This window comes from Kluyvera sp. EC_51, from assembly GCF_019584505.1.
GTDB classification, from domain to species: Bacteria; Pseudomonadota; Gammaproteobacteria; order Enterobacterales; family Enterobacteriaceae; genus Kluyvera; species Kluyvera sichuanensis.
The window spans coordinates 1-115,343 of sequence record NZ_VDAG01000085.1 but is presented as its reverse complement, the minus strand read 5'-3'; the positions used below and the strand labels follow the sequence as shown (position 1 = coordinate 115,343).

Genomic DNA, 115,343 nt, shown 5'->3' with positions numbered 1-115,343 from the left:
AGGTCGGAACTAGCACCAAGACCAGGTAGCCCGGACGAGGCGCGCGAGCACCGACGCCGGGAATGGCCCCGGCGTCACTACGTTCGGCCGGGCTACGTCTGGCATGTAATCAGCCTTCAATCACTTCGTAAGAGTGAGTGATGTTCACCGCTTTTTCGAGCATCAGCGCAACCGAGCAGTATTTCTCAGCAGAGAGATCGACCGCGCGCGATACCGCCGCATCCTTCAACGCTTTACCGGTGACGATAAAGTGCAGGTTGATGTGCGTAAACAGACGCGGGGCTTCTTCACGACGCTCGGAGGTGAGCTTCACTTCGCAGTCGGTCACGTCATTGCGACCTTTTTGCAGGATGGAGACCACGTCAATCGCGCTGCAACCGCCGGCGGCCATCAGCACCACTTCCATCGGGCTTGGCGCTTTATCGCCAGAGTTACCGTCCATCAAAATTTGGTGGCCTGAAGCTGACTCACCGAGGAAGGTTAACCCCTCAACCCATTTCACACGCGCTTGCATAATATTTAACTCCCAGGTTGCAATTTTCTTCTCAGATTACGCGCACATAACAATTCTCGCAATGGAAGGCGATCGACGTCATGCTGAAGCGAGACACCAGGAGACACACGGCAAAAGCTATGCTAAAACAGTCAGGATGCTACGGTAATACATAAACGTACTGCATGTATGCAGAGGACATCACATTACAGGCTGCGACCCTATTCGACAGCCGACTTCCCAGGTAACGGGAAGGATACTATTGCAACCAGTGGCTGCAATGTTTTTGCCGCTGGGAAGAGCTTATAACAGAGGATAACCGCGCATGGTGCTTGGCAAACCGCAAACAGACCCTACTCTCGAATGGTTCTTGTCTCATTGCCATATTCATAAGTACCCATCGAAGAGCACGCTGATTCACCAGGGTGAAAAAGCAGAGACGCTGTATTACATCGTAAAAGGCTCCGTGGCTGTACTCATCAAGGACGAAGAAGGCAAAGAGATGATCCTCTCTTACCTCAACCAGGGCGATTTTATCGGCGAGCTGGGTCTGTTCGAAGAAGGCCAGGAACGCAGCGCATGGGTACGAGCAAAAACCGCTTGTGAAGTTGCTGAAATCTCTTATAAAAAATTCCGTCAGCTGATCCAGGTAAACCCGGACATTCTGATGCGTCTCTCTTCTCAGATGGCGCGTCGTCTGCAGGTCACTTCCGAAAAAGTCGGTAACCTGGCCTTCCTGGACGTTACCGGTCGTATCGCACAGACCCTGCTGAACCTGGCAAAACAGCCTGATGCGATGACCCACCCAGACGGTATGCAGATTAAAATCACCCGTCAGGAAATCGGTCAGATCGTTGGCTGCTCCCGTGAAACCGTGGGCCGTATTCTGAAAATGCTGGAAGATCAGAACCTGATCTCCGCGCACGGCAAAACCATTGTCGTTTACGGTACCCGCTAATCCGGCCCAAAATGGCGTATTGTGAAAGCAATACGCCATTTTTGTTTTCCCCCTATGTGGCGCAGGCTGATTTACCACCCGGAAGTCAACTATGCACTGCGGCAAACGCTGGTGTTATGCCTGCCGGTTGCCATCGGGCTGCTTCTCGGCCACCTCCAGCAAGGTCTGCTGTTCTCCTTAGTGCCCGCCTGCTGCAATATCGCTGGCCTCGACACGCCGCATAAACGCTTTTTTAAGCGCCTGATTATTGGCGGCTGCCTGTTTGCTGGCTGTAGCCTTGCCGTACAGCTACTGCTGGAACACGACATTCCCCTACCGTTGATTCTCACCGGGCTGGCGCTGCTGCTGGGCGTCACGGCGGAAATCAGCGCGCTGCACGGGCGACTGCTGCCTGCTTCGCTGATTGCTTCCATCTTTACCCTAAGCCTGGCGGGTAATATGCCCATCTGGGAGCCATTGCTGCTCTACGCGCTGGGCACGCTCTGGTACGGGCTGTTTAACTGGTGGTGGTTCTGGATGTGGCGCGAACAGCCGCTGCGGGAATCGCTGAGCCTGCTCTATCGCCAGCTTGCCGAATACTGCGAGGCTAAATATAGCCTGCTGACCCAGCACACCGACCCGAGCACCGCGCTGCCGCCGCTGCTGACTCGCCAGCAGAAAGTGGTGGATCTGATTTCCCAATGCTATCAGCAGTTGCACATGCTTGCGGCTAACCAGCACAACGACTACAAGCGCCTGCTGCGCGCCTTCCAGGTGGGGCTCGATTTACAGGAGCATATCTCCGTCAGCCTGCACCAGCCGGAAGAGGTACAAAAGCTGGTTGAACGCAGCCACGCCGAAGCGGTGATCCGCTGGAACGCCCAGACCGTCGCGGCACGCCTGAGGGTACTGGCAGACGATATTCTCTATCACCGCTACCCGACTCGCTTCAATATGGATAAGCAGATCGGCGCGCTGGAAAAAATTGCCGACCAGCATCCGGATAACCCGGTCGGTCAGTTTTGCGCCTGGCACTTCAGCCGTATCGCCCGCGTGCTGCGCTCCCAGCGCCCACTCTACCCGCGTGACCTGATGGCCGATAAACAGCGCCGCCTGCCGCTATTCCCGGCGCTTAAAAACTACCTGTCGCTGAAATCTCCAGCCCTGCGCAACGCCGCCCGGCTCAGCGTGATGCTGAGCATCGCCAGCCTGATGGGCGCAGCGCTGCACCTACCGAAGCCTTACTGGATCCTGATGACGGTGCTGCTGGTCACGCAGAACGGCTACGGCGCGACCCGCGTACGTATTTTCCACCGCGCAGCGGGCACGCTGGCGGGGCTGGTGATTGCCGCCGTCGTCCTGCACTTCCATGCGCCGGAAGGGCTGGCGCTGACAGGCATGCTTATCGTCACGCTGGGGAGCTACCTGATTATCCGTCGCCACTACGGCTGGGCCACCGTCGGCTTTACTATCACTGCCGTGTATACCCTGCAGATTCTGACGCTGAACGGCGAGCAGTTCATCGTCGCCCGCTTTATCGACACCATCATCGGCTGCCTGATTGCCTTTGGCGGCATGATCTGGCTGTGGCCACAGTGGCAAAGCGGCCAGCTGCGGCAAAACGCCCAGGCGGCGCTGGAGGCGGACCAGGAGGCCATTCGCCTCATCCTAAGCCCCGACCCACAGGCGCCGAAGCTTGCCTACCAGCGGATGCGCGTCAACCAGGCACACAATACGCTCTTCAACACGCTGAATCAGGCGATGCAGGAGCCGGGCTTCAACTCGCGTTATCTGGCAGATATGAAGCTGTGGGTTACCCATAGTCAGTTTATCGTCGAGCACATCAACGCCATGACCACGCTGGCGCGCGAGCACAATATGCTGACGCCGGATCTGGCGCAGCAGTATCTGGAATCCTGTGAGGTTGCCCTTCAGCGCTGTCAGCAGCGTCTGGAGTACGATGAGGCGGGAAGTAGCGGTGAAGTGAATATTATGGAGTCGCCGGACGCGCTGTCCCACGGGCCGTTAAGCACCATGGAACAGCATCTTCAGCGTATTCTGGGGCATCTGAGCACCATGCACACCATCTCGTCGGTGGCCTGGCGACAGCGCCCCCGTCATGGCGGCTGGTTAAAACGACGGGCTAGCTAACGATTTTAGCGACCGCCTGAGCGAAGCGCTGCATCCCTTCGTCGATATCCACCTCTTCCACCACCAGCGATGGTGCAAAGCGCATCACATCCGGCCCTGCGTTCAGTACCATCACGCCAACGTCCGCCGCCGCGTAGAGGAAATCACGCGCCCGGCCTTTGTATTTCTCGTTCAGCGCCGCGCCAATCAACAAGCCCATACCGCGCACGTCGCTAAAGACATCGTACTTCGCGTTGATATGCTGCAGATGCTGCACAAAGCGCTCGCGCTTGGCGTTCACGCCGTTCAGCACTTCCGGGGTGTTGATAATATCAAATGCCGCACCCGCTACCGCGCAGGCCAGCGGGTTACCGCCGTAGGTGGAGCCATGTGAGCCGACGTGGAATGCGCTGGCAATGTCGTTGGTGGTCAGCATCGCACTCACCGGGAAGCCGCCGCCCAGCGCTTTGGCGCTGGTGAGGATATCTGGCGTTACGCCATAGTGCATATAGGCAAACAGCGAGCCGGTACGCCCCATGCCGCTTTGTACTTCATCAAACACCAGCAGCGCCTGATGCTTATCGCACAGGGCGCGCAGGCCCTGTAAGAACTCAGGGGTCGCCGCCAGCACGCCGCCTTCGCCCTGAATCGGCTCAACCACGATGGCGCAGGTATGGTCATCGATCACCGCTTCTACTGCATGCAGATCGTTAAACGGCACGTGGACGATATCGGCAGGTTTCGGGCCAAAGCCGTCAGAATACTTCGGTTGCCCGCCAACGGAGACGGTAAACAGCGAACGGCCGTGGAAGGCATTATGGAAAGCGATGATTTTCGTTTTGTACGGGCTATGACGAGTGGATGCGTAGTAGCGCGCCAGCTTAAAGGCGGTTTCGTTCGCTTCCGTCCCGGAGTTCATAAACACCACGCGCTCGGCAAAGGTCGCGTCTACCAGCTTCTGGCCCAGACGCAGCGCCGGCTCGTTGGTGAAAACGTTACTGGTGTGCCACAGCGTTTCGCCCTGGGTTTTTAGCGCCTCAACCAGTGCCGGATGACAGTGGCCCAGCGCGGTCACCGCGATACCGCCCGCGAAATCAACGTACTCTTTGCCTTGCTGATCCCACACGCGGCTCCCTTTACCTTTCACCGGAATAAATTCAGCCGGTGCATAGATTGGCAAAATGACCTGATCGAAGGTCGCGCGGGTAATAGCAGGTTGTTTGGTTTCCATGTCATGCCCTTCTGCAAACGATGAAGCAATGATTGTGAGAATTTATCCACAAAATATGCATAAAAAATCACGTCATGGCAACTACTATCGCGTGAGGAAGTTTGCCAGTAGCGCGTGACCTTGCTCACTGAGAATACTTTCCGGGTGGAACTGCACCCCTTCCAGATCCCATTCACGATGGCGGATACCCATAATCTCCCCCGTTTCACTGCGGGCCGTCACCTCAAAGCAGTCGGGCAGCGTCGCCGGATCGATCAGCAACGAGTGGTAGCGCGTTACGGTGAGCGGATTATTCAGGCCGCGGAACACGCCCTGCTGCTGATGGGTAATCGGGGAGGTTTTGCCGTGCATCACTTTTTCGGCACGAACAATTCGCGCACCGAATGCCTGAGCAATAGCCTGATGGCCTAAGCAGACGCCAAGCAGCGGCGTTTTACCGGCGTAGCGGCGAATAACATCGAGAGAGATACCGGCGTCATCCGGCGTGCAGGGACCAGGGGAGATAACAATTTTGTCCGGCGCAAGCGTATCGATATCATCGAGAGTGATGTCGTCATTACGTTTGACCGTCACGCTGGCCCCTAACTCACAGAAGTACTGGTAGAGGTTCCAGGTAAAGGAATCGTAGTTATCAATCAGCAGAATCATGGCGGCTCCGGTCTTTCAATCAGCCGCCATTCTACCGGGTGCTTACCACTTTAGCGACTGGGCGGCAGCCTCATGCCAGATGCCGCCCCGTGCAATTACGGCAGGACTTTCGCTGAGAGGATGACAATCGGCTTGGACGGCACATTCTGGTATGGCCCAACGTTGTGAGTCGGCACCTGGGCAATTTTGTCTGCCACGTCCATCCCTTTCACGACCTTACCAAATACCGCGTAGCCAAAGTCACGCTGGCCATGATCCAGGAAGGCGTTATCCGCGACGTTGATAAAGAACTGGCTGGTTGCGCTGTCTTTGTCTGCGGTACGCGCCATCGCGATGGTGCCACGGGTGTTACGCAGGCCGTTATCGGCTTCGTTTTTAATCGGAGGATTCGGCTGCTTCTGCTGCATCTGTTCGTTAAAACCGCCGCCCTGAACCATAAAGCCCGGGATCACGCGGTGGAACGTGGTGTTGTTATAAAAGCCGCTATTAACGTATTTCAGGAAGTTTTCAACGGAGACCGGCGCCTTCTGGCTATCGAGCTGCAACTCGATGTTGCCAGCAGAAGTGGTCAGCAGCACGTGCGGATCGTTTTTCGCCGCTAACGCCGCAGGCGCAACCGCAGAGAGTGCAAACACAGCCGCCATGGCCGCCAGTGTGGATTTGAGCATGAGAATTCCTTTAACGGTGCAGTAGAGAAAGCAAGTGGCTTGATTCTAAAGAGGGATAGCCCCTCAGGCCAGTGCTTTACTAAAGTTTACGTGTCTGAAACGGTTAATAATAATCAGGCTAAGAAAACACTCAATTCATTATGTGATCATGATCACATTGAAAAATGTAATAAAGAAAGTTTTGCGTAATAAAACTATGAATGCATCACGTCAATGACTAAAATCTGCTCGCTCAGCGCAGAGTCAACGCGCTTTACACAACTATTCACAGGCCAGTCATGACTAACAGCAACCGTACCAAGCTCACATGGATCAGCTTTTTCTCCTACGCCCTTACCGGCGCGTTGGTAATTGTCACCGGGATGGTGATGGGAAATATCGCCGATTACTTTAATCTGCCCGTTTCCAGCATGAGTAACACCTTTACCTTCCTGAACGCAGGGATCCTGATCTCTATCTTCCTCAATGCCTGGCTGATGGAAATTGTGCCGCTGAAAACTCAGCTGCGCTTCGGCTTTATTTTGATGGTGCTGGCGGTTATCGGGCTGATGACCAGCCATAGCCTGGCGCTGTTCTCTGCGGCGATGTTCGTGCTTGGCCTGGTCAGCGGGATCACCATGTCGATTGGTACCTTCCTGATCACCCATATGTATGAAGGTCGTCAGCGCGGTGCACGTCTGCTGTTTACCGACTCCTTCTTCAGTATGGCCGGGATGATCTTCCCAATGCTCGCCGCCTGGCTGCTGGCGCGCACCATCGAGTGGTACTGGGTTTACGCCTGCATCGGCCTCATCTATGTTGCTATCTTCGTGCTGACCCTGGGCTGTGAATTCCCGGTTCTGGGTAAAAAAGCGCAAACCAGCGACCAGCCGGTGGTGAAAGAGAAATGGGGCATCGGCGTGCTGTTCCTGTCCATCGCTGCGCTGTGCTACATCCTGGGCCAGCTGGGCTTCATCTCCTGGGTACCGGAATACGCTAAAGGTCTGGGCATGAGCCTGAACGACGCGGGCCAGTTGGTGAGTGATTTCTGGATGTCCTATATGTTCGGTATGTGGGCCTTCAGCTTCATTCTACGCTTCTTCGACCTGCAGCGTATCCTGACCGTTCTGGCCGGTATCGCCACCGTGATGATGTACCTGTTCAACCACGGCGAGCCGCAGCATCTGGTCTGGTTCATTCTGACTCTCGGCTTCTTCTCCAGCGCTATCTATACCTCCATCATTACGCTGGGTTCGCTGCAGACTAAAATCGCCTCACCAAAACTGGTTAACTTTGTCCTGACCTGCGGCACCATCGGTACCATGCTGACCTTCGTTGTCACTGGCCCTATCGTTGCCCATAGCGGCCCGTTGGCGGCGCTGACGACGGCAAACGGTCTGTACGCCGTGGTGTTCGTGATGTGTCTTGTTCTGGGCTTTGTGAGCCGCCATCGCCAGCATGCGGCGAGCGCCTCTCATTAATATCGGTTAGCCCGGTGTGATATTCCGTTCACTTTACGTTCTGTTGAACATGACGTGAAGTGAACGGCCCCCCCTCAGCGCTCACAAACATGACGTATTCTCCAACTTCCCTCTCCCCCGCCGTTTTTTCACTCTTTTCGCTCAAAAAACAAACAGCAAATAAAGTTGAGTATTTTCCGCAACTTACAAAACCACTTAAAAATCATAATCCTACTCATTAAGGGGTAGGTAAAGGCTAAATTGATTTGTATCAATAATCCCAATAGCTGAATCGTTAAGGTAGGCAGTATTAGAATAGAAATCGAGGCAAAAATGAGCAAAGTCAGACTCGCAATTATCGGTAACGGCATGGTCGGCCACCGCTTTATCGAGGATCTTCTCGATAAGTCCGACGCAAGCCAGTTCGATATCACCGTCTTCTGTGAAGAGCCGCGCATCGCCTACGACCGCGTGCACCTCTCCTCCTACTTCTCCCACCACACGGCAGAAGAGCTGTCGCTGGTGCGCGAAGGCTTCTATGAGAAGCACGGCGTGAAGGTACTGGTCGGCGAACGCGCTATCACCATCAACCGTAAAGAGAAGGTGATTCACTCCAGCGCTGGCCGTACCGTCTTTTATGACAAGCTGATTATGGCGACCGGCTCCTATCCGTGGATCCCGCCAATCAAAGGGTCTGAAACTCAGGACTGCTTCGTTTACCGTACGATTGAAGATCTGAACGCCATTGAAGCCTGTGCCCGCCGTAGCAAACGTGGTGCGGTAGTCGGCGGCGGCCTGCTCGGCCTCGAAGCAGCCGGCGCGCTGAAAAACCTCGGCGTGGAAACCCACGTGATTGAATTCGCCCCAATGCTGATGGCTGAACAGCTCGATCAGATGGGTGGCGAACAGCTCAAGCGTAAAATCGAAAGCATGGGTGTGAAAGTTCACACCAGCAAAAACACCAAAGAGATTGTTCAGGAAGGCGAAAACGGCCGTAAGACCATGCGCTTTGCCGACGGCAGCCAGCTGGAAATCGACTTCATCGTCTTCTCTACCGGTATTCGTCCACGCGACAAACTGGCCACCCAGTGCGGCCTGGAAGTCGGCCAGCGCGGCGGTATCCTGATTAATGACAGCTGCCAGACATCTGACCCGGATATCTACGCTATCGGCGAATGCGCCAGCTGGAAAAACCGCGTCTACGGCCTGGTCGCACCGGGTTACAAAATGGCGCAGGTCGCCGTTGACCATATCCTCGGTACGCCAAACGCCTTCCAGGGCGCGGACATGAGCGCCAAGCTGAAGCTGCTGGGTGTAGACGTCGGTGGTATCGGCGATGCCCACGGTCGTACGCCGGGCGCGCGCAGCTACGTCTATCTCGACGAAAGCAAAGAAGTCTACAAACGCCTGATCGTGAGCGAAGACAACAAAACCCTGCTCGGGGCGGTACTGGTTGGCGATACCAGCGACTACGGCAACCTGCTGCAGCTGGCGCTGAACGCCATCGAACTGCCAGAAAACCCAGATTCACTGATCCTGCCAGCACACGCCAGCAGTGGTAAACCGTCTATCGGCGTCGATAAACTGCCGGACAGCGCGCAGATTTGTTCCTGTTTTGACGTCTCTAAAGGCGACCTGATCGCCGCCATCAACAAAGGCTGCCACACCGTTGCAGCCCTGAAAGCCGAAACCAAAGCCGGCACCGGCTGCGGCGGCTGTATTCCGTTGGTCACCCAGGTGCTGAACGCCGAGCTGGCGAAACAGGGTATCGAAGTGAACCACAGCCTGTGTGAACACTTCGCCTTTACCCGTCAGGAGCTGTATCACCTGATCCGCGTTGAAGGCATTAAAACCTTCGACGAGCTGCTGGCAAAATACGGCAAAGGCTACGGCTGCGAAGTCTGTAAACCCACCGTCGGTTCTCTGCTGGCCTCCTGCTGGAACGAATACATCCTCAAGCCGCAGCATACGCCGCTGCAGGACACTAACGACAACTTCCTGGCGAACATCCAGAAAGACGGTACCTACTCCGTTATCCCACGTTCTGCGGGCGGTGAAATCACTCCGGAAGGTCTGGTTGCCGTTGGCCGTATCGCACGTGAATTTAACCTGTACACCAAAATCACCGGTTCCCAGCGTATCGGCCTGTTCGGTGCGCAGAAAGATGACCTGCCGGAAATCTGGCGCCAGCTGATTGAAGCAGGCTTCGAAACCGGTCATGCCTATGCCAAAGCGCTGCGTATGGCGAAAACCTGCGTAGGCAGCACCTGGTGCCGTTATGGCGTCGGCGATAGCGTAGGCTTCGGCGTCGAGCTGGAAAACCGCTACAAGGGCATTCGTACGCCGCACAAGATGAAGTTTGGTGTCTCTGGCTGTACCCGTGAGTGTGCGGAAGCTCAGGGCAAGGACGTAGGTATTATCGCCACCGAGAAAGGCTGGAACCTCTACGTTTGTGGTAACGGCGGGATGAAGCCGCGCCATGCAGACCTGCTGGCCGCTGACCTCGACCGCGAAACACTGGTGAAATACCTCGACCGCTTCATGATGTTCTACATCCGCACCGCCGATAAGCTGACCCGTACCGCGCCGTGGCTGGATAACCTGGAAGGCGGTATCGACTACCTGCGTTCGGTTATCATCGACGACAAGCTGGGGCTGAATCAGCACCTGGAAGAAGAGATCGCCCGTCTGCGCGAAGCGTTTGCCTGTGAATGGACCGAGACCGTAAACGACCCGGCCGCTCAGGTACGCTTCAAACACTTTATCAACAGCGAACAGCGTGACCCGAACGTTCAGGTCGTGGCCGAGCGTGCTCAGCACCGTCCTGCGACACCGTATGAACGTATTCCGGTAACTCTGGTGGAGGAAAACGCATGAGCCAGTGGGTAAATATCTGCAAAATTGACGCGATTCTGCCAGCAACAGGCGTCTGTGCACTGCTGGGTAACCAGCAGGTTGCCGTGTTCCGTCCGTATGCCGACAATCAGGTCTTCGCCATCAGCAACATCGACCCGTTCTTTGAGTCGAGCGTGCTGTCGCGCGGCCTGATTGCTGAACATCAGGGCGAACTGTGGGTGGCAAGTCCGCTGAAAAAACAGCGCTTCCGCCTGCGTGACGGCCTGTGCATGGAAGACGAGAGTCACTCCATTCCACACTATGAAGTTCGCGTTAAAGATGGCCAGGTGCAGCTGAAAGCCTGATCGTTTTGGGCATAAGTAATATTAAAAACTTATGACCTCAAAGGGGTAACAGCGGGAAAAATCGTATATTCCATACGATAACTGCTGTTATCCTTACCTGCATTATTCATCCCCCGCATTTATCTATTCCGTGAGGTTGCCCCTTGGATCACTTACCCATCTTTTGCCAACTGCGCGAGCGCGACTGTTTGCTGGTCGGCGGCGGTGATGTTGCCGAGCGCAAAGCGCGTCTGCTGCTGGACGCGGGCGCTCGCTTGACGGTAAACGCACGGGATTACGTTCCGCAGTTCCACGTCTGGGCGGAGGCGGGCATGTTGACACTGGTGCAGGGTGATTTCCAACCCGCGCTGCTCGACCCATGCTGGCTGGCAATTGCCGCCACCGATGATGACGTGGTGAACCAGCAGGTCAGCGATGCGGCCGAAGCGCGGCGTATCTTCTGCAACGTGGTCGATGCGCCGAAAGCGGCGAGCTTTATCATGCCGTCGATTATCGACCGCTCACCGCTGATGGTCGCCGTCTCTTCCGGCGGCACCTCACCGGTGCTGGCACGTCTGCTGCGCGAGAAGCTGGAAGCGCTGCTGCCGCAGCATCTGGGACAGGTTGCTGCCTATGCCGGGCAACTGCGCACGCGGGTGAAGAAGCAGTTTGCGACAATGGGTGAACGCCGTCGTTTCTGGGAAAAGCTGTTTGAGAATGACCGCCTGGCGCAATCGCTGGCTAATCAGGATCAGCAGGCCATTGATGACACCACCGAACAGCTGCTGAACACGCCGCTGGATCACCGCGGCGAAGTGGTGCTGGTGGGTGCCGGTCCGGGGGATGCCGGGCTGCTGACGCTAAAAGGCCTGCAGCAAATCCAACAGGCAGACGTGGTGGTTTACGACCGCCTGGTCTCCGACGATATTATGAATCTGGTTCGCCGCGATGCGGACCGCGTATTCGTGGGTAAACGTGCGGGCTACCATTGCGTACCGCAGGAAGAGATTAACCAGATCCTGCTGCGTGAAGCCCAACAGGGTAAACGCGTGGTGCGTCTGAAAGGCGGTGACCCGTTTATCTTTGGCCGCGGTGGTGAAGAACTGGAAACCCTGTGCCATGCCGGCATTCCCTTCTCCGTTGTACCCGGCATTACAGCCGCCTCTGGCTGTTCCGCCTACTCCGGCATTCCGCTGACCCACCGCGACTACGCCCAGAGCGTGCGTCTGGTTACCGGGCACCTGAAAACCGGCGGCGAACTGGACTGGGAAAACCTCGCGGCAGAAAAACAGACGCTGGTGTTTTACATGGGGCTGAATCAGGCCGCTACCATCCAGCAAAAGCTGATTGAACACGGTATGCAGGCAGACATGCCGGTGGCTATCGTCGAGAACGGTACCGCAATTAACCAGCGCGTAGTGGACGGACAGTTGTCCCAGCTTGGCGAACTGGCTGAGCAAATGGCAAGCCCGGCGCTGATTATCGTCGGCCGCGTAGTGGGCCTGCGCGGCAAGCTGAACTGGTTCTCAAACCATTAACGGGTAATCTCACAGACATAAAAAAAACCGGGATCATCCCGGTTTTTTTATATCACGATCGTAGGTCGGATATGGCAGCGCCGCTATCCGGCAATCAGTACCGTTTCTTACGGCTTAGCCACGAAACCAATCGCGTCGTACACCGCTTTCAGCGTTTGTGAAGCACGCGCGCTGGCTTTATCGGCCCCGTCTTTCATGATCTTCTGCAGGAACGCTTCGTCGTTGCGGAAGCGGTTATAACGCTCCTGCAGCTCGGTCAGCATACCGGAAACCGCTTCTGCCACTTCGCCCTTCAGATGGCCATACATCTTGCCTTCAAAGTGTTTTTCCAGCTCTGGAATGCTCTGACCGGTCACGCCGGAGAGGATATCCAGCAGGTTAGAGACGCCCGCTTTCTCTTTCAGATCGTAACGGATAACAGGTGGCTCTTCGGAGTCGGTCATCGCGCGTTTGATCTTCTTGACCACGGATTTCGGGTCTTCCAACAGGCCAATCACGTTGTTGCGGTTATCGTCTGACTTGGACATCTTCTTCGTCGGCTCGAGCAGCGACATCACGCGCGCACCAGACTTAGGAATAAACGGCTCAGGCACTTTGAACACGTCGCCATAAATGGCGTTAAAACGCTGGGCAATATCGCGGCTCAGCTCAAGGTGCTGCTTCTGATCTTCGCCTACCGGCACCTGATTGGTCTGATACAGCAGAATGTCTGCCGCCATCAGCACCGGGTAGTCAAACAGACCAGCGTTGATGTTTTCCGCGTAGCGGGCGGATTTATCCTTGAACTGGGTCATGCGGCTCAGCTCGCCGAAATAGGTGTAGCAGTTCAGCGCCCAGCCCAGCTGTGCGTGTTCCGGCACGTGAGACTGTACGAAGATGGTGCTTTTTTCCGGGTCGATGCCGCAGGCCAGATACAGTGCCAGCGTGTCGAGCGTCGCCTTACGCAGCGCCTGCGGGTCCTGGCGGACGGTAATCGCATGCTGGTCGACGATACAGTAGATGCAGTGATAGTCGTCCTGCATGTTGACCCACTGACGCAGTGCACCCATGTAGTTACCGATGGTCAGTTCACCTGACGGCTGTGCGCCGCTAAATACGATGGGCTTAGTCATGTTCTGATTCCTGATGTTCACTGTGCGCAAACCCGAGAGCGGGCAGCAGTTCATTAAAGTGGTCGAAGATAATATCCGGCTCGCTGAGCGCGATGGCTTCGCCATAGTTATAGCCGTAGGTCAGGCCGACGGAGGCGCAGCCCGCCGCTTTAGCAGCTTGAATATCGTTACGAGAGTCACCGACGAACAGCAGCGCTTCCGGCGCTAACGCCAGCTTCTCCGCCACTTTCAGCAGCGGTTCCGGATGCGGCTTTTTGTTCTGCACGTCATCGCCACCAATCACTACCGCGAAGTAGTCAGCAATGCCCAAAGATTCGAGAATCGGGGCCACAAACGGCGTCGGCTTATTCGTCACTAGCGCCAGAGGTAGGCCGTTGGCGTGCAGTGCCGCCAGGGTATCAGCAACGTGAGGGAACAGGAAACTGCCCTCTTCAGCGAATTCGGCGTAGTAGCGATCGAACAGGCGGCGCAGCACGCGAAGCTGCTCGTCCTGAGGAATATCGTGGCTATCCACCGATGGTTTACCCTGAGCGGCACGCTGGCTCGCACGTTCCTGGCGGGCCCAGTTGAGGGCTCGTTCCATCAGAACATCGGCACCGTTACCAATCCAGGTGACGACCCGGTCTTCACCTGCAACCGGAAGCTCAAGCGCATAAAGCGCGCTATCAACGGCGGCGGTCAGCCCCGGCGCGCTGTCTACCAACGTGCCATCGAGGTCAAACGCGACGCCGCGAATGGTCTGCAATTTATCCATGACTTACCTTTGCCAGTTCACTGCGCATTTCATCAATGACTTTTTTGTAGTCTGGTTGGTCAAAAATCGCCGAGCCGGCGACAAACATGTCCGCCCCTGCCGCAGCAATTTCGCTAATATTGTTCACCTTCACACCGCCATCCACTTCCAGACGAATGTCATAGCCGGACTCATCGATACGGCGACGCACTTCGCGCAGTTTATCGAGGGTGTGAGGGATAAAGGATTGGCCGCCAAAGCCCGGGTTAACCGACATCAGCAGGATAACGTCGAGCTTATCCATCACGTAGTCAAGGTAGGTCAGCGGAGTTGCCGGATTAAACACCAGGCCCGCTTTACAGCCGTGCTCTTTAATCAGCTGCAGCGTGCGGTCTACGTGTTCGGAAGCTTCAGGATGGAAAGTGATGATGCTGGCGCCTGCGGCGGCAAAATCCGGAACCAGACGGTCAACCGGCTTCACCATCAGGTGAACGTCGATTGGCGCGGTGATGCCGTAGTTACGCAGCGCTTTCAGCACCATCGGGCCGATGGTCAGGTTCGGCACATAATGGTTATCCATAACATCGAAATGAACCACATCCGCCCCGGCAGCCAGCGCGCGGGCAGTATCTTCGCCTAAACGGGCAAAATCGGCCGACAAAATTGAAGGGGCAATCAGGTACTGTTTCATCCACATCTCCTCAGAGCCTATCCATTAGGGTCTTTTAACGTTGTTTTTTTCCAGGCGGGCGATATAGGGCCAGCAGTTCGTCCACCTTTTTACGTGTGCCGCCGTTGCGGCTAATGCTGCGACGAACCTTTACGGTATACGTTTCCGCCGCATTTTTGTACCACTCCAGCGTCAGCGGCGTGCGATGGTTGGAAATCAGCACGGGAATTCGCTTCGCCACCAGCTCTTCGGCCTTATTCGCCAGAAACGCCTGTTGCTCCAGGCTAAAGCTGTTGGTGTGATACGCCGTGAAGTTCGCCGTCGCCGACAGCGGAGCATACGGCGGATCGCAATACACCACGGAACGCGCGTCTGCACGAGTCATGCAGGTTTCATAAGACTCGCAGTAGAACTCGGCATTCTGCGCCTTTTCAGCAAAGTGGCGCAGTTCAGCTTCCGGGAAATAGGGTTTCTTATAGCGCCCAAACGGGACGTTAAACTCACCGCGCAGGTTGTAGCGGCACAGGCCGTTATAGCCGTGGCGGTTGAGGTATAAAAACAGCACTGCGCGATGGAACAGGTCGGTACTACGATTAAACTCTTCGCGCAGCTGGTAGTAGCGGTCGGCGTCATTGTTCTCAGGCACAAACATCGTGCGCGCCCGGTCGATGTACTCATCGGAGCGAGTTTTGACGATTTTATAGAGCTCGATGAGGTCGCTGTTAATGTCAGCCAGAATATAACGCGAAAAATCGGTATTCAGGAATACCGATCCAGCACCAACGAAGGGTTCAACCAGACAATCGCCGGCAGGCAGATGATCTCTAATATCGTCGAGCAGAGGGTACTTGCCTCCCGCCCATTTCAGAAAAGCGCGATTTTTTTTCATGCGGCCTGACTAATTACACTTTCTCCGGCTGTGGAGAAAGCTCCGACAGCATCCTGCGCTTCTCCCCTATCCGCACGCGGCGGTGCGGATAGGGTTGTCTTAATAACGATTATTTCAGGTCAGTCTGTACCTGATGCAGCGGCTTCGCCCACGGGTTTTTCGCCTGGACGTCAGCTGGCAGCGTGGTGACAGCATGTTTCGCATCATCCTTAGATGCGTAGATGCCGCTGACCAGCACGTACCACGGCTGACCGTTACGAGAGGTTTCATACACCACGTAGTTTTTCAGGTTCTCTTTCTTCGCCCAACCGTTCAGGTTGTCGTAGTTGGAAGAGGAGCTGAGCTGCAGCGTGTAGTGCGAGCCAGAAGCGGTTTTCAGCGCGTTCACATCGCCCGCAGATTTACCGGTTGCCGCCGCAGCAGGTGCTGCTGTAGCCGCCGTTGCGGTTGGCGCGGTAGTGGTCGCTGCTGGTTTCGCCGCTGCGGTTGCCGTCACCGGCGCTTTAACCGGGGCCGCAGTCGCTGCGGTTTCGGTATGCTTCGGCGCAGTCACCGCTGGCTTAGTTTCAACAGGCTTGGTCTGCGCGGTTGGCGCAGGCGTTTTCACCGTTGCCATCGGCTGCGGTTTGGTTTCGATAACCGTGTGCTTGCGTTCCGGACGCGGGGCGGTTGCCGTCTGGCGAGGCGCTTCCGGTGCGGTCACTGCCGGGCGGGCACCGTTGCGAATTGGCGCGACGGTTGCAGGTTCAGTTGGCAGCGTAGAGTTCACTACCGCGTTATCAATCTGACCCTGCTGCTGCGTCAGTGCATTGTTCAGGTCGCCCTGAACCTCAACGCGCTGCTGGCCGTCCGGTGCCGCGTTTTCCTGACCCTGAGTTGGGGTGGAGGAAATCGGAGGCAGGGAGACGTCCTGCTGCTGCGACGGCGTATTCTCCTGGGCGGCAGGCTGAGCAGAATTATTGGCCTGATCGGTATTGGTATCGCCAGAAAGCGACACGCTCTTCTCAGAAGAGGCGTTCTGGTCGTTAGAAGATGGCGCTTTCAGGGCTGAACCAATGCCGACGATCAGCACCAGCAGCACGACAACGCCAAGCCCCATCATGACATACTGGCGGGAGGCCGGTTTACGCGGCGCAGCAGCTTTACGTTTACGCGGGCGGCGCTCTACCACTTCCTCTGCATCGCTCTCTTCGGCATCGTCAGATTCATAGTATTCGTCTTCCGGCTCAGCTTCTTCACGCGCTTTACGACTACGGGACGGACGACGCTCATCAGCATCGAGATCCACATCATCAAAGTTGATCTGTGGCTCGTTGTCACGATCGGAAGACTGACGAGAGCGACCAGTACGACGATCGCTGGGATCGGGTTTCAGCTCGTCTTCTGGTTTAAATTCATCCATTTAACACCCCACTAAAAGGCTTATGCCACGACAATTGCATATCACCTGAAGTTAAAACACCGCGCGAACGCGGCTTGACCTTTCTTATAGTTGCGCTTGCTGAGTATCAGCAATAGCGCCAAGAACCACGTCGTGGGATACGCCACCGCGCACCTCACTTTTCCCGATGGCCAGCGGCAGCACTAACCGCATTTCGCCAGCAAGAACCTTTTTATCTCGCATCATGTGCGGCAGATACGCCTCTGCCGACATTTCCTGCGGGCCAGCAACCGGCAGGCCTGCGCGCTTGAGCAGCGCGATAATGCGCTGCGTGTCTTCGGCAGCAAACTGCCCCAGACGTTCTGATGTATGCGCGGCCATGACCATACCTGCCGCAACGGCTTCGCCGTGCAGCCAGTTGCCGTAACCCATCTCGGCTTCGATCGCATGACCGAAAGTATGCCCAAGATTGAGTAAAGCACGTAACCCGGTTTCGCGCTCGTCGGCTGCCACAACATCCGCTTTCAGCTCACAACAACGGCGGATACAGTACGCCATTGCTTTTTCATCGAGCGCCATCAGCGCATCGATGTTCTCTTCCAGCCAGTCAAAGAACGGCGCATCAAGAATGATGCCGTATTTGATCACTTCAGCAAGACCGGAGGAGAGTTCGCGTTTCGGCAACGTTTTCAGGCAGTTCAGGTCAACAACCACGGAGGCTGGCTGCCAGAATGCGCCGATCATGTTTTTGCCGAGAGGGTGGTTGACCGCGGTTTTGCCGCCAACCGAAGAGTCCACCTGAGACAACAAGGTGGTAGGAACCTGAATAAAACGCACACCGCGCTGATAGCTCGCCGCTGCAAAACCGGTCAAGTCGCCAATAACGCCGCCGCCTAAAGCAACGAGAGTCGTATCGCGACCGTGCGGTTTTTGCAAAAGCGCAGTAAAGACGGTGTCCATAACGGCCAGGCTTTTATACTGTTCGCCGTCCGGCAGAATGACGCTATCAACCTTCACGCCAGCCTGCTCCAGCACGGAACGAACCTGGTCCAGATAGAGCGGTGCCAGCGTTTCGTTGGTGACCAGCATAACCTGATCGCCAGACTTGAGCGGTAAAAAGGAAGCTGGATCGTTAAACAAACCAGCCGCGATGGTTATCGGGTAACTACGTTCCCCGAGAGTTACAGTAAGCCTCTCCATAACGCGACGTCCACCTTAGTTACTTTTATTCGCTGGCGTTCTATTCTGGGCCAGTATTAGTTGCTTTCCAGCATATGGATAATCTGGTTGGCGACAACTTTTGCGCTCTGATCGTCAGTACGGATAGTGACATCCGCAATCTCTTCGTACAGTGGATTACGTTCATCAGCCAGCGCTACAAGCACTTCGCGCGGTGGAGTTTCGACCTGCAGCAGCGGGCGCTTTTTATCGCGCTGAGTACGTGCCAGCTGTTTTTCAATGGTCGTTTCCAGATAGACGACGACACCACGAGCGGAGAGACGATTGCGCGTTTCACGTGATTTTACAGAGCCACCGCCTGTTGCCAGAACAATACCCTGCTTTTCCGTTAACTCATTGATGATTTTTTCTTCGCGGTCACGGAAACCTTCTTCGCCTTCGACATCAAAGACCCAGCCCACGTCAGCGCCTGTTCGTTTCTCAATCTCTTGATCAGAATCGTAAAATTCCATATTGAGCTGTTGAGCCAGCTGGCGCCCAATGGTGCTTTTGCCGGCACCCATAGGCCCAACCAGAAAGATATTGCGTTTCTCTGCCATTTTTTTGGTACTACTAAGACTATTCGTTAATGATAAATCCGCGCCGCAGTCGTTCGCGCGTCGCTGGACATGAACTGAAACCTCTTATGCAATAGAGCGAGAGTCAGACTGAAAATTATCTCAATACTCCGGCTGGTTTGGCAACAGATTAAATCAGCAGACTTCAGGAGGAAGGAATGTTATTCACTGACGCTCAAATCGGTACTCCTTGTATGCTAAATCCGGCCCCACGTCAAACTTGGGAAACACCTTATTCACCAAATCAGCATGTTTCCCCGTCGCTACTGCACAGAAATAATACGCGGGGTGATAAACACCACCAGCTCGCGCCGCTCATTGTCCTTGCCATCGTGACGAAAAAGATGGCCCAACAAGGGGATATCGCCAAGGAATGGTACGCTATCGCTGGCCTTCTTGTTCTTCTGCGAAAAAATGCCGCCCAACGCCAGCGTTTCCCCGCTTTTGACCTCAACCTGGGTTTCAATCTCCTGTTTATCAATCGCCAGCACTTCGCCGTCCGCCTGCTGTAGCACCTGGCCGGGCATGTTTTCGCTGATGCGCAGCTTCAGGCGAACGCGCTGGTTTTGCAGCACGGTTGGTGTGACCTCCATGCCGAGCACCGCCTCTTTAAACTCCACTGAGGTCGCGCCACTCTCCCCACTGGAAACCTGATAAGGGATTTCGCTTCCCTGTTTGATGCTGGCAGGCTGCAAATGCGAGGCCAGCAGCCGCGGGCTCGCGATGATATCAACCTTCTGCTTTTGCTCCAGCGCCGAGAGTTCCAGCTCAAGCAGGCGGCCGTTGATTTTACCGATATTAAACCCGCCGTGCGTCGTGGCGTCCGCAACCGAAAGATCGCTGCTTAAGGTGGTTATCTTGCCAGAACCGGTTGCCCCGGCGGCGTCAGCAAGATTCCACTTCACTCCTAATTCTCGTAGGCTGGTTTCGTTGATAGTGACAATATGGGCCGCCAGCTCAACTTGCCCAACCGGGATATCCATCTCCTTTGCCCACGCTTCCAGCGCCGGGAGGTGCTCACGGTCATCACGTACGATCAAGCGATTGGTTCGTTTATCGACGGTGAGTGAACCGCGCGCGCTCAGTAATTTATCCCCAGCTTTCACCAGCTCGCTGGCATCGGCATGGTGCAGCACCAGGCTGCGATGCATCAGCGGCAGCGTCTGCTGGCGTTTCTCCTTTTCCTGCTGCGCTCTCGCCTGTTTCTCTTCGCGCCAGCGCTGTGAGTGCACGTAATAGACGCCTCCTTCCTGCGTGAGCACCAGTTCCATGCAGTTAATCACCGTCTGAACCGCCTGCTGCCATGGCAGGTTACGCAACTGGAGCGAGAGCGTTCCCTGCACTTCCGGGGAGATAACCATGTTCTTCTGCTCCAGGTCAGCGAGGCTCTGAAGCACCTGCGCGACCGGCACGTCGTCCACTACCAGCGTGACGTTCTTCGCCGGGGCCAGCGCTGACACCAGCGCCAGCTTCAACAGCACTATCCTTTTTATCATTCGGCGTTCCTTCTCTTTTCCATTGCCAGATTCGGGGCTCACATCCCTCACCCGTTTCCACAGTCAGGCTATCCAGCGTGATTGCCGTAACCCGCCAGCCGGTGTTCAGCGTCTGCCCGACCTCCACGCGCCGCCAGCGTTCATCCCGTTCCTGCGCCATGCCAATCAGCCGTGATGCCGATTGCGTCCCGCCGCGATAGTGCCAGTCAGCAAGCTGCGCTGTCTGGCAGGCATCCATCACCGGGGCGAACGGATCCCGCATTCCGCATAGCAGCGGAACGGTGAGTAATAAAAGAAGCGCGCGTTCAGGATTCATCGTCGCGTACCAGTTGCAGGGTAAAACGGAGCACATCGTCGTGCGTTGCCAGAGTAAAACCCGTAACCCGCATTCCGCGCTCGGCCAGCCGCAAAAAGGTGCCAGGAACGGCATGCCACAGCGTATCCAGCGAGATTTCACCGCCCGCCTCTGAAGGCTGCCAATGGGCCAGTCGGGCGCCATTTTGCTGAAAACCGACCGGAGAGAACGGTGGGATATCCTGTTCTTCCAGCCATGGTGTAGCGCGCACGCCAGCGTTGAGGTGAGCGACGCGATGCCAGCGCGTCAGGTATTGCTCATGCTGTTTCTGCCATGCTTCGCGACTTTTTCCCGCCTCAACATAGGCCTGATGTTCGACCCGGTAGCCGCCGTACATCGCTACCAGCATCAACAGTAGCGCTCCCGCCCCCACCTTCGCCGTAGGAGACAGCGGCCATAGGCGTTCAAGGCGACGCATTTCCACTCTCCTCGCGTAATGCGTACTGGAACTGCCAGCGGCCGGCGCTATCGCGCTGAATTTTGCCGGCCTGCATCAGATGAAACCCAGGGATAGCTCGCAGCGTTTGCTCAACCTCAGCCAGCGCGGAAACCGGCGTCAACACGCCCGATAGCGACAGCACGCCGTCACGGTAGCTCAGCTCGCTCAGCCATGCCGAAGCGGGGAAATGCGCGGCCAGCGCCAGCAACCTGGGCGACCAGGCTTCAGTCACCTGCCGCGTACGTTGCCGTTTTTTTAAGGCGGCCTGCTGCTGTAAACCCGCCTGAAGCACCTGCTCCCGCTGCGCCAGTTGCTGCACTACCCGCCGTTCTGCCTCGACATGGATATTGCTAACCGCCGCGACCGGCAGCCAGTATCCACGCCCGATAAACGCCAGCACGCCGCACAACAGCCAGACAACACCTGCCCACACGAGCCAGCGCTGAATCAACCGCCGAAAGCGGCGCTGTCGCCAGGGAAGGAAATTCACCGGTGGGATGTTCACGATGCCGCCCCCATAGCCAGTGCCAGCGCCACCGCAAAGTCATTGCCTCTGGCTGGCAGCGGTGGATATTTCTGCGCCACTACACTCCAGGGATCGAAGCCTTTATATTCGCCTGGCTGAGCAGTACAGCACACCAGGCGCTGTGGGTTGACGCCCAGTTGGATACTGAGTTGCGTCAGCGAGGGGGCATCGTCAAACGCGCAGTGCCCCCAGCTTTCCCGGCTGGCCCAGAGCCACTGCCGGGTATCGCGCCAGACCAGCATGGCATCCTGCGAATCTAAGTGCGGCACCAGCGTCTGGAGCGCGCAGGCATCGGGGGTGATCGCCGCAATCTGTAAACGCAGCGCCTGCCCCAGCCGTTGTAGACGGGTGATATCGTGCTGCTGCGCTGCAGTGACGTTCCATCGCCCTTGTGGCTCCACCAGGTGATAATCAAAGCAGAGCGATGCCGCATTCATCTCAAGCTGCTGCGACATCGCGCTGGCAATCCACTGCGTTTGTTCGTTTTCGTACAGCGACATCGCCGCAAGAGGGAGGTTTTTTTGTAACGTTCTATTGGCCGGAAAGGCCAGGCTCACCGCGTGCTGCCAGGGCAACGCCTGCCGCCACGGTTTGAGCGCCGCCAGCAGCGCGTCATCACCTTGCTGCGCGGACGGCGGTAACGGCAGTTGCCACCAGCGGCGAAGGAGCCAGCCGCGGCGAGTACGCTGAAGTGCAACGATAAAGACGTTATCCTGCTGAATATGAAGACCCATTTGCCAGCATCTGAAAGCCATTTCACGATCATCCTTACGTCACCTCACGGTGACGGCTATATCAATGCATCTGGCTTGCCTTTATACTACCGCGCGTTTGTTTATAAACTGCCCAAATGACACTTAATGGGAATTCTCCGGTGAAGTTCGTAAAGTATTTATTCATCCTTGCAGTCTGTTGCATTCTGCTGGGAGCAGGCTCGATCTACGGCCTCTACAAATATATTGAGCCTCAGTTGCCCGACGTGGCGACGCTCAAAGACGTGCGCCTGCAGGTGCCAATGCAGGTCTATAGCGCGGACGGTGAACTCATCGCGCAGTACGGTGAAAAACGCCGTATTCCTATGACCCTCAACCAGATCCCACCCGAAATGGTGAAAGCGTTTATTGCGACCGAAGATAGCCGCTTCTACGAGCACCACGGGATCGACCCCATCGGTATCTTCCGTGCGGCAAGCGTAGCGATGTTCTCCGGCCATGCGTCGCAGGGGGCCAGTACCATTACCCAGCAGCTCGCGCGTAACTTCTTCCTCAGCCCTGAAAAGACGCTGATGCGTAAAGTGAAGGAAGCGTTCCTTGCTATTCGCATTGAGCAAATGCTGAGTAAGGACGAAATTCTTGAGCTGTACCTGAACAAGATTTACCTCGGCTACCGCGCATATGGCGTAGGTGCTGCCGCTCAGGTCTATTTCGGAAAACCCGTCGATCAGCTCACCCTGAGCGAGATGGCGGTGATTGCCGGTCTGCCGAAGGCACCGTCCACTTTTAACCCGCTCTACTCGCTGGATCGCGCCACCGCGCGCCGCAACGTGGTGCTGTCGCGCATGCTGAGCGAAGGCTATATCACCCAGGCGCAGTACGATCAGGCGCGTAACGAAGCGATTGACGCCGACTATCACGCTCCGGAGATTGCCTTCTCTGCCCCGTACTTAACGGAGATGGTGCGTCAGGATATGGTGAAGCAGTACGGTGAACAGGCCTATGAAGATGGCTATCGCGTGTACACCACGATCACCCGCAAGAACCAGCAGGCGGCTCAGCAGGCGCTGCGCAATAACGTGATGGATTACGATATGCGTCACGGCTATCGCGGCCCGTCAAACGTGCTGTGGAAAGCGGGCGAAACCCCGTGGGATAGCCAAAAAATTCGCGCGTCGCTGCGTCCGCTGCCGTCCTATGGCCCGTTAGTGCCTGCCGTTGTCACCGCCGCCAATCCTCAGGAAGCGACCGTTCAACTGGCAGATGGCACCTCGGTGTCATTAGCCATGGAAGGGATGCGCTGGGCGCGTCCGTACCGTTCGGACACTGCGCAGGGGCCAACCCCGCGTAAAGTGACCGATGTGGTGCAGGCAGGCCAGCAGATCTGGGTTCGTCAGAACGGCGATAGCTGGTGGCTGGCTCAGGTGCCGGACGTGAACTCCGCGCTGGTCTCCATCAATCCACAAAACGGCGCCATTATTGCGCTGGTCGGCGGCTTCGATTTCAACCAGAGTAAGTTTAACCGTGCTACCCAGGCGCTGCGTCAGGTCGGCTCGAACATTAAGCCGTTCCTCTACACCGCCGCGATGGATAAAGGTTTGACCCTCGCCAGTATGCTTAACGACGTGCCTATCTCCCGCTGGGATGCCGGCGCCGGTTCCGACTGGCAGCCGAAAAACTCCCCGGCGGAGTACGCCGGTCCAATCCGTCTGCGTCAGGGTCTGGGGCAGTCGAAGAACGTGGTGATGGTACGTGCGATGCGCGCGATGGGTGTTGATTACGCAGCAGAATATCTACAGCGTTTCGGCTTCCCGGCGGACAACATCGTGCATACCGAATCACTGGCGCTGGGCTCGGCATCCTTTACCCCGCTGCAGGTCGCGCGTGGCTATGCGGTGATGGCTAACGGCGGCTTCCTGGTCGACCCGTACTACATCAGCAAGATTGAAAACGACCAGGGCGGCGTGCTGTTTGAAGCGAAGCCGAAAATTGCCTGCCCTGATTGCAATATCCCGGTTATCTATGGCGATACGCAGAAGTCTAACGTGCTGGAAAACAACGACGTTGAAGATGTCGCTGTCTCCCAGATGCCGCAGAATTCCACCGTACCGATGCCGGCGCTCGAACAAGCTAATCAGCAGTTGGTTGCTCAGACCGGCGCTCAGGAGTACGCGCCGCACGTGATCAACACGCCGCTGTCGTTCCTGATTAAGAGCGCGCTGAATACCAATATCTTCGGCGAACCTGGCTGGCAGGGTACCGGCTGGCGTGCCGGGCGTGACCTGGGCCGTCGTGATATCGGCGGTAAAACCGGTACCACCAACAGCTCGAAAGATGCCTGGTTCTCCGGCTACGGTCCGGGCGTGGTAACGTCAGTGTGGATTGGTTTTGACGATCATCGTCGCGATCTGGGACGCACGACGGCATCTGGCGCTATCAAAGATCAGATCTCCGGCTACGAAGGCGGCGCGAAGAGCGCGCAGCCTGCATGGGATGCCTTTATGAAGCAGGTTCTGGCGGGCGTTCCTGAGCAGCCGCTCACCCCACCGCCGGGCGTGGTCACGGTCAATATCGACCGCAGCACCGGGCAGTTAGCCAACGGAGGCAGCAGCCGCGAGGAGTATTTCATCGAGGGAACGCAGCCTACGCAGCAGGCGGTTCACGAGGTGGGAACCGAGGTGATTGATAACGGGGAAACCCACGAGTTGTTCTAAGAAAAAGGCGCCATCGGCGCCTTTTTTATGCCAATCGGCCTTGTTCTCTTAGCCACTCGCGCAGCAAGAAGAGCGCGCTGACGTTGCGCGCTTCGTTAAAATCAGGCTCGTCCAGCAGCGCCATCATGTTCGCCAGCGGCCAGCGGACCTGCGGCAGCGGCTCTGGCTCATCACCCGGCAACGATTCCGGGTAGAGGTTTTCCGCCACAACGATATTCATCTTGCTGGAGAAATAGGATGGCGCCATGCCGAGTTTTTTCAGGAACGTCAGCTCATGCGCGCCGAAACCCACCTCTTCTTTCAGCTCACGGTTCGCTGCTTCCATCACCGTTTCGCCAGGGTCAATAAGCCCTTTCGAGAAACCGAGTTCATAGGACTCGGTGCCTACCGCGTACTCGCGGATTAAAATCAGGTGGTCGTCGACAATCGGCACAATCATCACCGCTTCGCGCGAGGACGGTTTCATACGTTCATAAACGCGACGTACGCCATTGCTGAACTCTAAATCAACGCTTTCCACGTTAAAAAGGCGTGACTGCGCGACGGTTTCAACATGGAGAATGGTAGGTTTCTGTAATGATTTGCTCATTGGGCCGGGGTCTTTGCTGTAATGACTTTTATCATTGTGCGATAGCGATGCCGTTCCAGCAATGCATAACGCGCTTTATTTACATTGTTGCAACCTATTGCTTCTCATCTCTCATTTATGGATAAATGTCAAGAGTTTGAAATACAATTGGGAATTTACTGATACTCGCTGACCGATGGGTTTGTTATGCTTACGTTTTGCGAGAGTCTACACCCTAAATAATTCGAGTTGCAGGAAGGCGGCAAGAGAGTGAATCCCCAGGAGCTTACTCTAGTAAGTGACTGGGGTGAGCGAACGCAGCCAACGCACCTGCAACTTGAAGTATGACGGGTATATAGACTCTTTTTGTGAATGTGTAATACGTGCCAATGGTTTATACGAAAAGCAGGCAACGAAGAGACCTCTAAAATAAGTATGATGGGAAAAGCATGGGCACACTGATGATCTTTACCGTAGCGATACTGATCTGCGCCGTGCTGGTCGGTTGGCTCTTGCGTAAACGGACGAAACGTCTTCAGCTACCGTGGCTGCACCAATTTCCGGGTGCCACCACGCGAAAACTGACCGATGAAGAACGTCTGGGCGTTGAAAACTACCTCAGCTATCTTAATCAGGATCTGCAGATGCCGGCATCTGGGGCCACCATCGCCCCTACGGTGCTGGCGCTCACGCCACAGAGCAACACCGTGTTTACGCTGACGCGCGCCATTACCCGCTACGGCATCACCACCGATGATCCTAATAAGTGGCGCTATTTCCTCGACTCCGTGGAAGTACATCTGCCGCCGTTCTGGGAACAACACATTACCGATGAAAACAGCATTGAGCTTATCGCCACCGACGACGTGCCGCTGGTCATTGGCCTGAATGGCCATTCGCTTAAGACCTATTCGCCTGAAAATAAAAGCTTTACCCTGGAATCATCCTCTTCGACTCAGGCCTCTATCCGCGGTGAAGAGAGCGAGCAGATTGAGCTGCTCAACATTCGCCAGGAAACCCATGAAGAGCACGCACTAAGCCGACCTGACGGCCTGCGAGAAGCGCTGTTGATCGTCGCCGCCTTCATTCTTTTCTACTGCGGGCTGATCGCCCCGGCGGTGTTTACGCCGTGGATTTTCGGCATCGCGGTTCTGCTACTGTGCGCCGGGCTATGGGGGCTGTTTGCGCCGCCAACCAAGTCGTCGCTGCGTGAGATCCACTGCCTGCGCGGTACGCCAAAGCGCTGGGGTCTGTTCGGCGAGAACGATCAGGAACAGATCAACAACATCTCCCTTGGGATCATCGACTTAATCTACCCTCGCCATTGGCAGCCATTTGTGGCCCAGGATCTGGGGCAGAAAACGGATATTGATATCTATCTCGATAGGCACGTGGTGCGCCAGGGACGTTTTCTCTCCCTGCATGACGAAGTCAAAAACTTCCCGCTCCAGCACTGGCTGCGCAGCGTCATTATCGGCGGCGGCGCGCTGCTGGTGGCCATCATGATGTGGGTCAGCGTGCCGCTGAACATGCCGTTCAAATTTACCCTTTCCTGGCTCAAAGGCGCACAAACCATTGAGGCCAAAGACGTTCGCCAGCTGCAGCAGACGGGTGTCCGCGTGGGCGATACGCTGCACATCAGTGGAACGGGGATGTGTAACATCCATTCGCCGGGAACCTGGACGGCGCAGGAAAGCTCGCCGTTCCTGCCGTTCGACTGTTCGCAAATTATCTGGAACGATGCCCCTCGCCTGCCGCTGCCGGAATCAGAAACCGTCAATAAAGCGACCGCGCTGGTGCAGGCTGTCAACCGTCAGTTACACCCCACGGCAGATGATGATTCTCGCGTTAGCCCAGCGCTGCGCTCGGCTATTCAGAAGTCCGGCATGGTGCTGCTGGACGATTTCGCCGATATCGTGCTGAAAACCAAAGATCTCTGTTCTGCCGCCGACGACTGTGTACGCCTGAAAAATGCACTGGTTAACCTTGGCAACACCCGAGACTGGGATGCGCTGGTGAAGCGCGCCAACTCCGGCAAGCTCGACGGCGTCAACGTTCTGCTGCGCCCGGTCAGCGCCGAGTCGCTGGACAACCTGGTCGATACCTCCACCGCGCCGTTTATTCTGCGTGAAACCGCACGCGCGGCGCAGGCGCTGAATAGCCCGGCCCCGGGCGGTTTCCTGATCACCAGCGATGAAGGCAGTGATTTCGTCAGCCAGCCTTATCCCACCACCATGCTGTACGACTACCCGGCTAGCGAGCAGTGGGGAGAGTTTCAACGGCTGGCGGGTATGCTGATGCATACGCCATTCCATGCCGAAGGGATCGTCACCAATCTCTATACCGACGCCAACGGCACGCAGCACATCAACCTGCACCGAATACCGGACAGCAGCGGGCTATGGCACTATCTGGCCACCACGCTGTTGATGCTCGCAATGGTTGTTTGTGCGGTATACAACGGCATACAGGCGCTGCGCCGCTATCATCGCCATCGTGAACGTCTGGCTGACATTCAGAAATATTATGAGAGCTGCACCAACCCCGTGCTGCTTTCCGCCCCTGATGAGTTCAAGTCCGATTTTCCAACGCACTAAGCCTCATCGTCATCATCGCGACAGGTTATGTTAATCTGTCGCGCATTTCTTCCGTCTGGAGACCCACCATGCATTTTGATATCGCCTGGCGCGAGGTAGATACCGTTCTTCTGGACATGGATGGCACGCTGCTCGACCTCGCTTTCGATAACTATTTCTGGCAAAAACTGGTGCCGGAAACCTACGGCGCGAAGCTTGGGATCACGCCGCAAGCGGCGCAGGAAGCCATTCGCCAGGAGTACCATGCGGTGCAACATACGCTAAACTGGTACTGTCTGGATTACTGGAGCGATCGTTTAGGCCTCGATATCTGTTCGATGACCAGCGAACAGGGGCCGCGCGCGGTGCTGCGTGAAGATACCATTCCGTTCCTGAACGCGCTGAAAGCCAGCGGCAAGCGCCGCATCCTGCTGACCAACGCCCATCCGCACAACCTGGCGGTGAAGCTGGAACACACCGGTCTCGGCGAGCACCTTGATTTATTACTTTCCACCCATACATTTGGTTATCCGAAAGAGGATCAGCGGTTATGGCGGGCAGTTGAGGAACATACGGGTCTGGATGCCGAGCGCACGTTATTTATTGACGATAGCGAACCCATCCTGGATGCCGCCGCCCACTTTGGGATCCGCTATTGCCTCGGTGTGACCAACCCCGATTCCGGCCTTGCGGAAAAGCAGTACCTGCGTCATCCCGCGCTTAACGATTACCGTCGTCTGATCCCCTCACTGCAGTGAAGGAGCGACCATGAAAGAGAAGTCTACCGAAGGCGTCAGGCTTGATAAGTGGCTCTGGGCCGCGCGGTTTTATAAAACGCGCGCCGTGGCCCGAGAGATGATTGAAGGCGGTAAAGTTCACTACAACGGGCAGCGCAGCAAGCCCAGCAAAGTGGTTGAACTGAACGCCCAACTGACGCTTCGCCAGGGAAACGATGAGCGCACCGTGGTGGTGAAAGGCATTACGGAGCAGCGGCGTCCGGCGACGGAGGCAGTCTCGCTTTATGAAGAGACGGCGGAAAGTATCGAGAAGCGCGAAAAAGTCGCCCTGGCGCGCAAGCTAAATGCGCTGACCATGCCGCATCCGGACAGACGGCCGGATAAAAAAGAGCGGCGCGACCTGATGAGATTTAAATACGGCGACAGTGAATAACTGCCACCCCAAGAGAGAAAATTATGACTCAACACGATCAATTACATCGCTATCTGTTTGAAAACTATGCCGTGCGTGGCGAACTGGTCACCGTATCCGAAACGCTCGAACAGATTCTGGCAGGCCATAACTACCCGCAGCCGGTGAAAAACGTGCTGTCCGAGCTGCTGGTCGCTACCAGCCTGCTGACCGCAACGCTGAAATTTGATGGCGATATCACCGTGCAGCTGCAGGGCGATGGCCCAATGACGCTGGCGGTGATCAACGGTAACAACCACCAGCAGCTGCGCGGCGTCGCGCGCGTGCAGGGCGATATTCCGGCAGATGCCGACCTGAAAACACTTATCGGCAACGGCTATCTGGTCATTACCATTACGCCTGCTGAAGGCGAGCGCTATCAGGGTGTTGTCGGCCTGGAAGGCGATACGCTGGCGGCCTGTCTGGAAGATTACTTCCAGCGATCTGAGCAGTTGCCAACCCGTCTGATTATCCGCACCGGAGAATCTGACGGTAAGCCAGCGGCGGGCGGGATGCTGCTGCAGGTGATGCCTGCACAGAACGCGCAGCCGGAAGATTTCGAACACCTGGCGGCGCTGACCGACACCATCAAAGCCGAAGAGCTGTTCACGCTGCCGGCTAACGATGTGCTGTGGCGTCTGTACCACGAAGAAGAAGTCACCCTGTACGATCCGCAGGACGTTGAGTTTAAGTGCACCTGTTCACGCGAACGCTGCGCCGGTGCGCTGAAAACGCTGCCGGACGAGGAGATCAACAGCATCCTCGAAGAAGAAGGTGAAATTGATATGCACTGTGACTACTGCGGCAGCCACTATGTGTTCAACGCGATGGATATTGCGGAAATCCGCAATAACGCAGCACCGTCTGACCCGCAGGTTCATTAATTTCTGAGCCTTTCCCGGCGTCACTTCGTTCGACCGGGCTACGATCGTTTGTAGCCCGGCCAAGCGCAGCGCCGCCAGGGAAAATCAGCGCCGATACTCCAGCACCACCGTTTCATCCCCCAGCGTAATATCTTTCCACGCCTTCGGTTTCGAACCTAACGTTCCATCCTTCGTAGCCTGCAGCAGCTTCGCCTTATTCACGCCGGATGGCAGCGGCGCACTTGCTTTGTATTCCCAGCCCTTCTCACTCTGACCAAAGACCAGCACGGTACGATCGCCAAAGGCATACAGCACCTGCTCCGCCTTGCCATCAGCGTTGAGATCCTGACTCACCAGCACGCAGCTATCGGCGTCGCCGCAGGACTCCACCAGATAACGGCGTTCAATCACCGCTGCCCATAGCGCATCATCCGGCGGCGTACTAGCTGGCAGCACCAGTACGTTTTTCGCCAACACATCAGGGGTCAGTTTTACCGTCGGACTAAGGTCACCGCTCAACAGGCGCTTAAGCTGCTTTTGACGCTTCGCATCTTTGGTGAACTCGTTATCTTTCTGTAATTCAAGCAGCGCCGCGCGCCCCGGCTTGCCGCTGTGCAACAGCATATACAGGCTCACCTGATCAGCATTGATTTTCCAGCTGTGGTACCGCGCCATATGGCTATTCACGCTGATGCGCCAGCTGTCCAGCACTGGCGTATACAGCAGCGCCAGCACCACCAACCCCAGCAGTGATACCGTTAAGTTCACCCTTCCCAGCGCAGAAGAGGGATCGTCGCGGCGGCGCAGCAGACTCAGCAAATAGCCCACCGACCAGACCAGCAGAACCACCACCACCAGCACGCCGTGCAGGCGGTCTGACGTCCAGCCATATTGTCCAATGCGCACCCACAGCGCCCAAGCAGCAATCAGCACGTATACCGGCGAGAGCATCACAGCGGCCAGAATCAGGCCACGCAGCGGCCGCGGATAAGCCAGACGCGCCTGGTGCGGTGCCCAGACCATCGCCGTCAGCAGCAGTTGCACGAAGGCCAGCGCGGAAAGCAGCCCCGCAGCGGAAAAACGCTGAGAAATCGCCGTCACACCCGCAAACGGCAGCGTAACCAGAAACAGCAGCGCCAGCAGCGATACCAGCGGCAGCAGCCCAGTAGCAATCAACGCCAGCAGCTTGTGGATGGCAGCAATCAATCGTTCATTCTGGCGGGCAAGGATAACCGTTAGCGCCGTCACCAGGCCAATGCAGATAAAGACAAACCACTGCGTGTCGAAGAACAGGTGCGAGAAGAAGGTAATATTGGCAAGCTCAAACAGCCCACTCCAGAGCAGAAGAACCAGCCATACCAGGCCGTTGGCGACGCCAATCAGCAACAACGTCAGCGCATTTTGCCACTGCTGAGCATAAAAGTGCGCATAACGCGCCACACCGGGCGTTGGTTGAAGGCGATACTGCAGCCACGGAAGCGCCAGCATCGCCATCAACAGCAGGCAACAACCGTAGGTCCACAGCGCATCGTACTGCCGCCAGTAGTCTTCCTCGTTGAGATTGAACTTAAGCCAGCCCCCCATCCCCAATACCACCACCAGCACCACCGCCAGCCAGCACCACAGCGCGCGCTGTTTGAAGGAGACCACGGTAAACAGCAGTACAGAAGATAATGCCAGGCTTCCCGGCAAAGCATAAAACATCCAGCCGCTGTTTTTAGGGATCAGATACATCGTCAGTAAATAGCACAAGATCCCTTGTATGACGCCGGTTAGCACCATACCCCAGCGGGTTGGGGATGAAAGAGGAGTCACAGCATCCATATCGATATTCCCGTTCCAGAAGTGAAGAAAAAACGCATTTCGCGTCCCGGTTAGAGCGCCAAAACTCAATTATGCTCAGCGTGGTGAATCGATTTTTTCTCTGAAAGCATTACGTAATTTTCTTTCATAAATGCGATTAATTTCACATTTACGCTGTCAATTAAACCATTTTGTAACCATTTAAGAACATTCGTGCCAATTATGGGGCTTTTCCTGTCATAATCCCTGTCGCTTCGTGACAGGAGTCACAATGTTTTCGTAAGTAAGACGTTTGTCGGGATACGTAAATCTATGAGCCTGGTCGCGGTCAACACCCCTAAAATACCCATAGAATTTATAGCAGTACATATTGGCTAAGGAGCAGTGAAATGCGCAACGGTATAACCCCGCAGGACCTCAAGGCTTATGGTATTAACGACGCACAGGATATCGTCTACAACCCCGATTACGATACATTGTATCAAGAAGAACTCGATCCTAACCTGGAAGGTTATGAGCGCGGTATCTTAACGAACCTGGGCGCAATTTCTGTCGATACCGGTATCTTTACCGGCCGTTCTCCAAAGGACAAATATATCGTTCGCGACGACACCACGCGCGACACGGTATGGTGGTCTGATAAGGGTAACGGCAAAAATGACAACAAACCGCTGTCGCCTGAAATCTGGCAACATCTTAAAGGCCTGGTCTCCCAGCAGCTGTCCGGCAAGCGCCTGTTCATCATCGATGCCTACTGTGGCGCGAATGAAGACACCCGCCTGTCCGTCCGCTTTATTACTGAAGTCGCCTGGCAGGCGCACTTCGTGAAGAACATGTTTATCCGTCCTACCGATGAAGAACTGAAGACCTTCAAGCCAGACTTTATCGTGATGAACGGCGCAAAATGCACTAACCCACAGTGGAAAGAGCAGGGTCTCAACTCGGAAAACTTTGTCGCGTTTAACCTGACAGAGCGCATCCAACTGATCGGCGGGACCTGGTACGGCGGCGAAATGAAAAAAGGGATGTTCTCTATCATGAACTACCTGCTGCCGCTGCAGGGCATCGCGTCCATGCACTGCTCGGCTAACGTCGGCGAAAAAGGTGACGTGGCGGTCTTCTTCGGCCTGTCCGGCACCGGTAAAACCACCCTCTCCACCGACCCAAAACGTCGTCTGATTGGCGATGACGAACACGGTTGGGACGACGACGGCGTGTTTAACTTTGAAGGCGGCTGCTACGCGAAGACCATCAAGCTCTCCGAAGCTGCCGAGCCTGATATCTATCACGCGATTCGCCGCGATGCGCTGCTGGAAAACGTGGTCGTACTGGCCGATGGTACTATCGACTTCGACGATGGCTCCAAGACCGAGAACACCCGCGTCTCCTACCCGATTTACCACATCGACAATATCGTGAAGCCGGTGTCAAAAGCGGGCCATGCGACCAAGGTTATCTTCCTGACCGCCGATGCCTTCGGGGTTCTGCCACCGGTATCACGCCTCACCGCCGATCAGACGCAGTACCACTTCCTCTCTGGCTTCACCGCGAAGCTGGCGGGCACCGAGCGCGGCGTCACCGAACCAACCCCAACCTTCTCAGCCTGCTTCGGCGCAGCCTTCCTGTCGCTGCACCCAACGCAGTACGCAGAAGTGCTGGTAAAACGCATGCAGGCCGCTGGCGCACAGGCTTACCTGGTCAACACCGGCTGGAACGGCACCGGCAAACGTATCTCTATCCAGAATACGCGCGCGATTATCGATGCCATCCTCGACGGCTCGCTGGACAACGCAGAAACCTTCACCCTGCCTATGTTCGACCTGCAGATCCCAACCGAACTGCCGGGCGTAGACACCCACATCCTCGACCCGCGCAGCACCTACGGTTCACCGGAGCAGTGGCAGGAAAAAGCGCAAGCGCTGGCGAAGCTGTTCATTGAGAACTTCGAGAAATACACCGATACCCCGGCAGGCGCCGCACTGGTGAGCGCAGGGCCGAAGCTGTAACGAGTAAATACCTGATCGAGCCCTTACCCTTCGGGATAAGGGCTTTTTTTTATCTAAACGCTTTTTAAGTGTACCAAGTACACCTATAATTGATGAAAATATCATCTACGCAGGAAGCGTAATGTTCACCTTCATCGAGCTACAGGGATTCAGTAAACGACGCCAGGTCCTACAGAAGCAGTTATCCAATGCAATGAGGCAACCATGAAAGATGAATTATTTGCCGATCTGCTGGCCAGTGCAGAAGAGATGGTACGCATTGAAAAAGGCGATGAGACGCCAAAACCTGAGCGCGTCCATACCTTCAGCGAGATCGATGTAAAAGCCATTCGCGAAGCCACCGGGCTCCGCCAGCAAGATTTTGCCATCGCCGTCGGCGTGAGCCACGACCTGGTAAAAAGTTGGGAGACAAAACGTCGACAGCCAACGGGGGCACCAAGAAAACTCCTGCTGCTGATTCAGGCCAACCCATTTATCATTAAGCAGTTGATAGCCATTTAGCACGCCCCGTACAAGTAGCCCGGCCAAGCGAAGCGCCGCCGGGACAGTACACTGCACTACACAAACAAAAACCGCCGGGGTTTCCCCCAGCGGTTTTTTTAGCTCTCTTTCGTCGGCGTTTGCGGACGGCTTCCCGGCACCGGCAGCCAGGCGCGTATCAGCAACCCACCACGTTCACTGGTATCCAGCTCCAGCATCCCGTTGTGGTTATCGATAATACGCTGCACGATAGCCAGCCCCAGGCCCGTTCCGCTGATGGTACGGGCGCTATCGCCACGCACAAACGGCTGGAACAGGTGCTTACGCTGCTCGGGTTTAATTCCTGGACCATCGTCTTCCACCTGGAACCAGGCGCGATGCGCTTCACGACCGCTGCTGACTTTAATCCAGCCGTTGCCGTAACGCGCGGCGTTCACCACCATATTGGCCAGTGCACGCTTGATAGACAGCGGATGCACCCTTACCGGGATCTCGTCGTCGAACAGTGCGGTATCAATTTCCCGCTCATAGCCGCTTTCTGCTGCGATCACTTCACCGAGCACGGCATTGAGATCGATAGACTCCAGCGGCATCTCCTGGCCAGTACGCAGATAGTCAATAAACTGCTCGATGATGGCATTGCACTCTTCAATATCTTTATTGATAGATTCAGCAAGATAACCATCCTCTTCGCCCATCATCTCCGTCGCCAGACGAATACGCGTTAGCGGCGTGCGCAGGTCATGGCTGACACCAGCCATCAACAGCGTACGGTCGTCGGAAAGCTGCTTCACGCCCGCGGCCATATGATTAAAGGCTCGAGTCACCGAACGCACCTCTGACGCACCGTATTCACGCAGCGGCGGAGGAATGATGCCCTTACCGACCTGCAGCGCAGCGTGCTCCAGGTCGACCAGGGGTCGGTTCTGGATGCGGATAAACAGCCATGCGCCGCCTATCGCCAGCAGCATAATCGCCAGGGTATAGCGGAAGAGTGGGGAGAAGTCTCCCTGATGGATCTCGGTTAACGGCACACGCACCCAAATATTGGGCGACAGCCAGGTCTTCAACCAGACCACCGGGGAGCTTTTATTGACTTCAACGCGAACTTCAGTCGGCCCGCCCAACTGCTGGGCCATCTGCTGACTTAAGAACTCGTAGTGTTGAGCCCAGCGTAAACCGGCCTCTTCAGCGGCTTCATCGGAATAGAGTGAGATACCCAGTTCACGATAGATCTCGCGGCGAAATGCCGGCGGCACGACAAGTTGCGTGCCGTCTTCCAGCTGCAGTTTATCGGTCATCAGCATACGGACTTCGTAGGCTAAGACCTTATTAAACTGCTGCAGGCTTGGCAAAATCGCGAAGTTCAGCACCACAAGATAGGTTGTCACCAGGCTGACGAACAGCAGGGTGACAATCAGCAGCAACGTGCGGGCAAACGAACTTCGAGGCGAGAAGCGCAGTCGCCTCATGCTTTAGAACCGTCCGGAACGAACACGTAGCCCAGACCCCAAACGGTCTGAATATAGCGTGGGTGAGCCGGATCCTCTTCCACCATGCGGCGCAGACGAGAAATCTGCACGTCGATAGAGCGCTCCATAGCCGAGTATTCACGACCACGCGCCAGGTTCATCAGCTTGTCGCGAGACAACGGCTCACGCGGATGGCTGACCAGCGCTTTCAGCACCGCGAACTCACCGCTGGTGAGCGGCATAGGCTCGTCTTCGCGGAACATTTCACGTGTACCGAGGTTCAGCTTGAACTTACCGAAAGCGATAACCGCTTCTTCCTGAGAAGGCGCGCCCGGCAGTTCGTTCGCCTGACGGCGCAGCACCGCACGGATACGGGCCAGCAGTTCACGCGGGTTGAACGGTTTCGGAATGTAGTCGTCGGCACCAATTTCCAGGCCCACGATACGGTCAACTTCTTCCCCTTTCGCCGTCACCATGATGATCGGCATCGGGTTGCTCTGGCTACGCAGACGACGGCAAATCGACAGACCGTCTTCGCCTGGCAGCATTAAATCCAGAACCATCAGATGGAATGATTCACGGGTCAGCAATCTGTCCATCTGTTCGGCGTTAGCTACGCTTCGAACCTGGAAACCCTGCTCGGTCAGATAACGTTCCAGCAGCGCACGCAGGCGCATATCGTCATCCACAACAAGAATCTTATAATTCTCTTGCATTGTTTTTACTCCCAAAGGTTCGCAACAATTATTCAGCATGTATTCTCAAAAAAGCCTGCGCTTGCGACCAGCTAAATCTGGTATAAATTCCAGGCTAAATTGTTACAAAGCATATTTAACAGCGAGTTAAGTATACAATGAATCTTAATACACATTATTTATTCTGTCGGCATACTCACGTAATACGTATTGTGCGTATTCTTTCCTCGGTAGCCAGGTAAGCACGGAACATGAAAACACAGTTGATCACCCGTGAAGGGTACGAAAAGCTCAAAAAAGAGATGGATTATCTCTGGCGCGAAGAGCGCCCGGAGGTCACAAAGAAGGTGACCTGGGCCGCAAGCCTTGGCGATCGCAGTGAAAACGCTGACTACCAGTATAATAAAAAACGCTTAAGGGAGATTGACCGCCGCGTTCGTTATTTGACCAAGTGTCTTGAGAATCTGCGTATTGTCGATTACTCCCCGCAGCAGGAAGGCAAAGTCTTTTTCGGCGCCTGGGTTGAGATAGAAAACGACGACGGCGAAACCAAGCGTTTTCGTATTGTCGGCTACGATGAGATTTTTGGTCGCAAGGACTATATCTCCATCGACTCGCCGATGGCCCGCGCGCTGCTGAAGAAAGAGGTCGGCGATCTGGCGGTGGTCAACACCCCGGCCGGCGAAGCCAGCTGGTACGTGAACGAGATCGAATACGTAAAATAAGGCCGGAACAATCCGAAGCCCCCGCTGATGACTGGCATTTTTGCCAGTCAATCCGTATAACTGTCCCCTGATTTTATGACCTAACAGTGAAACCAAGCCATGATGAATGATTCGCTCTGCCGCATTATTGCGGGTGAACTTCAGGCCAGAGCCGAACAGGTGGAAGCCGCCGTTCGCCTGCTTGATGAAGGGAACACCGTGCCGTTTATTGCACGTTATCGTAAGGAAATCACCGGCGGACTGGATGATACGCAGCTGCGTAATCTGGAAACCCGCCTCGGGTATTTGCGTGAGCTGGAAGACCGTCGTCAGGTCATTCTGAAATCCATCGGTGAACAGGGTAAGCTGACCGAATCGCTGGAAAAAGCTATCAACGGCACGCTCAACAAAACCGAGCTGGAAGACCTCTACTTACCGTACAAACAGAAGCGCCGCACCCGCGGGCAGATTGCCATTGAAGCAGGCCTTGAGCCGCTGGCCGACCTGCTGTGGAGCGAGCCGTCCCACGACCCGGAAACCGAAGCGGCTAAATTTATTGATGCCGATAAAGGCGTGGCGGATACCAAAGCGGCCCTCGACGGTGCGCGCTACATCCTGATGGAGCGCTTCGCAGAAGACGCCGGCCTGCTGGCGAAAGTGCGTGACTATCTGTGGAAGAACGCCCACCTGGTCGCCAAAGTAGTCAGCGGTAAAGAAGAAGAAGGCGCGAAATTCCGCGACTACTTCGACCATCACGAACCGATTTCAACCACCCCTTCCCACCGCGCGCTGGCGATGTTCCGCGGGCGCAACGAAGGCGTGCTGCAGCTCTCCCTCAACGCCGATCCACAGTTCGACGAGCCGCCGAAAGAGAGCTACTGCGAACAAATTATTATCGACCACCTTGGTCTGCGCCTGAACAACGCCCCAGCGGACAGCTGGCGTAAAGGCGTGGTCAGCTGGACCTGGCGCATCAAAGTGCTGATGCACCTTGAAACCGAGCTGATGGGCACCGTGCGCGAACGCGCGGAAGATGAAGCCATCAACGTCTTTGCCCGTAACCTGCACGACCTACTGATGGCGGCACCGGCTGGCCTGCGCGCCACCATGGGCCTCGACCCGGGCCTGCGTACCGGCGTAAAAGTGGCAGTGGTTGACGGTACCGGCAAGCTGGTCGCCACCGACACCATTTACCCACATACCGGTCAGGCGGCGAAAGCGGCGGTTGCCGTCGCGGCGTTATGTGAAAAACACAACGTCGAACTGGTAGCTATCGGTAACGGAACAGCGTCTCGTGAAACTGAACGCTTCTTCCTCGATGTACAGCAGCAGTTCCCGAAAGTCACCGCGCAGAAGGTGATCGTTAGCGAAGCGGGTGCATCCGTCTACTCCGCCTCCGAACTGGCAGCGCTGGAGTTCCCGGACCTCGACGTTTCCCTGCGCGGTGCGGTCTCTATCGCCCGTCGCCTACAGGATCCGCTGGCAGAGCTGGTGAAAATCGACCCGAAATCCATCGGCGTTGGCCAGTATCAGCACGACGTCAGTCAGACTCAGCTGGCACGCAAGCTGGATGCGGTAGTGGAAGACTGCGTGAACGCCGTCGGCGTAGACCTGAACACCGCCTCCGTGCCGCTGCTGACCCGCGTGGCGGGCCTGACGCGCATGATGGCGCAGAACATCGTCGCCTGGCGCGATGAGAACGGTCAATTCCAGAACCGCCAGCAATTGCTGAAGGTGAGCCGTCTGGGGCCGAAAGCGTTTGAGCAGTGCGCGGGCTTCCTGCGAATTAACCACGGCGATAACCCGCTGGATGCCTCAACCGTTCACCCGGAAGCGTATCCGGTTGTCGAACGCATTCTGGCCGCCACCCAGCAGGCGCTGAAGGATTTAATGGGCAACAGTAACGAGCTCAGAAACCTGAAAGCCTCTGAGTTCACCGACGATCGTTTTGGTGTGCCCACCGTTACCGACATCATCAAAGAGCTGGAAAAACCAGGCCGCGACCCGCGTCCTGAGTTTAAAACCGCGAAGTTCGCCGACGGTGTAGAAACCATGAACGACCTGCTGCCGGGGATGATCCTCGAAGGCGCTGTCACCAACGTCACCAACTTTGGTGCATTTGTTGATATTGGCGTGCATCAGGACGGCCTGGTTCACATCTCTTCGCTGGCGGATAAGTTCGTCGAAGACCCGCATACCGTGGTGAAAGCGGGCGATATCGTCAAAGTGAAGGTGCTGGAAGTGGATCTGCAGCGTAAGCGCATCGCGCTGACCATGCGTCTTGACGAGCAACCGGGTGAAACCAATGCCCGTCGCGGCAGTGGCGGTAACGATCGCAGCCAGGGCAACAACCGCCCGGCCGCGAAAGCGGCAAAACCGCGCGGGCGTGAAGCACAACCAGCAGGCAACAGCGCCATGATGGACGCGCTGGCAGCCGCCATGGGTAAAAAACGCTAATTGCAACCAGTAGCCCGGCCGAGCACAGCGACGCCGGGAAGGCTCCAGAGCCACCCCGGCGTCGGCGTTAAAGCGCCTCGCCAGGGCTACCGCTTATTTGACAGACCTCAGCCATTATTATCTTCCTATCAGCTTTTAATAATAAGCGTCATCATGTTTTATTTTATTAACCAATGAAACTTTAATTAAACATTAAGTGAAGAAAATAATATTTAATTCATTTACGGCTACAATGAGTTGCTTGCGTCATATCAAAAAAAGTGCAAATTCCGCTCGAAATTCCTGCCGATCGCATAATATGTATTGATGATAAAAACCATTCTCATTATCATCATTTTCAGTAGGCTTTATTTCTTTATTCGTTGACGACGCCCCGGTTGCCGCCAGGCAGCGCGCGGTGCTCCCCTCGTTCAGCTAGCGATACACAAGTAGGTTATATGCAATTTACACCTGATACTGCGTGGAAGATTGTCGGTTTCTCCCGCGAAATTAGCCCAGCTTATCGTCAGAAACTGCTGTCCCTGGGCATGCTGCCGGGATCGTCCTTTAATGTGGTTCGCGTAGCGCCACTCGGCGACCCTATTCATATTGAAACCCGTCGCGTTAGCCTGGTATTGCGTAAGAAAGATCTCGCGCTTATTGAATTAGAAGCCGTCGCGCAATAACCCCAGCCCGGTACTAAGAGTCTGAAATATGAAAAAATTAACCATCGGTTTAATTGGTAATCCTAATTCCGGCAAAACAACCTTATTCAACCAGCTCACCGGCGCGCGCCAGCGCGTAGGCAACTGGGCCGGGGTAACGGTAGAGCGCAAAGAAGGCGCGTTCGCCACCACCGACCATCAGGTCACCCTCGTCGACCTGCCGGGTACCTACTCGCTGACCACCATCTCCTCACAAACCTCGCTGGATGAGCAGATTGCCTGCCACTATATTCTGAGCGGTGATGCCGACCTGCTGATTAACGTGGTCGACGCCTCCAACCTCGAACGTAACCTCTACCTGACGCTGCAGCTGCTTGAACTGGGTATTCCGTGCGTCGTCGCGCTGAACATGCTCGATATTGCCGAGAAACAGCAAATCCGCATCGACGTGGATGCACTCTCGGCGCGTCTCGGTTGCCCGGTTGTGCCGCTGGTTTCCACCCGTGCTCGCGGAATTGAAGCACTGAAAATGGCGATTGACCGCCATCAGGGCAACCAGCCGATTGAACTGGTTCACTACCCGCAGCCGCTGCTGCGCGAAGCCGATAACCTGGCGAAAGAGATGGCGCAGGAGATTCCTGAACGTCAGCGCCACTGGCTGGGCATGCAGATGCTGGAAGGCGATATCTATAGCCGCGCCTACGCTGGCGACGCCGCACACAAGCTAGACGTCTCCCTGGCCCATCTGAGCGAAGAGATGGACGACCCGGCGCTGCATATCGCCGACGCCCGCTATCAGAGCATTGCCGCCATTTGCGACGCCGTCAGTAACACCCTGACCGCCGAGCCAAGCCGCTTCACCGCCGCGCTGGACAAAATTGTCCTCAACCGCGTGCTGGGCTTACCGATTTTCCTGTTCGTCATGTACCTGATGTTCTTACTGGCGATCAATATCGGTGGCGCACTGCAGCCGATCTTTGACGGCGGCTCCGTCGCTATCTTTATCCACGGCATTCAGTGGATTGGCTACCAGTTGCACTTCCCGGACTGGCTGACGGTCTTCCTGGCGCAGGGCATCGGCGGTGGTATTAACACCGTGCTGCCGCTCGTACCGCAAATCGGCATGATGTACCTGTTCCTCTCCTTCCTTGAGGACTCCGGGTACATGGCGCGTGCGGCATTCGTGATGGACCGCCTGATGCAGTCTCTGGGTCTGCCGGGTAAATCCTTTGTACCGCTGATCGTCGGCTTCGGTTGTAACGTGCCGTCGGTCATGGGCGCACGTACCCTGGATGCACCGCGCGAGCGTCTGATGACCATCATGATGGCGCCGTTTATGTCCTGTGGCGCACGTCTGGCTATCTTCGCCGTCTTCGCCGCCGCCTTCTTCGGCCAGGGCGGCGCGCTGGTGGTCTTCTCCCTGTACGTGCTGGGGATCGTAATCGCCATCCTGACCGGCCTGATGCTCAAATACACCATTATGCGCGGTGAAGCATCGCCGTTCGTGATGGAACTGCCGGTGTACCACGTACCGCATATTAAGAGCCTGATTATCCAGACCTGGCAGCGCCTGAAAGGCTTCGTGCTGCGCGCGGGTAAAGTTATCGTTATCGTCAGTATCTTCCTGAGCGCGCTGAACAGCTTCTCGTTCAGCGGCAAAATCGTCGATAACATCAACGACTCCGCGCTGGCCTCCGTCAGCCGCGCCATTACGCCGGTGTTTAAACCGATTGGCGTCCATGACGATAACTGGCAGGCCACCGTGGGTCTGTTTACTGGCGCGATGGCAAAAGAAGTGGTGGTCGGTACGCTGAACACCCTCTACACCGCCGAAAACATTCAGAATGAAGAGTTCAACCCACAGGAGTTCAACCTCGGTGAAGAACTGCTGGCAGCGGCTGATGAAACCTGGCAGGGGCTGAAAGACACCTTTAGCCTGAGCGTACTGGCCAACCCAATCGAAGCCAGCAAGGGCGACGGCGAGATGGAAACCGGGGCGATGGGCGTGATGAGCAGCAAGTTCGGCAGCGCGGCAGCAGCCTACAGCTACCTGATTTTCGTTCTGCTCTACATTCCATGCATTTCGGTGATGGGGGCGATTGCCCGTGAGTCGAGCCGCGGCTGGATGTCCTTCTCTATTCTCTGGGGTCTGAACATCGCCTACTCACTCTCGACGCTGTACTACCAGACGGTGAGCTTCAGCCAGCACCCACGCTACAGCCTGGTGTGCATCCTGGCGGTGATTCTGTTCAACGTGGTGGTGATTGGCCTGCTGCGCCGTGCCCGTAGCCGGGTGGACGTCTCCCTGCTGGCGACGCGTAAGACACCAACCTCATGCTGCCCTAGCCCAGCGGGCGATTGTCACTAGGAGTCATCATGGCATCATTGATTGAAGTACGCGATATGCTGGCACTGCAGGGACGCATGGAAGCCTCACAGCTCAGCGCCCAACTGCACACGCCGCAGGCGATGATCGATGCCATGCTGAGCCGCCTGGAAGCCATGGGGAAAGTCATGAAGATTGACGAAGAACCAGATGGGTGTCTGACCGGCAGCTGCAAAAGCTGCCCGGAAGGAAAAGCCTGCTTACGTCAGTGGTGGGCGCTACGCTAAAACGTATTCCCGGCGTTAACGCAACGCCGGGAATAACATGTTCGACCCTACTTACTTATAGACGTCCGCGTTACCGTGAACGTTTTTCTCGTTTTTCTGACCCGCGATAATCACGTAGTACTTGCCGCCCAGCTCATCCGCTTTTTTCGACAGATCGTGCTTCGCGTCCATCGGTGACGTCGTTTTTGACGTGGTGATGTTGCCAATTTTAGTCAGCTTCATCTTCGCAACGTCTTCTTTAGTAATTTCCTTGGCGGCAAATGCGCCAAATGACAGAGAACCGATAACCAGAGATGCAACAATACCTGTAACAAGTTTCATAGGCCTACACTCCATTCAGTTATTTTTGTAGGTGACGGTGGCTTACTGAAATAGTCAGCCACCGCAACAAGTTAAGTATTGCTACAAATTTGCCATTTACCACGTCAGGTAAAAAATTATTTTAAAGCTGCTTTTTTAACGCAATCAACGACTCGCAAAATGCCTGTGGATGCGAAATAAACGGCGCATGGGCCGCCTTATCAAACACCAGCGATTCACTCTGCGGCCACTGGGCATCCAGCAGCGGCACAATCTTGCGCGGGACTAACCCATCAAGCCGACCGTAAAGGCGCATGAACGGCACCGTCAGCGCGGTGAGTGGCTGGCGCAGGTCAGCGGTTTTGAGGATCTCCAGGCCGCCGTTCAGCACCTCAGAAGAGGGCATTGGCAGGGACAGCACCGTCTGTTTCAGCGCGCGCGCATCCTGACGGGCGCTTTCGGTACCCAGCGTTTGCAGCGCCAGGAAACGCTCAACGGTGCGCTGGAAATCTTCGCTAAGCTGCTGCTGGAACCCACTGAGCACCTCAGGCTTAATGCCGGGCCACGCGTCATGCGCGCTAAAGCAAGGGGACGATGCGACGGTGACCAACGCCTCGACGCGTTCCGGATGGCGTAATGCCACTTCGCTTGCCACCAGGCCCCCAAGACTCCAGCCAAGCCAGATAGCCTTTACCGGCGCTTTTTCCAGCACATGTTCGGCCATCTCTTCCAGCGAAAGCGCACCAAACCCACCGCTGCGGCCATAGCCCGGCAGGTCGACCAGATGCAGCGTAAAATGCGCGCCTAATTCCGGCGTAATGCAATCCCAGACCTGAGCATTCAGCCCCCATCCGTGCAGCAGCACAAGATGACAATCTCCTTCGCCCGTGGTTTGCCACCAGATGTCGTTCATCAGCTATTGTTCTCGTTTTATTGGTTCAAGGAGGGATTATGCTAACAGTCCACGGCTCGTGCTGGCTATGCAAAATGCCGCTAGCGCTACCCGCGTGGGGCATCTGCTCGCGCTGCACCCACGCGGTAGAAAGCGAGATTTGTCGCTGCCCGCAATGCGGTTTACCTTCGGGGAGCACCCATGCACCGTGCGGGCGCTGCCTACAAAAACCGCCGCCCTGGCAGCGTCTGGTGACCGTAAACGACTATCAACCACCGCTCAGTACGTTGATTCACCACTTCAAGTTCAGCGGCCAGGCAGAGCTAGCCCCCGCGCTGGCGCGTCTGCTGCTGTTAGCCGTGCGGCGTGGCGGTACGTGGCCCATGCCGCAGCAGCTTATCAGCGTCCCCTTGTGGCAGCGCCGTCACTGGCGGCGCGGGTATAACCAGAGCGAGCTGTTGTGCCGGGCGCTGGCGAAATGGCTGCCCTGCGAATTTACCCCACGGGCGATCGTCCGCATACGCCCCACCGCCACCCAGCATCAGCTCAGCGCCAGGCTGCGCAAACAGAACCTGAAAAATGCGTTCCAGCTTGAATTACCGGTGCAGGGTCGCCATATGGTTATTGTGGATGATGTGGTCACCACGGGCAGCACCGTTGCTGAGATTTCCCGGCTTCTTTTGCGAAATGGCGCGGCGAGCGTTCAGGTATGGTGTCTGTGTCGCACCTTGTAGACCCCCAGCGATGGGCGTATTATAACCAACTAAAGTAGTCAACTATTAGGTCAAAGCTATGATCCGTATTTCCGATACTGCGCAAGCGCACTTTGCCAAACTTCTGCAAAATCAGGAAGAAGGGACACAAATCCGTGTATTTGTGATTAACCCTGGTACGCCTAACGCAGAATGCGGCGTTTCTTATTGCCCGCCGGATGCGGTGGAAGCAAGTGATACTGCCCTGAAATTTGAACAGCTCACCGCTTATGTTGACGAGCTGAGCGCTCCGTATCTGGAAGATGCGGAAATCGATTTCGTTACCGATCAGCTGGGTTCTCAGCTGACCCTGAAAGCGCCAAACGCGAAAATGCGTAAAGTGTCCGACGATGCCCCGCTGATGGAGCGCGTTGAATACATGCTGCAGTCGCAGGTTAACCCACAGCTGGCCGGCCACGGTGGCCGCGTATCGCTGATGGAAATCACCGACGACGGCTACGCCATCCTGCAGTTTGGCGGCGGCTGTAACGGTTGCTCGATGATTGACGTCACGCTGAAAGATGGGATCGAAAAGCAGCTGCTGGCTGAATTCCCTGACCTTAAAGGCGTTCGCGATCTGACCGAACACCAGCGCGGCGAGCACTCTTACTACTAAGTTAGCGCCGTGCTTGTCCCGGTGGCGCTTCGCCTGGCCGGGCTACAAACAAGTGCGACTCTCACTGGTAGCCCGGGCGAGGCGTTTACGCCGACCCCGGGAAATTCTCCGTTCTACACATGTTACCGCACAACATGCCTCGCAAATTCCCGCTCCAAACTCTGCAATAACCCTACCAATAATTTGACTACCGTCGCAGATTTCACATTTCCATGCTTGGGGTTATTCTCAACCTCTACATGTTACCCGTATCATCGCAACACGCACCACCGCGTTAAATAAATAGCCAGCTATCCTTTGTCTGAGTCATAAACATACGGTGGTGTGAAGAAGTCAGTACCTATTCCCTCTGTAGGGACAATTGGACGTTGTCGCAGCAACAGTGACGTTACCCATAACAAATTAAAGGCTGGATAAATTATGCCATTAATCATCGTAGCTATCGGGGTTATCCTCTTATTACTGCTGATGATCCGTTTCAAAATGAACGGGTTTATCGCTCTGGTTCTGGTGGCACTCGCCGTCGGATTAATGCAGGGCATGCCCCTGGACAAAGTTATCGTCTCCATTAAAAACGGCGTTGGCGGCACCCTCGGCAGCCTGGCGCTGATTATGGGCTTCGGCGCCATGCTCGGTAAGATGCTGGCGGACTGCGGCGGTGCGCAGCGTATTGCCACAACCCTCATCGACAAATTTGGTCGTAAGCACATTCAGTGGGCCGTCGTACTGACCGGCTTCACCGTCGGCTTCGCGCTGTTCTATGAAGTGGGCTTCGTTCTGCTGCTGCCACTGGTGTTCACCATCGCGGCAAACGCACGTATTCCATTGCTGTACGTCGGCGTGCCAATGGCGGCGGCGCTCTCCGTGACCCACGGCTTCCTGCCACCTCACCCGGGCCCAACCGCTATCGCCACTATCTTCCACGCGGACATGGGTAAAACCCTGCTGTACGGGACGCTGCTGGCTATCCCGACCGTTATTCTGGCGGGCCCGGTTTATGCGCGCTGCCTGAAAAGTATCGACAAGCCAATCCCGGAAGGTCTGCACAACCCGAAAACCTTCACCGATGCAGAGATGCCGTCCTTCGGCGTGAGCGTCTGGACCTCTCTGGTGCCGGTCATCCTGATGGCGCTGCGCGCTATCGCGGAAATGGTGCTGCCAAAAGGCCACGCCCTGCTGCCTGCCGCTGAGTTCTTCGGCGACCCGGTAATGGCGACCCTGATTGCGGTGCTGATTGCTATCTTCACCTTCGGCCTGAACCGTGGCCGTTCGATGGATGACATCAACGATACGCTGATCTCCTCCATTAAAATTATTGCCATGATGCTGCTGATCATCGGCGGCGGCGGTGCCTTCAAGCAGGTACTGGTCGACTCCGGCGTGGATAAGTACATCGCGTCTATCATGCACGAGTCCAACGTGTCTCCGCTGTTTATGGCCTGGTCTATCGCTGCCGTACTGCGTATCGCGCTGGGTTCCGCTACCGTTGCGGCCATCACCGCTGGCGGTATCGCGGCGCCGCTGATTGCCACCACCGGCGTTAGCCCTGAACTGATGGTTATCGCGGTCGGTTCCGGCTCCGTTATCTTCTCCCACGTGAACGATCCAGGCTTCTGGCTGTTCAAGGAGTACTTCAACCTGACTATCGGCGAGACCATCAAGTCCTGGTCGATGCTGGAAACCATTATCTCGGTTTGCGGTCTGGTGGGTTGTTTGCTGCTGGGAATGGTGGTGTAACACGGTATCCCCGGCGTCGCTTCGCTCGGCCGGGCTACGAATCGTGGCGGTAATCGCACCGACTCCGGGGCAGTACAGAACCAACAGAGACAAAAACGCCGGGGATATCCCCGGCGTTTTTATTTTTACTTCTTCTTACTCGCTGCTTTTCGGCGCTTGTCCAAATCTTTAATCAGCTTGTTCACACCGTCGTCGGCAAACATTGCTTCCAGCGACGTGGAGAGCTTGCGCCGCCAGTTCGGGTACTCAGAGCTGGTGCCAGGGATATTGACCGGACTGGACATCTGCAGCCAGTCTTCCGGCTGGAGCCCCAACAGGGCACTGTTGCTGTCAGCAATATAGCGTTGCATACCGCGGCTCAGCGTGGCGGTCATCGACATCAGCGACGCCTTATGCCCCGCGCGTTTTGGTAGCGCACCGTACTTGTGCAGCGCATCCAGCAGCCCCTGCTTCGCCAGCTCGCGGTCCTGATACAGCCCACGCAGTACGTCAGCATCAGGGTAAAGCCCAAGTTGATTGCCGAGCGTCAGGTCCCCGCTTTCCCAATAGCCGCGCAGCGTAGGTAGGTCGTGGGTGGTCGCCACGGCCATCGACTGCTCCGGATAGGCCTTCGGCGCGCGGAAGTTCTTCTCGCTGTCATTTTCGAAGTAGAGCACCTTGTACGAGTAAACCCCGCTCTTACGCAGCTTACCGACAATCTCCACCGGGACGGTACCGAGGTCTTCGCCAATCACCATACAGCGATGGCGTTTACTCTCCAGCGCCAGAATCGACAGCAGCGCGTCCACCGGATACTGCACGTAAGCGCCGTGGTCAGCAGTTTCGCCATAAGGGATCCACCACAGACGCAGGACCGACATCACGTGGTCGATACGCAGCGCGCCGCAGTTTTTCATATTAGCGCGCAGCAGTTCAATAAACGGCTCATAGGCACGCGCGGCGATGATATGCGGATCCATCGGCGGCAGGCCCCAGTTCTGTCCCAGCGGGCCGAGAATATCCGGCGGTGCGCCTACGGAAGCTTTCAGGCAGTACAGCTCGCGGTCGCACCAGGTTTCCGCGCCGCCTTCGGCCACGCCTACCGCCAGGTCGCGGTAGAGGCCAATCGGCATCGCATCGCGCTGGCTGGTTTCCCAGCAGTCTGCAAACTGGGTATACGCCAGCCATTGCAGCCACAGGTAGAAATCCACGTCGTCGGCGTGCTTTTTACAGAATGCCTGCACTTCCGGGCTTTCGATAGTCTGATACGCCTTCGGCCAGGCCGGCCAGCCCCAGCGCAGTTTGTCTTCTTTCACCTGATGAGCATGCAGCGCGTCATATACCGCCTGCCAGTAGAGGCTCTCCCCTTCTTTATCGACAAAGTAGCGGAAGGTCGCCATCTGCTCATCGTTGCGTTTGGCAAAGCGTTTCCATGCCATGCGCAGCGCCGCCATTTTCAGCTCAGTCACCGCGGTGTAGTCCACCTGATCCACGTCGCGGGCGGCTTGCAGCTTCTTCTGGGTTGCTGGCAGCTTCCACCACGCCTGCGCCTCGTCGCTCAGCGCAAAGTCTTCCACCGCGTTTACGTCGATATAGATAACGTTCATCCAGCGACGTGAGGACGGGCTGTACGGGCTGGCACTCTCCGGGTTCGCCGGGTAGAGCGCATGAATCGGGTTGAGGCCGATAAACGAACCGCCGCGCTTCGCCACTTCCGGCAGCATCGCCTTCAGGTCACCGAAGTCACCGATGCCCCAGTTCTTCTCCGAACGCAGGGTGTAGAGCTGCACGCAGGCGCCCCACAGCTTTTTCGCCTCTTTCAGCGGCTGTGGCTCATAGCAGCGCTCAGGCGCGATAATCGCCCGGCAGTGCCAGCGCTCTTCGCCCTGGGTCAGGGTTAACGAGTGATACCCTTCCGGCAGCCGGGTCGGCAGACTGAGCGTTTTACCGCCCGTTGCCTGGCCGTGATACTGCTTGCCCTCTTCCGTGGTGAGGATCCAGCTAAATTCGCCCTTCCCCTCCACCGCCAGCGTCATCTTCTTGCCAAACGTCCAGATCATGACGTTTGGCACCGGCGTGGCCGCCACATCCGTGGCGGCGGTATGATGCATCGCGTCAAGCAAACGCCGTTTGGTGTCGGCGCCAATAGACTGCGGCTTGCCGTGGGCATTGATGTAGTTTGGGCTGATACCCGCCGCCAGCGCGGCATTATCGAGGCGTTTGCTCTCCATGGCCTGTCCTTAGCGTTTTGCCTGCCAGATACGTTTCTGATAATCGCGGATAGAACGGTCGGAGCTGAACATGCCGCAGCGAGCGGTGTTCAGGATCGCCGCACGGGTCCACGCTTCCTGGTCGCGATAAAGCACATCGACCTGCTTTTGCGCCTCGACATAAGCGGCGAAGTCAGCCATCACCAGGTACGGATCGCCGCCCTGTTTACCCATGCTGTGCAGCATCTGGTCGAAGGCGTGCTTGTCGCCGTTGCTGTATTTGCCGCTTTCCAGCTCTTTGAGCACCGCATCCAGCAGCTTGTCGGCTTTACGCCATTTCAGCGGATCGTAGCCTTTGGCTTTAAGTTCTTTCACCTGTTCGACGGTATGGCCGAAGATAAAGATGTTCTCAGAACCAACCTGTTCGGCGATTTCGACGTTCGCACCGTCCAGCGTACCGACGGTCAGCGCACCGTTGAGCGCCAGCTTCATGTTGCCGGTACCAGAGGCTTCTTTACCTGCCGTGGAGATCTGCTCAGAGACATCCGCCGCCGGGATCAGCATCTCCGCTGCCGATACGCAGTAATCCGGCAGGAAGACCACTTTCAGCTTGTCGCCCACTTTTGGATCGTTGTTGACGGCTTCAGCCACTTTGTTGATAGCAAAGATAATATTCTTCGCCAGGTAGTAGCCCGGTGCCGCCTTCGCCCCGAACAGGAACACGCGCGGTACGCGGTCAGCTTCCGGGTTTTCACGGATTTCTTTGTACAGCGCCAGAATGTGCAGCAGGTTCAGGTGCTGACGTTTGTACTCGTGCAGACGTTTGATTTGGATATCAAAAATCGCGTGGCTGGAGATCTCAATGCCGGTGCGCGCTTTGACAAACTTCACCAGGCGCTCTTTGTTCGCCAACTTGATGTCGCGGTACTGCTTGCGGAATTTCGCGTCGTCCGCGTATTTTTCCAGGTTGATCAACTGATCGAGATCGTTAGCCCACTCTTTCTTCAGCGATTTATCCAGCAGCGCGGCAAGCGCCGGGTTGCACTGTTTGATCCAGCGACGCGGGGTAATGCCGTTGGTGACGTTATGGAAACGGGTCGGCCACAGCTGGTGGTATTCCGGGAACAGATCTTTCACCACCAGGTCCGAGTGCAGCGCCGCAACGCCGTTGACCGCAAAACCGCTCACCACGCACATGTTCGCCATGCGCACCTGTTTGTTATGCACCACGGCAAGCTTCGCCCATACGGCTTCGTCGCCCGGCCAGGTAGCATCAACCAGCTTCTTAAAGCGGTCGTTAATCTCTTTGATAATCTGCATATGACGCGGCAGCAGCGCTTTCACCAGCTTCTCATCCCAGCACTCCAGCGCTTCTGGCATCAGAGTGTGGTTGGTGTAGGCGAAGGTTTTGCTGGTAATCGCCCACGCGTCGTCCCAGCGCATTTGGTGCTCATCAATCAGCACTCGCAGCAGCTCAGGAATGGCGATAGTCGGGTGCGTATCGTTAAGCTGGATCACTTCAAAGTCGGCCAGCTCATGCAGCTTGCGGCCCGCCAAATGGTGGCGGCGCAGAATGTCGGCCACGGAGCAGGCGCACTGGAAGTACTGCTGCATCAGACGCAGCTTTTTGCCCGCCGTGTGGTTGTCGTTCGGGTAGAGAACTTTAGTCAGTTTTTCAGCGTCGATACCCTGCTGCTCTGCACGCAGGAAATCGCCGTCGTTGAATTTAGTCAGGTTAAACGGGTGTGCGTGCTTGGCCTGCCACAGACGCAGCGGCTGTGCAACGCCGTTACGGTAGCCCAGCACCGGCAGATCCCAGGCTTCACCGGTAATGGTAAACGCTGGCTGCCACTCCCCTTTCACCACTTTACCGCCGATGCCCACCTGCACATCCAGCGCGGCGTTGTGGCGGAACCACGGGTAGCTGCCGCGCTGCCAGTCGTCAGGTGCTTCCATCTGATGACCGTCATCGAAGGACTGGCGGAACAAACCGTACTGATAGTTCAGGCCGTAGCCGGTCGCCGACTGGCCCACGGTAGCCATGGAATCCAGGAAGCAGGCAGCCAGACGGCCCAAACCGCCGTTACCGAGCGCCGGGTCAGTCTCTTCTTCCAGCAGGTCGGTCAGGTTGACCTTGTAGGCTTTCAGCGCATCGCTCACCCCTTCGTACCAGCCGAGGTTGAGCAGGTTGTTGCCGGTCAGACGGCCAATCAGGAACTCCATCGAGATGTAGTTCACGTGGCGCTGATCTTTAGCCGGTTTCGCTACTGGCTGTGCACTGAGCTGTTCAGCCAGTGCGCCGCTCACAGCCTGCCACCATTGGTGAGGCGTCATTTCGGTAGCGGCCTGCAAGCCAAATCGCTGCCACTGACGCGTCAGGGCAGCCTGGAATGAATCGTGATTGAAGGTAGGCTGTGACATAGCGAATTCGAATCCTTTTACATAGACATTGGCGTTAGTGTGCCTGGCTGAATGGTGGACTTCCTCATCCCGTCCTGGATTAGACAGGGAGGAGTCGCAGGGATGAGCGAAAAGTGTGATCGCCGCCACTATAACGTTAGCCGCTGGCGGCGAATTCGCTCGATTTTCATCCAGCCCGGACCGTCCTTGTTCAGAAGGCCAGTGTCGAGGATTTCGCCAGAGATATCTTCGCGTCAGGTCATAAAATGAAATAGCGTTTCGCAGTAAATATGCAAATAAGGAAATGGTTTCATCACGAAAATAAGCAACAAATTAATACGCATTGTTTCTACGGAAATTTACGTTTACTTAAACATCTTTAGACGCGGGTTATTTGAGTTCTTGCTCAAATATTATTTTATACGTAACTACAAGGAGTTATGTAATCCAGCGTTTACGCGCTCTGAGCAGCATTCTACGAGGATGGTATTAAATAGAAAGAAGTGTGACATATAGCAAATTCACAGACATCAAAACAGGACATAACTTGCAATACATAGTCATTTGACCGACCTTTGTATGGATTAATTACGAAGCGCAAAAAAATCTCGTTTTCCAATCCTCACAGTGAAGTGATTAGCTATGTTGATTCCGTCAAAACTCAGTCGACCCGTCCGTCTCGATCACACCGTGGTGCGCGACAGACTGTTGGCGAAACTTTCAGGCGCGAACAATTATCGTCTGGCGCTGATTACCAGTCCGGCTGGCTATGGAAAGACAACGCTTATTTCACAATGGGCAGCAGGGATGAGCGACCTCGGCTGGTACTCTCTTGATGAAGGCGATAATCAGCAAGAGCGCTTTGCCAGCTACCTGATTGCCGCCATCCAGCAGGCAACCGGGGGACATTGCGTGGCCAGCGAAAACATGGTGCAAAAACGCCAGTACGCTAGCCTGAGCTCCCTATTCTCTCAGCTGTTTATTGAATTAAGCGAATGGCAGCGTCCGCTCTATTTGGTCATTGATGACTACCACCTGATAACGAACCCCGTCATCCACGATGCGATGCGCTTTTTCCTGCGCCATCAGCCAGAGAACCTGACGCTGGTGGTGCTATCGCGCAATCTGCCGCAGTTGGGCATTGCCAACCTTCGCGTACGTGACCAACTGCTGGAAATCGGCAGCCAGCAGCTGTCGTTTACCCATGCGGAAACCAAACAGTTCTTCGACTGCCGCTTAGCCGCGCCGATTGAGGCCGCGGAAAGCAGCCGTCTGTGCGATGACGTTGCCGGTTGGGCCACCGCCCTCCAGTTGATTGCGCTCTCCGCGCGTCAGCGTAACAACGCCACGCAGCACTCCGCGCGCCGACTAGCAGGCATTAACGCCAGCCACCTGTCCGACTATCTGGTTGATGAAGTGCTGGATAACGTTGACCCGGACACCCGCAACTTCCTGCTGAAAAGCTCGCTGTTACGTTCGATGAACGACTCGCTGATTGCCCGCGTAACCGGCGAAGAAAACGGTCAGATGCGTCTGGAAGAGATCGAGCGTCAGGGGCTGTTCGTGCAACGTATGGATAATTCCGGCGAATGGTTTAACTACCACCCGCTGTTCTGTAGTTTCCTGCGTCAGCGCTGCCAGTGGGAACTGGCGGCTGAACTGCCAGATATTCACCGCGCCGCGGCAGAAAGCTGGATGGCGCAAGGCTTCCCAAGTGAAGCCATCCATCACGCGCTGGCGGCGGGCGACCCGAAAATGCTGCGCGATATTCTGCTCAACCACGCCTGGGGCCTGTTCCACCATAGCGAGCTTGCCCTGCTGGAAGAATCGCTCTCTGCCCTGCCGTGGGAAAGTTTGCTGGAGAACCCGCGTCTGGTGCTGCTGCAGGCCTGGCTGATGCAAAGCCAGCACCGCTACAGCGAAGTGAATACCCTGCTGGCCCGCGCCGAGCAGGAGATGACCTTCGAAATGGACACCTCGCTGCACGGCGATTTCAACGCTCTGCGCGCCCAGGTGGCGATTAACGACGGTGACCAGGACGAAGCAGAACGACTCTCAACGGTAGCGCTTGAAGAGCTGCCGCTGGCGAACTTCTACAGCCGCATCGTTGCCACCTCAGTACACGGTGAGGTGCTGCACTGCAAAGGTCTGCTGAGTCAGTCCATTGCCGTCATGCAGCAAACCGAACAAATGGCGCGTCGCCACGATATCTGGCACTACGCGCTGTGGAGCCTGATCCAGCAAAGTGAAATTCTGTTCGCACAGGGCTTCCTGCAGGCCGCCTGGGAGTGCCAGGAGAAAGGCTTCCAGTTGATCCACGAACAGCATCTTGAACAGCTTCCGATGCACGAATTCCTGCTGCGCATCCGCGCACAGCTGCTGTGGGCATGGGCGCGCCTCGATGAGGCCGAAACCGCTGCCCGCACCGGTATTGAAGTGCTGAGCGGCTTCCAGCCGCAGCAGCAGCTTCAGTGTCTGACGCTGCAGGTGCAGTGCTCGCTGGCGCGCGGCAATCTGGATAATGCCCGCAACTACTTGAACCGTCTGGAAAACCTGCTCGGCAACGGCACATACCACAGCGATTGGGTCTCCAACGCCGATAAAGTACGGGTCATTTACTGGCAGATGGTCGGCGATAAAAAAGCGGCGGCTAACTGGCTACGCCATACGCCGAAGCCGGAGTTTGCCAATAACCACTTCCTGCAGGGCCAGTGGCGTAACATCGCCCGCGCGCAGATCCTGCTTGGCGAGTTCGACTCTGCCGAAATGGTGCTGGAAGAGTTAAACGAAAACGCCCGTGGGCTGCGCCTGATGAGCGATCTCAACCGCAACCTGCTGCTGCTGAACCAGCTGCACTGGCAGGCGGGAAATAAGAATGAAGCCCAGCGCGTGCTGCTGGAAGCGCTGCAGCTTGCCAACCGCACCGGTTTTATCAGCCACTTCGTGATTGAAGGCGAAGCGATGGCGCAGCAGTTGCGCCAGCTGATTCAGCTGAATACGTTGCCAGAGCTCGATCAGCACCGCGCCCAGCGCATTCTGCGCGAGATTAACCAGCATCATCGTCACAAGTTTGCCCACTTTGATGAAAGCTTCGTCGAGCGCCTGCTCAACCACCCGGAAGTGCCGGAGCTTATCCGTACCAGCCCGCTCACCCAGCGTGAATGGCAGGTGCTGGGGCTTATCTATTCGGGCTACAGCAACGAACAGATTGCCGGCGAGCTGGACGTGGCGGCCACGACCATCAAAACGCATATCCGCAACCTCTATCAGAAACTCGGCGTGGCGCATCGTCAGGATGCGGTACAGCATGCCCAGAAGCTGCTGAAGATGATGGGGTACGGCGTGTAATTTGTTTCGCTTTCCGGCCTACTACGCTCGTAGGCCGGATGGCGGCTACGCCAAATAGCAAAGAGATAGCTGCGTCACATTAGAGAATTAACATAAGTCCAAAGTGAAAAATTGGAATATTCAGGCTTAGAGCCACCTTTTATAAGTGGTGTCGTATGTTGGCACGTAATAATAAAAAGGTGACCCTATGTCGGCATTAACCGAAAAAATCAGTAATAAAGAGAAGTTCGGATTTGGCCTTGGCGATGCCGCCAGCCATATCGTCTTTGATTCCTCCGTTGCCATTCTTGCTTATTTCTATACGAACATCTATGGATTACCCCCAGCGGTAATGGGGACGTTATTTTTAGTCGTCAGGGTATTGGATGCCATTACCGACCCTATTATGGGGGCGATTGCTGATCAGACCAAAAGCCGCTGGGGGCGTTTCCGTCCTTGGCTTTTGATTATTTGCGTTCCGTTTGCCGTCAGCTGCGTATTGGTCTATTCCACGCCGAACTTCGAACAAACCGGGAAAATTGTCTACGCCGTTGTCGCGTATATATTTATGACATTAATGTATACCGCGATTAATATCCCTTACTGCTCGCTGGGCGCGGCCATTACCGCAGACCCACGGGAAAACCTGTCGCTGCAGTCCTGGCGCTTCGCCGTCGCGCCGATTGGCGGTGCAATGGGTACCGCGTTGATTCTCCCGCTGGCAGACCTGATAGCACCGGGCGATAGAGCCTCTGGTATGCAGTGGGCGATGGGGATTTTCGGCGTTATCGGCTGCATCATGTTCCTGATCTGCTTTATGACCACCCGTGAGCGTATTACGCCGGTGAAAGAGGAGAACCTGAACATTTTGCGCGACGTGCGTATTCTGATGAAAAACGATCAGTGGTGCGTGCTATCGGTATATAACCTGGCGATGCTTTGCGGCGTCGTGGTACGCGGTGGCCTGCTGGTCTATTTCGTACAGTATATTCTGCACCAGGGCAGCAGCGTTATTTCCATTTTTATGCTGGCCACCACCATTGCCGCCGTTATTGGCAGTCTGATGGCAAAATATATCGGTTCCTGGATGTGTAAAATCCGCGCGTCGGTGTGGGTCAACGTGCTCAGCGCCTTATTTGGTTTACTGTTCCTGGTTCTACCAACCGAATATTGGATGCCAGCTTTTATCGTCCACGTGGTCCTTAATATTCTTCAGGGTATTAACGCCCCGCTGCAGTGGTCAATGATTACCGATGCCAACAACTATGGCGAGTGGAAAACCCAGCGTCGTATTACCGGTATGAACGTGGCGGCGAATATCTTTATTATCAAACTGGGCGTCGCCATCGGCGGTGCGCTCACCGGCTGGGGTCTGGCGTTCTACGGCTATCAGGCGGGGGTTGAACAGCAGTCAGCAGAAGCTGTCCGTGGGGTATTAATCCTGTTTACGGTACTGCCGGCTATCTTCTATCTGATTACCGCCATTTCCATCCGCTACTACCGTCTGACGGAAGATCGCATGAACCATATCGTGGCCGATCTGAGCAAAGGCAAGTTCCAGCAGCAGATGTCATAAAACCGTAGCCCGGCCGAACGAAGTGACGCCGGGGATTCCCCGGAGTCGGCGCTAGCGCGCCTCGTCCGGGCTACCTGATTTAGCACAGCTCAAGCTGCACATCATTTTCCGCAATCACCTGCATCACGCCCGGCGGTGGCAGAACGTCGGTAAAGACCGCATCCACCAGGCTGATACTGCCCATATTCACCATCGCGTTACGGCCAAACTTCGAATGGTCGACGACCAGAATCACGTGGCGGGAGTTGTCGATAATCGCGCGCTTGGTACGCACTTCATGATAATCAAACTCCAGCAGCGAACCATCGCTGTCGATGCCGCTGATCCCGAGGATGCCGAAATCCAGGCGGAACTGGGAGATAAAGTCGAGCGTCGCTTCGCCAATGATGCCACCATCCCGGCTGCGCAGTTCGCCGCCCGCCAGAATAATGCGAAAGTCCTCTTTCGCCATCAGCGTATTCGCCACGTTCAGGTTGTTGGTGACGATCCGCAGATCGCTATGGTTGAGCAGCGCATGGGCCACCGCTTCCGGGGTAGTGCCGATGTCGATAAACAGCGCCGAGCCGTTCGGGATCTGGCTTGCCACCTTCTGGGCGATACGCTCTTTTTCTTCCGTCTGAGTTGCCTTACGGTCGTGCCAGGAGGTGTTCACCGAGCTGGACGGCAGCGCCGCCCCACCGTGGTGACGCAGAATTTTTTTCTGCTCCGCAAGGTCATTCAAATCGCGACGAATGGTCTGAGGGCTAACGGAAAAATGTTCCACCAGCTCTTCCGTACTGACGTAGCCCTGAAGTTTTACCAGCTCGATTATCGCGTCATGACGTTGTGTTTGTTTCATGATGAATCCCTGGAAAATTATGCTCGCTTGCGCGCATTAAGCGTGTCGACAAAGGCCATTGCCAGACCAATCACCAGCCCGGTGACGTGTGCGCCGTTCGCAATTGACATCCCAAAAACGTTAAACCACCCGGCCACCAGCCAGATGAGTGAAAATAGAATCAGCCCGCGCGGCAGGAAGATACCGCTCTGCGGATCGCGCTCGCCACGCAGCCACGCATAGCCCATTAAGGCATACACCACGCCGGACAGGCCGCCAAACCACGGGCCGCTGAACTGATGCTGAATAAAGCCGCTCAGCAGCGCGCTTATCACGGTAATCACCACCAGCTTGCCGCTGCCAATGCGCTTTTCTACCGCACCGCCAAGATACCACCACCATAGCAGGTTGAAGAGGATATGGACGAATGAGAAATGCATTAACGCGTGGGTAAAGTAGCGCCAGAGCTCAAATTTCAGCGAATCATCGTACGGCCAGGCGAGCCACAGCATCACAGGCTGGTCGCCAATCACGCTCATCAGGATAAAGACCAGAATGCAGGCCGCCATGATGGCCATCGTCACCGGGCCAGCGCCCGCCTTCAGCGTGGCCAGGAACGGGAAACGACGGTAGTGCAGGCCGCTGTTAGTCTGTCCGGACTGCCAGCTAGCCGCCAGATAACGGGGGTCGGCCGGGTTTGCCAGGAAGCGTTCCAGTTCGTCGCGCACGCGCGCTTCCTGGGACTCATCGGAAAGCCAGACATCGCTACGCGTATGCTGCTGGATAGTCAGAATAACGCCCTGCGTTGCCATATAGTCAACAAAAGCCTGGGCAACGCGCGGGTTAGTAAAAGAGGTGATCATCAACATCAGCAGGTCGCTTCTATTCCACACAAAAGGGGACAGTATATACCCAAACCCTTACGGATGCGTTGCAGCGGCGCGTAAAGGCCGCCTGACGGGAGGCGGCATCTGGAAGGGAAAAGCGAGCACAGTCTTAGAAACCGGCGTGTACCACTTCAGCCGGGAAGTGACGATGCCAGGCATCAAAGCCGCCGTCGACGCTGTACACCTGGTCGTAGCCCTGCTGCAGCAGGTACTGCGCCGCGCCCTTGCTGCTGTTGCCGTGATAGCACATCACCAGCACCGGGGTTTCAAAATCGTTATCGCGCATAAACGCGCCCAGCGTGTCGTTGGTCAGATGAAAAGCGCCAGGGGTGTGGCCCATCGCAAAGCTTTGTGGGTCGCGAATATCCACCAGCACGGCAGCGCTCTGCTGCAGCTTCTGGTGCGCCTGTTCTACGTTAATACATTCAAACTGATCCATGGTGCTCTCTTATCGTTATGGCAGGTGTCTTGCTGACGACATTTTACCGCCAAGTGTACGTCTTCACGGTACGTAAACGCCAATATGTTATGCACATCACTCTAAAATGTTTTTTCAATGTTACCAAAAGCGCGTTTACTTGCTATTATGAGCGATAACGAACATTAGTGAGCTATAACGAAAGTCCCAGAGGTAGCAATAATGGAAACCAAAGATCTGATTGTGATAGGTGGCGGCATTAACGGTGCAGGCATTGCGGCAGATGCGGCAGGACGTGGATTATCCGTACTGATGCTGGAAGCCAGAGACCTGGCCTGTGCCACATCCAGCGCCAGCTCAAAACTGATCCACGGCGGTCTGCGCTACCTTGAGCACTATGAATTCCGTCTGGTCAGCGAAGCGCTGGCCGAGCGTGAAGTGCTGCTGAAAATGGCCCCGCACATTGCGATCCCGATGCGCTTCCGCCTGCCCCACCGCCCGCATCTGCGCCCGGCGTGGATGATCCGCACCGGCCTGTTTATGTACGATCATCTGGGCAAACGCACCAGCCTGCCCGCCTCGACCGGTTTGCGTTTTGGCGCAGAATCCGTGCTGAAGCCGGAAATCGTGCGCGGTTTCGAATATTCTGACTGCTGGGTAGACGACGCACGCCTGGTGTTAGCCAACGCGCAGATGGTGGTGAAGCAGGGTGGAGAAGTCCGTACCCGGACTCGCGCCATCTCAGCAAAACGTGAAAACGGCCTGTGGATCGTGGAAGCGGAAGATATCGACAGCGGCGAGAAGTTCCGCTGGCAAGCTCGCGGCCTGGTGAACGCCACCGGCCCGTGGGTGAAACAGTTCTTCGACGACGGCATGCACCTGCCGTCACCGTACGGCATCCGCCTGATTAAAGGCAGCCACATCGTGGTACCGCGCGTGCACGCTCAGAAGCAGGCCTACATCCTGCAAAACGAAGATAAGCGTATTGTCTTTGTGATCCCGTGGATGGATGAGTTTTCGATCATCGGCACCACCGACGTGGAGTACCAGGGTGACCCTAAAAACGTCGAGATCGATGAGAGCGAAATCAACTATCTGCTGAAGGTCTACAACGGCCACTTTAAAAAGCAGCTTGCCCGCGAAGATATCGTCTGGACTTACTCCGGCGTTCGCCCGCTGTGCGATGACGAGTCTGATTCACCGCAGGCCATCACCCGCGACTACACGCTGGATATTCACGACGACCACGGTAAAGCGCCGCTGCTGTCAGTCTTTGGCGGCAAGCTCACCACCTACCGTAAGCTCGCCGAGCACGCGCTGGAGAAACTGGCGCCGTACTACAGCGGCATCGGCCCGGCGTGGACCAAAGGCGCCGTGCTGCCCGGCGGTGAGATTGGCAGCGACCGCGATGACTACGCGGCTAAACTGCGCCGTCGCTATCCGTTTATTACCGAGTCGCTGGCCCGCCACTTTGCCCGCACCTACGGCAGCAACAGCGAATTGATTATTGGTGAGGCGAAGGATATTACCGGGCTGGGTGAAGATTTCGGCCACGAGTTTTACGAAGCCGAACTGCGCTACCTGGTGGAACACGAGTGGGTGCGTCGTCTCGACGATGCTATCTGGCGTCGGACCAAACAGGGGATGTGGCTGAACGCCGAGCAGCAATCACGTATCAGCGAATGGTTGGTAAAAACGCTGGGAAAGCCTGAGATGTCGCTGGCGTCGTGAGCCTCCCTGGCGACACTTCGCTTGGCCGGGCTACAAAGGCACAAAAACGTAGCCCGGCCGAACGACGTGACGCCGGGAAAAAAACGGGGCCAATCGGCCCCGTTTTCGTTTTTACAGTCTTACCGGCTCTATGTGCCAGATATTCTCCGCATACTCCTGAATCGTGCGGTCCGACGAGAAGTAGCCCATGTTGGCGATATTGAGCATCGCTTTATTGGTCCACTGCTCTGGCTCACGATACAGCTCATCAACCTTATCCTGACAGTCCACGTAGCTGCGGAAATCCGCCAGCACCTGGTAGTGGTCACCGAAGTTAATCAGCGAATCCACCAGGTCGCGGTAACGTCCTGGTTCACTCGGGCTGAAGACGCCGCTGCCGATTTGCGTCAGCACCTGATGCAGCTCTTCATCCTGCTCGTAGTAGTCGCGCGGGCTGTAGCCCTTACGACGCAGCGCTTCCACCTCTTCAGCGGTGTTGCCGAAGATAAAGAAGTTTTCTGCCCCGACGTGCTCCTGCATCTCGACGTTCGCGCCATCCAGCGTACCGATAGTCAACGCCCCGTTGAGCGCAAACTTCATGTTACTGGTGCCGGATGCCTCAGTACCTGCCAGCGAAATCTGCTCGGAGAGATCCGCCGCCGGGATGATCATCTGCGCCAGGCTCACGCTGTAGTTCGGGATAAAGACCACTTTCAGCTTGTCGCCAATCTGCGGATCGTTGTTGATCACATTCGCCACGTCGTTGATCAGGTGGATAATGTGCTTCGCCATGTAGTAGGCGGAAGCCGCTTTCCCGGCGAAGATGTTCACGCGCGGTACCCACTTCGCATCCGGATCGGCCTTGATGCGGTTGTAGCGGGTGATCACGTGCAGCACGTTCATCAACTGACGTTTGTACTCGTGAATACGCTTAATCTGCACGTCAAACAGCGCGTTCGGGTTCACCACCACGTTGAGGTTCTGGGCGATAAAGGTGGCGAGGCGCTTTTTGTTCTCAAGCTTGGCGTGATGCACCGCCTGATTCACTTTCGGATAGTCGATATGCTGTTCCAGCTCTTTTAGCTGGCTCAGGTCAGAACGCCAGGTCTGACCGATATTCTCATCCAGCACGTCGGAGAGCGCCGGGTTCGCCAGCGCCAGCCAGCGACGTGGCGTCACACCGTTGGTCACGTTGGTAAAGCGCATCGGGAAGATGGCGGCGAAGTCGGCAAACAACGACTGCACCATCAGGTTCGAGTGCAGCTCAGACACGCCGTTGACCTTCTTGCTCACCACCACCGCCAGCCATGCCATACGCACGCGGCGGCCGTTGGATTCGTCGATGATCGACGTGCGGCTCAGCAGCCCGGTATCGTTCGGGTACTGCTCCTGCAGGGTCTTCAGGAAGTAGTCGTTAATCTCAAATATAATCTGCAGATGGCGCGGCAGAATTTTGCCCAGCATGTCGACCGGCCAGGTTTCCAGCGCTTCGCTCATCAGCGTGTGGTTGGTGTAGGAGAAGACCTGACAGGCCACCTCAAACGCCGCTTCCCAACTGAACTTGTGCTCATCAATCAGCAGGCGCATCAACTCAGGAATCGACAGCACCGGGTGGGTGTCGTTGAGGTGAATGGCAATTTTATCCGCCAGGTTGTCATAGGTTTTATGCAACATGTAATGGCGGCTTAAGATATCCTGCACCGTCGCCGAGACCAGGAAGTACTCCTGGCGCAGACGCAGCTCGCGCCCGGAATAGGTGGAGTCATCCGGGTAGAGCACACGGGATACGTTCTCGGAGTGGTTTTTATCTTCCACTGCCGCGAAGTAGTCGCCCTGGTTAAACTTACCGAGGTTGATTTCGCTACTGGCCTGGGCGTTCCACAGACGCAGCGTATTGGTCGCGTCGGTGTCATAGCCGGGAATAATCTGGTCGTAAGCCACCGCCAGAATCTCTTCCGTCTCCAGCCAGTGGCTGGTTTTGCCTTCCATCTGCACGCGGCCGCCGAAACGAACCTTATAGCGCGTATTGTGGCGCGGGAACTCCCACGGGTTACCGTATTCCAGCCAGTAGTCCGGCGACTCTTTCTGACGACCGTCGACGATGTTCTGTTTGAACATACCGTAGTCGTAGCGAATGCCGTAGCCACGCCCCGGCAGCGCCAGGGTCGCCAGAGAGTCGAGGAAGCAGGCTGCCAGACGGCCTAAGCCGCCGTTGCCAAGCCCTGGATCATTCTCTTCGTCGATCAGCTCTTCCAGGTCTAACCCCATTCCTTCCAGCGCGTTTTTCACGTCGTCATACAGACCTAACGATAACAGCGCATTGGAAAGCGTGCGGCCAATCAAAAACTCCATCGACAGGTAGTACACCTGTCGCGTTTCCTGGGAAAGCTGCGCGCGGTTGGAGCGCAGCCAGCGCTCCACCATGCGATCGCGAACGGCAAACAACGTGGCGTTCAGCCATTCGTGTTTGTTCGCAATAGCCGGATCTTTCCCGATGGTGAACATCAGCTTATAGGCAATAGAGTGCTTCAGTGCCTCAACGCTGAGGGTCGGTGATGCATACGTAAAGGGTGCATTCATTATTCAGATCCCCGTAGTTAGATCAGGCGTTGGTAAAGCTCACGATAAGAGTGCGCAGCAACCTGCCAGCTAAAATCCATGTTCATCGCCTGGCGTTGCACATAGCGCCAGAGCGATGGACGAGACCATAAAACGAAAGCACGGCGGATAGCGCGAAGCAGCGACCAGGCGTTGCTGTCTTCGAACACAAAGCCGCTGGCAATGCCATCAGCGAGGTTCTCAAGCGAACTATCCGCAACGGTGTCAGCCAGGCCGCCGGTACGGCGAACCAGCGGCAGCGTGCCGTACTTCAGACCATAAAGCTGCGTTAAGCCGCACGGCTCAAAGCGGCTCGGCACCAGAATCACGTCCGCACCACCGATAATGCGGTGCGAGAACGCTTCATGATAACCAATCTGGACGCCCACCTGCCCCGGATGCTCCGCGGCGGCGGCGAGGAAACCTTCCTGTAGTACCGGGTCACCCGCGCCCAGCAGCGCCAGTTGGCCGCCCTGCTCCAGCAGGCCTGGCAGCGCTTCCAGCACCAGATCCAGCCCTTTCTGGCTGGTCAGGCGGCTGACCACGGCAAACAGCGGCGCAGCGTCATCGACCTTCAGCCCCATGGCGGTTTGCAGCTGACGTTTGTTTTCCGCTTTCCGCTCCAGCGTGTCACGGCTGTAGCTTGCCGGCAGCAGCAGATCTTTTTCCGGGCTCCAGACGTTGTCATCAACGCCGTTGAGGATCCCCGACAGACGCCCTTCCCGATGGCGCTGGCGCAGCAGCCCTTCCATCCCGTAGGCGAACTGCGGTTCGGTAATTTCCCGCGCATAGGTCGGGCTCACCGCCGTAATATGGTCGGCGTAGTAAAGCCCCGCTTTCAGGAACGAAATCTGTCCGTGGAACTCCAGGCCATGCATGTTGAAGAACTCAACCGGCAGCTGAATCTCTCCCATGTGGTGGCCGTAGAACAGCCCCTGGTAGGCCAGGTTGTGTACGGTAAACACCGATTTCGCCGGGCGACCGCGCGCCGCCAGATAGGCCGGGGCCAGGCCCGCATGCCAGTCATGGGCGTGCACCACGTCAGGACGCCAGAACGGATCCAGACCGCAGGCCATTTCGCTACCGACCCAACCCAGCAGCGCAAAGCGCTTCACGTTATCCGGGTAAGCATTCAGATTGGTGTCGTGATACGGGCTACCCGGACGGTCATAGAGGTGCGGCGCATCAATCAGGTAAATGCCCACGCCGTTATAATGTCCAAACAGCAGCGTCATGCGCCCGGCAAAGGTATCGCGACGGCTCACCACTTTGGCATCCGGAATACCACGACGGATATCCGGGAATGCAGGTAACAGCACGCGTGCATCGGTTCCTTCGGCAATCTGTGCCGCCGGCAGCGCGCCAATCACATCCGCCAGACCGCCCGTTTTTAATAACGGGAACATCTCAGAACAAACATGTAAGACCTGCATTATCGCTCCTGTTTGTAGCCAAGCTGACGCAGCATTTCGCGCGTCACCAGCACGATCCCTTCTTCCGAGCGGTAAAAGCGGCGTGCATCCTCTTCCGCATCTTCACCGATCACCATCCCTTCCGGGATCACACAGGCCCTGTCGATAACGCAGCGACGCAGGCGTGAGGAACGACCCACCCAGACATCTGGCAGTAAGACTGCCGAATCAATGTTACAGAATGAGTTCACGCGCACGCGCGGGAACAGCACCGACTGCACCACCACGGAACCGGAAATAATACAGCCGCCGGAAACCAGTGAGTTCAGGGTCATGCCGTGGCTGCCGGAGCGGTCCTGGACGAACTTCGCCGGCGGCAGGGATTCCATGTGCGTGCGGATAGGCCAGTTCTGGTCGTACATATCCAGCTCAGGCGTCACCGACGCCAGGTCAAGGTTCGCTTTCCAGTAGGCTTCAAGCGTACCCACATCGCGCCAGTACGGTTCTGCTTGCGGGTCGGACTGCACGCAGGACAGCGGGAATGGATGTGCATAAGCCGCGCCAGCTTTGGTAATTAACGGAATTAAATCTTTGCCGAAGTCGTGGCTGGAGTCTTCGTTAACGTCGTCGCGTTCCAGCAGCTCATAAAGATAATCGGCATCAAAGACATAGATACCCATGCTCGCCAACGCCTTGGTTGGGTCGCCTGGCATGGCCGGTGGGTTAGCCGGTTTTTCCACGAACTCGATAATCTTGTCGTTTTCGTCAACCGCCATCACGCCGAACGCCGTTGCCTCTTCAATGGGCACCGGAATGCACGCCACGGTGCAGCGCGCGCCTTTTTCGACGTGGTCGATAAGCATGCGCGAGTAGTCTTGTTTGTAGATATGGTCACCGGCGAGGATAACCACGTACTCCGCCTTGTAACGGCGAATAATGTCGAGGTTCTGGGTGACCGCATCGGCGGTACCGCGATACCAGTTTTCACCGTGCATCCGCTGCTGAGCGGGCAGCAGATCCACAAATTCGTTCATCTGTTCACTGAAGAAGGACCACCCGCGCTGGATGTGCTGTACCAGCGTGTGGGACTGGTACTGGGTGATAACGCCGATACGGCGAATCCCGGAGTTCAGGCAGTTGGATAACGCAAAGTCGATGATGCGGAATTTACCGCCAAAGTGTACTGCGGGTTTGGCCCGCTTGTTGGTCAGATCCTTGAGTCGCGTACCGCGGCCGCCAGCCAGAATCAGGGCGACGGATTTGATAGGTAACTGGCGAGCCAGCATTAAGGGATCGTTTTTTTCTAGCCTAACCATGATTAACTCCTTTTGTTGCTCGTCCTTCCGGGTTATGAGGTGTCCTCGCGCGATAACGCGGGGTTCCGGGTAATTGAGAGACTATGACCTTTGAAATACGCACACTCCGTGCGCGGGCCCATGCCAGACAGCCACGACGACCGACGTGCCAGCGTCGGTGAAGGGAGGAACAGCGCGCCATTCCCCCTCGGGTAACGTCAAGTTTGTCGCGTCTTGCGTCGCATTGAGCGTAATGAGCCAACGATCGGAAAGCAGAATCTGCATTCGGCGAGCACCGTGCTGCCACTCCTCGGCAGACAGCGGTTGCGCATCCTGATTGAGCCACTGCACGTTGCCATCGCCCTCCTGCCACCAGCGGTCGTCCGTCAACGCGGGGATCTGCTGGCGCAGGTGAATCAGGGCGGCGGTAAAGTCCGTCAGCGCGTCATCTGCGTTTTCCCAATCGAGCCAGGTCAACGTATTGTCCTGACAGTAGGCATTGTTGTTACCTTGCTGGCTGTGACCGTGTTCATCACCGGCCAGCAACATTGGCGTTCCCTGCGATAACAGCAGCGTTGTCAGCAGCGCCTGAACGCTCTTCTGCCGACGTGCCATTACTTCCAGGTTTGCTTCCAATCCTTCGATACCATGATTATTGCTATGGTTATTGCCGGTGCCGTCACGATTCTCTTCACCGTTGGCGTCGTTGTGCTTGCCGTTGAAGCTGACACAATCGCGCAGGGTGAAGCCATCGTGGGCGGTCACCAGGTTTATCGTCGCGCGAGGGCGACGTTCCTGATGCGCATACACGTCGCTAGAAGCGGCAAAGCGCTGGGCAAAATCCCCCAGCGACAGCGACTCTTCAAGCCAGAAGCGACGCATGGCATCCCGGAAATGGTCGTTCCATTCGCTGAAGAGCGGCGGGAAGTTCCCCACCTGATAACCGCCTTCACCGATATCCCACGGTTCGGCAATCAGCTTCACCGTAGAGAGAACCGGGTCATCGTGGATCGCGTTAAACAGCGGCGCGTCCTGACGATAGCCCGGCGTACGGCCCATTACCGACGCTAAATCAAAACGAAAACCGTCAACGTGGCAGACATCCACCCAGAAACGCAGGCACTGGCGCGCGTATTCCACGACGCCAGGGTGGCTGAGATTCAAAGTATTACCGCAGCCCGTCCAGTTGTGATAATCGCCATCTTCCCGTAACCAATAATAGCTACGGTTATCGATCCCCCGCAGTGAAAAGGTCTGGCAATGCAGATCCAACTCGGCGCTGTGGTTCAACACCACATCAAGGATCACTTCGATACCGGCTTTGTGTAGCGCTTTGACCGCATCGCGAAACTCATCCAGCGCATGCTCAGGCGCGCTGGCGTAACGCGGTGCCAGCGCAAACATCGCCAGCGGGTTGTAACCCCAATAGTTTCTCAGCCCCATCCGCTGCAGGCGCTGCTCGCTGGCAAAATGCGCCACCGGCATCAGCTCCAGCGCGGTAATGCCCAGGCGCTTGAGGTAAGCAATCATCACCGGATGACCCAGCGCTTTGTAGGTGCCGCGGATAGACTCCGGCAGCCCTGGGTGGCGATAGGTCAGCCCTTTGACGTGCGCTTCGTAGATCACGGTTTTGCCCCACGCGGTGCGTGGGGCAGCATCGTCTTGCCAGTCATAGGTCAGGTCGACGACCACCGATTTGGGTGCAATCGCTGCGGTATCGCGGTCGTCCGGTACATCGTAACCGCCGTGAAAATGCGGGGAGTCGTCCGGGTCGCCCTCGGCGCAGAAACAGCATGGGTCCAGCAGCAGCTTCGCCGGGTTAAACCGGTGCCCCTGCTGCGGGTCCCACGGGCCGTGCACCCGGTAGCCGTAACGTAAGCCAGGACGCGCGTGGGGAAGATAGCCATGCCAGACGTCACCGCTGCGGGCGGGTAAGTCATAGCGTGTCTCCGTACCCTGCGCATCAAACACGCACAGTTCAACCCGCTCCGCATGCGCCGAGAAGAGCGTAAAGTTGACACCTTCACCGTCATAGCTTGCGCCAAGCGGCGCGGGTTCCCCTGCTGCGAGCTGACTCAAATTTAATCCCCTTCCCGAACTAACCAGATGGTCGACAGCGGCGGCAGCGTCAGACTCAGCGACTGCGCACGGCCATGGCTTTCAATCGCCTCGCTCTGCACCAGCCCGCCGTTCCCGGCGTTGCTGCCGTGGTAATGGGCGGAGTCGGTGTTGAGTACTTCGCGCCAGCGGCCCGGCTGATTGATGCCGAAGCGATAATCCTGACGCGGTACTGGCGTAAAGTTGCTGACCACAATCACTTCGTTGCCCGCTTTGTCGCGACGGACAAAAGCGAACACCGAGCGGGCGCTGTCGTCGACCACCAGCCATTCAAAACCGTACGGGTCAAAGTCCAGCTCGTGCATCGCTTTGTGGTGACGATAGGTATGGTTGAGGTCGCGCACCAGGCGCTGTACCCCGTTATGCCAGTTGTCGTCGCCTTCCAGCAGATGCCAGTCGAGGCTGCCGTCAAAGTTCCATTCGCGGCCCTGGGCAAACTCATCGCCCATAAACAGCAGCTTTTTACCCGGGAAGGCGAACATCCAGCCGTAGTAGGCGCGCAGGTTGGCAAACTTCTGCCACGCATCGCCCGGCATACGGTCCAGGATAGATTTCTTACCGTGAACCACTTCGTCATGCGACAACGGCAACACGAAGTTTTCCGTGTAGTTATAGAGCATGCCGAAGGTCATTTTGTCGTGATGGTACTGGCGGTGAATCGGGTCGAGCTTCATGTAGTCCAGGGTGTCGTGCATCCAGCCCATGTTCCACTTAAACCAGAAGCCCAGGCCGCCCATATCAGATGGACGTGACACGCCCGCGAAGTCGGTCGACTCTTCCGCCATGCTCACCGCACCGGGAACCTGCTCGCCCAACACGCGGTTGGTCTGGCGCAGGAACTCAATCGCTTCGAGGTTTTCGCGGCCGCCGAACTCATTCGGGATCCACTCACCCTCTTTACGACTGTAGTCGCGGTAAATCATTGATGCCACCGCATCGACGCGCAGCGCATCAATGCCGAAGCGTTCCACCCAGTACAGGGCGTTGCCGGTCAGGAAGTTGCTCACTTCACGGCGGCCATAGTTGTAAATCAGGGTATTCCAGTCCTGATGGTAGCCTTCGCGTGGGTCGCTGTGCTCGTACAGGTTGGTGCCGTCAAACTCGGCCAGCGCGAAATCATCCGACGGAAAGTGACCAGGCACCCAGTCGAGGATCACGTTCAGGCCGGCGGCGTGCGCAGCGTTGATGAAGTAGCGGAAATCTTCGCGGGTACCGAAACGACGGGTCGGCGCGTACATCCCGGTCGGCTGATAGCCCCAGCTTCCGTCGAACGGGTGTTCGTTGACCGGCAGCAGTTCCAGGTGGGTGAAGCCCATCCATTTGGCGTATGGGACCAGCTGCTCTGCCAGCTCGCGGTAGCTCAGCCAGTAGTTGTTGTCGGTATGACGACGCCAGGAGCCCAGATGCACCTCGTAGATAGAGATAGGGGCATCAAACTGGTTGGCCTTTTTGCGGGCTTCGCTCTGCTCAACCTTCGGCGGTAAGCCACAAATCAGCGAGGCCGTTTCCGGACGCATTTGGGCTTCGAACGCATAGGGGTCGGCTTTAATCCGCAGCGCGCCGCGGGCATCGATCATCTCGAATTTATACAGCTGACCGTTGTGCGCTCCCGGAATAAACAGCTCCCAAATCCCCGTTTCCTGACGCAGACGCATCGGATGACGGCGACCGTCCCAGTGGTTGAACTGACCGACTACCGACACGCGGCGGGCGTTTGGCGCCCAGACGGCAAAGCGCGTACCGGTAACGCCGTCCATGGTATCCGCATGCGCACCCAGCTTTTCGTAGGGGCGTAGGTGAGTACCTTCAGACAGCAGCCATATGTCCAATTCCTGGAGCAATGGGCCAAAGCGGTAAGGATCGTCAATGAGGTTCTGTTGGCCATGCCAGACGACAGCCAACTGATAACGGAAGAAATTTTTACGACGCGGCAGAACGCCACAAAAGAAACCACGTGAGTCCACGCAATCCAGCTTGCCGACTTTACGCCCGGTTTTAGGTTCAATCACCCAAACATCGGTCGCGTCGGGTAACAGTGCACGGACTTCCAGTCCCGCTTCCGTTCGGTGCATACCCAGTACGGAAAAGGGGTCTGCAAAATGGCCTGCGATCAACGCATTAATCACGTCTCTATCAACACGATCAGACATGCTTCATCATCCTTAGTTTTTGTATCGCCTCAATCCACTGTAAATGGCGACATTTTGTGACCTGAACGGTGCAGCACAAAGTTGTGTGCTCTCTCGGCTCCGTCCAACCTTCAGTCAAGGCAACAGACCTTGATTAAAGCATAGTCAACGCTTTACCTGACTCCTGAGAGAAAAATTAACATTACTGCGTTTACTCCTTGTATTACGCAAAAAAAAGGGGTGGTTCGCCACCCCTCATCGATTAACAAATGTTTACGCCAGTTGGCGTAGCATACGACGCAGCGGCTCCGCTGCGCCCCACAGAAGCTGGTCGCCAACGGTGAACGCTGACAGATACTCCGGCCCCATGTTCAGTTTGCGCAAACGTCCAACAGGCGTGGTCAGCGTACCGGTGACCGCCGCAGGCGTCAGTTCACGCATGGTAATTTCACGGTCGTTAGGAATGACTTTCGCCCACGGGTTGTGCGCGGCCAGTAATTCCTCTACAGAACTTATGGAAATATCTTTTTTCAATTTCAGCGTGAATGCCTGGCTGTGGCAGCGCAGCGCACCAACGCGCACGCAGAGGCCGTCAACCGGGATCACGGAAGAGGTGGCGAGGATTTTGTTGGTCTCAGCCTGACCTTTCCACTCTTCGCGGCTCTGGCCGTTATCAAGCTGTTTATCGATCCACGGAATCAGGCTGCCCGCCAGCGGAACGCCGAAGTTATCCACTGCCAGATCGCCGCTGCGGGTCAGGGTGGTGACCTTACGTTCGATCTCGAGGATAGCGGAAGCCGGGTCAGCCAGTTCGTTGGCGACGTGATGATGCAGTTGGCCCATCTGGGTCAGCAGTTCACGCATATGGCGCGCGCCGCCGCCGGAAGCTGCTTGATAGGTTGCCACCGAGGCCCACTCTACCAGGTCGTTGGCAAACAGGCCGCCGAGGGACATCAGCATCAGGCTGACGGTACAGTTACCGCCTACGAAGGTTTTCACGCCGTTGTTCAGGCCATCGGTAATGACCTGCTGGTTTACCGGGTCGAGAATGATGATGGCATCATTTTCCATGCGCAGCGAAGAGGCCGCGTCAATCCAGTAACCCTGCCAACCGCTTTCACGCAGCTTAGGATAGATTTCGTTGGTATAATCGCCGCCCTGACAGGTGACAATAATGTCGAGCGCCTTCAGCGCTTCAAGATCGTAAGCATCCTGGAGCAGACCACCGGTGCTGCCGCCGAAGGTTGGCGCAGCTTGCCCTAGCTGGGAAGTGGAGAAGAAGACGGGGCGAATGGCGTCAAAATCGCGCTCTTCTACCATGCGTTGCATGAGTACTGAGCCGACCATTCCGCGCCAACCGATAAAACCAACATTTTTCATAACGTGTTTTCCTGCAGATATATGTGCTGTATATGTGAATAAGTGCCCCTGGCATCCCCTCACATTACAAAATGCAGCTAAAGTCGCAAGCAAAATTAATCAATGATTGCTTAGCAATCAGAAGTGCAACTTATCCCCTCATCCATAGGGGACGCATTTCCTCCTACCACAGTACGCGGTCAGAGTGATGCGTAGAGCAGAAAGTCCGCAACAATTATCAGGGAATTTGAGTGATGAGTGAAATCTTTTCCGCCGCAGTTTTATTGATCCTGATTATGGATCCACTGGGAAATTTACCCATTTTTATGTCGGTGCTAAAACACACGGAACCCAAGCGCCGCAAGGCGATCATGATACGTGAGCTTTTAATCGCACTTCTACTCATGCTGATTTTTCTCTTCGCTGGCGAGAAGATTCTGGCGTTTTTAAACCTGCGCGCCGAGACGGTTTCCATCTCCGGTGGCATCATTTTATTCCTGATTGCCATCAAGATGATTTTCCCTAGCGCCACCGGAAATAGTTCGGGGCTGCCAGCGGGTGAAGAACCGTTTATTGTGCCGCTCGCGATTCCATTAGTGGCGGGGCCAACGCTGTTGGCGACCTTAATGCTGCTTTCGCACCAGTACCCGAATAATTTGTCGCATCTGGTGATTGCGCTGCTGATCGCCTGGGGCGGTACGGTAGTGATTTTGCTGCAGTCGTCGCTGTTCCTGCGCCTGCTCGGTGAGAAAGGGGTGAACGCGCTGGAGCGTCTGATGGGCTTGATTCTGGTGATGATGGCGACCCAGATGTTCCTGGACGGTATTCGGATGTGGATGAAGGGATAAAAGGTTGGTTTGGTGCGGCACCGGGGTCGGCGTAAACGCCTCGGCCGGGCTACCGCTCAAGTAGCCCGGCCGAGCGTATGCGACGCCGGGAAGCCGTCAGCTCAACAGCGTAAACGCAATCATACCAATAATGGCGCCGACCGTTCCCAGGATGGTTTCCATCATGGTCCAGGTTTTCAGCGTCTGCGCTTCGGTAGCGCCGGTAAACTTCCCGAACAGCCAGAAGCCCGCGTCGTTGACGTGGCTCACCACGATAGAACCGCCACCGATACAGATAGAGAGCGCTGCCAGCTGCGCACCGCTGTAGTGCAGCTGTTCAATCACCGGCATCACCAGGCCAACCGCGGTCAAACACGCCACCGTGGCGGAACCCTGAATGATACGTACCGCCGCGGCCAGGATGAAGCAGGTCAGCGCAATCGGCAGGCCCATCCCGGTCAGGGCTTCACCCAACGCCGGGCCAACGCCGGAATCCACCAGCACCTGTTTGAACACGCCACCGGCACCAATCACCAGCAGGATAATCCCCGCAGGCTGCAGCGCCGCGCCGCAAATCGCCATCACCTTGTCTTTTTCCATGCCCTGACGGAACGCCAGACCATAGATAGCCACCAGGCAGGCAATCAGGATCGCGGTGAACGGGTGACCGATAAATTCAAACCACTGATAGGTTTCTGACCCCACCGGCACGAAACGCGCGGCAATAGTTTTCAGACCCACCAGCACCAGCGGCAGCAGGATCAGCGCCAGGCTAAAGCCGAAGGACGGCATTTTACCTTCGCCAAGGTGCGGCTCAGTGATGTCATCAGGAATATTCAGCTCAACGTAGCGGCTGATAAAGTTGCCCCACAGCGGACCGGCAATAATCATCCCCGGGATCGCCGCACACAGGCCAATCAGAATCATCCAGCCAAAGTCAGCGTGCATCTGGGAGGCCAGCAGCATCGGTGCAGGCCCCGGCAGCAGGAACGCCGCCGCGGCAGCAACGCCCGCAAACAGTGGAATCACCAGCTTCACCAGGTTCGTCCCGGTGTGGCGCGCCATCGAGAACGCGACGCTAATCAGCAGCACGATCGCCACTTCAAAGAACAGCGGCAGCGCGCAGATAAGACCGGCAATACCAATCGCGTAGTGTGCGCGGCTATGGCCGAACGATTTCAGCATTTTGACGGCAATCTGATCGACCGCGCCGGTTTCATGCAGAATCTTGCCAAACATCGCGCCAAGCGCCACGACAATCGCCAGGAAGCCCAGCGTGCCGCCCATCCCTTTCTCCATGGTTTCCGCGATTTTAATCAACGGCATACCGGAGAAAAGCCCTGCACCAATAGACACCACCATCAAAGCCAGGAAGGCGTGCATACGCGCCTTCATGACTAAAAACAGCAGCAGCAGAACGGAGCCGACTGCGGTTAAAACGAGCGTTAAAGTTGTCACGCGGCACAGCCTTTGTTGATCACCTCAATCGTGCTGTCGATAACGCCTTCCAGCGGCTGATCGATATCAACCACCAGGACATCGCGTTCTTCAGCGCCCGGCTCTTGCAGGGTTTCAAACTGAGTGACCAGCATTTGAGTTTTGAAGAAGTGACCTTTACGCGCCTTCAGGCGGCTCTCAATCACGTCGAAATCCCCTTTCAGGTAGACGAAGGAAAGGTTCGGGTTACCTTCACGCAGAATGTCGCGGTACGCTTTTTTCAGCGCAGAGCAGACAATCAGCGAGACTTTGTTGGTGCGCTGCATCGCGAAAGCCGCGTCGTTCAGCGCCTGCAGCCATGGTTTGCGATCGTCGTCGTTCAGCGGTTCGCCGGAGGACATTTTGACGATATTGCTGCGTGGGTGCAGGAAGTCGCCGTCAAGGAACGCGGCGTTCAGACGGTGTGCGACTTCGCTGGCGACGGCGGATTTACCGCTGCCGGATACGCCCATCAGTACATAGACATGGTGATCGTGGTTAGTCGTGCTCAAGGCGTCCTCCTGTTGGGCACTGGCAATTAGATTTGGGAAATTGTTACGGGTAACAGTTATCGGTAACATTGTCCTGCCGGGCAAGTGGATAAGCAATAACCATTCGTGCCGGAAGTGAATTCTAAGTGAATATGTGTGATCTAGTTCAAACTTGTTAGGGCTAAATAGATCCGCCCGGTGACAAAGTGAAACCTAAATCTAACATTTTTGGCGTAACCGCTTCACCGCGAATGCGCGCCAGCAAGCGCTCTGCGCCGATGCGCCCCATGCGTTCACGCGGGGTCAGCACGCTGGCAAGACGCGGCTCCATCACCTGACCGATGTCGTGGCCGTGGAAACCGGCAATCGCGATGTCGTCAGGAATGCGCAGCCCAAGGCGCTGGCACTCAAACGCCGCGCCAACCGCCAGGTCATCGTTGGTACAGAAAATACCGTCCAGGTTGGAGAACTCACGTCGCGCCTGGCGCATCAGTTCGATGCCGGAAGTATAGGAGGACGACTGCTCTACCATCACGCTGTACGGTATCAGGCCCGCGTCAAGCATCGCCTGCTCGTAGCCCTTCTGTTTGATGATAGTACGTTCGTCGAGACGTGCGCCTAAATAGGCAATGTGACGATGACCGCGGGCAATAATCGCCGCCGTCATCTGGCGCGCCGCTTCGAAGTTATCAAAGCCAACGGCGATGTCGAGGCACGGTGACTGGCTGTCCATCAGCTCCACCACCGGGATCCCGGCGACTTCAATCATCTTCAGGGTGCGAGGAGTGTGGGTACGTTCGGTGAGAATCAGACCGTCAATGTTCCAGGAGAGCATCGACTCCAGGCGTTCCTGCTCCATTTCTGGTTTATAGCCGTAGTGCGCCAGCATGGTCTGATAGCCGTGAGCATCGGTGACGCTTTCTACACCGCGCAGCACTTCAGCAAAAACCTGGTTGGTTAACGATGGCAGCAGCACGCCAATAGCGCGGCTAGTGGCGTTGGAGAGAATATCGGGCGCCCGGTTGGGGATATAACCCAAATCATCAAGAGCCGCCGCAATTTTGCCACGTAACGCCACGGAAACCTGTTCCGGGTTACGGAGAAAACGGCTAACCGTCATTTTGGTTACGCCAACGCGATCGGCAACATCCTGAAGTACGGGTCTTTTCTTTTTCATCGTCCGGAGGTAAGCAAAGGTGAAATATTGCTGAAGTTTACCACGGAGATGGCGCAACCTCCCCGCAAGATTAGGGAGGTTGCGCGATTTATTTAAGCCGGATCAAACTGGCGGCAGATCGAAGAGTAAAATTTCACTTTCGCTATCCGCGTGAACGGAAATTGCCTGCTCGTCCCAGATGGCCAGGCCATCGCTGGTGGTAGCCTTAGTGCCATTGATGCTCACTTCGCCTTTGACTACCTGAATCCACACGCGGCGGTCAGCGGCAATCTGGTGCACCGACTGTTCGCCTTTCGCCAGCGCCCAACGGTACAGTTCCATATCCTGATACACCTTCAGCGAGCCTTCACGGGCATCCGGTGACAGCACCAGCTGTTTGCCCTGCAGGGCGTCGAAGCGGCGCTGTTCGTAACGCGGCGTGATGCCGGTTTTTTCTGGAATGATCCAGATCTGGTACAGGTGCAGCTTATCGGTGGCGCTCGGGTTGTACTCAGAGTGACGAATACCGGTACCCGCACTCATAATCTGGAACTCGCCCGCCGGAACCTGCTCTTTGTTGCCCATGCTGTCCTGGTGCTCAACGGCGCCTTCCAGAACGTAGGTCAGGATTTCCATGTCTTTGTGCGGGTGAGTACCGAAGCCCTGGCCGGCGTCAATCACGTCATCGTTAATCACGCGCAGTGCCGAGAAGCCCATGTAATTCGGATCGTAATAATCGGCAAACGAGAAGGTATGCCAGGAATCCAGCCAACCATGATTCGCATGACCACGTTCATTTGCTTTGCGTAAGAAAATCATTTTTTACCCCCTCATGTTTTCGATGAAACAAGTTTGGACGTAAACCGGTCAGGATGATAGTGGGTGAAAATTGACTCCTCTGTTCAAAAAATATGAACAAGAACGGAGGAGCCATGTTTGCTTATTTGGCGAGGCTTATCGTGGCAGGAGCTGGCTGCTCAAAGGCCCGTTCGAGCAGTTCCATATTGGTCAGAGCCTCAGTTTCCTTGACAAAATTCGGCGTGCCGTTTGTCAGCGTCTGGTACAGCGCATCGTATACGCGACCGTAGTCACCGCGCTCCGCCTGCCACTGCTCTTTCACCGTGTCGCCTGCGTCGTTAACGTACTCCAGGTAAGAGACGGAGTCGTCGGCCGCGAAGTTCGCATCGCCCGGCATAATACCCGCTTTCAGGCTGGTTTCCTGCTGGTCGATACCGTATTTCACAAACGACCCTTTGGTGCCGTGAACGGTAAATTTCGGGTAGTCGATTTTCACCAGGTGGCTGGTTTTGACAATCGCTTTCAGGTTGCCGTAGTAGAGCTGCGCTTCAAAGGTGTCGTCCGGGTTGGCCGGGTTGCGCAGGCTACGGATATCGTAGGAGGCGTGATCCGGGCGGCCAAACAGCGAGATAATCTGGTCCATGGTATGCACACCCAGGCCATAAAACGCGCCGTCCTGCGGGCGACCCGGCTGAGTTGGCGATTCCGGGCGGTAGTAATCAAAGTGGCTTTCCACTTCCACAATCTCACCCAGCTTGCCGCTCTCAATCGCTTTTTTGGCGGTCAGGAAGCAGGAGTCAAAGCGGCGGTTCTGATACGGTGACACCGTCAGCCCCTTGCTTTTCGCCAGCGCAAACAGCGTTTTGGCTTCGGCAAGCGTTGGGGTGAACGGCTTTTCCACCAGCACGTTCTTGCCCGCTTCCAGCGCCTTTTTGGCGTACTCGAAGTGGCTATCGGCATGGGTACAGACCACCACCAGCTTCACCTGCGGGTCGTTCAGAATATCGTCCATCTCGCTGGTGAAATGGATATGCGCATACTGCGGCGCCTGCTCATCCGGCTTTGGGCTGCGGCGATAGATATGGGCGACGTGCCAGTCGGCTTTACGTTCGAGGACATAAGGAAGGTGGTAGCGGGTGGCGCTTTTGCCAAAGCCGATAAAGGCGCAGTGCAGAGTCATGGTTCAGTCCTTTTGAAATGTTTGCTGAACACCATAACGCACCTCGAAACGAAATGAATCCCCACACGGCTAAAAATAGCCCGAAATAATACGTTATAGCCGGCCAATAAGAACCACCAATAAATCCTGCAAAAATAACGAGTTAAATTCCGAAAATCATCCTGAATCGTTGACCGTGTCGGGCAAATTCTGGATAAGGGTGCCTGCGAAATAAGGGATATTTCGCACCTGTATCCCGCAACGGAGTCACCACGAATTGCTCATAGGAAGAGAGTTTCTCGCCGTTAATTGCACCATTTTTTTTTGGCTACTCGCCCTGATAGCCTGGTATTTCAACGCCCCCTCTCTGGCGTGTTTATCCGGCGTGTGTGCCCTCTCCTCTTTCGTCATCCACATCAAACTTAATCAGGCCAATCACATGTTTAAAAAGAATAAATCCATTGACGTTTCCCCTGCCACCGCACCGGCTTCACTCCCTGTCGAGGAAAAAGAGTCCGTCAGCGCCAAAAAGCAGGATGCAACAGTCATCGCCAGCAACGTGTGCTTTGAGGGCAATATTGCCTCAAACGGGCACGTCTATATTTACGGTTCGCTGAAAGGCAACATCGAGGCTGAAGAGGGGCTGATAAAAATCATTCACGGCGGCCTGGTCGAGGGCAACATCACCTGCCGCGAGCTGATTATCGATGGTAACGTGGTGGGGCAATGTCACAGCCAGTCGCTGGAAATCGCCGAAAACGGCCATGTGGTTGGTACCCTTGCCTACCATCAACTGGCCATAAAGAAAGGCGGGAAATTCTCTGGACAGGCAGAGGTTCTGCCCGCAGAAACAGGGAAAAACAATGTGGTCGGTTTTGCCCATGAGCCCACGATCTCCGACACTGCGTCCGCCAATACGACCAGGCACACAGAAAAAAATGACAAAAAAAAGCCAGCTTAAAGCTGGCTAAAGTAATACTGGAAGCAATGTGAGCAATGTCGTGCTTTCAGGTTCTCCGCAAGGACGCCCTGAATGCAGGACAATAATAATCATTCTCATTCGCACTTGTCCAACATTTTTTGCAAAAAAAGCCAATTGACGCACATTTCAAAATCAATGATGTTAAAAGGGACTTTTAACCCACCAAGGATATGAAGAATGAGTGACATAGTGATCCGCCACGCTGAACCTGAAGATTACGACGCAATCCGTCAGATCCACGCCCAGCCGGAGGTGTATCACAACACGCTACAGGTCCCTCATCCTTCCAGCCATATGTGGCAAGAGCGGCTAGCCGACCAGCCCGGTATCAAACAGCTCGTCGCCTGCATCGGTGAACAGGTGGTTGGGCACCTCTGCATCGCCGTTGCCCAGCGCCCTCGCCGCAGCCACGTCGCCGATTTCGGTATCTGCGTCGACGCCCGCTGGCAGAACCGCGGTGTCGCCAGCGCGCTGATGCGTACCATGATTGATATGTGCGACAACTGGCTGCGCGTCGACCGTATTGAGCTGACGGTGTTTGTCGATAACGCACCGGCGGTCACGGTTTACCAGAAGCACGGGTTTGAGATTGAAGGTACGGGGCGGAAATATGGGCTGCGTAACGGAGAGTATGTGGATGCGTATTTTATGGCGCGGGTGAAGGGGTAATCCCTCACCCTAACCCTCTCCCAGAGGGTTAGGGGACCGTATGGTGCGGCTTATAAATCAGTAATCTACCCTGCCTTTCTCCCTCTCCCTTCCAGGGAGAGGGTCGGGGTGAGGGTAAACTAGTACCCCGCCGTCAAATCATCAGGCGAACGCGGATCCGACGCCCCATACAGCGTTCCGTCCGGGTCCACCATAATGCTCTGCGTGCTGCCCATCGCCTCTTTCACCGCTACCTTTTGCCCCTTCGCTTCCAGTAGCTTCAGCGTATCCGGGCTAAATCCTTTCTCAACCCGCAGTTCGTCCGGTAACCACTGATGGTGGAAGCGCGGCGCGTTAGTGGCTTCTGCCACGTTCATGCCGAAGTCGATGGAATTCACCACCATCTGCAGCACCGTGGTGATAATCCGGCTACCGCCAGGGCTACCGGTCACCAGCCACGTTTTCCCGTCTTTTACCACAATGGTTGGCGACATTGACGACAGCGGGCGTTTCTTCGGCCCAACCGCGTTGGCATCACCGCCCACCAGCCCGTAAACGTTCGGCACACCGGGTTTGGCGGAGAAGTCATCCATCTCGTTATTCATCAGAATGCCGGTATTGCCCGCCACGATGCCGGTACCAAAAGTGGTGTTGAGGGTGTAGGTCACCGCCACCGCGTTACCGTCTTTATCCACCACTGAGAAGTGGGTGGTCTGGTTGCTTTCGTACGGCGCCAGTTTGCCCGGTTTAATCTGGCTGGACGGCTTGGCCTTATTGATATCAATCTGGTCAGCAATCGATTTGGCGTAGGCTTTGTTAGTCAGCGCCTGCCACGGCACCTTCACGAAGTCCGGGTCGCCGAGGTATTCAGAACGGTCGGCGTAGGCGTGCTTTTCCGCCTCTGCCATCAGTTGCATTGCGTCGGCGCTGCCGAAGCCGTATTTATGCAGGTCGAAGTTTTCGAGGATATTGAGGATTTGCACGATGTGGATCCCGCCGGAGGACGGCGGCGGCATCGAGAAGACTTCGTAGCCGCGGTATTCACCGCTTATCGGCGTACGCTCAACGGCTTTGTAGTTTGCCAGATCCGTTTTGCTCATCAGGCCGCCGTTTTTATGCATCTCTTCGGCAATCTGGTCGGCAATCGCCCCTTTGTAGAAGGCATCCGGTCCGTTTTCAGCAATCAGTTCCAGGCTTTTTGCCAGATTCGCCTGCACCAGCTTATCGCCCTTTTTCAGCGGCTCGCCGTCTTTCCAGAAAATGGCCTTACTGTTGGCATGATTCGGCAGGACTTCACTGCCGTAGGTTTTAAGATCGTCAGCCAGCGCATCGTTGACCACAAACCCCTCTTTGGCGAGCTTAATCGCCGGGTGAATCACTTTGTTGAGCGGCATCGTGCCGTACTTCTCCAGCGCCAGCGAGAAGCCTGCCACCGTGCCCGGCGTGCCGGAGGCCAGGTGCGAGGTCAGCGACTTTTTACTGTCCGGGTTACCCTGGTCGTCGAGGAACATGTCGCGGGTCGCCTGCTCCGGGGCCATTTCACGGAAATCAATCGCCGTGGTGTTCCCATCTTTGGTCCGCAGCATCATAAACCCGCCGCCACCGATATTCCCTGCCTGCGGGTGCGTCACCGCCAGCGCGTAGCCCACGGCCACCGCCGCATCCACGGCATTGCCGCCCTGGCGCAGAATCTCAACGCCCACGCGCGTGGCGGTAGCATCAACGGAAGCCACCATGCCATGCTGGGCACGTACGGAATGGAAAACATCCTCCTCAACGCCGTAAGAAACCGGCGGCGGTGGAGGTGCAGAAATCGCGCTAAAACAGCTTCCTGACAGCAGAGCAGCAAGGGCTACCCGGCGTAAAAACGTCGGTATTATTATCATCATCATTCTCCAGAGCGTGCGGTGAGGTCCTCACTAAGCCTGGTTCATAATGCTGAAATAATCCTCGTTACGATGGGAAAGGAGTAAACTTAAGCGATCCCCTACACGGAGGAAAGACGATGAAACGATTACTGATTCTGGCGGCACTGCTGCCGTTCACCGCGCTGGCCGCGCCGCTGAACGTCGATAACAACCCGAACAAACCGGGTTATGAAATCCCAAGCCAGCAGCGGATGCAGACCCGCATGCTCAATCAACAGCAGCAGCAATCCAGCATGCTGAACCAGCAGCGCAAGGTGCAGACGCAGCAGCAACAGCAGCATCTGCAAAACCAGCTTAACGCCAACCAGCAACGCGTTCAGCAGTCGCAGCCGGGTATGCTAAATCAACAGCAGCCGCTGCCCAATAGCAACGGCGGTATGCTGAAGCAGTATTAAGGCTGGAAGTCAGGCCCGATGATATCAATCGCATCGGTGCAGATGCAGTCGACACCCCAGCGCAGCAGCTCGGCGGCGCGCTGGGGGCTATTCACGGTATAGACCAGAATCCGCAGCCCCGCTTCACGCAGCGCATCTACCCGCGCTTCATCCAGCAGTTGATGGTTGAGGTGAATGGAGACGCAGCCCAGACGCGTCGTCAGCTCACGCCAGTCGTCACGCCACTCATCCAGCAGTAAACCCCGCGGCAGCTCCGGTACGGCAAGCTGGGCGGCTTCCAGCGCATCAATTTCAAACGACGACAGCAGCGGTGGGGTCATGTCAGCCCAGAGTTCACGCGCGGCCAGTGCCACCACTTTTCCGGTCAACGGCCCGCTGCCGGTAGTCGGTTTAATTTCGATATTCGCCATCATGCCGTGCTGACGGCAGCGTTCTGCTACCTGCGACAGCAGCGGCAGCGGCTCGTTTTTAAAGCTGCTGTTAAACCAGCTTCCGGCATCCACGCGCAGCAGATCCTGCCAGTTGAGTTCACCGGCAATGCCCCAGCCGTTGCTGGTACGTTCGAGGTTGTCGTCATGCAGCAGGAAAATCTGCCCGTCTTTCGACAGCTTGGCATCAAACTCAATCATGGTATGACCGTAGTGGGCGCCAACGTCGATCGCCGCCAGGGTGTTTTCCGGCGCTAACTTACCGCCGCCACGGTGGGCGACGATGTGGGGATAAGGCCAATTGCTCATACGCGTAATCCTGTCTCACCTTCAAAGAGGTGCAGATGATCGTCCGGCAGATGCAGCCACAGCGTGGTGCCCGCGTGCGGACGCTGCTGGTGCGGTAAGCGCACCACCATTTTCTGCTCACCAAAGCGGCCGTGGGCCAGGTTATCGGCGCCGAGAATTTCCAGCGTATCCATCACCAATGGCACGCCGCCTTCGGCCTGCGAGCTTAGCGCAATATGTTCCGGACGGATACCCAGCGTCATGCGGCGACCGGCATATTCGCGCTGAGAGGCTGGCAGCGGCAGCTGCATACCGTTTTCCAGCACGAAGCGCGAGCCAGACTCATCAATCTGACCGTCCAGCAGGTTCATTGCCGGGCTGCCGATAAAGCTCGCCACAAAGCGGCTGGCCGGTTTCTCATACACTTCCACCGGCGTGCCAATCTGCTCGGCAATCCCTTTGTTCATCACCATCACCCGCTGGGCGAGGGTCATCGCTTCCACCTGATCGTGAGTTACATACAGCGAGGTGGTTTTCAGACGGCGGTGCAGCTGCTGCAATTCAAGACGCATCTGCACGCGCAGTTTGGCGTCGAGGTTAGAGAGCGGTTCGTCGAACAGGAACACCGCCGGGTCACGCACGATAGCGCGCCCCATCGCCACGCGCTGGCGCTGGCCGCCGGAGAGCTCGCGCGGGCGGCGCTTCAGCAGGCCGTCCAGCTCAAGAATACGCGCCGCTTCCTGCACTTTTTCGGCAATGTGCGCTTTGCCCATGCCGCGAATTTTCAGCCCCCAGGCCATGTTCTCTTCCACGCTCATGTGCGGGTAGAGCGCATAGTTCTGGAACACCATGGCGATGCCGCGATCCTTCGGCTCCATTTCGGTCACACGCTTGCGGTCAATCCAGATGTCACCGCTGGTTACGCGCTCAAGCCCTGCCACCATGCGCAGCAGCGTCGATTTTCCGCAGCCAGACGGGCCGACCATCACAATAAATTCCCCGTCTGCCACGTCCAGCGTCAGCGGTTGAATGACCTGGGTTTTACCGTCCCAGCTTTTGGTTACTGCCTGTAGTTTTAAACCAGCCATTTTTATTTCTCACTATCGACCAGGCCGCGTACAAAGGCACGCTGCATGGCTAAAACGATAACAACAGGGGGAATAAGGGTGAGCAGCATCGCCGCCATCACCTGGTTCCACTGCGTGGTGCCTTCACCGGTAGCGATCATCCCTTTGATGCCTGCCACGGCGGTGCCGAGATTCACGTCGGTAATAATCAGCAGCGGCCAAAGATACTGGTTCCAGCCGTAGATAAAGGTGATGACGAACAGCGCCGCAAGGTTGGTTTTCGACAGCGGCAGCACGATATCGCGGAAAAAGCGCATCGGCGAAGCGCCGTCGATACGCGCCGCTTCAATCAGCTCGTCCGGCAGGGTCATAAAGAACTGTCGGAACAGGAAGGTGGCGGTCGCCGACGCCATTAACGGCAGCGTCAGGCCCGCGTAGCTGTCGAGCATCTTCAGGTTGGCAATGACCTCAACCGTCGGGAAGATACGCACTTCCACCGGCAGCATCAGGGTAATAAAGATCATCCAGAAGAATAGGTTACGCAGCGGAAAGCGGAACCAGACGATGGCGAATGCCGAGAGCATCGACACCGCGATTTTACCAACGGTAATGGCGAAGGCCATGATGAAACTGTTGAGCATCATCAGCCAGAACGGTGCGCTGTTGGCCCCCACGCCGTTGACCCAAATGGCCTTCATATTCTCAAACAGATGGCCGCCGGGAATCAGCGTCATCGGCGTTTCAAACACCGCTTTGTTATCCAGCGTCGCCGCCGTAAAAGCGACGTACAGCGGAAACAGGATCACGATAATCCCGAGGATCAGCATGGTGTGGCTGAATATCGTCAGCCCACGACGGTTCTCAATCATTGGTAGCGCACCTTACTTTCCACGTAACGGAACTGCACCACGGTCAGGATGATGACGAGGAACATCAGCACCACCGACTGCGCCGCAGAGGCCGAGAGATCCAGCCCGGCAAACCCTTCGCGGTAAATCTTATAAATCAGCGTGGTGGTGGCCTGTACCGGGCCGCCCGCCGTCGCGGCATCGATCACCGGGAAGGTGTCGAAGAAGGCGTACACCAGGTTCACCACCAGCAGGAAGAAGCTCACCGGTGCAATCAGCGGCAGCGCCAGCTTGAAGAAGCGGCGAATTGGGCCCGCACCGTCGATGGCCGCAGCCTCAACCAGCGAGCGCGGAATAGATTGCAGCGCGGCGAAGAAGAACAGGAAGTTGTAGCTTATCTGCTTCCAGACCGAGGCGAAAACCACCAGGAACATGGCCTGGCCGCTGTTCTGCGCGTGGTTCCAGTCGTAGCCGAACTCACCGAGGAAGTGGGTAATCAGCCCGCGTCCGGGGTTAAACAGGAAGATCCACAGTACGGCGGCCACGGCAGGCGCGACGGCATAAGGCAGCAGCATCAGCGTCTGGTATAGACGGCTGCCGCGCACCACGTAGTCCACCAGGGCGGCGAAGAACAGCGAGACCAGCAGGCCGCTTATCGTCACCAGACCGCTGAACTTAATCGTCGTCCAGAAGGAGTCGAGATAGTAGCTGTCGTGGAACAGCGTGACGAAGTTATCCAGACCAACGAACTGGCTGGAGAGACCAAACGGGTCAACGCTTTGCAGTGAGTACCACAGCGCTTCACCGGCGGGCCAGATAAAGAAGATAACGGTGATAATCAGTTGCGGGGCGACCAATGCATAGGGCAGCCAGCGGGATTTAAACACCGGACGGGATGATGACATAGTTAAACTCTGAGTTGGTGTCCCCTCACCCCGGCCCTCTCCCCAAAGGGGCGAGGGAGAAAGGCGGGTCCCCTCTCCCCTATGGGGAGAGGGTTAGGATGAGGGGTTAGTCAATGATTAAGACTTGGTCGATTGCTCGAAGCGACGCAGCAGCTGATTCCCGCGCTCTACCGCAGAATCCAGCGCCTGCTGAGGCGTTTTCTTACCGGTCCAGACGCTTTCCAGTTCTTCATCCACGATGGTACGAATCTGCGGCATGTTGCCCAGACGCAGCCCTTTGGTGAACGGCAACGGTGGCTTGTTCAGCATCTGACGCGTGGCGATGTCGGCACCTGGGTTCTTGTCATAGAAGCCCTGCTGACGAGTCAGGTCGTATGCGGCGGTAGTGATTGGCAGGTAGCCGGTTTTCTGGTGCCATTCGGCCGCAATTTCAGGCTTCGCCAGGAACTCGAGGAATTTCGCGACACCGGTGTAGGTCTCTTTGTCTTTACCCTGCATCACCCACAGGCTCGCCCCGCCGATGATGGCGTTCTGCGGTGCGCCCTTCACGTCAGCATCGTAAGGCATCATGCCCACGCCGTAGTTGAATTTGGCGTACTGACGAATGTCCGCCAGCGAGCCGGAAGAGGCGGTGGTAATGGCGCAGTCGCCGTTGTAGAACTTCTCGGTGGACTCATCTTTACGGCCGAAGTAGCTGAAATCACCTTTCTTGTTCAGTTCTTCCAGCAGCGCGATGTGTTTCACCTGCTCTGGCTTGTTGAATTCCAGTACCGCATCGGTACCGTCGAAGCCGTTATTTTTTGTCGCAACCGGCAGGCCGTGCCAGGCGCTGAAGTTTTCAATCTGGATCCAGCCCTGCCAGCCGCTGGCGTAGCCGCACTTCATACCGGCCGCTTTCAGCTTCGCGGTATAGGCTGCCAGATCCTGCCAGGTTTTCGGCGGCTGATTCGGGTCTAGACCGGCTTTCTTGAAGGCGTCTTTGTTGTAGTACAGCACCGGGGTGGAGCTGTTAAACGGCTGGGACAGCAGGTGCCCGGTTTTGGAGTCGGTGTAGTAACCGGAAACCGTCGGCACAAACTGAGATTCATCGAACTTGATACCGGCATCGTCAAACACCTGATACACCGGCTTAATCGCTTTTGACGCCATCATGGTGGCGGTGCCAACTTCATACACCTGCAAAATTGCCGGGGCGTTACCGGTACGGAACGCGGCGATACCTGCGCTCAGGCTCTGCTCATAGTTGCCTTTGTACACCGGCTGAATTTTGTAATCCGGGTTGGCGGCGTTGAAGCGCTGCGCCAGAGAGTCAACCTCTTTACCCAGCTCACCTTCCATTGAATGCCAGAACGGAATAGTAGTTACCGCCATAGCCTGACCTGCGAATGCCAGACTCATTGCCAATCCTAAAGCTGTATGTCGTAACGATATCATCGGTTATCTCTCTTTTTGTGCCGGGATGCGCGATATCACGCGTTTTATGTTCGCGGGGGTAACATGACATGCTCGAATGACAGAAAAATAACTTTTTTATTACAAAAAAAAGATAGTAAGGCGACAAAGGGATGGCAAGGCGGTGACGGTTCTAAGAAGGGAAAGTGGGAGCTATGACACGTATAGGGAAAGTGCCGTTCCCGGGGTCGGTGCAAGCACCTCGCCCGGGATACGGGTTGCCGGAAGGCGATGCTGGCGCATCTTATCCGGCGTTATTGCGACGAATTAACCGCCGAGGTACGCGCTGCGCACCGCTTCGTTCGCCAGCAGTGCATCACCGGTGTCTTCCAGCACCACGTGGCCGTTTTCCAGCACGTAGCCGCGGTCGGCGAGCTTCAGCGCCTGGTTGGCGTTCTGCTCGACGAGGAAGATGGTCATGCCCTGCTTACGCAGTTGCTCGATGGTGTCGAAAATCTGCTGGATGATAATCGGAGCCAGCCCCAGAGAAGGCTCATCCAGCAGCAGCAGGCGCGGCTGGCTCATCAATGCACGGCCAATAGCCAGCATCTGCTGCTCACCGCCGGACATGGTACCTGCACGCTGAATGCGACGCTCAAGCAGACGTGGGAACAGGTCATACACCCACTTGATGCGCTCCTGGAACTGATCGCGGTCGGCGAAGAAGCCGCCCATCGCCAGGTTCTCTTCCACCGTCATACGCGAGAAGACGCGACGCCCTTCCGGGACAATCGCCACCGCTTCACGCATGATTTTCGCCGTCTGCCAGTCGGTAATGTCTTTATCATCAAAGACAATACGCCCGCTGGTGGCACGTGGGTCGCCGCACAATGTGCCGAGCAGCGTGGTTTTACCCGCGCCGTTGGCGCCAATCAGGGTCACAATTTCCCCCTGATTGATATGCAGGCTGACGTCATGCAGCGCCTGAATTTTGCCGTAGTGGGCGCTGACTTTATCAAACGATAACATCACTTTATCCATATTCTGCCTCGCCCCCATTATGCTTCACCTAAATAGGCGCGGATCACGTCCGGGTTGTTGCGGATCTCTTCTGGCGTACCGTTCGCTAGCGGCGTCCCCTGATTCACCACGTAGATGCGATCGGAAATGCCCATCACCAGCTTCATATCGTGCTCAATCAGCAGGATAGTGGTGTTGTGATGGTTACGCAGCTCGGCAATCAGCTCATCCAGCTCTTTGGTCTCTTTCGGGTTAAGGCCCGCCGCCGGTTCGTCGAGCATCAGGATTTCCGGCTGCGTCACCATGCAGCGGGCAATCTCCAGACGACGCTGGTCACCATAGGCCAGGTTGCTAGCCTGACGGTTGGCGTGCTCTAACAGGCCGATACGCTCAAGCCAGGTGGCCGCACGGTCCAGCGCTTCGCTTTGCGCGCGCTTGAACGACGGGGTTTTCAGCAGGCCGGAGAAGACCCCGGTCTTCAGCTGCTGGTGCTGTGCCACCAGCAGGTTTTCAATCACCGTCATTTCGCGGAACAGACGCACGTGCTGGAAGGTACGCACCACGCCCATGCGGGCAATCTCCTGACCCGGCAACCCTTCCAGGTGCTGGTCACGCAGCATAATGGTGCCGCCGGTCGGCTTGTAAAAACCGGTCAGGCAGTTAAAGACCGTGGTTTTCCCCGCGCCGTTCGGGCCAATCAGGGAGACTATCTCCTGAGGATGCAGCTCCAGCGCCACGTTGTTGACCGCCAGCAGGCCGCCAAAACGCATCATCAGGCCGTTAACGGATAATAATGGCTGACTCATGCCTGCTCTCCTTCTTTCGCTTTCCCGCTTTTCAGCTTGAGCTGCGGACGGGTCATCGGCAGAAGCCCCTGCGGACGCCAGATCATCATCAGAACCATCAAACCACCCAGCATCAGCATGCTGTATTCGTTGAAGTCACGCATCAGCTCGCGCGACACCACCAGCAGGACGGCGGCGAGAATAACCGCAAACTGCGAGCCCATCCCGCCCAGTACCACAATCGCCAGCACGAAGGCCGACTCGGCAAAGGTAAAGGATTCCGGGCTGACAAAACCCTGACGCGCGGCAAACAGCGTACCGGCAAAACCGGCAAACGCGGCGCTGATGGTAAAGGCGGTCAGCTTGATGCGCGTTGGGCTCAGGCCCAGAGAGCGACAGGCAATTTCATCTTCACGCAGCGCTTCCCACGCACGGCCCAGCGGCATGCGCAGCAGGCGGTTGATGACAAACAGGCTCAACACCACCAGTAGCAGCGCCACCAGATAAAGGAAGATAACGCGGTCAGACGGGTCGTACTTAACGTTAAAGAAGTTGCTAAAGGTATCCCAGCCGCCTTCACGGGCGCTGCGGCTGAACTCCAGGCCAAAGAAGGTCGGTTTCGGGATCTGGCTGATGCCGTTCGGACCGCCGGTAATCTCAGTGTTGTTGAGCAGCAGGATACGGACGATTTCGCCGAAGCCTAAGGTCACAATCGCCAGATAGTCACCGCGCAGACGCAGTACCGGGAAGCCGAGCAGGAAGCCCGCCGCCGCCGAGACCAGCCCCGCGATCGGCAGACAGGTCCAGAAGCCGAGACCGTAATAGTGGTTCAGCAGCGCGAAGGTGTAAGCGCCGATGGCATAGAAGCCACCGTAACCCAGCACCAGCAGGCCGGAAAGCCCCACCACCACGTTCAAACCAAGGCCGAGGATGATGTAAATCATGGTCAGGGTGGCAATATCAACCGTGCCACGTGAAACCATAAACGGCCACGCTACGGCGATCACCAGCAGCGCGACCAGGAACAGCTTCTGTTTAACCGTCGAGCCGTCAATGGCAGGCAGAATAAACTTCGGCCCGGAGACGCTTTTCAGCCCCTTCTGGAATAACGGGCGCAGCATCTGGAAGAAAAAGACCACTGCGGTGCCGATAAAGATCCACTGCCAGCGGATATCCGCCGCGCTGCCGACCACCAGTTTGGTACCGTCGAGCTGTAACTGAACGCCCATAAAGACGCCAGCCAGGACAAAGAACATCGCCGCCGACAGCAGCGCCATCGCAAATTGCATCGGTTTCATACTTTCTCTACCTCCGGGCGGCCCAGGATACCGGTCGGCATCACCAGCAGCACCACGATCAGCAGCGCGAACGACACAACGTCTTTATATTCGGTGCTCAGATACGCGGAGGACAGCGCTTCCGCGATGCCGAGAATCAGCCCACCAATCATCGCCCCTGGAATACTGCCGATACCGCCCAGAACCGCCGCGGTGAAGGCTTTCATCCCGGCCATAAAGCCGATATACGGGTTGATAACGCCGTAGAACTGACCCAGCAGCACGCCCGCCACCGCCGCCATCGCTGCGCCAATGACAAACGTCAGGGCAATCACGCGGTCGGTGTTAATGCCGAGCAGGCTCGCCATTTTCAGGTCTTCCGCGCAGGCGCGACAGGCGCGTCCCATACGGGAATAGCGAATAAACAGCGTCAGCGCCAGCATGGCCACGAAGGTCACAATCCAGATAACCAACTGCATGGTGGTGATGGACGCGGAGAAGTTTTCGCTGCTGCCGACAATCCACTGGCCGTTAAACAGGCTTGGCAGCGCGATATCGCGCGAGCCTTCGGTCAGACTGACGTAGTTTTGCAGGAAGATGGACATCCCGATGGCGGAGATCAGCGCAATCAGACGCTTGGAGCTACGCACCGGGCGGTAGGCCACCCGTTCGATGCTCCAGCCGTAGGCGCTGGCAATCACAATCGCCCCGATGAAGCCAGCAGCAACCAGCAGCCAGCCGGTGTCGATGCCCATCATCATTAATGCGGCGATGATCATAAAGGAGACATAACTACCGATCATGTATACCTCGCCGTGGGCGAAGTTGATCATGCCGATAATCCCGTACACCATGGTGTAACCGATGGCGATCAGTGCATAGGTGCTTCCCAGCGTAACGCCGTTAAACATCTGCTGCACAAAGTAGAGAACCTGCTCTGACATATATTAGCCTTTTGCTACCCCTGCGAATCTACGCCCGCCAGGGGGAAATGAAGGTTACTTCGCCACGGTGGATGAGCCGTCGGCATGCCACTGGAAGACCCCAAATTCAAATCCTTTCAGATCGCCTTTGTCATCCCAGCTCAGCGGCCCAATCACGGTTTTCGCACCATTTGCTTTTAAGTCTTTAATCAGCGCCTGAGGGTCATCGCTACCGGTACGTTCCATAGCGGTCGCCAGAGACTGCACGGCAGCGTAGGTGATCCACACGTACGGACCGGTTGGATCTTTCTTCTGCGCTTTCAGGGCATCGACGATAGCGCCGTTTGCCGGATCCTGGTCATAGCGTTTTGGCATGGTAACCAGCATGCCTTCCGCTGCTTTACCGGCGATATTCGACAGCGAAGCGTTACCCACGCCTTCTGGCCCCATAAACTGCGTTTTCAGGCCAACCGCGCGCGCCTGGCGCAGCATCTGCCCCATTTCCGGGTAGTAGCCGCCGTAGTAAACGAAGTCGATGTTCTCTTTTTGCAGACGGGCAATCAGCGCAGAGAAGTCTTTTTCACCCGCGGTAATCCCGTCGAAGAAGACGATATTGGCTTTGCCCGCTTTCAGCCCGTCCTGAACGGAACGCGCCAGACCTTCACCGTACTGCTGCTTGTCGTGAATGATAGCGATGCGCTGTGGCTTCACTTTATTCAGGATGTAGTTTGCCGCGGTTGGGCCCTGAGAGGAGTCCAGACCAGCGGTACGCATGATGTAGTGGTAGCCACGCTGGGTCAGCTCTGGGTTAGTCGCACCCGGGGAGATCATCAGAATGCCTTCGTCTTCATAGATGTCAGACGCAGGCTGCGTGGAGGAAGAGCAGAGGTGGCCAATCACGTATTTGATGCCGTCGTTAACGATTTTGTTCGCGACCGCCACCGCTTGTTTCGGGTCACAGGCATCGTCGTACTCAACGCCGACCAGCTTGTCACCCTTAATGCCACCTTTGGCATTGATGTCTTTAATGGCCTGGCGCGCGCCGTTGAACTCCATGTCGCCCCACTGGGCAACCGGGCCGGACATCGCACCGACAACCGCTACCTTAATATCGTCTGCCATCGCCGCGTGAGACATAGCCAGCGCGATCATCCCTGCGATTACTGTTTTTGTATTCCTTTTCATACTTCGGGATCCCCATTCGTGATGTCGTATTTACACGTCGTGGCGTGCATATATTTTGTTGTGTGGTGGTTAAAAAGCATTCTGTACTTTTAATATACAACGCTACTTTTGCCATTATCTTTAATGAGTTAGCGCAGCTTTTTGGCTAAAAACAGACTAAATTCTCTATTTTTCAGTCTATTAAGAAAAGATAATATTCTGATTTTCACCATAGATAAACAAAAAAAAGCCCGAACGGCAGCATAAAATAACGACACAATAAGCCGAATAAAACGCTGGTTTTCAGGTTAAAGTTCTGACTATTTTTCGATCCATGATGTTTCAAACTGTCTGCATGGATATCGAAAAATTAATCACCTACTGAACAAGCCAAAAAAGAGAAAGCGTCCGGCAGAATAAATTGAGTACACTGGCCACCATTTTCGAGATTTGAGCAAACTGCCCATGAAGCTGACCATCATTCGTTTAGACACCTTTAGCGATCAGGACCGCATCTGCCTCGGTAAGATCTGGCCTGCTCAGACCCCCAACGAACAGCACCTTGATGAGAACCACCGCCTGTATGCCGCCCGTTTTAACGAACGCCTGCTGGCAGCGGTAAAGGTGACGATCAACGGCAGCCAGGGGACGCTTAACAGTCTGTGCGTACGCGAAGTCACCCGCCGTCGCGGCGTGGGGCAGTATCTGGTCGAAGAGGTGATGCACGATAACCCGCAGGTCAGCCGCTGGACGCTGAGCAAAGCCGGCGTGGAAGAGAGCCTGGAAACGGCCGCATTTGCCAAAGCGATGGGCTTTACGGTGCATGCTGAGGGCTGGGTTCGAGGGTAATGCCGGTCCCGGCGTCGGCTAACGCCTCGGCCGGGCTACATCATAGTAGCCCGACCGAGCGTAGCGACGCCGGGGAAGCGCCGTACGAATTACTTCGCGTCGGTCGCCGTACCGTTAGCGTGCCAGTTGAAGATGCCGAATTCGAAGCCCTTCAGGTCGCCTTTCTCATCCCACGACAGCGGACCCATCACGGTATCCACGGTATTGGCTTTCAGGTATTTTGCGATCTCGGCCGGGTCGTCAGAGTGATTCAGACCCGCCTGCAGAGATTGCAGCGCAGCGTAGGTGGTCCATACGAATGCACCACTTGGATCTTCTTTCTTCGCTTTGATCGCGTCTACGATTGGTTTGTTCGCCGGAACCTGGTCGTAGTTCTTAGGCTTAGTCACCAGCAGACCTTCCGCAGAATCACCCGCGATGTTAGACAGTGAAACGTTCGCCACGCCTTCCGGCCCCATGAACTGGGTTTTCAGGCCAGCAGCACGCGCCTGACGCAGGATCTGCCCCATTTCCGGGTGATAACCGCCGAAGTAGACGAAGTCGATGTTCTCTTTCTTCAGACGCGCCACCAGGGTGGAGAAGTCTTTCTCACCGGCAGTGATACCGTCGAAGAAGACCACGTTCGCGCCGCCTTTCTTCAGACCGTCCTGCACTGCACGTGCCAGACCTTCACCGTACTGCTGCTTATCGTGAACGACCGCGATGCGCTGTGGTTTCACTTTCTCGAGGATATATTTCGCCGCGGTTGGGCCCTGGTCTGAGTCCAGACCGGTGGTACGCAGAATCAGTTTATAGCCACGTGCGGTCAGCTCAGGCGCGGTCGCCGCTGGGGTGATCATCAAAATACCTTCGTCTTCATAGATGTCAGACGCAGGCTGTGTAGAGGAGGAGCAGAGGTGACCGATAACGTATTTGATCCCGTCATTCACCACTTTGTTCGCTACCGCAACCGCTTGTTTCGGGTCACAGGCGTCATCGTATTTTACGATTTCCAGCTTATTGCCCTTGATACCGCCCTTGGCGTTAATGTCGGCAACTGCCTGAGTCGCACCGCTGAACTCCTGGTCACCGTACTGCGCAACCGGGCCGGACATCGCGCCAACAACAGCAACTTTAATATTTTCTGCTAATGCCATATTGCTGAATGCCAGCGCAATACATCCTGCCAGTAACGCTTTACCCTTCATTTTCATCCTGAGGTTCCCCATTGTTATGGTTGTTGCATTTGTTGTGATGTTGTTATTTAGCACATTATTCTTATATCACTTGCGTGGTAAGTATAAGATATTAATATTGAGGGAGGCTGACCGTGCTTTTTCAGCATACTCTGCTAAAACATACCCCATTTTTGTGGAATTGAAACGTTAAATTTGACGGATTTGTAACGCAAAAATGACAAAAAAAAGCCACTCATCGGAGTGGCTTGGGAGTTAGGTGCTTCCCCGGCGGCGCTTTGCCTGGAAGGGCACGGTCTATTCAGTTATCGCCCGACGAATCACCTCCAGCGCCTGCTGGAACTGCTTCTCAGGGATGGTAAGCGGGTACAAGAAGCGAATCACGTTGCCATACACGCCGCAACTCAGCAGCAGCACCCCTTCCGCCAGTGCACGATCCTGCACCAGTTTGGTCAATTCCGGCGACGGCTCCCCGGTTTGCGGATTCACAAACTCTACGGCCACCATCGACCCCACGCCGCGCACGTCGGCAATCGCCGGGCAGCTTTCGCGTAATTTATTAAGTACTTCAATCAGATGCTGGCCCAGATGGTTGGCGCGAGTGCAAAGCGCCTCTTCCTCAATCACATCCAGCACCGCATGCGCGGCAGCAATCGCCAGCGGGTTCCCCGCATAGGTACCACCAAGGCCGCCAGGTGCAGGAGCATCCATCACCTCGGCACGCCCCGAGACGCCCGAGAGCGGGAAACCGCCCGCCAGGCTTTTTGCCATGGTGATAAGGTCAGGCTTCACGCTGTAGTGCTCCATCGCAAACAGCTTGCCGGTACGGGCAAAGCCGGTCTGCACTTCATCGGCAATCAGCAAAATACCGTGGGTATCACAAAGCTGACGCAGCGCCTGCATAAAATCAGCAGGGGCAACATTAAAGCCGCCTTCGCCCTGCACTGGTTCAATGATAATCGCCGCCACCTGATCCGGGGCGATATCGGCTTTGAAAATATGAGTCAGGCTTTTGAGCGCCATCTCGGTGGTCACACCGTGCGCAGCGTTTGGGAAGATGCCGTGATACACCGAGCCGGGAAACGGACCGAAGCCGATTTTGTACGGTGCGACTTTGCCGGTCAGCGCCATGGTCATAAACGTACGACCGTGGAAGCCACCACCGAAGGTAATCAGTCCCGGACGTTTGGTATAGGCGCGGGCAATTTTCACCGCATTCTCAACCGCTTCCGCCCCAGTGCTGAAAAACGCCGTTTTGGCGTTTCCGGCAATAGGCACGGCGGCATTAATACGTTCTGCTAATGACACATAGCTTTCATAGGGGACTATCTGATAGGCGGTATGGGTAAAAGCCTGCAGCTGGTTTTCAACGGCGGCCATCACCTGTGGATGGCGATGTCCGGTATTCAGCACCGCAATGCCAGCGGCAAAGTCGATGTACTCGTTACCTTCAATATCCCACAGCGTGGCGTTCTCGGCGCGCTCCGCGTAGAAGCCGCACATCACGCCCACACCGCGCGGCGTGGCCTGTAAACGCCGATGATTCAGTGACTCGTTACTCACGGTAAACCCCCTGCCGTTGAAATGACGAAAAGTCTATTCAGTCTTTGCCATCGCCTGCATTAACGCCAGCGGCAAACGTGAAATAAGCAGAGGAAAGCGTGATGACGGGGAGCAGAAAAACAAAACCCCCGGATGGGCATCCAGGGGTTATCGGGGTCACGCGTTAACTAACGTTATCAGGCTTCGATAGCCGCACGCAGTTTTTTCATCGCGTTCTTTTCAAGCTGACGTACACGCTCGGCGGATACGCCGTAACGGTCGGCCAGTTCCTGCAGCGTAGACTTGTTGTCTTCGTCCAGCCAGCGGGCGCGAATGATGTCCTGGCTACGTTCGTCCAGGCCCTGCATTGCGTCGGTCAGCTTATTCGCTGCCTGCTCTTCCCAGTTATCATCTTCGATGCCGTCGGCAAAGTTGGACGATTTATCCTGCAGATAGAGCACCGGAGCAACCGAGTGGCTTTCAGACTCATCGTCTGAGGACATATCAAACGCCATGTCCTGCGCCGCCATACGGGATTCCATCTCGCGAACGTCTTTACTGGAAACGCCCAGCTCGCGGGCAACCATTTCCACTTCATCCTGATTGAACCAGCCCAGACGCTGCTTGGTTTTACGCAGGTTGAAGAACAGCTTACGCTGCGCTTTGGTGGTCGCGACTTTAACGATACGCCAGTTACGCAGTACGTATTCGTGAATTTCCGCTTTGATCCAATGCACCGCAAAGGAGACCAGGCGTACGCCCACTTCTGGGTTAAAACGACGTACAGCTTTCATCAGGCCGATGTTGCCTTCCTGAATCAAGTCCGCCTGCGGCAGGCCATAGCCCGAGTAATTACGAGCAATATGAACAACAAAGCGCAGGTGAGACAGGATCAGCGTTTTAGCTGCTTCCAGATCGCCCTGGTAATGCAGCCGTTCAGCAAGCGCCTTTTCTTCATCAGCCGTCAACATCGGCCATGCGTTCGCAGCCCGGATATAAGATTCCAGGTTACCAACAGGGGCTAACGCTAAATTTTGCATTTCTTTGGTCATTCAAATCCTCTCAATTCACTTCATACTGGCGGCGGCTTGTCCCCGAAGGCAACAAACATGCCAGGCTCTATGAGCAACGAGAATATCATCCGCTCTTTTATCAGACAGTGAGTTTATCCACAAGTTCAATGCAACAGTGTGAATAAATTACGCACAAAATGTGACACGCGATAGGCCGCGAGGGCAGAAAGATGGGGTTTAAAACGCATCCCCTGCGGACGGAAGTCGTCGCAGGGGAAGAGTATAACAGAACTTTTTTAATCGGGAGTAAAGTGGCGTAAATGTTGTACCGTGGCAAGCCAGGCTGCCACCCAACCGATCATCGAGCTAACCAGCAGCAACAGCAGGCACTCGTCAAATGACAGGCCGCTCAGCTCAAACTGGGTACCGAAGACACGTGCCACTTCGGTGACCGCCGATGACAGTCGCATCACCAGAATTTCCGACAGGATCAGCGACAGGAACGCGCCGGAGAAGCCCAGCAGCGCACCGCCGTAAAGGAACGGACGCAGGATAAACCCATCGGTTGCCCCAATCAGCTTCTGCACGTTGATGGTATCACGACGCGCAAAGATGCTCAGACGCACGCTGTTACCGATGACGAGGAACACCGCCGCCACCATCAGCACGCCGATCATCGCCGACACGCGGCCCACAAGCCCGGTAATGGAAGCCAGACGCGCAAACCAGCTGTCATCCATACGCACTTCGTTAACGCCCTGAATCTGTGCCACGCGGTCACGCAGCGTGTTCAGCGCATCGGTGGTCTGGAAGTCGATTTTCGGGATAACGACCGCCACCGCAGGCAGCGGGTTCTCTTCCAGCATATCCAGCGCGCCGCCAAAGCCCGACCAGTTGCGGAATTCACCCAGCGCTTCGTCGCGGGAGAGGTAGTTCACCTTATCCACGCCCTGCTCGGCCTGCAGTTGACCCACCACTTTCGCCGCCGCATCGTCATCCAGCGTTTTCTCCAGATAGACGGTGATCTGCGGAGAGGGGTAGTACTGCGAAGCCGCCGTATTGACGTTCTTGTAGACCATATAGCAGACGCTTGGCAGCGTCAGGGAGATGGCGATCACCATCACCGTCAGGAAGGTCGCCAGTGGCTTGCTTTTCAGATCCTGCAGCGCGCCTTGCCAGGCATAGCGTACCTGCTCGTTGAAGACATTGGTTTTACGCGAGTTCGGTTTCGGCGCCGGTTTGCCGCGCTTCGGCGCATTGCGCCCGCCGTCACCTGATGAGGAGACCGATTTACGCAAGCGGTCGAGTCGCCCGCCGAACTGGCGAATTTGGTTGATTGCGTCGCGCTTATTCACCGGTGTGGCCTCCATGCATGTGGCCGTCGCTCAGCGTCAGCATGCGGTAAGAACGGCTGGAGATAAGCCCAATGTCGTGCGTCGCCATCAGCACCGTTACCCCAACGCGGTTAAACTCTTCGAACAGTCGCAAAATGCCTTCCGACAGTGCGTTATCCAGGTTACCCGTCGGTTCATCCGCCAGCAGTACTGCCGGCTTGTTCACCACCGCACGGGCAATGCCCACGCGCTGCTGTTCACCACCGGAGAGCTGAATCGGGAAGTTTCTCGCTTTATCAAGCAGCCCGACTTTGTCCAGCGCCGCCGAGACGCGACGACGAATATCGTCCGCACTTGCCCCCGCGATGATCAGCGGGATCGCCACGTTATCAAACACGGTTCTGTCCATCAGCAGATGGTGATCCTGGAAAATCATGCCGATCTGGCGACGTAAGAACGGCACCTCACGGTTCTTCAGGCGGCTGATGTCGTGCCCGCCGAAGTAAATTTTCCCCGCGCTCGGCCGCTCAATCCCACAGATAAGCTTCAGCAGGGTACTTTTACCCGCGCCGGAGTGGCCGGTCAGGAATGCCATCTCGCCTGGCTGCATGTGGAATGTGACTCCCTGCAGCGCTTGTCTCCCGCCGAGATAGGCTTTGCTGACGTGTTCAAAGCGAATCATGATTAATCCTCTCGGGCAAAAAGTGCCTCAATAAAATCGCCCGCTTTAAACGGACGTAAGTCCTCAATACGTTCACCGACGCCGATATAGCGAATCGGAATGCCGAACTGATCCGCCACGGAGAATATCACCCCGCCCTTAGCGGTACCGTCGAGTTTAGTCAACGTGATGCCGGTCAGGCCAACGGCCTCGTGGAACAGTTTGGCCTGGCTGATGGCGTTCTGCCCGGTGCTGGCGTCGATGGTCAGCATGACTTCATGCGGCGCGTCGACATCGAGCTTTTTCATCACGCGAACAATTTTCTTCAGCTCTTCCATCAGGTGCGATTTATTCTGCAAGCGCCCTGCGGTATCAGCAATCAGTACATCAACGTTACGCGCTTTCGCCGCCTGGATGGCATCGAAAATGACCGAGGCAGAATCTGCGCCGGTGTGCTGCGCGATAACCGGAATATTGTTGCGCTGGCCCCAGACCTGCAGCTGCTCAACCGCCGCCGCACGGAAGGTATCACCCGCCGCCAGCATCACCGTTTTGCCCTGCTGCTCGAACTGACGCGCCAGCTTGCCGATGGTGGTGGTTTTACCCACACCATTCACGCCGACCATCAAAATAACGAATGGCGTTTTGCCTTCAATATTAAGTGGTTCATCCACTTTTGCGAGGATTTCACCCATTTCATCTTTCAACAGACCGTACAGCGCTTCGGCATCGCGCAGCTGTTTCCGGCTGGCGGTTTCGGTCAGGCTATTGATGATCTTACGGGTGGTTTCCACGCCGACGTCGGCAATCAGCAGCTGCTCTTCCAGCTCTTCAAACAGATCGTCGTCGATTTTCTTGCCGCGGAATAGACTGATAAATCCGGAACCGAGGTTTTCTTTGGTTTTTAACAGGCTGCGTTTCAGGCGCGCGAAGAAACCTTCTTTGGTTGGCTTTTCCTGCTCCTGCTGAGCTTCATCCGCTGGAGCTTCAACGGCCGCTTCTTCTTCCACCGCTTCGTTTTCCGACTCGACGGCAAGCGCCTGCGCTTCCAGTTCTTCGTCGGTTAACTCATCGACGGTCTCAGGTTCAATCTCTTCAACCACTTCTGGCAGTGCTTCGGCAACCGGTTCAACGGTTTCAACCACTTCTGGCTGTGCTTCGGCAACCGGTTCAACGGTTTCAACCACTTCGGGCTGTACTTCGGCAACCGGTTCAACGGCCTCAACCACTTCTGGCTGTACTTCGGCTACTGGCTCAACGGTTTCAACCACTTCTGGCTGTACTTCGGCAACCGGCTCAACAGCTTCAACCATTTCTGGCTGTGTTTCGGCAACCGGCTCAACGGCTTCGATGACTTCTGGCTGAATTTCTTCAACCGCTTCGGCCTGAGCGATTTCGCGTTCAGCAACCTGTTCAGTGACTTCAACCACTTCTTCGGCAAACGCTTCGCTTTCAGCGATGGTGTGCGGTTCAGCAACCTCTTCGGCAGGCGCTTGCGCTTCTTCGACGCGCGGCGTCTCTTCTGCAACCGTTTCAGGCTCAGCAGTCGGTGTTTCAGCTACCGGCTGCTCTTCAATTTTCTCTTCTGATTCAACGACCTGATCCTGTTCTTTCTGCCCAAAGCCCAGCCAGGAAAAAAAGCCACGTTTTTTTTCTTTTGCCATTTGCAACCACACTCCCCGCTGTTTTTGATGGCGCCACTTCGCCATAATCGACGCGAAGGCTAAAATAATGATGAAATTAGTCGGTTAGTCTACCACTTAACTTCCCTGGCTTCACCGCTTTCACCCGGCAGGGCAGAAAGCTAGAATAGCAGGCCGAAAGAGCGACCAGAGCAAGCAAATGAAAAAACCAACTTCCGGCGGCATGGGCCAGATCCGCATTATTGGCGGGCAGTGGCGCGGCCGTAAACTCCCCGTTCCTGATAGTCCAGGACTCAGGCCCACCACCGATCGCGTGCGTGAGACCCTCTTTAACTGGCTGGCACCCTCAATGGTAGATGCCCGCTGCCTGGACTGCTTCGCCGGAAGCGGTGCGTTAGGGCTGGAAGCACTCTCCCGTTATGCCGCCAGCGCCACGCTGCTGGAGATGGAGCGTTCAGTAGCCCAACAGCTGCAAAAGAACCTCGCCACGCTGAACGCCGCACAGGGTAAAGTGGTGAATACCAATACCCTTGCATTCCTCGCTCAGAGCGGCACGCCGCATGATATTATTTTTGTCGATCCACCATTCCGTAAAGGATTGCTGGAAGAGACGTTAAACTTACTGGAAACCAACGGTTGGCTGGCCGATAACGCGCTGATCTACGTCGAAAGCGAAGTCGAAAATGGCCTACCACTGGTGCCGGTCAGTTGGGATCTGCATCGGGAAAAAATTGCCGGTCAGGTTGCCTACCGTCTCTATCATCGTGAAGTGCAGGGAGAAAGTGATGCTGATTAATCTTGGACGCGCGCTGATGCTGTGCGTATGGGCGTTTCTGGTGCTGAACCTGGTTCACCCGTTCCCCCGCCCGCTGAACATTTTCGTTAACGTTGCGCTGATCTTTATGGTCCTGATGCACGGCATGCAGATGGCGCTGCTGCAGTCGACGATGCCAAAAGATGGCCCCCAAATGAGCCGCGGCGAGAAAGTGCGTATCTTCCTCTTCGGCGTGTTTGAACTGCTGGTGTGGCAGAAAAAAATAGGCGCGAGCTTGAAGAAGAAGTAAGGGTTTCCCGGCCTGGCTCCCCGCCAGGCCCTGTTTTTACTGTTCGGCCTTAAAGTCGACAAAGCGCGAGCCTTTGTAGCTCAACGTCCCTCTATCCCCCACCGTTAGTTGATGATACTGCTCGGCCTCGACGCGGAAACTCACCTCCAGCCCGCCCTGCTCCGGTTTAAAGCTGACGTCATAACGCATATCGCTACCAGCTGGCGTCACCGTCTGCTGACGCGAACGGCGATCGTTCAGCACCTTTTCGCGCTTGTTCGTCACCACCACCCGCTTTTGCATTAGCGGAGCGGCATCGTTATCCATTTTTTCCCGGCGTTGCTGGACGAAGCGGAACGACGCAGCCACGATGATAATGGCGACAACGACGATGAAAAAAAGCGGCATCTTGCTCATTTCAGGTTCTCTTAAGAATTTACGCAAATCATAGTAAACGGCGCAGTCTGCCATTGTCATCTGGCGGCTGCGGCTACTACACTGGACATTCAAGACTGGCAGTACAGTACCCATTAAGATAACAGATACAGGGACTTATTATGCTTTGGTCGTTTATCGCAGTATTCTTCTCAGGCTGGCTCTATGTGGATGCCGCCTACCGTGGGCCCGCCTGGCAGCGCTGGGCATTCAAACCTATCACCTTAATTTTACTCCTGTTTCTCGCCTGGCAGGCGCCGATGTTTAACGCCATCAGCTACCTGGTACTGGCGGGCCTGTGCGCCTCATTGCTCGGCGATGCCCTCACGCTGTTGCCACGTCAGCGCATGCTGTACGCCATCGGCGCGTTTTTCCTGTCGCACCTGCTGTATACCATCTGGTTTGCCGGACAGCTGACCTTCACCTTCTTCTGGCCGCTGCCGGTGGTGCTGCTGGTGATTGGCGTGCTCTGGCTGGCGGTTATCTGGACGCGGCTTGAAGAGATGCGTCTGCCGGTTCTGGCCTTTATCGCCATGACGCTGATGATGGTCTGGGTCGCGGGCGAGCTGTGGTTTATGCGTCCAACGGACACCGCGCTCTCCGGTTTCTTCGGTGCCGGTTTACTGCTGTTGGGTAACATTATCTGGCTGGTGAGCAAATATCGCTGCCGTTTCCGCGCGGATACAGCCATTTACGCAGCCTGCTACTTTGCCGGGCACTTCTTTATCGTTCGCGCGCTTTACCTGTAATTTCCTGCTTGACTCTGGAGTCGACTCCAGAGTGTATGCTGCGCTTAATGAAGCAACGATCATTAATCGGAGGATACGATGTCGACTCCAGAGACACGTAACAATAAAGCCCCCCAATTCTCATCCTTTAAACTCGCGCCTGTGCCACAGCCACAGGACGACTGCTGCTGCGATAGCCAATGCGCAACGGCTGAACCCGCGGTAGAACCGACGCTGGACGCCCGCTATAGCTGGGTCGTCAACGGCATGGACTGCGCCGCCTGCGCCCGTAAAGTCGAAACGGCGGTAAGCCAGGTCGCCGGTGTGAAGCAGGTTAAGGTGCTGTTCGCTACCGAAAAGCTGCTGGTTGATGCCGATGACGACATCCGCGCTCAGGTGGAGAAAGCCGTGAGCGCCGCAGGTTATTCGCTGCGTAACGACAGCGACCCGAAGGCGGAAGAAAACACCCCGCGCTGGCGGGAGAACCTGCCGCTAATCGCGCTCGCCGTGATGATGGCAATTAGCTGGGGGCTGGAGCAGTTCAACCATCCGCTCGGCAACCTGGCGTTTATCGCCACCACGCTGGTTGGCCTTTACCCTATCGCCCGCCAGGCGCTGCGTCTGATGAAAAGCGGCAGTTGGTTCGCTATAGAAACGCTGATGAGCGTCGCGGCCATCGGCGCGCTGTTTATCGGCGCGACGGCGGAAGCGGCGATGGTGCTGCTGCTGTTCTTAATCGGTGAAAGGCTGGAAGGCTGGGCCGCAAACCGTGCGCGTCAAGGCGTAAGCGCGCTGATGGCACTGAAGCCAGACACCGCCGTGCGCGTACGTGATGGCCAGCGTGAAACCGTGGCGCAGAAGGATCTCCAGCCAGGCGATGTCATTGAAGTGGCCGCCGGTGGGCGCTTGCCTGCCGACGGGAAGCTCATCACCCCGTTTGCCAGCTTTGATGAGAGCGCGTTAACCGGCGAGTCCATTCCGGTAGAACGTAACGCTGGCGAGAGCGTGCCAGCAGGGGCAACCAGCGCTGACCGCCTGGTACAGCTGAGCGTTATTTCAAAACCTGGCGACAGCGCCATCGACCGTATCCTGCGTTTGATTGAAGAGGCCGAGGAACGTCGCGCGCCTATCGAGCGCTTTATCGACCGCTTCAGCCGCATCTATACCCCGGCGATTATGGCCGTCGCGCTGCTGGTGACGCTGGTGCCGCCGCTGCTGTTTGCCGCCTCGTGGGAGGAGTGGATCTACAAAGGGCTGACGCTGCTGCTGATTGGCTGCCCGTGTGCGCTGGTTATCTCGACTCCGGCAGCGATTACCTCAGGCCTTGCCACCGCTGCGCGCCACGGCGCGTTGATTAAAGGCGGTGCAGCGCTGGAGCAGTTGGGTCGCATCACCCAGATGGCCTTTGATAAAACCGGCACCCTGACGCTCGGCAAACCGCAGGTGACCACGATTATCCCAACCGCCGAACTCAGTGAAGACACCCTGCTGGCGCTGTCTGCTGCGGTGGAACAAGGCTCTACCCACCCGCTGGCGCAGGCCGTGGTGCGCGAGGCGCAGCAGCGTGAACTGACCATTCCACAGGCCGTTGAGCAGCGTACGCTCGTCGGTTCCGGGATTGAAGCCAACGTCGATGGGCAGCGCATCATTATCTGCGCCGCAGGCAAGTTCCCGACGCCTGATCATCAGGCTGAGATCCAACAATTGGAAAGCCAGGGCAACACCGTGGTACTCGTTACCCGTGACGATACCCTGCTGGGGATTGTAGCGCTACGAGATACCGTGCGTCAGGAGGCGCGTCAGGCGGTCGATGGTCTGCGGGAATTAGGCATTCAGGGCATCATTCTGACCGGGGACAACCCGCGCGCTGCTGCCGCCATTGCCGATGAGTTAGGCATGGCCTACCGCGCCAACCTGCTGCCTGCCGATAAGGTCAGTGAAGTGACAGCGCTGAACGCTCAGGGGCCGCTGGCGATGGTGGGTGACGGGATTAACGACGCTCCGGCGATGAAGGCTGCGGCGATGGGCATCGCGATGGGCAGCGGCACCGACGTGGCGCTGGAAACCGCCGATGCGGCGCTGACGCATAACCGTCTGACCGGGCTGGTGCAGATGATTCGCCTGGCTCGCGCCACCCACGCTAACGTTCGCCAAAACATTGCCATTGCGCTGGGGCTGAAGGGCATTTTCCTTATCACCACGCTGCTCGGCATGACCGGGTTGTGGCTGGCAGTACTAGCGGATACCGGTGCAACGGTGCTGGTGACGTTGAACGCGCTGCGACTGCTGCGCGGGAAGTTTAGCGCGTAACCCTGTAGCCCGGGCGAGGCGTTTACGCCGACCCCGGGTAGGCCCAGAGCGATTCCCGGCGGCGCTTCGCTTGGCCGGGCTACGGATCCGCAGTTAGTGGCGCTTACGCAGCAAATACTGGTACGGCACTGACTCGGTCTGCTGAGCAATCAGCTCATGTTCCATAAAGCGGCAAAAACCGGGGATATCGCGCGTGGTGGCGGGATCGTCAGCAATAATCAGCAGCGTTTCCCCCACCGGCATCGTCCGCACGGTCTTACGCACCATCATTACCGGTTCCGGGCAGCGCAGCCCTTGCGCGTCTAAGGTGTGGTCGGGGCTGGAAAACAAATCGGTCATGAGCATCTCGTCGTCAGAAAAAACGCGCTTAGTTTACGCTGACCTTGCCTCAACGCAACCAGGTTAACGATTGCGCGAAAAACAACCATTGCAATGAAACGGGAAAGCAGTATCATTCCGCCCCTGCATTGGGTTTGCAGACTTATTGGGTTCCCTCACCCCAACCACTAAAAAGGTACAATATGACTCCCTTTATTTCCTTACAGCGCCGACATGCGCTGGTTTGGCTATCGCTATTTCACCTGCTGGTGATCACCTCCAGTAACTATCTGGTGCAACTGCCGGTTTCTATCTTCGGCTTCCACACTACCTGGGGCGCGTTTAGCTTTCCGTTTATCTTCCTTGCGACCGACCTGACCGTGCGAATCTTTGGCGCACCGCTGGCTCGCCGTATCGTTTTCGCGGTGATGGCCCCGGCGCTGCTGATCTCCTACGTGATTTCATCGCTGTTCTATATGGGCGAATGGCAGGGCTTCGGCGCGCTGGCGCACTTTAACCTGTTCGTGGCCCGTATCGCTGCCGCCAGCTTTATGGCCTATGCCCTGGGGCAGATCCTTGACGTGCACGTGTTTAACCGCCTGCGTCAAAGCCGCCACTGGTGGCTTGCACCGACGGCCTCCACGCTGTTCGGTAACATCAGCGATACCCTGGCGTTCTTCTTTATCGCTTTCTGGCGCAGCACCGACCCGTTTATGGCAACGCACTGGGTAGAAATCGCCCTCGTGGACTACTGCTTTAAAGTGCTGATCAGCATTGTTTTCTTCCTGCCGATGTACGGCGTGCTGCTGAATATGCTATTGAAAAGGCTGGCAGATAAATCTGATTTGTCAGCAATGCAGCCTGGTTAAGGGTTCATTACACGGGTTGTGATAAGATACGCAGATGAGCCGTTATGGCTATTTATCGAAAGGAAGATGTCAATGCGCAAATTGGTGAAATATGCTGGTATTGGCCTGCTGGTAATGGGCCTTGCGGCCTGTGACAACAGCGACACCAGCACCCCTGCACAAGGTTCTGCAGCCGCAAGCGATGCCGCAGGTCAGGCTATCAATCTGTTAGACGGTAAGCTGAACTTTACGCTGCCGGCCGGGATGACCGACCAGAGCGGTAAGCTGGGCACCCAGAGCAACAACATGCACGTCTACTCTGACGCCACCGGCATGAAAGCGGTCATCGTCATCGTTGGCGACGACACCACCGAAGATTTAGCGGTGCTGGCAAAACGTCTTGAAGATCAGCAGCGCAGCCGCGACCCGCAGCTGCAGGTGGTGACCAATAAATCTATCGACGTGAAGGGCCACACGCTGCAGCAGCTCGACAGCATCATCTCTGCTAAAGGGCAGACCGCGTACTCTTCCGTCGTACTGGGTAAAATCGATGGCAAACTGCTGACCATGCAGATCACGCTGCCAGCGGACAACCAGCAGCAGGCGCAGTCTGACGCTGAGAAAATCATCAATACGCTGGTCATCAACTAAGTTTTGCTGACTGATAAACGGCCTCTTGCGTGCTTACGCAAGAGGCCGTTTTTTTAGCCGCCACCCCAACAGCAACGCCACCGCCACCAGCCCTGCGGCGGCAATGTAAATCGTCGAAATCCCCATCCACGCCATCATCAGCCCGGCCAGCGGCCCGGTAATACCCAGCGATAAATCCATAAACACGGTATAGGTTGCCAGCGCAGAGCCCTGATTCTGCTGCGGCACGGCTTTCACCGCCACCACGCCCAGCGCCGGGAACACCAGCGAGAATCCCGCTCCGGCAAAGAAGGTGCCGATTTTTGCCATCGTCGGCGTGTCAGCCACGCCCACCAGCAGCAGGCCGACAATCTCCACCGAGAAGCAGATCATCGCCACGTTCAGCCCGCCCAGACGGTTGATGCCGTTCGGGAACAGCAGACGCGTTCCCACAAATGCACAGCTAAAGAGCGTGAGTGCAAACGCCGCGCCATCCCAGCCTTTCGCGTCATAAAACAGGGTGATGAAGGTAGCAATCACCCCAAAGCCCGCGGAGGCCAATGCCAGCGCCATACCGTAAGGCCAGACGCGCCCCAGCACCGCGCGAAAAGACATCGGCTTGCCCTTTTTCGCTTTCACTTCTGCACGCGGCAGCGCGCACAGGATGGCCACGGCGGCTACCGCCATAATCGCCAATGCCAACCCCTCAAGACCAACGTAGCGGTAGCACACCACGCCAAGCGGCGCGCCCATCGCCATCGCGCCATAGGTAACAATCCCGTTCCATGAGATGACCCGGCCAATATGCGGCGAACCCACGACACCCACGCCCCAGAGCGTCGAGCCAGTACCGGCAAAACTTTGGCCGATACCGAGGATCACGCGTCCCAGGCACAACAGCACCAGACTGAGCAGCGGCCAGCCGCTGCCCGTTGCTGCCAGCAGGTAGCTCAACCCGCTGAGGAAGCAGCCGCACAGCCCCATCACCACGATCCGTTTTGGCCCCAGCAGGTCGGCATAGCGCCCGGCATGCGGGCGGCTTAGCAGCGTGGCGAAATATTGCAGGCTGATAACCAGCCCCGCCCAGAAGGCGCTGAATCCCATGACGTCGTGGACATAGCCGGGCAGCACCGCCAGCGGCAGGCCAATGGTGAGGTAGCTTGCGAAGTTGAAGATAACGATGGAGACAATACGCAGGTTGAGGCGCAGGCCGCTAAGCGATTCCTCGGCGTCAGCTGCTGGCATAGATAATCCCTTATAGATGCAACGAAAAAGGCATTATTGCACATTTTGTAGCCCGGGCGAGGCGTTTACGCCGACCCCAGGGAGGTTCGGAGATCCCCCGGCGGCGCTTCGCTTGGCCGGGCTACAGGTACTACGGGGTAGGGGAAGGTTTGTTTGGCCAGAAGATGGTGATAACACCCGAGATAATGACGACTACGCCCAGCAGACCACGCCAGGAGAAAGGTTCGTGCCAGCCCGGCAGCCAGATAGCGGCGCACCATACCACCATATAACTCAGGCTCAGCAACGCGTAAGCTTTTGCCAGCGGCAGGCGCTTCAGGGCGAAGAACCAGCAGGCCATCGAGGCGACGTAGCCGAACAGACCAAGGAAAAGCGCCAGCGTGCCGTCGCCGAAATGCAGCAGGTGGAGAAGGAACACCAGCGGCTGCTCCGCCGGTGGCAGAGTTGTCATGGCCACCCGCAGCGTCAGTTGGGCGGCGCTCACCAGCCCAACGCTCATTAATGCCCAGATAAGCCCCATCAGGCGCTGCTCCCTAGCAACATAATGCCGACAATAATCAGCCCAACGCCCGCCCAGTGACGGCGGCTGACCGGCTCACGCCAGATAGTACGCGCCGCCAGCGTCACCCAGACAAAGTTCAGGCTCAGCATCGGGTAGGCCACGCTGACCGGGATTTGCTGCAGCACCAGCAGCCACAGTAGCATCCCCAGCCCGAGCATCGCCAGCGCGAGCCCAAGCCAGGTCATCAGATGACGCCCACGCTGCCCGGCGGGTGCCGGGCGCGTAGCCTGTTTCTGGCATAGCTGCCCGGCACAGCTCAATAAGCTGGCGAGCAGCAGGCAGGCCCAGGTGATCATTGCGGACGGTACTGAATAAACGCGGTACGACCCATCACATACACCTCATCCGGTTTTGGCAACGGCAGATCCACCACTTTGGTATTGCGCTGCAGCTGCAGTACCAGAGAGATTGGCCCCTCCTGACGATGCGCTTCCAGCCACTGTGGGAAATCTTCGCTGGAGATAAAGCGCCCTTTCGCATCCGGATAGGAAAGACCGTATTTCAGCTCGCCCGTCTGCGAATACATGATGACGTCGCTGCGGTTCAGTTCCCAGGCAAGCCCCGCGGCGATACCGACGTTGTTGCTCAGTACGTAGCGGCTTGGAGTCAGCGACTCGCTCACAATATCCACCAGGAACTGCGGCTGCTTACTGTCGGTCACACGGTCAGGAATCGCAAAGCCCACCAGCAGCGCTAACCCCATCGGGCAGAGTGCCGCCAGCGTCCAGCGCGGCGTTGTCGACTTAATAGACAACCAGCCCATCAGCGCCCAGACAAAGAACGCCACCGCCGCCAGCACACACTTATACAGCTCAATCTGCATCCACACCGGGTGCTTCATCGGCCCCCACGGCGACACAACAACCACCGCCACCAAACCAACCACGCCGAAGGCGATGTTGATGATGCCGTTAATCCGCAGCGCCTTCGCGCCCACTTTCGCTGCATCCACCGCATAGCGCGCCATCAGCATCGCCAGCGGCCCAAAGCACGGCAGAATATAGGTCGGCAGCTTGCCTTTTGCGATGCTGAAGAACAGGAACGGCATCACTATCCAGCCCAACAGATAGAACGCGCTGCCCTGGCCTTGACGATCGCGCCAGCCGAGCTTTAATGCGCCCGGCAGCAGCGCCAGCCACGGCAGGCTCCCGGCAATCAGGAACGGCAGATAATACCAGAACGGTGCTTTATGCTGAGCGTCGCTCTGCGCAAAACGCTGAATATGCTCGACCCAGAAGAAGTAGCGCCAGAAGTCACCTTCACGCAGCGCAATCGCCAGCCCCCACGGCAGCACGGTGAGCACGCACACCAGCACCGACAGCCAGCCCCAGATAAGGACTTCCCGCCAGCGCTTCTGGGCGATAACCCACGGCAGCACGCCGATGACCGGCACCGCTAGCGCCAGGAACCCTTTGGTCATCACCCCCATGCCACAAGCGATACCGAGCAGCACGTAGCCCCAGAAGCGTTCACCGGTGGTTTTCGCCGACGCAGCCAGCCAGAAGCTGAACATCGCCAGGGTCATCCACAGCGTGATCATCGGGTCGAGTACCGCATAGGTGCCGATACCGTAGACCAGGAACGCCGTCAGGAAGATAACGCCGGAGAGCACCGCCACTTTCTTGTCGCGCCAGATACGCCAGGCAAGCCAGGCCACCAGCAGCGCAGACACGGTGATAGAGAACACCGAGCCAAAGCGCACGCCAAAGTTGTTATGCCCAAAGAGCCACTGACCAATGCTGTTGATCCAGTAGCCCGCAATCGGCTTTTCAAAATAACGCAGGCCGAGGAAGTGCGGCACAATCCAGTCGCCGGTGGCCAGCATTTCACGGCTGATCTCGGCGTAGCGGGTTTCATCCGGCTGCCACAGCAACCGGAAGTTGAGGGGCAGAAGGTAGTAAAGAACGAACAATGCAACTAACGAAATACCGTAGCGAAGGGATTTCATACATCGGGGCTCAATAGTTGTTGGCAACCAAGCCAGCCTTCACGGCCAGCCAACTCTCCCCGTACCACCTTCCCGACCGGGAGCTGACGGAAGTCATCCGGAAGAAGCTGGCTCAGCGGGCAAAACAGAATTTCCTGTTGCGCCGCCAGGGTCAGCAGATAATCGAACTGTTCGGCGCATACACCGCCTTCAACCTCTGCATGAATGGTATAAACCGGCGTACCGGTATCTTTGCGGATCTGCTCCAGCAGCCAGCGGTTATAGCCTTCCGCGCTGACCACGGTGCCGACGGCTTCATCCCAGGTTGGCAGAGTAACGGGGATCTGCACGGTAGCCATCTCCCCATTAGCCAACTGTGGAAGAAACGGCTGCGTGCCGCGACAGTCGCTGTTGTAGTGAAAATCAAAGGACTCTTTGGCCTTCACCACACGCTGATCCGCGCGCCAGCCCGCCACCGCAGAGCAGGAGACCGGACGGCCGAGAATAGACTCCAGCTCACGCAAGCCGCGCCCAATCTCTTCCACCAGTTGCTGCTCTTTCCACACGCCGCTCCACTGCTGCCAGCGGTGATGATCCCAGGCGTGGAGCCCGACTTCATGCACCTGCGCAACGCTGCGGATAATCTCCGCGTTTGCCGCACCGATACGTCGTCCAGGCCAGGCCGTGCCGGCGAGGAGAATATCCCAGCCATACAGCGATGCCGCGCGCGAGCGCAGCATCTTCCACAAGAACTTCGGTTTTACCAGGCGCCACAAGTGGCGCCCCATGTTATCCGGCCCGACGCTGAAGAAAAAACTGGCCTGTACGCGGTGCTTTTTGAGCACCGCCATCAGCCGTGGCACGCCCTCGCGAGTGCCGCGAAAGGTGTCCACATCAACGCGCAAACCTACTTTTTTCATGATGATTTTTCATCCGTCAATTCAACCGTGCGCAGGAAGAAGTCCAGCGTCTCTTCAACGGTCTGCTGCATTTCTACCGTCGGCTGCCAGTCAAGGCAACGTTTGGCGTTACGGATGCTCGGCTTACGGTGCTCAACGTCCTGATAGCCTTTGCCGTAGTAGTCGCTGCTTTCCACTTCACGGAAGCCAGCAAACGGCGGGAAGCGGTCACGCAGTGGGTGACGTTCGAAGCAGTCGAGCAGCATTTCTGCCAGCTCTTTGATGCTCGCTTCGTTGTCCGGGTTACCGATGTTGATGATCTGCCCATCGCAACGGCCATCTTTGTTCTCGATGATGCGGAACAGCGCTTCGATACCGTCGCTGATGTCGGTAAAGCAACGTTTCTGCTTGCCGCCTTCGATCAGTTTGATCGGTGAACCTTCAACCAGGTTGAGGATCAGCTGGGTGATCGCACGGGAGCTGCCGATACGCGCGGCGTTCAGGTTATCCAGACGCGGGCCCATCCAGTTAAACGGACGGAACAGGGTAAATTTGAGGCCGGTTTTGTCGCCGTAGGCCCAAATAACACGGTCCAGCAGCTGCTTGGAAACCGAGTAGATCCAACGCTGTTTGCTGATTGGCCCCACCACCAGGTTGGAGGTGTCTTCATCGAAGTTAGCGTCGGTGCACATGCCGTACACTTCGGAAGTCGACGGGAAGATGATGCGCTTGTTGTACTTCACGCAGTCACGAATAATCTTCAGGTTCTCTTCGAAGTCTAACTCGAACACGCGCAGCGGGTTACGGGTGTATTCGATAGGGGTCGCAATCGCCACCAGCGGCAGCACCACGTCGCATTTTTTAATGTGGTACTCGATCCACTCGGAGTGGATACTGATGTCGCCTTCGACAAAGTGGAAGCGCGGGCAGTCGAGGAAGCGGCTGATGGCGTCAGAGCCAATATCCAGGCCGTAAATCTCGTAGTTGTCGTCCTCAAGCAGACGTTCCGTCAGGTGGTTACCGATAAAGCCGTTCACGCCCAGAATCAGCACGCGAGTACGACGTTTCACCGCCACAAACGGACGGCTGGAGAGCAGCGCACCGGCCACCAGGCCCATTGCTGGCGCCAGCTGAGTGCCCTGCATGTAAACGCCGTTAGCGCTCTGACCGGTGACGATTTCCAGCGCGCCTTCACCGCAGGCAACCACCAGCGGCGCCACGGACAGCACGGTACCCGGCTTCGCGGCGGCCATATCGGTACGCACACGAGATTTCCAGACGATAAATTTGTTGGTGCCGACATAGCCAAACGCGCCCGGCCACGGATCGCTCACCGCGCGGACCAGGTTGTGCAGCTCCTGCGCCGGTTTTTCCCAAGTCAGACGACCGTCATCTGGGGTACGACGACCCACGTAGGTCGCCTGAGTATCGTCCTGCGCACGTTCCTGAGTCTGGCCGCTGCGGATTTTCGGCAGCGCATCGCCCAGCAGAGTCTGGGAAGCCGCACACAGCTTACGGTGCAGCGACAGTGCCACGTCAGAGTCGGCAATGGCGACGGTCTGCTGCGCCACAATGTCGCCCGCATCAGCGCGGTGGGTCATGCGGTGCAGGGTGACGCCGGTCTCTTTCTCACCGTTCACCAGCACCCAGTTCAGCGGCGCGCGGCCACGGTATTTAGGCAGCAGGGAACCGTGCAGGTTGAACGCGCCTTTTGGCGCCAGATTCAGAATCTCGTCACTCAGCAGGTTGCGGTAGTAGAAGGAGAAAATCACTTCCGGTGCCATCGCACGAATACGGTCAACCCACAGCGGGTGGTTCACATCTTCCGGTGCATAGACGGTAATGCCCTGCTCGGCTGCCAGACGGGCAACGGAGCCAAAGAAGTTGTTTTCACCGGCGTTATCCGGGTGAGTGAAGATCGCCTCAATGTCGTATCCGGCATCCAGCAGTGCCTGAATACCGGTGCAACCCATGTCGTGATAGGCAAATACAACAGCTTTCATTAACGATTTTCCTCTTCAGATTCCAGATTTTCCTGGCGAACAACACGTTGAATAAAGTAACGAGGACGGGCGCGCACGTCGTTGTAGATGCGGCCGATATACTCCCCGAGGAGGCCCATGCCGATAAACTGGGCCCCGATAAACATGAACAGAATGGCGAACAGCATGAACACACCGTCCCCCGCCCATTCCGGGCCCAGCGCCAGACGCAGCACCACTAACAGAATGGAGAAGGCAAAGCCGAGCACGGCGATGACGCTGCCGACCACGCTCAGAAGACGCAGCGGCGTGGTGGTTAAACAGGTCACCAGGTCGTACATCAGGTTGATCAGGCGCATAAAGCTGTATTTCGAGTCGCCGAACTCACGCTCGGCGTGCATCACCGGGATCTCCACGGCGCGGCGAGCAAAGGTGTTCGCCAGAATCGGGATAAAGGTGCTGCGTTCGTGGCAATTGAGCATCGCGTCGATGATGTGGCGGCGATAGGCGCGCAGCATGCAGCCGTAGTCGCCCATCGCTTTACCGGTGGTCCGCTGGATCAGACGGTTAATCATCTTCGAGGCGGTTTTACGGAAGATGCTGTCCTGACGGTTCTGGCGCACGGTGCCGACCACGTCATAGCCTTCGTCTGCTTTTTCGACCAGCCGCGGAATCTCTTCCGGCGGGTTTTGCAGGTCGGCATCAAGGGTGATGATCAGGTCTCCAGTGACATGGCTGAAGCCCGCCATAATCGCCGAGTGCTGGCCGTAGTTACGGTTCAGCAGCACCGCCACAATGTGGCTTTCCGGGGCTTCTGCCGCTTCAACCAGCATGCGTGCGGAGTCGTCGCTGCTGCCGTCATCAACCAGCAGAATTTCATAGTCACGATTCAGGGTCGCGCAGGCCGCGTCGGTACGGCGGAGAAGCTCCGGCAGGCTATCCTGCTCGTTGTAGACCGGGATCACGACGGAGACTTTCTTGACTAACGGGTACTCAAACATATCAACGGCCTGCTAACTGGTGGAGCGCCGTAATGACACGGGAGGTGTCGTCATCGGTCATATCCGGGAAAAGAGGTAATGAACAGATACGCGCGCTGTTCCATTCGGTATTCGGCAGGGAGAGTTCCGGGAAGCGCTCGCGGTAATATTTCTGCGTATGCGCCGCGCGGAAGTGCAGCCCGGTGCCAATGCCTTGCGCCTTGAGCTGCTCCATCAGCGCATCACGGCTGATACCGCAGCGCGCTTCGTCCACGCGAATAATGAACAGATGCCAGGCATGCTGGTGCGGCCAACTCGGTACGGCCAGCGGCTGGAATGGCGTGTCGGCCAGTTCCTGCACGTAGCGCTGCGCAATATCGTTGCGACGCTGGTTGGCCGCCCCTAATTTGCCCAACTGAACCAGCGCCAGGGCGGCGTTGATGTCGGCCAGGTTGTACTTAAAGCCCGGGCTAATCACTTCTGCCTGCGGAGCGCGGCCATGGGTCTGGCGGTCATAGGCATCAACGCCGAGACCGTGGAATTTGAGGCTGCGAATGCGGTTTGCCAGCTGTTCGTCGTCGGTGACAATCAGCCCGCCCTCGGCGCTGGTCATGTTTTTAATAGCGTGGAAGGAGAAAATCGCCGTTCCCTGCCAGCCAACATGATGGCCTTTGTAGTAGGTACCCGCCGCATGCGCCGCATCTTCAATCATCGGAATACCGTGACGTTCAGCAACCGCGCGAATACCGTCGATATCCGCAGGCGCACCGGCATAGTGCACGGGAATAATGGCTTTGGTACGCGGGGTAATCGCCGCTTCGACCGCCTCAGGGGTAATCATCAGATTGTCACGATCGACATCGATCATTACCGGCGTCGCGCCCAGCAGCACGATCATATTGAGGGTGGAAACCCAGGTTTGCGAAGGGGTGATAACTTCATCGCCAGGACCAATACCGAGGGCCATCAGCGTGACGTGCATACCACCGGTCGCGGAGCTCACGGCAATCGAGAAACGGTTGCCCGTCAGGGCGCAAAACGCCTCTTCCAGCGCCTGGTTTTTTGGCCCGGTGGTGATCCAACCAGATTGCAGCACCTCTTTCAGCGCTGCGAACTCCGCCTCGCCCATAGAGGGACGTGAAAACGGCAGAAAATCACTCATGAATGTTCCTTACCCTATAACGCAAATGAGTACGCCTGATTCGTGAATAAAACGGTGCTATCGCGATGTTGTTAAAATCAGGAATAGATAGATGTGATAATTAAACCTACAACATTGAATTGCGGTAAAAGTATCAGTGTTATCTTAGGATAAGATTAAGAAAGAAATGCGCATTCGCACAATAAATGATTAATAAACAAAATCAATACTTTATAAAGGTCATTGTTCTCGCTGAATTTTTGTAAAAAAAAGCCCAGCTTGCATTGCAACTGGGCTCTGGTTCACATAATTCAACGTGGTGATGCTGCCAACTTACTGATTTAGTGTATGATGGTGTTTTTGAGGTGCTCCAGTGGCTTCTGTTTCTATCAGCTGTCCCTCCTGTTCAGCTACTGACGGGGTGGTGCGTAAC

General features: G+C 56.4%; 101 protein-coding genes and 1 pseudogene (1 of these 102 running past the window's edge). 37 read left to right on the top strand and 65 right to left on the bottom strand.

Annotation, left to right across the window (positions count from 1 at the left end):
• Positions 1-13: the 3' portion of a phosphoribulokinase gene (locus tag FHC49_RS15480; protein WP_185668969.1), read on the top strand. The gene continues 851 nt to the left of window position 1, outside the view; 13 of the gene's 864 nt are visible here — the last part of the coding sequence; its start codon lies off the left edge, out of view; it ends in the stop codon at positions 11-13.
• A 96-nt stretch (positions 14-109) separates the two neighbouring features.
• Here the strand turns inward: FHC49_RS15480 and FHC49_RS15475 are convergent, their stop codons facing one another.
• Complete coding sequence (locus FHC49_RS15475) at positions 110-514, bottom strand: OsmC family protein (protein WP_035894387.1); 405 nt, start codon at positions 512-514, stop codon at positions 110-112.
• A 304-nt stretch (positions 515-818) separates the two neighbouring features.
• Between FHC49_RS15475 and crp the strand changes: the two genes are divergently transcribed.
• A complete protein-coding gene (gene crp, locus FHC49_RS15470; RefSeq protein ID WP_000242758.1) occupies positions 819-1,451 on the top strand; it encodes a cAMP-activated global transcriptional regulator CRP in 633 nt (210 codons plus the stop codon).
• 54 nt (positions 1,452-1,505) lie between these two features.
• Positions 1,506-3,581 carry a YccS/YhfK family putative transporter gene (locus FHC49_RS15465; RefSeq protein WP_220440254.1) on the top strand — a complete coding sequence of 692 codons (2,076 nt, stop codon included), beginning with the start codon at positions 1,506-1,508 and terminating at the stop codon, positions 3,579-3,581.
• Here FHC49_RS15465 and FHC49_RS15460 read toward each other — a convergent pair.
• The 3 genes from FHC49_RS15460 to ppiA all read right to left on the bottom strand — a co-directional run bounded on the left by FHC49_RS15460 (position 3,574) and on the right by ppiA (position 6,107).
• Complete coding sequence (locus tag FHC49_RS15460) at positions 3,574-4,791, bottom strand: aspartate aminotransferase family protein (RefSeq protein ID WP_123650851.1); 1,218 nt, start codon at positions 4,789-4,791, stop codon at positions 3,574-3,576. The genes FHC49_RS15465 and FHC49_RS15460 overlap by 8 nt on opposite strands.
• 84 nt (positions 4,792-4,875) lie before the next feature.
• Positions 4,876-5,439, bottom strand: a complete 564-nt coding sequence (gene pabA / locus FHC49_RS15455; RefSeq protein WP_185668971.1) for an aminodeoxychorismate synthase component 2 — start codon at positions 5,437-5,439, stop codon at positions 4,876-4,878.
• Positions 5,440-5,534: 95 nt separating this feature from the next.
• The gene (gene ppiA / locus FHC49_RS15450) at positions 5,535-6,107 is read right to left on the bottom strand and encodes a peptidylprolyl isomerase A (RefSeq protein ID WP_185668972.1); all 573 of its coding nucleotides are present in this window, start codon (positions 6,105-6,107) and stop codon (positions 5,535-5,537) included.
• 278 nt (positions 6,108-6,385) lie between these two features.
• Between ppiA and tsgA the strand changes: the two genes are divergently transcribed.
• The 4 genes from tsgA to cysG all read left to right on the top strand — a co-directional run bounded on the left by tsgA (position 6,386) and on the right by cysG (position 12,263).
• Positions 6,386-7,567 (top strand): MFS transporter TsgA, encoded by a 1,182-nt coding sequence (tsgA, locus tag FHC49_RS15445; protein ID WP_185668973.1) that lies wholly within the window; start codon positions 6,386-6,388, stop codon positions 7,565-7,567.
• A gap of 312 nt (positions 7,568-7,879) precedes the next feature.
• Positions 7,880-10,423, top strand: a complete 2,544-nt coding sequence (gene nirB / locus FHC49_RS15440) for a nitrite reductase large subunit NirB (RefSeq protein WP_185668974.1) — start codon at positions 7,880-7,882, stop codon at positions 10,421-10,423.
• A complete protein-coding gene (gene nirD, locus FHC49_RS15435; RefSeq protein WP_035894394.1) occupies positions 10,420-10,746 on the top strand; it encodes a nitrite reductase small subunit NirD in 327 nt (108 codons plus the stop codon). The genes nirB and nirD overlap by 4 nt, the downstream gene beginning before the upstream one ends.
• Positions 10,747-10,889: 143 nt before the next feature.
• The gene (cysG, locus tag FHC49_RS15430) at positions 10,890-12,263 is read left to right on the top strand and encodes a siroheme synthase CysG (protein WP_185668975.1); all 1,374 of its coding nucleotides are present in this window, start codon (positions 10,890-10,892) and stop codon (positions 12,261-12,263) included.
• A gap of 107 nt (positions 12,264-12,370) precedes the next feature.
• Here the strand turns inward: cysG and trpS are convergent, their stop codons facing one another.
• The 12 genes from trpS to FHC49_RS15370 all read right to left on the bottom strand — a co-directional run bounded on the left by trpS (position 12,371) and on the right by FHC49_RS15370 (position 22,415).
• Positions 12,371-13,375 (bottom strand): tryptophan--tRNA ligase, encoded by a 1,005-nt coding sequence (trpS, locus tag FHC49_RS15425; protein ID WP_185668976.1) that lies wholly within the window; start codon positions 13,373-13,375, stop codon positions 12,371-12,373.
• Positions 13,368-14,129, bottom strand: a complete 762-nt coding sequence (gph, locus tag FHC49_RS15420) for a phosphoglycolate phosphatase (protein ID WP_185668977.1) — start codon at positions 14,127-14,129, stop codon at positions 13,368-13,370. The genes trpS and gph overlap by 8 nt, the downstream gene beginning before the upstream one ends.
• Complete coding sequence (rpe, locus tag FHC49_RS15415) at positions 14,122-14,799, bottom strand: ribulose-phosphate 3-epimerase (RefSeq protein ID WP_185668978.1); 678 nt, start codon at positions 14,797-14,799, stop codon at positions 14,122-14,124. Before rpe ends, gph begins: the two co-directional genes overlap by 8 nt.
• 34 nt (positions 14,800-14,833) lie before the next feature.
• Positions 14,834-15,667, bottom strand: a complete 834-nt coding sequence (gene dam / locus FHC49_RS15410) for an adenine-specific DNA-methyltransferase (RefSeq protein ID WP_185668979.1) — start codon at positions 15,665-15,667, stop codon at positions 14,834-14,836.
• A gap of 109 nt (positions 15,668-15,776) precedes the next feature.
• Positions 15,777-17,069 carry a cell division protein DamX gene (damX, locus tag FHC49_RS15405; protein ID WP_220440253.1) on the bottom strand — a complete coding sequence of 431 codons (1,293 nt, stop codon included), beginning with the start codon at positions 17,067-17,069 and terminating at the stop codon, positions 15,777-15,779.
• A gap of 84 nt (positions 17,070-17,153) precedes the next feature.
• Positions 17,154-18,248 carry a 3-dehydroquinate synthase gene (gene aroB / locus FHC49_RS15400; RefSeq protein ID WP_220440252.1) on the bottom strand — a complete coding sequence of 365 codons (1,095 nt, stop codon included), beginning with the start codon at positions 18,246-18,248 and terminating at the stop codon, positions 17,154-17,156.
• 56 nt (positions 18,249-18,304) lie between these two features.
• The gene (gene aroK / locus FHC49_RS15395; protein ID WP_185668982.1) at positions 18,305-18,826 is read right to left on the bottom strand and encodes a shikimate kinase AroK; all 522 of its coding nucleotides are present in this window, start codon (positions 18,824-18,826) and stop codon (positions 18,305-18,307) included.
• Between the two features lie 281 nt (positions 18,827-19,107).
• On the bottom strand, positions 19,108-20,340 hold the full coding sequence (hofQ, locus tag FHC49_RS15390) for a DNA uptake porin HofQ (RefSeq protein WP_220440251.1): 1,233 nt from the start codon (positions 20,338-20,340) through the stop codon (positions 19,108-19,110).
• Positions 20,222-20,656 (bottom strand): HofP DNA utilization family protein, encoded by a 435-nt coding sequence (locus FHC49_RS15385; RefSeq protein ID WP_220440250.1) that lies wholly within the window; start codon positions 20,654-20,656, stop codon positions 20,222-20,224. The genes hofQ and FHC49_RS15385 overlap by 119 nt, the downstream gene beginning before the upstream one ends.
• Complete coding sequence (locus FHC49_RS15380; RefSeq protein WP_220440249.1) at positions 20,646-21,113, bottom strand: DNA utilization protein HofO; 468 nt, start codon at positions 21,111-21,113, stop codon at positions 20,646-20,648. The genes FHC49_RS15385 and FHC49_RS15380 overlap by 11 nt, the downstream gene beginning before the upstream one ends.
• Entirely contained in the window at positions 21,100-21,639 is a 540-nt protein-coding gene (locus FHC49_RS15375; RefSeq protein ID WP_220440248.1) for a PilN domain-containing protein, read from the bottom strand. Before FHC49_RS15375 ends, FHC49_RS15380 begins: the two co-directional genes overlap by 14 nt.
• Positions 21,636-22,415 carry a pilus assembly protein gene (locus FHC49_RS15370; RefSeq protein WP_220440247.1) on the bottom strand — a complete coding sequence of 260 codons (780 nt, stop codon included), beginning with the start codon at positions 22,413-22,415 and terminating at the stop codon, positions 21,636-21,638. The genes FHC49_RS15375 and FHC49_RS15370 overlap by 4 nt, the downstream gene beginning before the upstream one ends.
• A 119-nt stretch (positions 22,416-22,534) precedes the next feature.
• Between FHC49_RS15370 and mrcA the strand changes: the two genes are divergently transcribed.
• Positions 22,535-25,087: a peptidoglycan glycosyltransferase/peptidoglycan DD-transpeptidase MrcA gene (gene mrcA / locus FHC49_RS15365; RefSeq protein ID WP_220440246.1), complete on the top strand. Its 2,553-nt coding sequence runs from the start codon at positions 22,535-22,537 to the stop codon at positions 25,085-25,087.
• A 25-nt stretch (positions 25,088-25,112) separates the two neighbouring features.
• Here the strand turns inward: mrcA and nudE are convergent, their stop codons facing one another.
• On the bottom strand, positions 25,113-25,676 hold the full coding sequence (gene nudE / locus FHC49_RS15360) for an ADP compounds hydrolase NudE (protein WP_220440245.1): 564 nt from the start codon (positions 25,674-25,676) through the stop codon (positions 25,113-25,115).
• Between the two features lie 428 nt (positions 25,677-26,104).
• Here nudE and FHC49_RS15355 point away from each other — a divergent pair, with 428 nt between their 5' ends.
• The 4 genes from FHC49_RS15355 (at position 26,105) to hslO (ending at position 30,303) form a co-directional block, all read left to right on the top strand.
• Positions 26,105-28,252, top strand: a complete 2,148-nt coding sequence (locus FHC49_RS15355; RefSeq protein ID WP_220440244.1) for an intracellular growth attenuator family protein — start codon at positions 26,105-26,107, stop codon at positions 28,250-28,252.
• Between the two features lie 68 nt (positions 28,253-28,320).
• The gene (yrfG, locus tag FHC49_RS15350; RefSeq protein WP_220440243.1) at positions 28,321-28,989 is read left to right on the top strand and encodes a GMP/IMP nucleotidase; all 669 of its coding nucleotides are present in this window, start codon (positions 28,321-28,323) and stop codon (positions 28,987-28,989) included.
• Positions 28,990-28,999: 10 nt separating this feature from the next.
• A complete protein-coding gene (hslR, locus tag FHC49_RS15345) occupies positions 29,000-29,401 on the top strand; it encodes a ribosome-associated heat shock protein Hsp15 (protein ID WP_185668992.1) in 402 nt (133 codons plus the stop codon).
• 23 nt (positions 29,402-29,424) lie between these two features.
• Positions 29,425-30,303 (top strand): Hsp33 family molecular chaperone HslO, encoded by an 879-nt coding sequence (gene hslO / locus FHC49_RS15340; protein WP_185668993.1) that lies wholly within the window; start codon positions 29,425-29,427, stop codon positions 30,301-30,303.
• An 84-nt stretch (positions 30,304-30,387) separates the two neighbouring features.
• Here hslO and FHC49_RS15335 read toward each other — a convergent pair whose 3' ends face one another.
• Positions 30,388-32,106: a DUF4153 domain-containing protein gene (locus FHC49_RS15335; RefSeq protein ID WP_220440242.1), complete on the bottom strand. Its 1,719-nt coding sequence runs from the start codon at positions 32,104-32,106 to the stop codon at positions 30,388-30,390.
• Between the two features lie 368 nt (positions 32,107-32,474).
• On the opposite strand from FHC49_RS15335, the gene pckA reads away from it, so the two are divergent.
• Positions 32,475-34,091 (top strand): phosphoenolpyruvate carboxykinase (ATP), encoded by a 1,617-nt coding sequence (gene pckA, locus FHC49_RS15330; RefSeq protein ID WP_220440241.1) that lies wholly within the window; start codon positions 32,475-32,477, stop codon positions 34,089-34,091.
• 204 nt (positions 34,092-34,295) lie between these two features.
• Complete coding sequence (gene nadS, locus FHC49_RS15325; RefSeq protein ID WP_185668996.1) at positions 34,296-34,592, top strand: NadS family protein; 297 nt, start codon at positions 34,296-34,298, stop codon at positions 34,590-34,592.
• Positions 34,593-34,690: 98 nt separating this feature from the next.
• On the opposite strand, the gene envZ is transcribed toward nadS, so the two are convergent.
• Both envZ and ompR read right to left on the bottom strand, forming a co-directional pair.
• The gene (envZ, locus tag FHC49_RS15320) at positions 34,691-36,043 is read right to left on the bottom strand and encodes a two-component system sensor histidine kinase EnvZ (RefSeq protein WP_220440240.1); all 1,353 of its coding nucleotides are present in this window, start codon (positions 36,041-36,043) and stop codon (positions 34,691-34,693) included.
• Positions 36,040-36,759 (bottom strand): two-component system response regulator OmpR, encoded by a 720-nt coding sequence (gene ompR, locus FHC49_RS15315; protein WP_001157751.1) that lies wholly within the window; start codon positions 36,757-36,759, stop codon positions 36,040-36,042. Before ompR ends, envZ begins: the two co-directional genes overlap by 4 nt.
• Before the next feature lie 230 nt (positions 36,760-36,989).
• Here ompR and greB point away from each other — a divergent pair, with 230 nt between their 5' ends.
• The 5 genes from greB (at position 36,990) to feoC (ending at position 43,156) form a co-directional block, all read left to right on the top strand.
• Complete coding sequence (gene greB / locus FHC49_RS15310) at positions 36,990-37,463, top strand: transcription elongation factor GreB (RefSeq protein WP_185668998.1); 474 nt, start codon at positions 36,990-36,992, stop codon at positions 37,461-37,463.
• A gap of 99 nt (positions 37,464-37,562) precedes the next feature.
• Positions 37,563-39,899 carry a Tex family protein gene (locus FHC49_RS15305; RefSeq protein WP_220440239.1) on the top strand — a complete coding sequence of 779 codons (2,337 nt, stop codon included), beginning with the start codon at positions 37,563-37,565 and terminating at the stop codon, positions 39,897-39,899.
• Positions 39,900-40,336: 437 nt separating this feature from the next.
• Positions 40,337-40,564, top strand: a complete 228-nt coding sequence (gene feoA / locus FHC49_RS15300; RefSeq protein ID WP_052282977.1) for a ferrous iron transporter A — start codon at positions 40,337-40,339, stop codon at positions 40,562-40,564.
• Positions 40,565-40,592: 28 nt separating this feature from the next.
• Entirely contained in the window at positions 40,593-42,911 is a 2,319-nt protein-coding gene (gene feoB, locus FHC49_RS15295) for a Fe(2+) transporter permease subunit FeoB (RefSeq protein WP_220440238.1), read from the top strand.
• An 8-nt stretch (positions 42,912-42,919) separates the two neighbouring features.
• Positions 42,920-43,156 carry a [Fe-S]-dependent transcriptional repressor FeoC gene (gene feoC, locus FHC49_RS15290; protein WP_185669001.1) on the top strand — a complete coding sequence of 79 codons (237 nt, stop codon included), beginning with the start codon at positions 42,920-42,922 and terminating at the stop codon, positions 43,154-43,156.
• Between the two features lie 51 nt (positions 43,157-43,207).
• On the opposite strand, the gene FHC49_RS15285 is transcribed toward feoC, so the two are convergent.
• Both FHC49_RS15285 and bioH read right to left on the bottom strand, forming a co-directional pair.
• Positions 43,208-43,477: a YdgH/BhsA/McbA-like domain containing protein gene (locus FHC49_RS15285; RefSeq protein ID WP_185669002.1), complete on the bottom strand. Its 270-nt coding sequence runs from the start codon at positions 43,475-43,477 to the stop codon at positions 43,208-43,210.
• 121 nt (positions 43,478-43,598) lie between these two features.
• Complete coding sequence (gene bioH / locus FHC49_RS15280) at positions 43,599-44,369, bottom strand: pimeloyl-ACP methyl ester esterase BioH (protein WP_220440237.1); 771 nt, start codon at positions 44,367-44,369, stop codon at positions 43,599-43,601.
• 38 nt (positions 44,370-44,407) lie between these two features.
• Here bioH and gntX point away from each other — a divergent pair, with 38 nt between their 5' ends.
• The 3 genes from gntX to gntT all read left to right on the top strand — a co-directional run bounded on the left by gntX (position 44,408) and on the right by gntT (position 47,453).
• Entirely contained in the window at positions 44,408-45,082 is a 675-nt protein-coding gene (gene gntX / locus FHC49_RS15275; protein ID WP_220440236.1) for a DNA utilization protein GntX, read from the top strand.
• A 58-nt stretch (positions 45,083-45,140) separates the two neighbouring features.
• Positions 45,141-45,716 (top strand): Fe-S biogenesis protein NfuA, encoded by a 576-nt coding sequence (nfuA, locus tag FHC49_RS15270; protein ID WP_106925116.1) that lies wholly within the window; start codon positions 45,141-45,143, stop codon positions 45,714-45,716.
• Between the two features lie 420 nt (positions 45,717-46,136).
• Positions 46,137-47,453, top strand: a complete 1,317-nt coding sequence (gene gntT / locus FHC49_RS15265; protein ID WP_035892130.1) for a gluconate transporter — start codon at positions 46,137-46,139, stop codon at positions 47,451-47,453.
• Between the two features lie 125 nt (positions 47,454-47,578).
• Here gntT and malQ read toward each other — a convergent pair whose 3' ends face one another.
• Positions 47,579-49,663 carry a 4-alpha-glucanotransferase gene (gene malQ / locus FHC49_RS15260; RefSeq protein ID WP_220440235.1) on the bottom strand — a complete coding sequence of 695 codons (2,085 nt, stop codon included), beginning with the start codon at positions 49,661-49,663 and terminating at the stop codon, positions 47,579-47,581.
• Between the two features lie 9 nt (positions 49,664-49,672).
• On the bottom strand, positions 49,673-52,063 hold the full coding sequence (malP, locus tag FHC49_RS15255) for a maltodextrin phosphorylase (protein ID WP_220440234.1): 2,391 nt from the start codon (positions 52,061-52,063) through the stop codon (positions 49,673-49,675).
• 621 nt (positions 52,064-52,684) lie between these two features.
• On the opposite strand from malP, the gene malT reads away from it, so the two are divergent.
• Together malT and FHC49_RS15245 are read left to right on the top strand one after the other, a co-directional pair.
• Entirely contained in the window at positions 52,685-55,390 is a 2,706-nt protein-coding gene (gene malT, locus FHC49_RS15250) for an HTH-type transcriptional regulator MalT (RefSeq protein ID WP_185667334.1), read from the top strand.
• Between the two features lie 187 nt (positions 55,391-55,577).
• A complete protein-coding gene (locus FHC49_RS15245) occupies positions 55,578-56,945 on the top strand; it encodes a glycoside-pentoside-hexuronide (GPH):cation symporter (RefSeq protein ID WP_185667335.1) in 1,368 nt (455 codons plus the stop codon).
• Between the two features lie 79 nt (positions 56,946-57,024).
• Here the strand turns inward: FHC49_RS15245 and FHC49_RS15240 are convergent, their stop codons facing one another.
• The 3 genes from FHC49_RS15240 to glpE all read right to left on the bottom strand — a co-directional run bounded on the left by FHC49_RS15240 (position 57,025) and on the right by glpE (position 59,088).
• A complete protein-coding gene (locus FHC49_RS15240) occupies positions 57,025-57,783 on the bottom strand; it encodes a DeoR/GlpR family transcriptional regulator (protein WP_185667336.1) in 759 nt (252 codons plus the stop codon).
• A gap of 17 nt (positions 57,784-57,800) precedes the next feature.
• A complete protein-coding gene (gene glpG / locus FHC49_RS15235) occupies positions 57,801-58,631 on the bottom strand; it encodes a rhomboid family intramembrane serine protease GlpG (protein WP_185667337.1) in 831 nt (276 codons plus the stop codon).
• A 127-nt stretch (positions 58,632-58,758) separates the two neighbouring features.
• Positions 58,759-59,088, bottom strand: coding sequence for a thiosulfate sulfurtransferase GlpE (gene glpE / locus FHC49_RS15230; RefSeq protein WP_185667338.1), 330 nt, complete (start codon positions 59,086-59,088; stop codon positions 58,759-58,761).
• 201 nt (positions 59,089-59,289) lie between these two features.
• On the opposite strand from glpE, the gene glpD reads away from it, so the two are divergent.
• Positions 59,290-60,798, top strand: a complete 1,509-nt coding sequence (gene glpD / locus FHC49_RS15225) for a glycerol-3-phosphate dehydrogenase (RefSeq protein ID WP_220440233.1) — start codon at positions 59,290-59,292, stop codon at positions 60,796-60,798.
• A gap of 111 nt (positions 60,799-60,909) precedes the next feature.
• Here the strand turns inward: glpD and glgP are convergent, their stop codons facing one another.
• The 6 genes from glgP to asd form a co-directional block, all read right to left on the bottom strand.
• Entirely contained in the window at positions 60,910-63,357 is a 2,448-nt protein-coding gene (gene glgP, locus FHC49_RS15220; RefSeq protein WP_185667340.1) for a glycogen phosphorylase, read from the bottom strand.
• A gap of 17 nt (positions 63,358-63,374) precedes the next feature.
• Positions 63,375-64,808, bottom strand: a complete 1,434-nt coding sequence (gene glgA, locus FHC49_RS15215) for a glycogen synthase GlgA (protein WP_185667341.1) — start codon at positions 64,806-64,808, stop codon at positions 63,375-63,377.
• The gene (glgC, locus tag FHC49_RS15210; RefSeq protein WP_185667342.1) at positions 64,808-66,103 is read right to left on the bottom strand and encodes a glucose-1-phosphate adenylyltransferase; all 1,296 of its coding nucleotides are present in this window, start codon (positions 66,101-66,103) and stop codon (positions 64,808-64,810) included. Before glgC ends, glgA begins: the two co-directional genes overlap by 1 nt.
• An 81-nt stretch (positions 66,104-66,184) precedes the next feature.
• Positions 66,185-68,161 (bottom strand): glycogen debranching protein GlgX, encoded by a 1,977-nt coding sequence (gene glgX / locus FHC49_RS15205; protein ID WP_220440232.1) that lies wholly within the window; start codon positions 68,159-68,161, stop codon positions 66,185-66,187.
• Positions 68,162-68,163: 2 nt separating this feature from the next.
• Complete coding sequence (gene glgB / locus FHC49_RS15200) at positions 68,164-70,350, bottom strand: 1,4-alpha-glucan branching enzyme (RefSeq protein WP_185667344.1); 2,187 nt, start codon at positions 70,348-70,350, stop codon at positions 68,164-68,166.
• 252 nt (positions 70,351-70,602) lie between these two features.
• Complete coding sequence (gene asd, locus FHC49_RS15195) at positions 70,603-71,709, bottom strand: aspartate-semialdehyde dehydrogenase (protein WP_185667345.1); 1,107 nt, start codon at positions 71,707-71,709, stop codon at positions 70,603-70,605.
• Positions 71,710-71,942: 233 nt separating this feature from the next.
• Here asd and FHC49_RS15190 point away from each other — a divergent pair, with 233 nt between their 5' ends.
• Positions 71,943-72,536 (top strand): YhgN family NAAT transporter, encoded by a 594-nt coding sequence (locus FHC49_RS15190; RefSeq protein WP_035892151.1) that lies wholly within the window; start codon positions 71,943-71,945, stop codon positions 72,534-72,536.
• A gap of 96 nt (positions 72,537-72,632) precedes the next feature.
• On the opposite strand, the gene gntU is transcribed toward FHC49_RS15190, so the two are convergent.
• From gntU to FHC49_RS15165, 5 genes are all read right to left on the bottom strand, one after another.
• The gene (gene gntU / locus FHC49_RS15185) at positions 72,633-73,973 is read right to left on the bottom strand and encodes a gluconate transporter (RefSeq protein ID WP_185667346.1); all 1,341 of its coding nucleotides are present in this window, start codon (positions 73,971-73,973) and stop codon (positions 72,633-72,635) included.
• On the bottom strand, positions 73,970-74,503 hold the full coding sequence (gene gntK, locus FHC49_RS15180) for a gluconokinase (protein WP_220440231.1): 534 nt from the start codon (positions 74,501-74,503) through the stop codon (positions 73,970-73,972). The genes gntU and gntK overlap by 4 nt, the downstream gene beginning before the upstream one ends.
• 160 nt (positions 74,504-74,663) lie before the next feature.
• Positions 74,664-75,659, bottom strand: coding sequence for a gluconate operon transcriptional repressor GntR (gene gntR / locus FHC49_RS15175; protein ID WP_185667348.1), 996 nt, complete (start codon positions 75,657-75,659; stop codon positions 74,664-74,666).
• A gap of 102 nt (positions 75,660-75,761) precedes the next feature.
• Positions 75,762-76,457, bottom strand: a complete 696-nt coding sequence (locus tag FHC49_RS15170; protein WP_035892157.1) for a pirin family protein — start codon at positions 76,455-76,457, stop codon at positions 75,762-75,764.
• Between the two features lie 121 nt (positions 76,458-76,578).
• Positions 76,579-77,616: an oxidoreductase gene (locus FHC49_RS15165; RefSeq protein ID WP_220440230.1), complete on the bottom strand. Its 1,038-nt coding sequence runs from the start codon at positions 77,614-77,616 to the stop codon at positions 76,579-76,581.
• A gap of 262 nt (positions 77,617-77,878) precedes the next feature.
• Here FHC49_RS15165 and FHC49_RS15160 point away from each other — a divergent pair, with 262 nt between their 5' ends.
• Positions 77,879-78,556 (top strand): polymer-forming cytoskeletal protein, encoded by a 678-nt coding sequence (locus tag FHC49_RS15160; protein WP_220440270.1) that lies wholly within the window; start codon positions 77,879-77,881, stop codon positions 78,554-78,556.
• A gap of 198 nt (positions 78,557-78,754) precedes the next feature.
• Positions 78,755-79,246 carry an N-acetyltransferase gene (yhhY, locus tag FHC49_RS15155; protein WP_220440229.1) on the top strand — a complete coding sequence of 164 codons (492 nt, stop codon included), beginning with the start codon at positions 78,755-78,757 and terminating at the stop codon, positions 79,244-79,246.
• Positions 79,247-79,365: 119 nt separating this feature from the next.
• Here the strand turns inward: yhhY and ggt are convergent, their stop codons facing one another.
• Complete coding sequence (gene ggt / locus FHC49_RS15150) at positions 79,366-81,108, bottom strand: gamma-glutamyltransferase (protein WP_220440269.1); 1,743 nt, start codon at positions 81,106-81,108, stop codon at positions 79,366-79,368.
• Positions 81,109-81,230: 122 nt separating this feature from the next.
• Here ggt and FHC49_RS15145 point away from each other — a divergent pair.
• Positions 81,231-81,536: pseudogene (locus tag FHC49_RS15145) on the top strand (DUF2756 family protein); the annotation flags it as partial.
• A gap of 8 nt (positions 81,537-81,544) precedes the next feature.
• On the opposite strand, the gene ugpQ reads toward FHC49_RS15145, so the two are convergent.
• From ugpQ to livK, 10 genes are all read right to left on the bottom strand, one after another.
• Positions 81,545-82,285: a glycerophosphodiester phosphodiesterase gene (gene ugpQ, locus FHC49_RS15140; RefSeq protein WP_220440227.1), complete on the bottom strand. Its 741-nt coding sequence runs from the start codon at positions 82,283-82,285 to the stop codon at positions 81,545-81,547.
• A complete protein-coding gene (locus FHC49_RS15135) occupies positions 82,282-83,352 on the bottom strand; it encodes a sn-glycerol-3-phosphate import ATP-binding protein UgpC (RefSeq protein WP_035892164.1) in 1,071 nt (356 codons plus the stop codon). Before FHC49_RS15135 ends, ugpQ begins: the two co-directional genes overlap by 4 nt.
• A gap of 2 nt (positions 83,353-83,354) precedes the next feature.
• Positions 83,355-84,200, bottom strand: a complete 846-nt coding sequence (ugpE, locus tag FHC49_RS15130; RefSeq protein ID WP_123650889.1) for a sn-glycerol-3-phosphate ABC transporter permease UgpE — start codon at positions 84,198-84,200, stop codon at positions 83,355-83,357.
• Positions 84,197-85,084: a sn-glycerol-3-phosphate ABC transporter permease UgpA gene (gene ugpA, locus FHC49_RS15125; protein WP_035892166.1), complete on the bottom strand. Its 888-nt coding sequence runs from the start codon at positions 85,082-85,084 to the stop codon at positions 84,197-84,199. The genes ugpE and ugpA overlap by 4 nt, the downstream gene beginning before the upstream one ends.
• A gap of 117 nt (positions 85,085-85,201) precedes the next feature.
• Positions 85,202-86,518: a sn-glycerol-3-phosphate ABC transporter substrate-binding protein UgpB gene (gene ugpB / locus FHC49_RS15120; RefSeq protein ID WP_220440226.1), complete on the bottom strand. Its 1,317-nt coding sequence runs from the start codon at positions 86,516-86,518 to the stop codon at positions 85,202-85,204.
• A gap of 285 nt (positions 86,519-86,803) precedes the next feature.
• Positions 86,804-87,517, bottom strand: a complete 714-nt coding sequence (gene livF, locus FHC49_RS15115; protein ID WP_081918523.1) for a high-affinity branched-chain amino acid ABC transporter ATP-binding protein LivF — start codon at positions 87,515-87,517, stop codon at positions 86,804-86,806.
• Between the two features lie 17 nt (positions 87,518-87,534).
• Positions 87,535-88,302 carry a high-affinity branched-chain amino acid ABC transporter ATP-binding protein LivG gene (gene livG, locus FHC49_RS15110; protein WP_220440225.1) on the bottom strand — a complete coding sequence of 256 codons (768 nt, stop codon included), beginning with the start codon at positions 88,300-88,302 and terminating at the stop codon, positions 87,535-87,537.
• Entirely contained in the window at positions 88,299-89,579 is a 1,281-nt protein-coding gene (livM, locus tag FHC49_RS15105; protein ID WP_220440224.1) for a branched chain amino acid ABC transporter permease LivM, read from the bottom strand. The genes livG and livM overlap by 4 nt, the downstream gene beginning before the upstream one ends.
• Positions 89,576-90,502, bottom strand: a complete 927-nt coding sequence (livH, locus tag FHC49_RS15100) for a high-affinity branched-chain amino acid ABC transporter permease LivH (RefSeq protein WP_035892178.1) — start codon at positions 90,500-90,502, stop codon at positions 89,576-89,578. Before livH ends, livM begins: the two co-directional genes overlap by 4 nt.
• Before the next feature lie 54 nt (positions 90,503-90,556).
• Positions 90,557-91,666: a high-affinity branched-chain amino acid ABC transporter substrate-binding protein LivK gene (livK, locus tag FHC49_RS15095; protein ID WP_185667358.1), complete on the bottom strand. Its 1,110-nt coding sequence runs from the start codon at positions 91,664-91,666 to the stop codon at positions 90,557-90,559.
• A gap of 444 nt (positions 91,667-92,110) precedes the next feature.
• Here livK and panM point away from each other — a divergent pair, with 444 nt between their 5' ends.
• Positions 92,111-92,494, top strand: coding sequence for an aspartate 1-decarboxylase autocleavage activator PanM (panM, locus tag FHC49_RS15090; RefSeq protein ID WP_220440223.1), 384 nt, complete (start codon positions 92,111-92,113; stop codon positions 92,492-92,494).
• Between the two features lie 89 nt (positions 92,495-92,583).
• Here panM and livJ read toward each other — a convergent pair whose 3' ends face one another.
• The 6 genes from livJ to ftsY all read right to left on the bottom strand — a co-directional run bounded on the left by livJ (position 92,584) and on the right by ftsY (position 99,883).
• Positions 92,584-93,687 carry a branched chain amino acid ABC transporter substrate-binding protein LivJ gene (livJ, locus tag FHC49_RS15085; RefSeq protein ID WP_185667360.1) on the bottom strand — a complete coding sequence of 368 codons (1,104 nt, stop codon included), beginning with the start codon at positions 93,685-93,687 and terminating at the stop codon, positions 92,584-92,586.
• Positions 93,688-93,966: 279 nt separating this feature from the next.
• Positions 93,967-95,232 (bottom strand): 4-aminobutyrate--2-oxoglutarate transaminase, encoded by a 1,266-nt coding sequence (locus FHC49_RS15080; protein WP_220440222.1) that lies wholly within the window; start codon positions 95,230-95,232, stop codon positions 93,967-93,969.
• A gap of 176 nt (positions 95,233-95,408) precedes the next feature.
• Positions 95,409-96,263 (bottom strand): RNA polymerase sigma factor RpoH, encoded by an 855-nt coding sequence (gene rpoH, locus FHC49_RS15075; RefSeq protein ID WP_064541362.1) that lies wholly within the window; start codon positions 96,261-96,263, stop codon positions 95,409-95,411.
• Positions 96,264-96,520: 257 nt separating this feature from the next.
• Positions 96,521-97,579: a permease-like cell division protein FtsX gene (ftsX, locus tag FHC49_RS15070; protein WP_220440221.1), complete on the bottom strand. Its 1,059-nt coding sequence runs from the start codon at positions 97,577-97,579 to the stop codon at positions 96,521-96,523.
• Positions 97,572-98,240: a cell division ATP-binding protein FtsE gene (gene ftsE / locus FHC49_RS15065; protein ID WP_220440220.1), complete on the bottom strand. Its 669-nt coding sequence runs from the start codon at positions 98,238-98,240 to the stop codon at positions 97,572-97,574. The genes ftsX and ftsE overlap by 8 nt, the downstream gene beginning before the upstream one ends.
• 2 nt (positions 98,241-98,242) lie before the next feature.
• A complete protein-coding gene (ftsY, locus tag FHC49_RS15060; RefSeq protein WP_220440219.1) occupies positions 98,243-99,883 on the bottom strand; it encodes a signal recognition particle-docking protein FtsY in 1,641 nt (546 codons plus the stop codon).
• Positions 99,884-100,061: 178 nt separating this feature from the next.
• Between ftsY and rsmD the strand changes: the two genes are divergently transcribed.
• Together rsmD and FHC49_RS15050 are read left to right on the top strand one after the other, a co-directional pair.
• Complete coding sequence (gene rsmD, locus FHC49_RS15055) at positions 100,062-100,658, top strand: 16S rRNA (guanine(966)-N(2))-methyltransferase (protein WP_220440218.1); 597 nt, start codon at positions 100,062-100,064, stop codon at positions 100,656-100,658.
• Positions 100,648-100,926: a DUF1145 family protein gene (locus FHC49_RS15050; protein ID WP_035894809.1), complete on the top strand. Its 279-nt coding sequence runs from the start codon at positions 100,648-100,650 to the stop codon at positions 100,924-100,926. Before rsmD ends, FHC49_RS15050 begins: the two co-directional genes overlap by 11 nt.
• 36 nt (positions 100,927-100,962) lie before the next feature.
• Here FHC49_RS15050 and FHC49_RS15045 read toward each other — a convergent pair whose 3' ends face one another.
• Positions 100,963-101,322 carry a DUF2500 domain-containing protein gene (locus FHC49_RS15045; protein ID WP_220440217.1) on the bottom strand — a complete coding sequence of 120 codons (360 nt, stop codon included), beginning with the start codon at positions 101,320-101,322 and terminating at the stop codon, positions 100,963-100,965.
• 140 nt (positions 101,323-101,462) lie between these two features.
• Here FHC49_RS15045 and FHC49_RS15040 point away from each other — a divergent pair, with 140 nt between their 5' ends.
• Together FHC49_RS15040 and zntA are read left to right on the top strand one after the other, a co-directional pair.
• Positions 101,463-102,089 carry a lysoplasmalogenase gene (locus FHC49_RS15040; RefSeq protein WP_220440216.1) on the top strand — a complete coding sequence of 209 codons (627 nt, stop codon included), beginning with the start codon at positions 101,463-101,465 and terminating at the stop codon, positions 102,087-102,089.
• A 78-nt stretch (positions 102,090-102,167) separates the two neighbouring features.
• Positions 102,168-104,378 (top strand): Zn(II)/Cd(II)/Pb(II) translocating P-type ATPase ZntA, encoded by a 2,211-nt coding sequence (gene zntA, locus FHC49_RS15035; RefSeq protein ID WP_220440215.1) that lies wholly within the window; start codon positions 102,168-102,170, stop codon positions 104,376-104,378.
• A 93-nt stretch (positions 104,379-104,471) separates the two neighbouring features.
• Here the strand turns inward: zntA and tusA are convergent, their stop codons facing one another.
• Positions 104,472-104,717 (bottom strand): sulfurtransferase TusA, encoded by a 246-nt coding sequence (gene tusA, locus FHC49_RS15030; RefSeq protein WP_185667370.1) that lies wholly within the window; start codon positions 104,715-104,717, stop codon positions 104,472-104,474.
• Positions 104,718-104,899: 182 nt separating this feature from the next.
• Between tusA and FHC49_RS15025 the strand changes: the two genes are divergently transcribed.
• On the top strand, positions 104,900-105,565 hold the full coding sequence (locus FHC49_RS15025) for a 7-cyano-7-deazaguanine/7-aminomethyl-7-deazaguanine transporter (protein WP_220440214.1): 666 nt from the start codon (positions 104,900-104,902) through the stop codon (positions 105,563-105,565).
• A 72-nt stretch (positions 105,566-105,637) separates the two neighbouring features.
• Positions 105,638-106,195, top strand: coding sequence for a DcrB family lipoprotein (locus tag FHC49_RS15020; RefSeq protein WP_185667372.1), 558 nt, complete (start codon positions 105,638-105,640; stop codon positions 106,193-106,195).
• Positions 106,196-106,228: 33 nt separating this feature from the next.
• On the opposite strand, the gene FHC49_RS15015 is transcribed toward FHC49_RS15020, so the two are convergent.
• The 8 genes from FHC49_RS15015 to arnB all read right to left on the bottom strand — a co-directional run bounded on the left by FHC49_RS15015 (position 106,229) and on the right by arnB (position 114,931).
• The gene (locus FHC49_RS15015; protein ID WP_220440213.1) at positions 106,229-107,419 is read right to left on the bottom strand and encodes an MFS transporter; all 1,191 of its coding nucleotides are present in this window, start codon (positions 107,417-107,419) and stop codon (positions 106,229-106,231) included.
• A gap of 130 nt (positions 107,420-107,549) precedes the next feature.
• Positions 107,550-107,939 carry a 4-amino-4-deoxy-L-arabinose-phosphoundecaprenol flippase subunit ArnF gene (gene arnF / locus FHC49_RS15010; protein ID WP_220440212.1) on the bottom strand — a complete coding sequence of 130 codons (390 nt, stop codon included), beginning with the start codon at positions 107,937-107,939 and terminating at the stop codon, positions 107,550-107,552.
• Positions 107,939-108,277 (bottom strand): 4-amino-4-deoxy-L-arabinose-phosphoundecaprenol flippase subunit ArnE, encoded by a 339-nt coding sequence (gene arnE / locus FHC49_RS15005; protein ID WP_220440211.1) that lies wholly within the window; start codon positions 108,275-108,277, stop codon positions 107,939-107,941. Before arnE ends, arnF begins: the two co-directional genes overlap by 1 nt.
• The gene (arnT, locus tag FHC49_RS15000; RefSeq protein WP_220440210.1) at positions 108,274-109,929 is read right to left on the bottom strand and encodes a lipid IV(A) 4-amino-4-deoxy-L-arabinosyltransferase; all 1,656 of its coding nucleotides are present in this window, start codon (positions 109,927-109,929) and stop codon (positions 108,274-108,276) included. The genes arnE and arnT overlap by 4 nt, the downstream gene beginning before the upstream one ends.
• Positions 109,926-110,828 carry a 4-deoxy-4-formamido-L-arabinose-phosphoundecaprenol deformylase gene (arnD, locus tag FHC49_RS14995; protein WP_185667377.1) on the bottom strand — a complete coding sequence of 301 codons (903 nt, stop codon included), beginning with the start codon at positions 110,826-110,828 and terminating at the stop codon, positions 109,926-109,928. The genes arnT and arnD overlap by 4 nt, the downstream gene beginning before the upstream one ends.
• Entirely contained in the window at positions 110,825-112,810 is a 1,986-nt protein-coding gene (gene arnA, locus FHC49_RS14990; RefSeq protein WP_220440209.1) for a bifunctional UDP-4-amino-4-deoxy-L-arabinose formyltransferase/UDP-glucuronic acid oxidase ArnA, read from the bottom strand. Before arnA ends, arnD begins: the two co-directional genes overlap by 4 nt.
• A complete protein-coding gene (gene arnC, locus FHC49_RS14985; protein WP_220440208.1) occupies positions 112,810-113,790 on the bottom strand; it encodes an undecaprenyl-phosphate 4-deoxy-4-formamido-L-arabinose transferase in 981 nt (326 codons plus the stop codon). Before arnC ends, arnA begins: the two co-directional genes overlap by 1 nt.
• 1 nt (position 113,791) lies before the next feature.
• Positions 113,792-114,931, bottom strand: a complete 1,140-nt coding sequence (gene arnB / locus FHC49_RS14980) for a UDP-4-amino-4-deoxy-L-arabinose aminotransferase (protein ID WP_220440207.1) — start codon at positions 114,929-114,931, stop codon at positions 113,792-113,794.
• 352 nt (positions 114,932-115,283) lie between these two features.
• Here arnB and FHC49_RS24755 point away from each other — a divergent pair.
• Positions 115,284-115,343, top strand: a 60-nt coding sequence (locus FHC49_RS24755) for an IS1 family transposase (RefSeq protein WP_001623223.1), incomplete at its 3' end; no start/stop codon positions are given.

Excerpts from the sequence above, each read along its gene's own strand:
- FHC49_RS15475 (WP_035894387.1), bottom strand. The coding sequence starts at position 514 with ATGCAAGCGCGTGTGAAATGGGTTGAGGGGTTAACCTTCCTCGGTGAG.
- crp (WP_000242758.1), top strand. The coding sequence starts at position 819 with ATGGTGCTTGGCAAACCGCAAACAGACCCTACTCTCGAATGGTTCTTG.
- FHC49_RS15465 (WP_220440254.1), top strand. The coding sequence starts at position 1,506 with ATGTGGCGCAGGCTGATTTACCACCCGGAAGTCAACTATGCACTGCGG.
- FHC49_RS15460 (WP_123650851.1), bottom strand. The coding sequence starts at position 4,791 with ATGGAAACCAAACAACCTGCTATTACCCGCGCGACCTTCGATCAGGTC.
- pabA (WP_185668971.1), bottom strand. The coding sequence starts at position 5,439 with ATGATTCTGCTGATTGATAACTACGATTCCTTTACCTGGAACCTCTAC.
- ppiA (WP_185668972.1), bottom strand. The coding sequence starts at position 6,107 with ATGCTCAAATCCACACTGGCGGCCATGGCGGCTGTGTTTGCACTCTCT.
- tsgA (WP_185668973.1), top strand. The coding sequence starts at position 6,386 with ATGACTAACAGCAACCGTACCAAGCTCACATGGATCAGCTTTTTCTCC.
- nirB (WP_185668974.1), top strand. The coding sequence starts at position 7,880 with ATGAGCAAAGTCAGACTCGCAATTATCGGTAACGGCATGGTCGGCCAC.
- nirD (WP_035894394.1), top strand. The coding sequence starts at position 10,420 with ATGAGCCAGTGGGTAAATATCTGCAAAATTGACGCGATTCTGCCAGCA.
- trpS (WP_185668976.1), bottom strand. The coding sequence starts at position 13,375 with ATGACTAAGCCCATCGTATTTAGCGGCGCACAGCCGTCAGGTGAACTG.
- gph (WP_185668977.1), bottom strand. The coding sequence starts at position 14,129 with ATGGATAAATTGCAGACCATTCGCGGCGTCGCGTTTGACCTCGATGGC.
- rpe (WP_185668978.1), bottom strand. The coding sequence starts at position 14,799 with ATGAAACAGTACCTGATTGCCCCTTCAATTTTGTCGGCCGATTTTGCC.
- dam (WP_185668979.1), bottom strand. The coding sequence starts at position 15,667 with ATGAAAAAAAATCGCGCTTTTCTGAAATGGGCGGGAGGCAAGTACCCT.
- damX (WP_220440253.1), bottom strand. The coding sequence starts at position 17,069 with ATGGATGAATTTAAACCAGAAGACGAGCTGAAACCCGATCCCAGCGAT.
- aroB (WP_220440252.1), bottom strand. The coding sequence starts at position 18,248 with ATGGAGAGGCTTACTGTAACTCTCGGGGAACGTAGTTACCCGATAACC.
- aroK (WP_185668982.1), bottom strand. The coding sequence starts at position 18,826 with ATGGCAGAGAAACGCAATATCTTTCTGGTTGGGCCTATGGGTGCCGGC.
- hofQ (WP_220440251.1), bottom strand. The coding sequence starts at position 20,340 with ATGATAAAAAGGATAGTGCTGTTGAAGCTGGCGCTGGTGTCAGCGCTG.
- FHC49_RS15385 (WP_220440250.1), bottom strand. The coding sequence starts at position 20,656 with ATGAATCCTGAACGCGCGCTTCTTTTATTACTCACCGTTCCGCTGCTA.
- FHC49_RS15380 (WP_220440249.1), bottom strand. The coding sequence starts at position 21,113 with ATGCGTCGCCTTGAACGCCTATGGCCGCTGTCTCCTACGGCGAAGGTG.
- FHC49_RS15370 (WP_220440247.1), bottom strand. The coding sequence starts at position 22,415 with ATGGCTTTCAGATGCTGGCAAATGGGTCTTCATATTCAGCAGGATAAC.
- nudE (WP_220440245.1), bottom strand. The coding sequence starts at position 25,676 with ATGAGCAAATCATTACAGAAACCTACCATTCTCCATGTTGAAACCGTC.
- FHC49_RS15355 (WP_220440244.1), top strand. The coding sequence starts at position 26,105 with ATGGGCACACTGATGATCTTTACCGTAGCGATACTGATCTGCGCCGTG.
- yrfG (WP_220440243.1), top strand. The coding sequence starts at position 28,321 with ATGCATTTTGATATCGCCTGGCGCGAGGTAGATACCGTTCTTCTGGAC.
- hslR (WP_185668992.1), top strand. The coding sequence starts at position 29,000 with ATGAAAGAGAAGTCTACCGAAGGCGTCAGGCTTGATAAGTGGCTCTGG.
- hslO (WP_185668993.1), top strand. The coding sequence starts at position 29,425 with ATGACTCAACACGATCAATTACATCGCTATCTGTTTGAAAACTATGCC.
- FHC49_RS15335 (WP_220440242.1), bottom strand. The coding sequence starts at position 32,106 with ATGGATGCTGTGACTCCTCTTTCATCCCCAACCCGCTGGGGTATGGTG.
- pckA (WP_220440241.1), top strand. The coding sequence starts at position 32,475 with ATGCGCAACGGTATAACCCCGCAGGACCTCAAGGCTTATGGTATTAAC.
- nadS (WP_185668996.1), top strand. The coding sequence starts at position 34,296 with ATGAAAGATGAATTATTTGCCGATCTGCTGGCCAGTGCAGAAGAGATG.
- envZ (WP_220440240.1), bottom strand. The coding sequence starts at position 36,043 with ATGAGGCGACTGCGCTTCTCGCCTCGAAGTTCGTTTGCCCGCACGTTG.
- ompR (WP_001157751.1), bottom strand. The coding sequence starts at position 36,759 with ATGCAAGAGAATTATAAGATTCTTGTTGTGGATGACGATATGCGCCTG.
- greB (WP_185668998.1), top strand. The coding sequence starts at position 36,990 with ATGAAAACACAGTTGATCACCCGTGAAGGGTACGAAAAGCTCAAAAAA.
- FHC49_RS15305 (WP_220440239.1), top strand. The coding sequence starts at position 37,563 with ATGATGAATGATTCGCTCTGCCGCATTATTGCGGGTGAACTTCAGGCC.
- feoA (WP_052282977.1), top strand. The coding sequence starts at position 40,337 with ATGCAATTTACACCTGATACTGCGTGGAAGATTGTCGGTTTCTCCCGC.
- feoB (WP_220440238.1), top strand. The coding sequence starts at position 40,593 with ATGAAAAAATTAACCATCGGTTTAATTGGTAATCCTAATTCCGGCAAA.
- feoC (WP_185669001.1), top strand. The coding sequence starts at position 42,920 with ATGGCATCATTGATTGAAGTACGCGATATGCTGGCACTGCAGGGACGC.
- FHC49_RS15285 (WP_185669002.1), bottom strand. The coding sequence starts at position 43,477 with ATGAAACTTGTTACAGGTATTGTTGCATCTCTGGTTATCGGTTCTCTG.
- bioH (WP_220440237.1), bottom strand. The coding sequence starts at position 44,369 with ATGAACGACATCTGGTGGCAAACCACGGGCGAAGGAGATTGTCATCTT.
- gntX (WP_220440236.1), top strand. The coding sequence starts at position 44,408 with ATGCTAACAGTCCACGGCTCGTGCTGGCTATGCAAAATGCCGCTAGCG.
- nfuA (WP_106925116.1), top strand. The coding sequence starts at position 45,141 with ATGATCCGTATTTCCGATACTGCGCAAGCGCACTTTGCCAAACTTCTG.
- gntT (WP_035892130.1), top strand. The coding sequence starts at position 46,137 with ATGCCATTAATCATCGTAGCTATCGGGGTTATCCTCTTATTACTGCTG.
- malQ (WP_220440235.1), bottom strand. The coding sequence starts at position 49,663 with ATGGAGAGCAAACGCCTCGATAATGCCGCGCTGGCGGCGGGTATCAGC.
- malP (WP_220440234.1), bottom strand. The coding sequence starts at position 52,063 with ATGTCACAGCCTACCTTCAATCACGATTCATTCCAGGCTGCCCTGACG.
- malT (WP_185667334.1), top strand. The coding sequence starts at position 52,685 with ATGTTGATTCCGTCAAAACTCAGTCGACCCGTCCGTCTCGATCACACC.
- FHC49_RS15245 (WP_185667335.1), top strand. The coding sequence starts at position 55,578 with ATGTCGGCATTAACCGAAAAAATCAGTAATAAAGAGAAGTTCGGATTT.
- FHC49_RS15240 (WP_185667336.1), bottom strand. The coding sequence starts at position 57,783 with ATGAAACAAACACAACGTCATGACGCGATAATCGAGCTGGTAAAACTT.
- glpG (WP_185667337.1), bottom strand. The coding sequence starts at position 58,631 with ATGTTGATGATCACCTCTTTTACTAACCCGCGCGTTGCCCAGGCTTTT.
- glpE (WP_185667338.1), bottom strand. The coding sequence starts at position 59,088 with ATGGATCAGTTTGAATGTATTAACGTAGAACAGGCGCACCAGAAGCTG.
- glpD (WP_220440233.1), top strand. The coding sequence starts at position 59,290 with ATGGAAACCAAAGATCTGATTGTGATAGGTGGCGGCATTAACGGTGCA.
- glgP (WP_185667340.1), bottom strand. The coding sequence starts at position 63,357 with ATGAATGCACCCTTTACGTATGCATCACCGACCCTCAGCGTTGAGGCA.
- glgA (WP_185667341.1), bottom strand. The coding sequence starts at position 64,808 with ATGCAGGTCTTACATGTTTGTTCTGAGATGTTCCCGTTATTAAAAACG.
- glgC (WP_185667342.1), bottom strand. The coding sequence starts at position 66,103 with ATGGTTAGGCTAGAAAAAAACGATCCCTTAATGCTGGCTCGCCAGTTA.
- glgB (WP_185667344.1), bottom strand. The coding sequence starts at position 70,350 with ATGTCTGATCGTGTTGATAGAGACGTGATTAATGCGTTGATCGCAGGC.
- asd (WP_185667345.1), bottom strand. The coding sequence starts at position 71,709 with ATGAAAAATGTTGGTTTTATCGGTTGGCGCGGAATGGTCGGCTCAGTA.
- FHC49_RS15190 (WP_035892151.1), top strand. The coding sequence starts at position 71,943 with ATGAGTGAAATCTTTTCCGCCGCAGTTTTATTGATCCTGATTATGGAT.
- gntR (WP_185667348.1), bottom strand. The coding sequence starts at position 75,659 with ATGAAAAAGAAAAGACCCGTACTTCAGGATGTTGCCGATCGCGTTGGC.
- FHC49_RS15170 (WP_035892157.1), bottom strand. The coding sequence starts at position 76,457 with ATGATTTTCTTACGCAAAGCAAATGAACGTGGTCATGCGAATCATGGT.
- FHC49_RS15165 (WP_220440230.1), bottom strand. The coding sequence starts at position 77,616 with ATGACTCTGCACTGCGCCTTTATCGGCTTTGGCAAAAGCGCCACCCGC.
- yhhY (WP_220440229.1), top strand. The coding sequence starts at position 78,755 with ATGAGTGACATAGTGATCCGCCACGCTGAACCTGAAGATTACGACGCA.
- ugpQ (WP_220440227.1), bottom strand. The coding sequence starts at position 82,285 with ATGAGCAATTGGCCTTATCCCCACATCGTCGCCCACCGTGGCGGCGGT.
- FHC49_RS15135 (WP_035892164.1), bottom strand. The coding sequence starts at position 83,352 with ATGGCTGGTTTAAAACTACAGGCAGTAACCAAAAGCTGGGACGGTAAA.
- ugpE (WP_123650889.1), bottom strand. The coding sequence starts at position 84,200 with ATGATTGAGAACCGTCGTGGGCTGACGATATTCAGCCACACCATGCTG.
- ugpA (WP_035892166.1), bottom strand. The coding sequence starts at position 85,084 with ATGTCATCATCCCGTCCGGTGTTTAAATCCCGCTGGCTGCCCTATGCA.
- ugpB (WP_220440226.1), bottom strand. The coding sequence starts at position 86,518 with ATGATATCGTTACGACATACAGCTTTAGGATTGGCAATGAGTCTGGCA.
- livF (WP_081918523.1), bottom strand. The coding sequence starts at position 87,517 with ATGGATAAAGTGATGTTATCGTTTGATAAAGTCAGCGCCCACTACGGC.
- livG (WP_220440225.1), bottom strand. The coding sequence starts at position 88,302 with ATGAGTCAGCCATTATTATCCGTTAACGGCCTGATGATGCGTTTTGGC.
- livM (WP_220440224.1), bottom strand. The coding sequence starts at position 89,579 with ATGAAACCGATGCAATTTGCGATGGCGCTGCTGTCGGCGGCGATGTTC.
- livH (WP_035892178.1), bottom strand. The coding sequence starts at position 90,502 with ATGTCAGAGCAGGTTCTCTACTTTGTGCAGCAGATGTTTAACGGCGTT.
- livK (WP_185667358.1), bottom strand. The coding sequence starts at position 91,666 with ATGAAAAGGAATACAAAAACAGTAATCGCAGGGATGATCGCGCTGGCT.
- panM (WP_220440223.1), top strand. The coding sequence starts at position 92,111 with ATGAAGCTGACCATCATTCGTTTAGACACCTTTAGCGATCAGGACCGC.
- livJ (WP_185667360.1), bottom strand. The coding sequence starts at position 93,687 with ATGAAAATGAAGGGTAAAGCGTTACTGGCAGGATGTATTGCGCTGGCA.
- rpoH (WP_064541362.1), bottom strand. The coding sequence starts at position 96,263 with ATGACCAAAGAAATGCAAAATTTAGCGTTAGCCCCTGTTGGTAACCTG.
- ftsE (WP_220440220.1), bottom strand. The coding sequence starts at position 98,240 with ATGATTCGCTTTGAACACGTCAGCAAAGCCTATCTCGGCGGGAGACAA.
- ftsY (WP_220440219.1), bottom strand. The coding sequence starts at position 99,883 with ATGGCAAAAGAAAAAAAACGTGGCTTTTTTTCCTGGCTGGGCTTTGGG.
- rsmD (WP_220440218.1), top strand. The coding sequence starts at position 100,062 with ATGAAAAAACCAACTTCCGGCGGCATGGGCCAGATCCGCATTATTGGC.
- FHC49_RS15050 (WP_035894809.1), top strand. The coding sequence starts at position 100,648 with ATGCTGATTAATCTTGGACGCGCGCTGATGCTGTGCGTATGGGCGTTT.
- FHC49_RS15045 (WP_220440217.1), bottom strand. The coding sequence starts at position 101,322 with ATGAGCAAGATGCCGCTTTTTTTCATCGTCGTTGTCGCCATTATCATC.
- FHC49_RS15040 (WP_220440216.1), top strand. The coding sequence starts at position 101,463 with ATGCTTTGGTCGTTTATCGCAGTATTCTTCTCAGGCTGGCTCTATGTG.
- zntA (WP_220440215.1), top strand. The coding sequence starts at position 102,168 with ATGTCGACTCCAGAGACACGTAACAATAAAGCCCCCCAATTCTCATCC.
- tusA (WP_185667370.1), bottom strand. The coding sequence starts at position 104,717 with ATGACCGATTTGTTTTCCAGCCCCGACCACACCTTAGACGCGCAAGGG.
- FHC49_RS15025 (WP_220440214.1), top strand. The coding sequence starts at position 104,900 with ATGACTCCCTTTATTTCCTTACAGCGCCGACATGCGCTGGTTTGGCTA.
- FHC49_RS15020 (WP_185667372.1), top strand. The coding sequence starts at position 105,638 with ATGCGCAAATTGGTGAAATATGCTGGTATTGGCCTGCTGGTAATGGGC.
- FHC49_RS15015 (WP_220440213.1), bottom strand. The coding sequence starts at position 107,419 with ATGCCAGCAGCTGACGCCGAGGAATCGCTTAGCGGCCTGCGCCTCAAC.
- arnF (WP_220440212.1), bottom strand. The coding sequence starts at position 107,939 with ATGGGGCTTATCTGGGCATTAATGAGCGTTGGGCTGGTGAGCGCCGCC.
- arnE (WP_220440211.1), bottom strand. The coding sequence starts at position 108,277 with ATGATCACCTGGGCCTGCCTGCTGCTCGCCAGCTTATTGAGCTGTGCC.
- arnT (WP_220440210.1), bottom strand. The coding sequence starts at position 109,929 with ATGAAATCCCTTCGCTACGGTATTTCGTTAGTTGCATTGTTCGTTCTT.
- arnD (WP_185667377.1), bottom strand. The coding sequence starts at position 110,828 with ATGAAAAAAGTAGGTTTGCGCGTTGATGTGGACACCTTTCGCGGCACT.
- arnA (WP_220440209.1), bottom strand. The coding sequence starts at position 112,810 with ATGAAAGCTGTTGTATTTGCCTATCACGACATGGGTTGCACCGGTATT.
- arnC (WP_220440208.1), bottom strand. The coding sequence starts at position 113,790 with ATGTTTGAGTACCCGTTAGTCAAGAAAGTCTCCGTCGTGATCCCGGTC.
- arnB (WP_220440207.1), bottom strand. The coding sequence starts at position 114,931 with ATGAGTGATTTTCTGCCGTTTTCACGTCCCTCTATGGGCGAGGCGGAG.